We start from the raw sequence: 110,204 nt of genomic DNA on the forward strand, positions 1-110,204 counted from the left end.
CCGGTCTCGCGACCGCGCCGCTGATCGGCGGGCGCGTCTGCCAATATGAGAACAGTTCGAACGGCGACTATCTGATCGACCGCTTCCCCGGCCAGCCGCATGTCTGGCTTGTCGGCGGCGGCTCGGGTCACGGCTTCAAGAACGGCCCCGCGGTGGGCAAGCGCGTCGCCGCGCATATCCTCGACGAAAACCTGCCCATCGAACCGCGCTTCAGCTTCGCGACCAAGGGCACCGTCGCGGCGCGGACGGTTTTCTAAACTTCGTCATTGCGAGGAGCGCAGCGACGCGGCAATCCAGAGCCTGCGTAAAACCGCCCTGGATTGCTTCGCTATGCTCGCAATGACGGGGTAAGAGCGGGGCCGAAATGAAACTCACCGACTGCCACAATATCGACGATTTCCGCGCCCTCGCGAAGCGGCGCCTGCCCTGGCCGGTGTTCGACTATATCGACGGCGCCGCCGACGACGAGGTCACCCGCCGCCGCAATCGCGCCGCCTTCGACGATTGCGACCTCATCCCCCGCGTGCTCGCAGGGGTGGAGAGCATCGACATGCGCACCACCCTGTTCGGACGCGAGATGGCGATGCCGCTCTTTCTCTCGCCGACCGCGCTCCAGCGCCTTTTCCACTGGCAGGGCGAGCGCGCGGTGCTGCGCGCCGCGGCGAACGCCGGCACCGTCGCGGGGATCAGCAGCCTCGCGACGATCGGCCTCGCAGAGGCCGGCGCGCTCACCGACGGCCCGAAGCTCTTCCAGCTTTATGTCCACCACGACGAAGGCCTCAACACCGCGATGCTCGACGCGGCGCGCGCCGCAAAGTTCGACGCGGTCGCGCTCACCGTCGACACGATCGTCGGCGGCAATCGCGAACGGTGCCTGCGCTCGGGCTTCACCTCGCCGCCACGCTTCACGCCGGGCAACATGCTCAGCTATGCGATCAAGCCCGGCTGGGGCCTCAACTATGTGCTGCGCGAGAAATTCAGCCTGCCCAACCTCGCGACGCATGTCTCCGAAGGGTCGAGCGTGCCCAAATCGGTCGCCGAATATTTCACCTCGATGCTCGACCAGAGTCTCGACTGGAAGCGCGCCGAGGCGATCCGCAAACAATGGGACGGTCCCTTCTGTTTGAAGGGCATCGTCGCGGTCGAGGATGCGCGCCGCGCGGTCGACATCGGCGCGAGTGCGATCATGGTGTCGAACCATGGCGGGCGCCAGCTCGACGGCAGCCGCGCACCCTTCGACGCGCTCGCCGAGATCGTCGACGCGGTCGGCGACAGGATCGAGGTGATCTGCGACGGCGGCATCACGCGCGGGACGCATGTGCTGAAGGCGCTGTCGGTCGGCGCGAAGGCCTGCTCGGGCGGGCGGCTTTATCTCTACGCGCTGGCGGCGGCGGGTGAGGACGGGGTGAGCCGCGCGATCGCCCTGCTTCGCGCCGAGATGGAACGCGGGATGAAGCTGATGGGGGCGAAAAGCCTCGCCGACCTGTCACGCGACAACCTGCGCTGGCGGTAACCCGGCTCGTCATTGCGAGGAGCGAAGCGACGCGGCAATCCAGAGCAGGCATAAACCGCCCTGGATTGCTTCGCTTCGCTCGCAATGACGAGGTTTAGGCCGCCACCTCTTCCGTCTTCTTCCCGACCCCGCCCCAGTCGATATTCCGCGTCATGTACATCACGCCCGCGAGCGCGAAGAACATCAGCACCGACCCGATCAGCAGCGAATAGGCCTCGAGGTTGAGCAGCACATAGAGCAGCGCATAAAGCCCGAGCAGCATCGCCGCGAGGAACCGCGCGCGTTTCCAGCTCTTGAGCACCGCCGCGCTATACGCCGCCAGCAGATAGGCGAACAGGAAACCGATCACCTCGGCGAAGGCCAGCAGCAGCACGAAGAACAACACGAGCGCCACACCGGTCAGCAGATATTCGGCCGCCGCGACGCGCGCACCGGCGATGACATCGAACATCAGGAAGGCGACGAAGGTGAAGCCGATGAACAGGAAACCATATTTGATGCTGCGATCGACCTGGCTGTAGAGGTCGACGGGTTCGATCAGGCTGATCGCGATCGCCTTGGCGGTGCCGCCCGACGCCTCGCTCGCGCCGTCGGCCGCCGCCGCAACGGCTTCGACCGCGGCGGTTTCGACATATTGGTCGCGCCCGCCGCCATAACTCACCTGCGGCGCCGACAGGTCGCCGGTCAGCACCTGCGCCTGTCCGAGCGCGAGGTTCGGGATCGCGTAGGTCGCGGTGAAGCCGCTGCCGGTCACGCTGCGCGTCGTCGGCAGGAAATCGCCGCCGAAGCTGGGGTTCGGCCAGCTCGACTTGACCGTCCAGCGCGTATCAACTCCGCGCGGGACCAGCCGGAAATCGCCGAGGCCGCGCACCCCGATCTTGTAATCGACCTTCATCGGCGCGCCGCCGGTCCAGTCGACGAAGGCGAAGGTTCCCGAATTGCCGGTCGAGAGCAGCCCCTTGCCGGGCTGCAGCGGCACCGCGGTGCCGTTCACCGCCAGGCTGTTGCCGTCGACGAGGCCGCGCGCGTCGCTGACGCCGAGCCGCAGTTCGGCGCGGTCGAGCAACAGCGCCTCGCGCGCGACGCCATAGCGCGCGATGTCGGCGGGCAGCACGAAATCGGCGCTCCCCGAAATCTGGCTTTCATAGACGACGGTCTCGTAAATCGCCTTCTTGCGCTTCTCGGGCTTGATGACGACGTCGGCCTTGTTCGCCTGCGGCGAGAGATAGAGGTTTCGAAGAACGGTCACCGACCGCGTCACATCGCGGCCATTTTCGGTCACCGTCTGTGTCTCGGTCGCCCGATAGGGGATGACGATCACCGGCCCGGCGATCGTCTGTTGCCCGCCCCAGCCCTGCCCGATCGACGCCTGCGCGGTCTGCGCCTGTTCCTGCCGGTCCCACAGCAGCCCATAGACCATCAGCAGCGGCACCATCAGCGCAACCGCGATGAGCACCGCGATCACCAGCTTCACGCCCGGCGAGCGTTCGCCCTTTTCGCGGGGCGGATTGGGGGATGACGGGACGGGCGGAACGGACGCGGCTTGGGGCATGGGGGACTCCTCTCGCTCAACTCGTCGCTGGAAATAAACGGTTCATCGACAGCGTCAAGCGACTTGCGATGTGTCGCGGGAATGCTATCGCTGCATCGGGGTATCGCGACGCACGGGGGACAGAAGGTTGCGACGACCATGACTGCGCAAGAGGGGGACGCGTCGAACGAGCGCCCCTACGACATCTTCGTCAGCTACAGCCGCGCCGATGCGGACAAGGCGATGCAACTGCGCGACCTGCTGCTCGCGCGCGGCCATCATGTGTTTTTCGACGCCGAGGGGATCGACGCCGGCGCCGAATTTCCCGACGTCATCGACCGCGCGGTCAAGGGCGCCGGGGTCGTGCTCGGCTGCTGGACCCCCGCCGCGATCCAGCGCCGCTGGGTGCGCATCGAAAGCCGCATCGGGCTCGACCGTGGTTCGCTCGTCGCGATCGCGCTCGACAAGATCGATCCCGAGGCGCTGCCCGCCGAATTCTATAACGTCAACGTCCTCGACATGTCGGGCTTCGACGGCAGCGAGGCGCATCCGGCGTGGCAGCGCGTGCTGACCGCGATCGACCGGCGGCTGAAGAAGACCGGCGCCGCGCCGCCAACCGACGACATCCGTCCCGCCGGCCCGCAGAAGCGCCGCTTCTCGCCGCTCGCACTCGGCGGCGCGGCCGCGCTCGCGATCGCCACGGTCGGTGGCGGCGGCTGGTATTTTGCCGGGAGCGGAACCTCCTTCGATCAGGCCGCCACCGCCGCGAGCTTCGACAAGACGGTCAAGACCACCGAGCCCGTGATGGCGAACGCGCTGGTCAGCGCGCTGAACGACGTCGAGACCACCAACAACGGCAAGGTGTTCTGGGCGCTCGCCCAGCTCATCGCGGTCGAAAAATCGCCGAGCGCCGCGGAACTTGCGCGCTTCGAGGCGGCGGTGACCAAATTCCTCGGCGGCCCCTGCCATTGCGTGATGGTCGAGGGCGCGCCCTTCACCATCGTCTCGACCTGGACGCTGACCGCTTATGGCGTGATGGACCGGGCGCCCCCGGCGCCCGTGGTCGACGCGCTGCTCGCCGCGCAAAATCGCGAAGGCTGGTGGTCGAGCACGATGGACGCCGCCGACCGCCCCGACAATGCCGCCACTTATATCACCGCGCTGTCGGTCATCGCGCTGCGCGACATCGACCCGGTTCTCAAGGCCGATCCGGCGTTGCAGGCGAAGGCCAGGGCGGCGCGCGCCCGCGCGGTCGAATGGCTCAAGAAGCGCCGTCCGCGCGCCGGGGTCAACTGGTCCGACTATCCCGACAACAGCCTGCGCACCGAGGCGCCGTCGGTGTCGGCGATGGCGACGCTCGCGCTGCTGCCCGAGGTCGGCGCGGGCGAGGCGAGGGAGATCGCGGAAACCTATGTCGCGGGGATCGACAAGCTGTCGCCGGTCGACCAGAATATCTCGAATGATGTCAACGTCATCCGCGCCGGCGGCGACACCTATGTCGACACCTATCGCCACGTCCCCTTCGGCTGGGAGGTCTATGCGCTGGGGAAAAGCTATCCGCTGTTGAGCGGCGAGGCCGCGACCAGGGCGGCCGGCCTGCTCGATCAGGCGAAGGCGGTCAGCCTCTCCGACCCCAAGCTCGCACGCCAGGACTGGATGCTCGCCGAACAATTCCTCGGCCTCCGCGGCGCGCGCGACGCGCTGGCGGCGAAAAAGCCTTAGCCTGGACCCACCGACCGGTCCGGGGTGGCTTCCCCAGACCGCCCCCTCTTCCGTTCGTGTCGAGCGAAGTTTATATGGCGGCTTGCCCATTTCCGCCCATTGTCACTCCTAGACAGAAAAAGGCCGGCGAACGCCGGCCCTTTCCGTCGAGAGAGAAAAGGGAGGCGGCCTCCCCCCAGAGGCCGCCTCCGGGCCCGGCGTCAGAAAGAGGCGCCGAGCGAGAAGAGGACCGCACCGTCGGCACCCACGGCTTCCTTGTAGCCAAGGGTCTTGGGAGCATCGGTGTTAACGTAGGAAATGCCGAGCGTCAGCATCTTCCAGGTGAAGTCGACCCCGACCGAATAGTCGAACACTTCGCCGTCGAGCCCGCCGAGGAAGCTGTCGCTCTTGGCATAGCCGAGATGGCCCTTCAGCTTGATCGGGGTATCGGGGATCGCGACGCCGACATCGCTGTACAGATAGATGCCGCTGGCGTCGCCGAGCGAATCCTGGCCGCCGGGCGCCCAGGCGACGCCGCCCTTGATCGACGCCGGGCCGACGGTGCCGGTCAGCGACGCATAGGGTTCGATCACGGTGGTGTTGCCGACGCCGGGATAGAGATAGAGCGTCGCGCCGATGTCGCCGACGAGGCCCGAGGTCAGTTCGGTCGAATAGCCGCCATAGACGTCGATTTCGGTGCCGTTGTTAAAGCCGATGCTCGAACCCCAGGTGCCGACATAGAGGCCGCTTTCATGCGTGATCGTGAAAGTGCCCTGGATCGCCGCTTCTTCGTTCGACTGGCTGAAACCGCGGAAACGATAGTCGCTGACCACCGTTGCACCACCGGTGATGGTGATGCCGTCGGTGTCTTCTTCTGCGTCCTGGGCGTAGGCGGCCTGCGGAACGGCAACGGCGGCGAGAAGCATGCCGAGGCATGCGCGGGAGAGTTTCTTCATGGACAGATCCCCAAATGGAAAAACGGATCGTCCCTGCCTGCTGCGTGACAGCCAGCCTCTGTATCGGGCCGGTCCGGTCATGCGTGCGTCTCTTTTGGGCAAGTTGCTGCGCCGCACAATCGAAAAAGTTACCGCTCCTGTCTTAAAAAGGGTCGATGTGACAATTATGCAACAATTACCTTGCGTCGGACCGGTTTCACCCGAAACAATATTACGTCGGCCAGAATGAGCTAGAAGGAGAAACCGAGCGAGGCGACGACCGTCGCGTCATAGCGCCGGTCGATCGCCTTCACCCCGGTCTTGCGCACATCGGTGTCGACATATTTCAGCCCGAGGGTGAAGCGGTCGAAGGTCGCGCTCGCGCCGAGCGACCAGTCGCGATAATCGCCCCCGGGCGCCAGCGCACCGTCGCTATGACCGACGCTGGCCTTCAACGTCACCGGCGTGTTCGGAATGCCCGACGACAGGCCGAGCCTCAGATAGAGATTGTCCGCATCGCCGAGCGCCGCCTGGTCCCAGGCATAAGCCACCGTTCCCGTCGCCTCGACCGGCCCCAGCATATAGGACAGGCGCGCACTCGCTTCGCCGAAATCGCTCGGTCCAAAAGCCTTGTCGCCGTCGGGATACCAATAATAGGTGGCCCCCAGGTCGAGCCGCGTGCCCGACGCGATCTGGGTCTCATAGCCGCCATAAAGCTGCGCCTCGACGTCGCCCCGCGCCGGCCCGGCGTCGATATTCGATCCCCAGGCACCGAGGTAGAAGCCGCTGTCGTGGGTGACCGTGATCGTCGGCTGCACCGCGACGTCCTTGTCCGACAGCGAGAGGCCGCGGAAGCGATAGTCCGACACCAGATCGACCCCGCCCGACACCGACAGCGCGCTCGACGGCGGGTCGGTGATCTCCTGCGCGGTGGCGGGAACGGCGAACAGGAGCGCCGGGACGGCAAGCAGGCGAAGCATGGAAAATCCTTGGGGTGTTTGGGGGGAGCGCGACCTTGGCGGCGTGCGATGGCCGACGCAACCTAATCCGTCGCCCCCGCGCAGGCGGGGGCCGCTGGAGAAGTAGCGCAAGGCCGATTGCGGCCCCGCCTGCGCGGGGGCAACGATGAATAGAAAGCTTCATCCCGCCACAATCCTGCTCTAAAGACCTCCCACCCCCTCCCGAGGACCGAAGAATGAGCGATCACAACCCCGGCCTGCGCCCCTGGCGCGACATCGCGCGGCGCACCAGCCGCCAGATCATGGTCGGCACCGTCCCCGTCGGCGGCGGCGCGCCGATCACGGTGCAGACGATGACCAACACGCTGACCAGCGATGCGGTCGCGACGATCGACCAGATCCGCCGCTGCGAAGAGGCGGGCGCCGACCTGATCCGCGTCTCCTGCCCCGACACCGATTCGACCGCCGCGCTCGGCAAGATCGTCCGCGCCGCGCGCGTGCCGATCATCGCCGACATTCATTTCCACTATAAGCGCGCCTTGGAAGCCGCCGACGCCGGCGCCGCGTGCCTGCGCATCAACCCCGGCAACATCGGCAGCAGTGAACGCGTCGGCGAGGTCGTCCGCGCCGCCAAGGCCAATGGCTGCGCGATCCGCATCGGGGTCAACGCGGGCAGCCTCGAAAAGGATCTGCTCGAAAAATATGGCGAGCCCTGCCCCGAGGCGCTGACCGAAAGCGCGCTCGACCATATCAAGCTGCTCCAGGACCATGATTTTCACGAATACAAGGTCGCGGTGAAGGCGAGCGACGTCTTCCTCGCCGTCGCCGCCTACACGCAGCTCGCCGATGCGGTCGACTGCCCGCTGCACCTCGGCATCACCGAGGCGGGCGGCCTCATCGGCGGCACCGTCAAGTCGGCGCTCGGCATCGGCAATCTGCTCTGGGCCGGCATCGGCGACACGATCCGCGTCAGCCTCTCGGCCGAACCCGAGGAGGAAGTGCGCGTCGGATACGAGATTCTGAAATCGCTGGGCCTGCGCACCCGCGGTGTCCGCGTGGTGTCGTGCCCCAGCTGCGCGCGCCAGGGCTTCGACGTCATCCGCACCGTCCAGGCGCTCGAAGAGGCGCTCGGCCACATCAAGACCCCGATGTCACTCTCGGTCCTCGGCTGCGTCGTCAACGGCCCCGGCGAGGCGCGCGAGACCGATATCGGCATCACCGGCGGCGGCAACGGCAAGCATATGGTCTATCTCTCGGGCGTCACCGACCATCATGTCCAGGACGCCGACATGATCGCGCATGTCGTGAAGCTCGTCGAGGCCAAGGCCGCCGAGATCGACGCGGGCAGCGCGGTGAGCATGGACACCCTCCACGGCAAGGCCGCGTGAAGGCGAAGACCGACATCGTCATCGAACCTCCGGTTGCGCGGAAAGCGGCCGCGACCGGCGCCGCGGCGCTCGGCGCAGGCCATATCGCCGCGCTCGCGATCGGTGCCTTCGCGCTCGGCGCCTTCGCGGTAGGCGCGCTCGCCATCGGCCACCTCCGCATCGGCAAGGCGCGCATCCGCAAACTGCACATCGACGAGCTGGAGGTCGGCAAGATCGTCCGGCTCGGCGACGATGTGGGGCGGCCAGGGCGCGAATGAGAAGAGCGGGCAGCGTGCGGCGACCGCTCCGGATCGCTCTCCTCGCCGTCCTCCTCATCCTCGTCACCGTCCTTTGGCGCATCACCAAGCTGCCCTGCTGGCAGATGGTCGGCGACGTCACCTGCCGCGTCGAGACCGGCGAAAAGATCGTCGCCCTGTCCTTCGACGACGGCCCGACGCCCGAGGGAGTCGATGCGGTCATCGATGAACTGGCGAAGCGCCGCGTCCATGCGACCTTCTTCCTCATCGGCAGCAAGATGGCGCGCTATCCCGAACAGGCGAAGCGCCTGCTCGCCGCAGGGCACGAACTCGGCAACCACAGCTGGTCGCACAAGCGCATGATCGGGCGGTCGCAGGCGTTTTACCGCGAAGAGATCGCGCGCACCGATGCGCTGCTGCGCGCCGCCGGAGTGGCGCATCCGACGCTGTTCCGCCCGCCCTTCGGCCGCCGCCTCGCCGGCCTGCCGCTCGCGGTCGAGCAGGAAGGATATCGCAGCATCACCTGGGACGTCGCCGACGACGCGGTGCACAACATCACGCCCGAAACCTATGCCCGCGACATCGTGTCGCGCGCACGGCCGGGGTCGATCATCCTGATCCATCCGATGTACCGCGGCAACAGGGTCGAGCGTGCGGCGGTGCCGCTGGTCCTCGACGGACTCGCCGCCAAAGGCTATCGCATCGTCACGGTCGGCGAATTGCTGAAGGGGGAACAGCCCGAATGACCACCGCATCCAAGGCCATGACGATCCTTCGCACGATCCTCTCGGCCGTCGCCCAATATCTCACGCTCAGCGTCAGCCTATTCTGGGTCGGCCCGATCGTTGTCGCACTCGTCGTCGTTCCCGAATTCGCGCAGCATGTCGCCGAAATCCACCTCGGCATGTTCGACAGCGTCGCCGCCGCGAAGCTCGCCGGCAACGATCCGCTGCGCTGGGCCTTCGGCTATGCGAAGATCGCCGGACTCGTCCTGACCTTCATCGCCTCGGCGCGCTTCTGGTGGTGCCGCGCGCACGGCGGGCGCTGGTACGATATTCGCCGGCTCGCATGGGTGCGGTTGGTGATCGGTTTTGTGCTGTTCATGGCGATCGGATCGATCGGCGAGCTTTTTGCGCTGATCGCCGACCGGAAAGCGCCGGTCGCGGTCTCGATCGTCTTCAGCCTGCTTTCGCTGCCCTTCCTGTTCGTGATGCTCGCGGGGCTGTTCGGCGACCGTATCACCCCGATGAAGGCGCTGATCGCCAAAAGCTGGCCGTGGCTCCTGTTGCTCGCCTTGCTCCTGCCGCTCGTCTTCGCGCCGCTATCGTGGCTGCATGGAATGAACCATCGATGGGCGCTCGGCGCGCCCGATGCCATGGTCTGGGCGCTGATGATCGTCGACTCGCTCGTCGTCGGGCTGATGGCGTCGTCGATCGGCGCGGCGCTGTTCGTCGCCTATGATCGGTTTCACCGGGGGAATGCCTCATGACAAATGCAAAGCTCGACGCGCTAGACCGGCTTGTCCAGCTGCTCCTGCTGGTCGCGGCGCTCACCACCCTCGCCAACGGCCTCTTCATGCTGGCGAGGCCGCTCGACTGGTATGTGTTCGTGCCCACCGTCGTCACCACCGGCCCGCCGAACCAGCATTTCATCCGCGACATCGGCCTGGCCTATATCGGCTCGGGCCTGATCCTGCTCTACGCGACCGCCAGCCCGATCCGCCGCTGGCGCGCCGCGATCGTCGGCGGGCTGTGGCTCGCGCTCCACGGCGCGCTCCACATCTATGAGGTCGCCACCGGCATCTGCGGCCCCGCGACCTTCTGGGCCGACGCCCCGGCCGTGATCGGCCAGCCCGCACTCGTCATCGCCGCGCTCGCGATCCTTGGCGCACGCGGGCGGATCAAGCGCGGCGTTTGACAGGCGCATGACGAACGTCCTTCGCCTCATCCTTCTCTTTCTATTGTCGGCGACGCTCGCTCCCGTCGCTGCAGCACAGGGCGACGAGAACCTCGACAAGCGCAGCTTCACCTGCCCGCTCGGCGGCAAGACGTTCACGCAGGAGGTCGGTTATTCGGCCTTTCCGCTGATCACCCTGCCCGATGGCAGCTGGCTCGGCGATGCGCTGATGGATGTGCAGATTCCGGTTTGTCCCGACAATGGCCTCGTCATCCTGCCCGACTATGCGGCGATGGAAGCAAGCGACGAGCGGCGCATGACCTATGGCGATTACGGCGTCGCCGAACGCGCGCGGCTTCCCGGGCTGATCGCCGACCCCGCCTATCTTGCGCTCAAATCCGACAATCGCCACGCTCAGGCCTATTGGCTCGCGACGCAGCTCGGCCGCCCTGCCTCGACGCGCTTCCATCTGCTCCAGCGTTCGACCTGGGCGACGATCGAACCGATGCTGCGCAAACGCCGCGTCGAGCAATTCACCGCAGACGGCCCGGCGCTGATCGATGCGATGGACGAATCCGACGCCAAATTACTGGGACTGAGCCTCTATATCGTCAACGGCCTGCGCGAATTGGGCCGTTTTGACGACGCGCTGACGCTGCTCGACGCAATCGAGGGCAGCTTTCCCGGAGAAGGCGACGACCGCTACGCCGAGGCAGCCATCGCGGCGAGCCAGATGCGAAGGACGCTGGCCCACAGGGACGATGACCGCTATCCCGTCGATCTGCTCGACGACCGGATGGCGAACGACAAATGTTCGGCCACCATCCAGTATCCACCCTATGATCAGCGCACCGCCAAGACGAGAGAAGCCTGCAAACGCCGCGCCGCCGCAGCGGCGAAAAACGAAATACTCAACGCTGCGTTGGCAGACCTTCGTGACGACCCCGCCCGGCGCGACACGTTATGCGGCGCGACCGCAAAAGAAGACCAGAGCGAGGCGCTCTCCATCGCCTGCTTCGAGGCTCAGTGGAACCGTGATCGAATGATTGGCCGGGATATGGCAATGCACGGCGCAATCCTTGCGCCGCAATGCGAAGCGACACCCGAAACCGACCGTGAAGGTGCACTGGCCCACGCCTGCGTCTCCTATGACGTGGCTATCGAATCGCAGCTCGCTAAACTGCTCACCGACGATGATGAAGGCTATCGTGTCCTTTGCAATGGCAATGGCGGCCAAGGCATTCCGGGACGCCACCGCCGCGTCTCGGGTGCTTGCCTTAGCGCACAGTCGTACCGGCACGACCGCAGCATCGAAGCGATGCTTACCGATCCCGCGGTCATCGACGCACGCTGCACCGCAGTCTCCGAGGATTCCAGATCATCCGATCTGGCTGACGCCTGCAACCTCCGATCGCGGCAGAAGTTCACCGAGCGGCTCGAAATGTTGATGGCGGACGACACCGCCTATCGGCGCGAGTGCGCACGCTTCGGCGACAAGCCGCGTGACCTGTTCGCTATGGACAACCCGAGCGAGGGCGAAGTCGCCTGCGACTTGGCGCGCTATCACCGCATGGCGGACAAGGGTGACCTCGCCGGCTGGACCGCCGAGGCCGCAATCGGCGACGAGGTGATAGATCTCGACGACGCCTCGGCTGGGGATATAGACTATTTTTCCGACGATTCCGAACTAAGCATCGCCGCACGCGACGCCGCCGCGGCGATCATCGCCAGAGCGAAAGCCGAAAACACCTATCCGCGCCGGCCGAAGGGACAGCGCGACTGACCCCGGGCTTGCGTCGCCGAAACATCGCGCCTGTGCACCGGCGGCATCAATGTCGTGTTCGCCGACGGATCGGTCCGGTCGGCCAACGCGCCAGCGAAGAGCGGCAACGGTGGCTGAAGGGTTTGACAGGCGCGGGCCTGCCCGACACAGGGGGGCGATGACCCTCGCCATCCGCCCCGCCACCGCCGCCGACCTGCCGCTGATCGCCCAGTTCATCCGCGACCTCGCCGATTATGAGAAGCTCGCCCATGAAGTCCGCTTCGACGAAGCCACGCTCGGCGACCGCCTGTTCGGCGCGCGGCCCTATGCCGAGGTGGTGATCGGCGAGATCGACGGGGCGCCGCAGGGCTTCGCGCTCTTCTTCCACAATTTTTCGACCTTCGAGGGCAAGCCGGGGATCTATCTCGAGGATCTGTTCGTCCGCCCCGCCGCGCGCGGATCGGGGCTCGGCAAGGCGCTGCTCGCGCATCTCGCCAAGCTCTGCGTAGAGCGCGACTGCGCGCGCCTCGAATGGTCGGTGCTCGACTGGAACGCCCCGGCGATCGGTTTCTACCGGAGCCTCGATGCGAAGCTGATGGACGAATGGACCGTGATGCGGGTCGACGGCGACGCGCTGACCAGACTGGCAGGCAGCTAACTCCCCTCCCTGCGAGGGAGAGATTGGGGGTGGGTCGCGAGCAAAGCGAGCGTCCGCGCTGTCCGCCCTACCCACCCCTTGCAGGGAGGGGAAATCTCACCCCGGCTTCTTGAACCGCAGCACGAACTGGTCAGTCCTGCCCTTGATCGCATCGTCGAACACCGGCAGCGTGCGTTTATCGGCCTTGTTGATCAGCATCGGGCTTTCACCCTCGAGCACGAAACCCGCCGCGAGCACCTCGGCCTTCACCGCCTCGGCGTCGATGCGATGCAGCGTGTCGACGTCGCGCAGCCCCGATCCGGCCGCGGCGCTATGGTCGAGCACGACATAATAGCCGCCTGGCTTGAGCGCCGCGAACGCCGCCTTGTTGATCCGCGCGGCGCCATCGGCGGGGACCTTCGGCCCTTTCAGGTCGTGATAGTTGCGCGACGTCCAGACGACGTCGGCGACACCCGCCGGGGCAATGTCGTCGAGCTTGCCGGTGAACACCTCGATATTGCCGCGCCCCGGTTCGGCGGCGATCGCCTGCGCCTTCGCCGGGTCGCGCAGTTCGGTCGCATAGACCTTGCCCTTCGGCCCGACCGCGTTCGAAAAGATGCGGGTGAAATAGCCCTCGCCGGGCAGGATTTCGACGACGGTGTCGCCGCGCTTGATCCGCGCGAACTTGACCATCATCCCGGGCTTGCGATTCACATCCTGCGCCTTGTCGGCGGCGGGGCGGCCGGGCTCGACCGCCGCGACCTGCGCGTGCGCGGGTTCGACCGGCAGCGCGACCGCTACCCCGGCGACGGCAAGCCCGAAGGCGGCGAAAAAATAGCTGGTGCTGCGAAGCAGTGCCGGACGCGACATGATATTCCTCCCTTTGTGGCGACAGATGACAGCAGCTAGACGCCAGCAACCCGATGATCGGATGCACGCGCGGCATAGAGAATTTGCACAAGTCAAACGTGTATTATTCTGCCAACACACTTGCGGTGCCGACGAACGGACGAACGGCGCGGCGGACCGCACCAACGACGCGGATCGATCCGGAAAATCGGGGTGCGGTCAGCCCGCGGGCTTGAGGCGCCGCCGCTCCATCGGCCAGCCCGGCTTGTGCGCGTCGGACAGGCGCTTCGCCTCGGCGGCATCGACGCCCAGCTCGGTCAGCGCGCGTTCGAGCGCCTCTGCGGGGGCGACCTGGATGTCGGGCAGCACGCCGCTGCCTTCCCAATCCTTGCCGGTCGTGGGGTCATAGGTGCGCCCGACCGGGATGAAGGCGCCATAGCCGCCGCCCAGATCCTCGCCGAAGCCGAAGTGATTCGCACCCGCGGTCGGATCGCCGACCAGCACCCCGCGCCCGGTATGCTTCATCGCGAGCGCAAAATGCTCGGCCGCCGACGCGCTCGCGCCCGAGGTCAGCACATAGACTTTCGCATCGCGCAGCCGCGTGTCGCTATTCGGCGTCGCCCAATGTTCGCGCGTCACCATCGCCGCATCGCCCGTGACCGGCCGCATCGACGGCACTCCGTCGATCGGCGATCCGCCGCGCGCATCGACCGAGGCGCGCGTCGCCATCGTCACCAGCCGCGTCTCCTGGCCGAACAGCCAGGGAAAGATCACGTCCATCTGCGCGAGCCCGCCGCCATTATGCGTCCGGATGTCGAAAATGATCGCCTTCGCATCGGCATGGTCGGCCATGAACTTGGCGGCTTCGGCGGTCACTGCGGCATCGTCGGGAAAGACGTTGAAGCGGACGAAGGCGATGCCGGGGGCGATCCAGCCCGGCTGCTCGACCGGGACCTTTTTCGGGCGCGGCATCGGCGCGGGCGCGCCGGGCACTGCTCCCGCCGGCGGGGCGGCGAGCGGCGTGCGCAACCGCAGATGCCCGTCGGGCGACACCGCATTGATATCGGCGTCGATCGCGCGGCCGAGCGCCTCGCCGGTCAGCGGCGCATAGCGGCCCGCCTTGATCGCGGCGCGGATCGCGGCAGCATAACGCTCGCCGGTCTCGGGATAGACATAGTCGCGCGCTAGCAGCGCGGCATAGGCTTCGGCGACGGCATTGCCGCTCACCGGCGCGGCCTCGTCGGCGGCGAGCGCCGGGGATGACGCGGCAAGCGGTAACGCCGCCATCCCCGCAAGCAAAAGGGCAGGAAAAAGGCGCGGCGAACGAATCATCTTGGTCTCCAATCCAACCCCGGTCGGACGAAGGTGTATCACATCATCAATACAGATCAACTACATTTGTAGTCGAACGCGATTCACGGCTTCTTGCGCGCGAACCAGATCAGGAACACGCCGACCACCGCGAGCACCGTGCCGTTGCGCGTCCAGGTCGTGTCGCCGAGCATGAAACTGCTCGCCGGCCAGCGCACGATGTCGAGCCCCTGCAGGATCCACAGCCCGCCCATCATGATCGCCGCGATCCCGATGACCGCGATAATGCCCTTCGCTGCACCCATGCCCGCTCTCCCCTATCGGCGCTGCAGTCCGATCAGCGGCCGCAGCCAGGTGATGCTGCGCCCGATCCGGTAGAAAAGCCAGCATCCCGTGACGGTCGCCGCGAGCAGCACCACGAACGACGGCAACGCACCGACCCCCGCCTGCAACAGCCACCAGCCGACCACAACGATGATCGTCTGGTGAATGATGTAGAATGGGAACACCGCCTCGGCGAGCATCGCGCGGCTCGGATGGTCGCAGTTCCAGAAGCGATCGGCAATCCCGACCAGTGCGACGATCACCAGCCAGCCGTTGATATTGCGCGCGACATGATAGGGCAGGAACACCCAATCGGGCGCGACCGTGTCGCCCGGCCATGTTCCTTCGACCCACGCGACGGGAACGAAGGCGAGCAGCCCGACGGCGAGCGCCACCTTCCACCAGCGCGCGACCGCCTCGAACAATATCGGCCGCACGCGCAGCAGCCAGCCGCTGCCGAAGGCAGCCAGATAATGAAGGTGCGACGGCCCGTCGTCGAACAGCGCGTGCGTCTCGTCATGGTCGGGAAAGGCGAGGTAGAGCGCTATCCACCACAAGGCGGGCAGAACCAGCAACCGCCACCCGCCGAGAAGGTGCGCCGCGCCGTCGGCGATCCGCGCCCGCGCTGCGGCGGGGATCAGCGCCAGCAACAGTGCCGCGAGCATCGTATAGACCCACAGGTACACGACGAACCACAGATGCTGCCAGGTCGGCAGCGCGATGCCATCGATGAACCGGAAGCCGAAATAATCGTGCAGCCAGAAATACAGGAAGCCGTGCGGATAGCCGTGCTGGCCCTTGAGGTCGATCCACGGCTGCGGCGGGACGATCACCGCCATGCCGAACAATAGCGGGATCAACAGCCGCGCGCTGCGCGACCGCGCGAAACCGCCCGGACCGCCGAGCTTCGCGAACAGCGCCGCGCTCGCATAACCCGACACCAGGAACAGCAGCGCAAGCCGCCAGCTGTTCGTCGCGAGCATCGGGATCGCCACCCAATCGAGCGGCTGGGCGATCTTCACATGCCAGCCCCAAGGCACGAAATACATGCCGATATGATAGAGGATCAGCAGCGCGAACGCCCCGATGCGGAGCCAGTCCATCCCGTAATGGCGCGTGGTGGTCATGGGCCTCTCCAGCCAATAAATAGGGACAGTCCCTATTTAATCCCGACGTCCCGTTCCATGGTCCATAGCCCACTCCGATTAAATGGGGACTGTCCCTATTTATTGGCCCCGCCGTTGAGCACCCGCCATGCGAGTTCGGCAAACTCGCACAAGAGCGGCCGCGTATCGCGCGGGTCGATGATATCCTCCACCCCATATTTCTCCGCGGTGCGGAACGGCGATCGCACGCGGTTCAATCGTTCGCGGATCGCCTCCAGATGCGCCGCAGGGTCCGCCGCCGCCTCAAGCTCGCTCTTGTACGCGACCTCGACTCCGCCCTCGATCGGCAGGCTGCCCCAGTCGCCCGACGGCCAGGCGAAGCGGTACTGGAAGCGTTCGGCGTTCGACATCGCGCTGCCCGCGATCCCGTAAGCGCGGCGCACCACCACCGACGCCAGCGGCACCGTCGCGCGGTAAATGGCGTTCATCGCCTGCACCCCGTAACGGATCGTCCCCGTCCTTTCGGCCTCGCCGCCAATCATGAAGCCCGGATTGTCGACCAGATGCACGATCGGCAGCCGGAACTGGTCGGCCATCTTGACGAAGCGCTCGGCCTTCTCGCTCGTCTTCGCGTCCCACGATCCGCCGAGGAACGACGGATTGCTCGCCAGCACCGCCACCGGATAGCCGTCCAATCGCGCAAAGGCGGTGATCGCGGCTCGCCCCCAGCGCGCGCCCATCTCGAAAAAGCTGCCCTGATCGAACACCGCACCCGCGATGCGCCGCATCGAATAGACCTGCTTCGCCTCGCGCGGGACGATCGAGAGCAGGCTTTCCTCGCGCCGGTCGATCGGATCGCGGCATTCGGTCCGCGCCGCGCGGTCGTGGATCGACGAGGGCAAATACGACAAAAAGCGCCGCGCCGCCGCGAACGCCTCAGCCTCGCTCGCGACCTCGTCGTCGACCACGCCGTTGCGCGTATGCACGTCGACCCCGCCCAGTTCCTCGCGGTCGAGCGTATCGCCGATCGCCGCCGCGACCGCCGGCCCCGCCGCGAACAGCTGCGACAGCCCACGCACCATGATGCTGTAATGGCTCGCCACCACCCGCGCCGCGCCCAGCCCAGCGGTCGGTCCCAGCGCCAGCGCCACCACCGGCACGGTATCCAGATTGGCGATGATCTCATGCCACCCCGGAACATGCGGGATATAGGTATAGCCCATATCCTCGAGCGTCTTCACCGACCCACCGCCGCCGGTGCCGTCGATCATGCGGATCAGCGGCAGGCGATATTCATGCGCCATCGCCTCGCACTGGACGAATTTGCGGTGCAGCGCCGCATCGGCCGCGCCGCCGCGCACGGTGAAATCGTCGGCCGAGGCGACGACCGGCCGCCCGTCGATATTGGCGCGGCCGAAGATGAAGTTCGACGCCGCCAGATCCTCAAGTTCACCGTCGGCGCCATAAGTGCCGCGCCCCGCGATCTTGCCGATCTCGCGAAAGCTGCCGGTATCGACGATCGCATCGAGCCGCGCCCGCGCGTCCATCTTGCCGCGCCCGTGCTGGCGCGCGACCTTTTCATCCCCGCCCATCTTCTCGGCCATGGCGCGGCGCGCGGCGAGTTCGTCGACTTCTTTTTTCCAGCTCATGGGAGGAAGGCTATCTTACGTTGACGGAAACGTCATGCGAAACCTATCGTCGGTCCATGACGCGCAAAATCGCCCTCGCTTTCGCCGCCCTGCTGCTCCCGCTGACGCCCGTTTCGGCGAGCGAGGACGCGCCGCTCCGCAGCATCCCCGGCGTCGCCACCCCCTATGAAACCACCGCCTTCGACCCCAAGGCCGACGCGATGGCGGCGGTCGATGTCGCGCTCGCCGCCGCGCGCCAGTCAGGCAAACGCGTGCTGCTGGTGATGGGGGCGAACGATTGCCACGACAGCGCCTGGCTCGCCAATGCGGTGACCAGCGCCGACCTCGCCGCCGCCCTCGCCACCCGCTACCATATCGTCTTCGTCGATATCGGCATGCCGCAGGTCGGGCGCGGCCGGAACCCGGAAATCCCGACGCGCTTCGGCTTCAGGAAAATCAAGGGCACGCCCACGGTCGCGATCCTCGACGCGCGCGGCCATGTCCTCAACCGCAAGGCGGCGCCCAAATGGCGCAACGCCGCGAGCCGCAATGTCACCGAAATCCAGACCGAATTGATGCAATAGGGAGAGAGACATGGCCGAGATCAACCTTGCGGGGCGCACCGCGCTCGTCACCGGCGCGTCGCGCGGCATCGGCCGCGGCATCGCGCTGGCGCTGGCGAGGGCAGGCGCCGACATCGCGGTCAACTACACCCGCGACGCCGACGCCGCCGCCGCAACCGTCGCGGAGATCGAGGCGCTCGGGCGCAAGGCCAAGGCCTATCAGGCGTCGGTCACCGACGAGGATGCCTGCGCCGCGATGATCGCCGCGATCGAAAGCGACTTCGGAGCGATGTCGATCCTGATCAACAACGCCGGCATCGCCAGCCGCGGCCGGACCGTCGCCGACACCGATCCGGCCGAACTCGAACGCGTCATCGCGACCCACGCGCTCGGCCCGCACCGCGTCAGCCGCCTCGCGCTGCCGCAGTTGCGAACCCACAAGCGCAGCGACATCATCGTCATTTCCAGCGTCGCGACGCTCAGCCACAGCGCCAACGGCGCGCCGTACAACATGGGCAAGGCCGCGGGCGAGGCGCTCGCGCTGACGCTGGCCAAGGAAGAGATGGCGAACGGGGTCCGGGTCAACATCGTCTCGCCCTCGCTGACCGTCAGCGACATGGGCGACAAGCTGGCGCGCGCGATCACCGGGCAGGACGACATCCATCACCTCGACGCCAAATTCCCCTTCGGCCGCGTCTCGCTGCCCGAAGATGTCGCCGCGGCGGTGCTATGGTTCGTGTCGGACGCCAACCCCTATTGCTCGGGGCAGAAGCTCAATATCGACGGGGCCGGGATGGCGACGTTCCGGTGACAAAGGACCTCTCGACAGGCCTTCCATAACGCGCCCTTAAACCTTCTCTGCTTATCTGGTCGTGTTTGGATGCCTGCGAGGTACGGTGATGGGTTTTCTTCAGAGGCTCTTCTTTCGACTTGGGTTTATACTGTGCCTCGCCGTTTCGATTCGCCTGATCGGTGGGTTCTTCTCTCCCGCCCATCCCGTGAACGAGGTCGCGATGGTCGAACAAACCGACCGGTTTGGAAACACCCACTTGATCCCTCGTCAGGCCATGGAAACGTCGTCCCTCGCCGCGCCTCTCTCGGACCCCGAAATGCGAACGGCCCTGATGATCGTCCAGAACAGCAGAGGCGGCACTTTGGGGCAAGGCGGCGGGGCTCGTATGCGGTTTATGTCGGCGGACGGCCCCGTCGAGCTGACCCCGGATGACATCGTCGCCATCAACGCAGAATATTACCGTTTTCGGGCCGCCGTCGCCGCCAGGCCACCGCTTGATGGCGAGGAAGGCAACGAATAGCCACGGTTAACGATGCGGGACAGCCGATGCTCGCACAGGGTGCCGGGAATCGAGAAAGGCACGCGCCGCGCCTTTCTCAACAATCTCGGCTACAGCCCCCGCCATGCGCCCCGATTCGCCCTCCCCTACCATCCCCTTCCTGATCGCGTGCGCGGGCATCGCGACCTTCTCGGCGATGGACGTGCTCATGAAGGGGCTGTCGATCGACATCGGCGCGTATAACGCCGTGCTCTGGCGCACCGGCACCGGCGCGCTGGTCAGCGGCGTGATCTATGCCGTCAGTCGCCCGACGATGCCCGACCGCGCCACGATGAAAATCCACGCGGTCCGCTCGCTGTTCGTCGCGGGTATGGCATTGAGCTTCTTCTGGGGCCTCGCGCGGCTGCCGATGGCCGAGGCGATCGCGATCGCCTTCGTCGCGCCCTTGCTCACGCTCTACATGGCGGCGCTGTTCCTCGGCGAGAAGATCGGCCCGCGTTCGATCGCCGCGTCGCTGCTCGGCATCGCGGGGGTGCTCGTCATCGTCGCGGGAAAATTGGGCCGCGGCGACTATGCGCCCGAGGCGTTATGGGCGGTCGGCGCCGTGTTTTTCTCGGCGATGCTCTACGCCTATAACCTCATCCTCGCGCGGCGGCAGGCGAAGATGGCCGAGCCGCTCGAAATCGCCTTTTTCCAGAATTTCTTCGTCGCGCTGATCATCGCGCTCGGCGCGCCCTGGTTCCTCGCGGTGCCGAGCGGCGACCATGCGCCGCACATCCTCGGCGCCGCGATCCTCGCGACCCTGTCGCTGCTGCTGCTGAGCTGGGCCTATGCCCGCGCCGAGGCGCAGATCCTCGCGACCACCGAATATACCGGCTTCCTGTGGGCGATGCTGTTCGGCTGGTTCTTCTTCGACGAACGCATGACCTGGCCGACGATCGCCGGCGCGCTGCTGATCGTCGCAGCGTGTTTGATCGTGGCGCGCAAGGTCCCGCACGACGATCCCGTCGAGCCGGCGGCGGCTTAGTCCCCCTCCCGCTTGCGGGAGGGGTTAGGGGAGGGCCTGTTTTGTCGGCGCGCTCGGCAACAGGCCCTCCCCCGACCCCTCCCATAAATGGGAGGGGAGAAGTTACACAGCCGCACGCGAAAGCCGGTCGTTGATCGCCGCGCCCAGCCCCTCGGTCGGAATCGCCGCCACCGCGATCTTCGCCTTCGCGCTCGCCGCCCCCGCGTGCAGCGCATCGAACAGGCGCGCCGCCGCCTCGGTCAAATCGCCCCCCGCGCTCAGCTGGTAATCGCCCAAAACCGCGCCGAACCCGATCCCATATTCGTCCGGCGCAAAACCCGTCGCGCCCAGCCGCACCGGCTTGCCCGGCGCATAATGGCTCGCGAGCATCCCCGGCGCGACGATCTCCGATCCCTCGACGCCGGTCACCGCCAGCCCCGACGCCTCGGCCAGCATCGCCGCCGTCACCGGCCCCGGCCGCAGGATTTCGACCGCGCCGTCGCGCACCCGCGCGATCGTCGATTCGACGCCCGCCGTCGTCGGCCCGTCGTCGATCACCATCGCGATCCGCCCGTCGAGCGTCGCGAGCACATGGCTTGCCTTGGTCGGACTCACTCCGCCGCTCGCATTGGCGCTCGGCGCCGCCAGCGGCGCGCCGCTTGCCGCCAGCAGCGCCTGCATCGCGCGGTGCCCCGGCACCCGCAACGCAATCGTATCGAGCCCCGCCGTCGCGATGCTCGCGACCGGGCAGCCCGCCGTGCGCGGCACCACCAGCGTCAGCGGCCCCGGCCAGAAACGCGCCGCGAGCGCCCGCTCGACTTTGCCGAACACCCCCAGCTTTTCCGCCGCCGCGAGGTCCTGTACATGCACGATCAGCGGGTTGAAGTCGGGTCGCCCCTTCGCCGCGTAAATCCGCGCCACCGCCGCCGCGTTGCGCGCGTCGGCGGCGAGCCCGTAAACCGTCTCGGTGGGCACCGCGACCGGCTGCCCCTCCCCGATCAGCCCCCCGGCGCGCGCGATTGCATCCGCGGAGAAAGCGCGGGTATCGGTGGTGGTAAGCGGTGTTGTTTGACCCTCGGCCATGCCGCGCTATAGCGCCGCCACCTGTGGAATCATCCCTAAAAGGGAAGCCTGACATGACCTATACGCCGCCGACCACCGAGCAACTTTTCGTCCTCGACCATATCGCGCGCATCGACGCGATGGCGCAGCATGAACGTTTCGCCGACGCGACCCCCGACATGGTCGAGGCGATCGTCACCGGGATCGGCGAATTCGCGGCAGAGGTCTATGCGCCGCTCAACCGCGTCGGCGACGTCCAGAATCCCAAATGGGACAATGGCAAGGTCACTATGCCCCCGGGGTTCAAGGAGGCCTATCGGGCGTTCGTCGACGCCGGCTGGGGCAGCATCGACGGCCCGACCGAATATGGCGGGCAGGGCCTGCCTTTCACCCTCGCCACGGTGGTGATCGAGGCGCTCGGCAGCGCCGACATGGGCTTCACCCTCTGCAACATCCTGACCCCCGGCGCGATCCACGCGCTGATGGCCTATGGCACCGAGGACCAGCGCCGGACCTGGCTCCCGAACCTCGTGTCGGGCGCCTGGAACGGCACGATGAACCTGACCGAACCGAGCGCCGGCAGCGATGTCGGCGCGCTGCGTTCGACCGCCGAAGCGATCACCGAAGGCCCCGACGCAGGCCTCTACAAGATCCGCGGGCAAAAAATCTTCATTACCTTCGGCGAGCATGATCTCACCGACAATATCGTCCACCTCGTCCTCGCGCGCACTCCCGGCGCGCCCGAGGGAACGCGCGGTATCTCGCTCTTCCTCGTCCCCAAATATCGCCTCGACGCCGCCGGCAATTCGACGATTTCGAACGGCGTCCATTGCGCGTCGATCGAGCACAAGCTCGGCATCCACGGGTCGCCGACCGCAGTGATGGTTTACGGCGAGGACGAGGATTGCCTCGGCGAGATCGTCGGCGCCGAAATGGGCGGCATGCGGGCGATGTTCGTGATGATGAACAACGCGCGCCTGATGGTCGGTTGCCAGGGGGTCCAGATCGCCGAGCGCGCAACCCAGCAGGCGCAGACTTTCGCCGCAGAGCGCGTCCAGTCGGCGCTCGCCGGCGGCACCGACCGCAATCCGGTCACCATCGACCAGCACCCCGACGTCCGCCGGATGCTGTGGCGGATGCGCGCCCAGACCGAAGCCGCGCGCGCGCTGACCTATTATGCCGCCGCCCAGATCGACTTCGGCAAATTGGGCGACGAGGGCGCCGCGATGCGCGCCGAAATCCTGATCCCGCTGGTCAAGGCGCATGCTACCGACATCGGCTGCGAGGTCGCCAGCCTCGGCATCCAGGTCCATGGCGGCATGGGCTTCATCGAGGAAACCGGCGCCGCGCAGCATTATCGCGACGCGCGCATCGCCCCGATCTACGAAGGCACCAACGGCATTCAGGCTGCGGATCTGGTCGGGCGCAAGCTCGGCATGGCGGGCGGCGACCTCGTCCGCGGCCTGATCGACGACATCGCCCATGGCGCGGCCGATTTCCCCGAATTGCAGCAGCTCGTCGACGCGTGCCGCGCAATCACCGACTGGATGGTCAGCGCCCCCACCGGCGACCGGCTCGCGGGCAGCTATCCCTATCTCACCATGCTGTCGACCGCGACCTGCGGCTGGCTGATGGCGCTGCAGCACAAGGCGGCGAAAACCGCGCTCGAAGAGGGCCAGGGCGACGCCGCCTTCCTCGCAGCGAAAATCGCCTCGACGCGTTTCTACCTGCAACAGATCGTCCCCGCCGCCGTCGGCCTCGCCCCGTCGGCTCTCGCCGGCGACGCGGCGCTTCCTGCGCTGGGATAACACGCCCAAACCAGCCACCCTTCCCATGATTAACGCGATGATAACCATCGCGGCCTAGGCACGTCGGGTAGTCGCTGGGAGACGTGCGCGCGTGCCGATTGGTGTCAACAGGATGATCGTCAGCTGGCGCACCCTCGGGCTCGCGCTGCTGCTCAGCATCGCGGTCGGCGTGTCGGGCATCGGCGAACTTCCCGACCGATTGATCGCGATGGTGACCAGCCGGGTCGGCGACCGCCCGGTTTCGGGCGATATCGTCATCGTCGCGCTCGACGATCGCACGCTGGGACAGACCCCCGGCGGCAGTTTTTCGATGACCCAATATGGCGAGGTGATCAGCGCGATCGACAAGGCCGGCGCGAAGCGCATGTTCCTCGATTTCTATTTCGACCGCCGCGAATCGGACCCCGACTTCTCGCGGCTGACCGCCGCGGTGCGCAAGATGGGCGACCGCGCCGTGCTCGCGGTCGCGACCAAGTCGATGCCCGGCACCGACCGCAGCCGCTCGATCTTTCCCAATCCGGCGTTCGGCGACAAGGCGCAGCTCGCCAGCATCGCCTGGGATTTCGAATATTGGCAGGTGTGGAACGTGCCGATCACCTATGTCGCCGACGGCCGCAAGCTGCCCAGCTTCGCGTCGCTGCTCGGCGGCAAAACGTCGGCCGAACCGAAAAGCTTCCGCCTCGATTTCTCCTACAACACGAACAGCATCCCGCAATATGGCGCCGCCGACCTGCTCGCGGGCCGCGTCGGCGCGGCGCAGCTCCGCGGCAAGGACGTCATTTTCGCACCGACCGCCTCGACCTTCCAGGACGCCCATTATCTGCCCGGCCACGACCTTGTCCCCGGTGCCTATATCCATCTGATCGCGGGCGAGACGCTGAAGCGCGGCAATCCGGTCGATATCGGCTGGGCGCCGCCGCTGGCGTTCGTCGCCTTGCTCCTGCTCGCCGCGCTGCTGCCGCGCTTTCAACGCTGGTACGCCCCCGTCGCGCTCGCCGCGGTGGGGATCGCGATCGTCGGCAAGGTCCTGCTCACGACGCTGCTCATCACCACCTCGATCGGCGCCTCGCTGTTCCTGATCGCGGCGGTCAGCGCCAATGTCAGCCGCAAGCGCCGCCGCTTCTCCGCCCAGCGCGAAAACCCGGTGTCGGGCCTGCCCAATTTCGAAGCGCTGCGCACGCAGCCCGCCTTCGGCAGCGCGACGGTTATCGCCGCCAAGCTCGTCAATTTCGAGGATCTCGCCGCCTTCCTCCCCGGTGAGGGCAGTCAGCAGCTCGTCGATCAGGTCGCACGCCGCCTGACGCTCGCGTGCCACGGCACCCAGCTCCATCACGACCTCGACGGCACCTTCGCCTGGCTCGTCCCCTATTATCAGCACAGCCAGATCGAGGGGCATCTCGCCGGCCTCGCCGCGCTGTTCAACGCGCCGCTGACGATCGGCGAGCTGCGCGTCGACGTCGCGATCGCCTTCGGGGTCAACGACGAGTTCGAGGGATCGAACGCGCAGCGCCTCGCCGCCGCGCTCGTCGCCGCCGAACGCGCGATCCGCACCCGCGCGCTGTGGACCAAATATTCGCCGCGCCAGAAGGAAGACGCCGGCTGGCAGCTCAGCTTCCACTCGCAGCTCGAGGACGCTCTCACCGGCGGCGACATCTGGGTCGCCTTCCAGCCGCAATATGAGATTCGCACCCGCGAGCTTGTCGGGGTCGAGGCGCTCGCGCGCTGGACCCACCCGACGCGCGGGCCGATCCCGCCCGACGAATTCATCGTTCAGGCCGAAAAGAGCCAGGACATTTATCGCCTCACCCTGTTCGTGATGGACCAGGCGATCCGCTCGGCGGCGCAACTGCGCGACCGCGGGCTTCGGATCAACATGTCGGTCAATCTCTCGGCCACCCTCCTCGACCACGCCGACCTTGTCGGCACGATCCGCGTCATGCTGACCGCGCATCATTTGCCGCCCGAAATGCTGACGATCGAGATTACCGAAACCGCGCAGATCGAAAACAGCCGTCAGGCGCGCCAGACCCTTGCGCAACTGCGCCGCGCGGGCATCCGTCTGTCGATCGACGACTATGGCACCGGCCAGTCGAACCTCGAATATCTGACCGAAATCGAAGCCGACGAAATCAAGATCGACAAGCGCTTCGTGATGACGATGCGCGATTCGCAGCGCAACTTCGAAGTGGTTAAGTCCACGATCGACCTCGCGCACCGCCTCGGCGCCGTCGCGGTCGCCGAAGGCATCGAGGATGCCCCCACCATGGCGCTGCTCGAAGAGCTCGGCTGCGACGTTGGCCAAGGCTATCACCTTGGCAAGCCGCAACTATTTACCGAACTCACGACCTCGCTCGCGACCACCCCGCACAGCCGCTCCGCCTAATCGTTACCAAAATGGTACCAAAACTAGTTAAGACTCGATTTACCACGTCTCTTAGGGTATACGCCCTGTTAACTGCTCTGCTTGGGCAGTGCACGCGATGCATCTAGGAGACAGCACATGGGTTGGTTCTGGCGGTTCATGGGCGGCGGCGGCACCGGTAGCGGTGGTGGCCAAGCCTAATCCGAACGAAATAGAGAAAGGGCCCCGGCATCGCCGGGGCCTTTTTTCGTTTGGGGTGGTGGAAATCGACCGGGCGGGCGGAACGAGGCCTGGCAACGCTCGACCGATTGCGGCCCCGCCTCTTCTTCAAGCGACGGGCTGCGGACATCGGCCACCATCGTCACCCCGGGCTTGACCGGGGGCCTGCCTTGCCTTTTCCCGCGAGGATGACGCCGCGATCCTGCGCGACGAGAGGATCAAGCGAGGGCTGCGGCCCTCGAATATGATCTGACGCAAGCTCGCCGAGGATTTCGGGTTCGAGTCTTTGCCGCTGGGGAGAAGAAAGGCGGATCCCGGATCAAGTCGGGGATGACGAGGTTACAAACGTCCGCGTCTTTCCCAATACAATCCTCTCTTCCCTCACCCCTTGATGAACAGCCGGTCGGCAAGCCGCCGTACGACGAGCGCCATCGGGACAAGCAAAGGGAAGGCGATCAACAGCACGATCAGCACGATATAGGCGAAGTAGAAGGCGGTGGAGAGCGGCGGACGCCAGGCGTTCACCGCCGCGTCCTGCACCAGCAGCAGCAATATCCCCGCCAGCACTACCGGCGCGGCCGGCAGGTCGGGCATGGCCTTGACCCCCGCAACGACCACGATCACCGCCGCGATCAGCAGGCCCGCCCGCACCGCACCGAGCATCGTCGCCGGCAAGGCCTCCCATGTCGCCACCAGCCGCTCGCGCAGCAACTGCGCCGCCGCCACGACCAGCAGCCCGGGCGCGATCGCCTGCCCCCATCCGGGCGCATGGACCATCGCAAAGGCGCCGAACAGCCCCGCCGCCATGATCGGATAGCGCCCGTTGTACAGGCCCCACAGCGCCGGATCGCGCTCTTCCTCGGACGGCAGCACCGCCCCGCTGAGCGGCAACAGCGCGACATTCGCCAGCGCGAGCGTGATGCCGATCGCCCAATGCGGCGGCAGCAAGGCGGCGAGCGCGAACACCACCAGCATCAGCGCGAGCGCGCCGGCCTGCCGCGCCGCCAGCGGACCGCCATAGCGCGACGGGCGCGTGGGGCGAATGCGCTGCAATCCCCAGCGATACGCGGCAAACCCGATCAGCCCGGCCAGGAAAAAACCCCAGAAGGCGGCATTGCCGGCGGCGGCATCGAGGTCGATCCAGCTCGCCGTTATCGCCGCGATAGCGCCGAGCACGACGAGTCCGAACAACGATCCCAGCGAAATGCCGGGATTGCGCATCCGCTCCCACGCCGCCACGATGTCGGCATCGAACCGGTATTCGCCCTCGGGATGCCGCCGTCGCAGCTCGTCGAGGAAAGCGGTGATCCGCCGCTTCGGGAAAAAGTCGCGCCACCAGCGGCCGCTCGGCGCCTGTTCGATATCGTCGATCACCTGCTTCGCATGGCCGGCGATGACGCCTTCGCCGATCTGCTGGAACCAATGCTCGGCCGCGGCGCGCTGCCCGACTTCGCGGATCGCCCAGTCGGTCCCGACCCGCTGCGAACGCCGCACCCAGCCATAATGCCAGCTCGCCAGCCGCAAGAAATAAGACGCGTCGGCGCCATGGTCGAGCGCGAGATGGGCGAGGCGATACTCGGCATCCTCGGCAGCGTCGACCGTCTCCAGCGCGGGTTCGGCCCACAGCGCGCGCATCTCGCGGTCGAGGGTCCGTTCGCGCCCCTCGCCGCCCGCCACCAGTGCCGCCTCGATCGCCGCGAAGCGCGCCGCGACCGGATCCACCGCGGGCGCGGCCCAAGGGTTGGCCCGCTCGGGCGTCCGGATCGATGGCACCGCCGCTTCCACCGGATCGCCGGACAGGATCGTCCAGCCGTCACCCGCCGCCAAGCTGTCCCCTGGCCCTGCCGGGTCGTCCGGCGCATTCTCGGGCCAGTCGATACCCTCATCGTCGATCGCGCCGTCGTCGATCCAGCGCGCTTGTCGCAGCGCGTCTTCCAGCCGCCCGCGCAGCGCGATGAACTTCGCCGGCTCGGCCTCGACGTCGATCTCTTTCAGCTTCCCGGCATAGGCGCGCTTGATCGCCCGCTCGTCGCTCGTCGGATCGATCCCCAGGCTGCTCCACGGCGGCCGGCGGCGGCTCACAGGAACTGCTCTCCGTCCATGCCGTCGACCGCCTTGTCGAGTTCGGTCCGTGCCGCCTCGATCTCGCGCGGTTCCTGCCGCGCCAGCACCGCTTCGAACTGCGCGATCCATTCGCCGACCAGTTGCCGCTCATAGCCCAGCCGGTTTTCGAACAGCTGGTTGGCACGCGCCAGCGTCGCGGCGTTCGCGGCTTCCTCGCGCGGATGGATCTTCAGCGCCTCCAGCGCCTTGCGGCGCTTGGCGAAATCCGCCTCGCTTTCGCGATCCTCCTCGTCGCGGATCACCAGCTGGCGCCGCGTTCCGGTGCCCGGCACTTCGACGTCGATCTCGAGCAGCCCCGACACGTCATAGGTGAAGCGCACCGCGATGCCGATCTGTCCGCCATGCCCCTGCGGCAACGGCACGTCGAGCTGCCCCAGCTTGACGTTCTGCGCGACGAAGCGCGATTCGCCCTGATAGATACCAAAGGTCACGCTCTGCTGGTGCGCCTCCATCGGCGAATAGACCTCGCTGCGGCTCGCCGGGATCACCGTGTTGCGTTCGATGATCGGCGAGAACAGGCCGGTGGTCACCTTGCCGCCCGCATCGCGGTGCCCCGTATCGACCCCGAGGGTGAAGGGGCAGACATCGGTCAGGCGGATTTCCTTCAGCGCCGCGTCGCGGCTCTTCAGCCCCGCCTGCACCGCGGCGCCCAGCGCGATCGCATGGTCGGGGTTGATCTGCGCGTTGGGAAAGCGCCCGAACATCCGCGTCACCGCGCGGCGGACCAGCGGCATCCGCGTGGCGCCGCCGACCATCACGATCTCCGACAAGCCTTCCGCCCGCACATTGCCGTCGCGCAGCGCGCGCAGCACCGGATCGCGCAGCCGGTCGATCAGCGGCTGCGCGCGTTCCTCGAACGCCTCGCCGGTAATCTCGCATTCGAACGCCTCACCCTTCCACACGATCTGGAACGGCGCGCGGTCGGCGTCGCTCAGCGCGCGGCGGGTGCGTTCGGCGGCGGCACGCATCACCTCGTCGAGCATCGCGCTGTCGCCCGGCTTCGCCTTCAGCCCCTCGCCCAGCGCATCGCGCGCCAGCGCGACGATCGCCGCGTTGAAATCCTCGCCGCCCAGCCGGTTGTCGCCCGCCGAGGCGCGCACCTCGATCACCCCGTCGAAAATCTCGACCAGCGACACGTCGAAGGTGCCGCCGCCAAGGTCGAAGACGAGGAAGGGCCGTTCCTCCTCGAGCTCGTGGATGCCATAGGCCAGCGCCGCCGCGGTCGGCTCGTTGATCAGCCGCTCGACCTTCAGCCCGGCGAGTTCGCCCGCGCGCCGCGTCGCCTTGCGCTGGCGGTCGTTGAAATAAGCAGGAACGGTGATGATCGCGCCGGTGACCGGGTCGCCCAGAAACGCCTCGGCATCGGCCTTGAGCGCGCCGAGCACCATCGCCGACAGCTCTTCGGGGCGATAGCGGCGCTTGCCCAATCGCGCTTCCTCGGTCGTGCCCATCCGCCGCTTGAAGATCGTCGCCGTCGCCTCGGGATGCGTCGCCTGCCGCTCACGCGCCGCGAGGCCGACGAGCAGCGCGCCGTCGTCGCCGACGCTGACCGCCGAGGGGGTGAGCAGGTCGCCGAGCGCGTTGGGAATCAGTTCGGGTCCGCCGTCGCGCCACACCGCGACCGCGCTGTTCGTCGTCCCCAGATCGATCCCCACCAGCATAAGTGCCTGTCCCCCAACGCGCTTCCAGGGCACACCGCCTAAAGGCTGCGCGCGGCGATGAAAAGCCGCTCCCCCATATCTTGTGTCACCCGAAATATTTTTTGCCGGTGCGGCACTTTTGTCACGCCCGCGCCGGACCCGCGGAAAGCCGCGGCGCGACTCCGCGAAGCGTGCTTTGCCATCGACGAAACGAATCAAAATGGCGACGAGTCGAGTCCCTAATCTGTCATTTACTCTCTTGCGTCTCAGCGCCGACGTGGCACTATGGATGGTGGGTAGACCACGGGGGCACCCCAAGAAATAGTGTTTGGCTGGAAATGGCGGTTTTCCGTCGCTCATGAGACATGGGCACGGGAAAGAGCGTTTTGCGCCCAAAAATATGTGCCCCCGAGGACGGTTTAGATGCTAGGCTGGGGTTTCGTCCCGAGTCGAACAAGACAGGAACAGGCGCGCGATGCGCGCCGGTGTAATCGAGGGCGTGATACATGGATTTTCGGGAAACGGACCGGGTGGAGACGAGCGACGTGGCGACGATGGAATTGACGAAAAACGACACGCAGGCGGCCCCCGAATCAAAGGGCGATTCGCCCGCAACGGCAAAGCTCAACGACAGCGGCGAGGCGAAAGTCCACGCGCGCCGGTTCGAGGTCGTCACCGACCGCAGCCGCGACGCGCTGCTCACCGACTTCGGCAAGGAAACGCTCGAAGACCGCTATCTGCTTCCCGGCGAATCCTATCAGGATCTCTTCGCGCGCGTCGCGTCGGCCTATGCCGACGATCAGGACCACGCCCAGCGCCTCTACGACTATATCTCGAAGCTGTGGTTCATGCCCGCGACCCCCGTTCTCTCGAACGGCGGCACCGGCCGCGGCCTGCCGATCAGCTGCTATCTGAACTCGGTCCCCGACAGCCTCGAAGGCATTGTCGAGACGTGGAACGAAAATGTCTGGCTCGCCAGCCGCGGCGGCGGCATCGGCACCTATTGGGGCAGCGTGCGCGGCATCGGCGAGCCGGTCGGCCTCAACGGCAAGACCAGCGGCATCATTCCCTTCGTCCGCGTGATGGACTCACTCACCCTCGCCATCTCGCAGGGTAGCCTCCGCCGCGGCTCGGCCGCCTGCTACCTCGACATCTCGCACCCCGAGATTGAGGAGTTCCTCGAAATCCGCAAACCCTCGGGCGACTTCAACCGCAAGGCGCTCAACCTCCACCACGGCGTGCTGATCACCGACGAGTTCATGGAGGCCGTCCGCGACGGCACCGAATTCAACCTGCGCAGCCCCAAGGACCAGAGCGTCCGCGGCGCCGTCGACGCGCGCAGCCTGTTCCAGAAGCTCGTCGAAACGCGCCTCGCGACCGGCGAACCCTACATCATCTTCATCGACCAGGTGAACCGCATGATGCCCAAGCATCACCGCGATCTCGGGCTCAAGGTCACCACCTCGAACCTCTGCAGCGAAATCACGCTGCCGACCGGCCGCGACCATCTCGGCAACGATCGCACCGCAGTCTGCTGCCTCTCGTCGCTCAACCTCGAAACCTGGGACGAGTGGAACGGCGACAAGATATTCATCGAGGATGTCATGCGCATGCTCGACAACGTCCTGCAGGATTATATCGACCGCGCCCCGCCCGAAATGGCGCGCGCCAAATATAGCGCCAGCCGCGAACGCTCGGTCGGCCTCGGCGTCATGGGCTTCCACAGCTTCCTTCAGGCACGCGGCCTGCCGTTCGAGGGCGCGATGGCGAAATCGTCGAACCTGCGCGTCTTCAAGCATATCCGCGCGCAGGTCGATCAGGCGTCGATGCTGCTCGCCAACGAGCGCGGCCCCTGCCCCGACGCCGCCGATCAGGGCGTGATGGAGCGATTCAGCTGCAAGATGGCGATCGCGCCGACCGCGTCGATCAGCATCATCTGCGGCGGCACCAGCGCGTGCATCGAGCCGATCCCCGCGAACATCTACACCCACAAGACGCTCTCGGGCAGCTTCTCGATCCGCAACCCGCACCTCGAAAGCCTGCTCGTCGACAAGGCGAAGAACAGCGACAATGTGTGGAATTCGATCCTGGAGAAGGGCGGCAGCGTCCAGCACCTCGACTTCCTGACCCAGGACGAGAAGGACTGCTATAAGACCAGCTTCGAGATCGACCAGCGCTGGCTGCTCGAACTCGCCGCCGACCGCACCCCCTATATCGACCAGGCCGCGTCGCTGAACCTGTTCATCCCGGCCGACGTCGAGAAATGGGACCTGCTGATGCTCCACTATCGCGCGTGGGAACTCGGCATCAAATCGCTCTATTACCTGCGCAGCAAGTCGGTACAGCGCGCCGGCTTCGCGGGCGGGGTCGAGGCCGACAACACCGCCGAAGCGCCGGTGTATCAGCTGGAGAGCACCGATTACGACGAGTGTCTGGCCTGTCAATAAGGCATAAAACCCCTCTCCCCTTGTGGGAGAGGGAGGGGCCCGTCGCCGCGTGAGCGGCGATGGGAGGGTGAGGGGGCGAGGCCGCAAAGCTGACCTCCCTTGGTGGACGACCGAAAGAGCACGCAAGCTCCGCCGCGAAGCCACCGACGCAGAGAAGCGCATGTGGCGCGCCTTGCGGGAGGCTTTCCCTCTCGCAAAGTTCCGCCGCCAGCAAGCTCTCGGGCCCTATTTCGCCGATTTCGCATCGCACGCCGCACGGCTGGTGATCGAAATCGACGGGGGACAACATGGCGAAGCCGTCGCCTATGACGAAGCGCGCACGCGCTTTATCGAAGGCGACGGCTATCGGGTGATCCGGTTTTGGAATGACGATGTGATGACGAATATCGAGGGAGTGCTGGCACAAATCGACGCCGCCCTGCCCCCTCACCCTCCCAAGGCTGACGCCTTGGGCCCCTCCCTCTCCCACAAGGGGAGAGGGAATGAAGTTCGAACGCAAGGATAGACTGATGCCCCTTCTAGAAGCCCGCAAAACCTACAAGCCCTTCGAATATCCCTGGGCGTTCGATTTCTGGAAGCGCCAGCAGCAGATCCATTGGGTTCCCGAGGAAGTGCCGCTGGGCGAGGATTGCCGCGACTGGGCGCAGAAGATCAGCGACCATGAGCGCAACCTGCTCACCCAGATTTTCCGCTTCTTCACCCAGGCCGACATCGAGGTGCAGGATTGCTACCACGACAAATATGGCCGCGTGTTCAAGCCGACCGAGATCAAGATGATGCTGACCGCGTTCAGCAACATGGAAACGGTCCATATCGCGGCGTACAGCCACCTGCTCGACACCATCGGCATGCCCGAAAGCGAGTACGGCATGTTCCTCGAATATGACGAGATGCGCGCCAAGCACGACTATATGCAGCAGTTCGGGGTCGAGAATGACGAGGATATCGCGCGCACCCTCGCGATGTTCGGCGGCTTTACCGAGGGGCTTCAGCTCTTCGCCAGCTTCGCGATGCTGATGAACTTCCCGCGCTTCAACAAGATGAAGGGCATGGGCCAGATCGTCAGCTGGTCGATCCGCGACGAAAGCCTGCACTGCGAAGGCATCATCAAGCTGTTCCACACCTTCACCAAGGAACGCGGCTGCCTGACCAAGGCGGTGCGCGAAGACATCATCGACACCTGCCAGAAGACCGTGCGGCTCGAGGATGCGTTCATCGACCTCGCCTTCGAACAGGGCCAGGTCCCCGGCATGACGCCCAAGGAGATCAAGCGCTACATCCGCTACATCGCCGACTGGCGTCTGGGGCAGCTGGGGTTCCAGCCAATCTACATGATCGACGAACACCCCCTCCCCTGGCTCGCCCCGCTGCTCAACGGCGTCGAGCACGCCAACTTCTTCGAAACCCGTGCCACCGAGTACAGCAAGGGCGCGACCCGCGGCGAATGGAACAGCGTGTGGTCGAGCTTCGACAACCGCAAAAAGGCCAAGACCAGCGACGACACCCCCGCGGTGAACGACGCCGGCGACGAGGGCGAAGACATGTTCGCCAAGGCCGGGATCGCCGCGGAGTGATAACGAAACCCCTCCCCTTCAGGGGAGGGGCAGCGAAGCTTGCCAGCTTGCTGGCTTAGCGCAGCGGGGTGGGCCAGGAACCTCAGGGCACAGGCCCCCGCCCAATAAACAGAACAAGGCAAAGACAATGACCGACAAGAAACCCAAGCTCCTCATCCTCAGCCAGCCGCAGCGCGCGACGCTCGAAGGCCTGTCGAACCGCCGCCCCCAACTCCCCACCGACCCGATCCGCGACGAACTCGTCACGCTGGGACTGGTGGTCGCACAAGGCGCCAAATGGGCGCTGACCCCGCAGGGCAAGAAGGTGCTGGCGGCGAGCTCGAACCGGCGGAATTCGGGCGGGTTTTCGGTTTAGGACTAAACCGAACGGTCAATTAGGAGTCGAGATCTCTTTCATCCTCTGCCCAAACGTCCGCCATTAAATCGATGTGGCGCATCAGATTCTTGATTGCGCGAGAATTAAGCTGGCCGATGAAGCGCAGCTCGGCTTTGCATTCTTTGGTCAAAGGGATAATCATCAATTCGCCGTCACCGGATTGAACCTCCCTACGCACGTCGCCTTCCCGGTCAATTTCGGCTGACAATTCCGATGGCGCGACTTCTTCGACCGGCGAAGGCCTGGGAGTTACTTCATATTCTCTCCGGAAATTTTCAGCGAATGCCAAGCTTTGCCGTAAGGCCTTGATGCACTCGTCAGCAGAGTTCTTTTGAAAGCCCAAATCTCGAATCAGGAAAGCCCTGATTGCTTCGTCTGCTTGCGGAACACGCCCATCAAACCTCGAAAGAATTTCTCCAAAGACGTCCGGACTTTCTGAAGAAGTCCGAATTGCAGAAGCTTTCTCCGACGCAGACTCAGGCTCAAAAATTGCTAGCGCTAAATCAGATATTCGCGTTTTATCTCCGGTTCCTTCAATTAGACCATATTGTCGCAGAGCACCTAACGCCTTGGCACTAGTTCCGGTCTTTCCTGAAAAGCCCATCAAACGATAAACCGTAGCGGAATCTACTGAACTCCGGTGGACAGCGTGGTAGACTGCTTCGGCGTGACGAAGCGATTCATCCAGTGATTGGCTGGGAAAGCGAGGACTGCGGCTACGGTCTCTAGGGTTTAAGCTGCTCATTAAACTTACCTCCAAAGCCTAAGTGAGAAATTCATATCATATCACGGCAGATTTATCAAACGCGCAACTCCGGCATAAATCATTGATAATCCATGATAAATTTTCAGTCATCGCCGCCATCGCTCCAGCGCATGATCGGCATCGAACTTAGAGCACGATCACATCGTCTAAATTTCGTCCAACTGCTTCGATTTTTGGTTGACGGGGCAGCAAGGAATGATATTGCGGAAATGCAAAAGGCGAGAGCCGCAACGCGACTCTCGCCTCCTGATCGGAAACAGGTGTTGGAACCACCTCTTCCTGTCGGGTTGAGGAGTAACCTCCACGCCCGGTTTCAAGCGTGTCGTTACTCCTCAGTTTGTATTTTGGCAACTGCATGGAGTGAATCTAATGAACTACGCAGCAAAATCCCGCATCGGGACCCGCGCATCCACTGGTACGATCTGCCCCGAAAGCGGCATCTGGAAGGTCGAGGGCACGCCCTCCACGACCGCCCCGATCGCCAAGGGCAACCGTATGCCCCCGTACGCCGGCAAAGCGGTCGTCTGGGTGCTGATCCAGTACGCCTAATCGAAGGGCGGGCAGAAATGCCCGCCTTTCTTTTTTCAGGAGCGCACCGATGCCCTATTTCTCTTCCTCGGCGATTCGCGCAGCGGAATATAATCCGGCCAGCCGCACGCTGGCGATCACCTTCACCAGTGGCCGCACCTATGATTATTACGGTGTGCCGCAGTACGTTTACAACGGACTGCTGGCGGCCGCGTCGAAGGGCGAATATTTTAACGACAATATCCGCGACCAGTTCGGCTACCGCTAAAACGAGTACCGAAAAGCGAGGGAGGGCCTTGGTCGCCGCCAAGGCCCTTTCTTATGCCTGTCGCCCCGCAACTCAATTCACCGTCACCCCACCCGGCACCCCGCGCATCCCCGCCACCGCGAACATCACCCCGCCGCGCACCGCCTCGGGCGTGTCCTCCAGCAGCGCCAGCTTCACCAGCTCGCGCGTCACCTCGCTGTCGTCGTCCACCACCAGCCGCAGCGATTCCACCCCGACCCCGTCCTTCGCCAGCACCACGTCGCGCACCAGCGCCAGCGGCCAGCGCGCGCTGCCGCCGCGGTACAGCGTCACGCCGTCGTGGCGCACATAGGCGTTCCGCCACCGCCACAGCCGCCGGAAATAGACGAAGCCCAATAGCGCGACCGCCATCAGCGCGGTCATCACGACATCGCCGAACACTATGTGCCGCACGACCTCGCCGGCCGTGTCGCCGCGCGCCTGCATGGCGACCAGCGCGGCGAGCGCCAGCGCGCACAGCAATTGCCCCGCCGCCAGCGGTTTCGGCCTCAGCCGCGCGATCACGATCGTCATCCGGTCCCCAGTTCTCATCGCGGGCCTAGATAGGCACGCCCGCGCGGCAGCGCCAGACGGTGGCCGCACGGACCCGACAAAGGACCGCGTAACGAAATAGGATCGGTCCCTGCCATTCGCGGCTTTCCTAATTTATTCCGCCATGCTTCACCCGGTGCGATGACGCACGCGCCCGCCCGCCCTCTCGCCGCCCCATGGTCCAACGTCGGGCCGCTTAAGGGCACAAAGGGCACAATTTCGCTGCGCGCACCGGGGAACTTTGTGACCTTAAGCGCCATCGCGGCCCTTCTGTTCCTCCTCGCCGCCCCCGCCGCCGCGCAGACCGTCACCCCTGTCCCCGCGGCGATTCGCGCCGAATTCGACCTGCCGCCGCGTGCCTATGCCAAATATCTCGACGCCGGCGGCATCCCCGTCCTCGGCTCGGCCGCGGTCGGCGACGCCGCGCTGCAAAAGGCGCGCGCCAATGTCCTCACCCTGCTCGCGACGCGCCCCGGGGTCGCGGCGCGGCTGCGCTCGCAGCGCGTCCGCGTCGTCATCCTCGCGCGCGGTGAGACCGTCGGCGCCATCCCCGAATATCGCGCCGCCTTTCCCGACCGTTCGCTCGACAAACGCTTCTGGGGCGGCTTCGGCGCGACGCCGACGCTGCCGATCGTCGCGGGGACCGAGGCGAATTTGATCGACGGCCAGAATGACGAAAATGTCTTCGTCCATGAATTCGCGCATACGGTCGCCGAAATGGCGCTCGCCGCCGACCCCGCTTTCGCGAAGGGCCTGACCGCCGCCTGGACCCACGCCCGCAAGGCGCGGCTGTGGGCGAACACTTACGCGGGCAGCAGCCGCGACGAATATTGGGCCGAAGGGGTGCAGGCCTATTTCGACGTCAATCGCGAAGGCCCCCCGGGCGGCGACAGCGTCCACAACGACCGCAACACCCGCGCCGAACTGCGCGCTTACGACCCCCTGCTCTTCGCGCTGATCGACCGTGTCTATCGCGGCGCGACCCTGCGCGATGCGGCGGACTGAGGCCGCGCTTGCATCGCCGCGCCCGGACTGTATTATAAAAACAACACAGCAGGAAAACCGCCATGTCCCTCAGCTTGCTTCTCGCCGTCGCGCTCGCCGCCCCCGCTCCCCAGCCAATGCCGACCGGCGAGACGCTCACCGCGCAGATCGCCGACGAGGATGCGCAGCTGTTCCAGGCGGTGTTCGAAGGCTGCCGGCCGCAGGCGCTGACCGACCTGCTCTCCCCCGGTTACCGGATGATCCACGACAAGGACGGGCTCGCGATCCCCGACCGCGCCGCCTTCGTCGCGGGGCTCGAAAAGCAATGCGCCGCGCGAGAACCCGGCGGCGCCAACGCGGGGTACAAGAACCGCCGCCTGCTCGTCCCCGGCTCGCGCACCGTCCGCGCCATGGGCGACTGGGGCGCGCTCGAGGAGGCGAGCCATATCTTCTTCGAATGGAATGCAAAGGCCGACCGCTGGGACATGGTCGGCGGCGCGCGCTACATGCATGTCTGGCAATGGATGCCCGCCGAGGGCCGCTTCCGCCTGACCGAAAGCCTCAGCTACGACCATGGCGCCGCGGCACCCACTCCGCCCGCACCGGCGGCGGCGTCTAGCGCGCCATGAACGGGATCATCACCGCGTCGGCGAGCACCCACAGCGACCAGAGGATCAGCCCGATATAGAGGATCGGCGACAGGAAGGCCGCGATGCCGACGACCAGGGTGCCCGCGAGCAGCAGCACCATCGCGATGCCGCTGTTGTTGTAACCGAGGTAGAAACGGTGCGCCGCGACCCCGCCGAGGAAGAACCACAGCAGATACGCCACCAGGATCGATTTCTGGTCGCGCCGTTCGAAACGCACGTCCGAAAAGGCGTAAAGGTCGCCATTATATTCCGCCATCGCCATCCCCCTGCCGGTCCAAACGCCCCGTCCTCCTCCTCGCACAAATTGCCGATCGATCGGTAAACGGCGCGCGCTTGACAGCGGGACGGCGACGGGCGCACCCCGGATACGGGCGGCCGCACCGCTCGCCGGAGGGAGACCAACCGATGACCGTCCGCCACCGCACCGCCACCGCTTTGCTGCCCGCGCTGCTCCTCCTCGCACCGCCCGCCGCCGCCACCTCCGTCGTCGCGACCCCGCCGCACCGGATCGACCGCGCCTGCGCGATCGCCGCCGACGTGCTTGCCGGGCTCGTCGCAAACGCCAGCCCGCGCCCCAACGCGTTGCTCGGCGTCAGCGTCACCACCGATGCGCTCGGCACGGCGACGTGGGAGGACAATGCCGCGCTCGCCGCCGAACTCGGCAGCCACGCGGGCCAGCCCGACCGCGTGCCGCTCCGCCTGCTCTCGCTGCGCCGCCTCGACGACGGCGGCGACAAGACACGCGCGCTCTATGTCGCGACGGTCGAACGCGACCGCTGGGAACTCACCCGCTACACCGGCACCGACGGCCTGCTGATGCCCGTCTACGAACCCGATCCGCATTATGAACCAAGCCGCGACGCCTGGCTCGTCACCTTTCGCGGCAACCAGGTCGCCACGCTGCGCGAGGCGGGCGAACTCTGGGCGATCGGCCGCGGCGATGGCGCGATCGACTGCCGCGGCGCGATCGACCCCGAAGCCCCGATTCCGGTCTCGGCCCCTCACAGCGACTGACCGCCTCACCGGCGCGACAAGCCGCCGCCGCGCGCCGCGAAATCCTGCTATACGAGCGGCGAAAGGAGACAGCCCATGCAGGCCGTAACCGAAGACGACCGCCGCAAGGAAATCCGGGTGCTGCTGCACCAGATCGAGGCGCATCCCGAACGCGACTGGAGCGCCGCGCGCCGCCGCCTCGCAACGCTGAGCAAGCTCGTCACCGTCCCGTCGAAGCGACACTGATCCGCACGACGGGCAAAAGAAAGGCGGGGTGGCGGCCGAAACCGCGCACCCCGCCGATCCTGTTGCAAAGGCGCGCCAGCATCGCCGGCGCGTCGCTGGCTTATTCTTCGAGCCCGGCGAGCTTCGGACCGATCGTCTTGGCGACGTCTACGCGCACCGAGGCATTATGTTCGGCGACGGTCATCACGACCTTGCCGTCCTTGTCGAGCAGCACCGCTTCCTCGTTCGAGCCCTCGGGCGCGAGCTTGACGATCAGCGGACGCGGATAGAGGCGGTTGCTCGCCCCGTTGCTGCCGTCGACCACACCGCCGACGATGCCGCCGAGCAGGATGTTGCCGAACGCCGAACCGCCGAGCTTCGACTGGATCAGCACATAGGTCGGCTTGTAACCCGGCAACGTGATGTCCGCGCGCTGGTCATTCTTGCGCTTGAACTCGAGTTTGCACGGCGTCGTGCAGCTGTCGCCGCTGGTGAATTTGACGAGCGCCCCGCCCGGGTTCGTCTCGGTCGAATAATCGGTCTTGGTGCCGTTCACTACCGTGGCGCAACCCCCGAGTCCGAAGGACAGGGCTGCTGCGACCGCCACAGAAATTTTCGCTTTCACTGGTATTCCCCCTTGTTGAAACCAACGTCGTGATGGATGCAAAAAATGCAACGGTAAAGCGTTTTCCTCGTGCGACGAACCGAGGGGCGGAGGCGCCCGCGAAAAGCGCGGAAAAGCGTGTAGTGAACGCGCGATTAACCGGTACGACGGGCCATCGCGCCGGCAATTACAGCCCCACCGGACCCTTCGTCGTGCCTTCGCGGCGCCCCGTCCGATTCGCCCCCGGCGCGCGCAACGCGCCGCCGGCCTCCCCGTTTCAACGGCACGGAAAATCCATTTCGGGAGTTATATCATGCGTAAGGTCCTCATCATCTTGTCCACCGGCACGGCGCTGTTCGCCGCCCCCGTGCTCGCGCAGGTCGCGGGCGTCGGCGGGCAAGTCGGGGTCGGCGGCCAGGTCGGCGTCGATACCGGCGCGACGCTCGGCACCGTCAGCGACCGTCTGTCGGGAACCGTCGATCGCGTCGACGGCACCGTGAACCGCACCGTCGACAGCACCAACCTTCGCGTCGCGACGCGCGAACAGGTGCGCGCGGGCGCCGACATCCGCGATGGCCGCGGCAACAGCATCGGCACGGTGCAGAGCGTCGAGGGCGACACCGCGGTCGTCGTGCGCGGCGGCAAGCTCTACAATATCCCGCTGTCCGACATTTACCACGACGCGAGCGGCACCGCGAACGGCCTTGTGACCAAGCTGTCGTCCGGCGAGATCAAGGCCCGCGCGGTCGCGGGTGCCGAGGTCAAGGGCAACTAACCGGCGACGGCGACTCCGCGCAAGCGGGGACGTTGCCATATATCGGGAACCGGGTGCGCACCCGGCTCCCTTTTGGTTTTGCGCGATGTTACCGAGGCTTGGGTCGTCGCCTGAGTCAGATTTCGCAGGCGAGCACCGCTATCCACGGATAGCTTTTGCTCCCGTCCTTGCGCGGAAGCAGTCGTCCATTGCCATCGAGCGATAGCTTCTTGCGGTCCACATTGTGGATGATGTTACCGCCGATGGTAATGGCATGGGTCGTCGTCACCTCGATGACGATATCACCGTGCGACGGATAGAAGCTGTCGGCCTGATAGATCATCTTGGCTTGGTCGTAATCATAGGTTTTGGCATATTCCCGCCCGCCACAGATGATGTCGCCGACCTTCGGCGTATAGGCCGCGGGTTTCATCGCTCGATATCCATAACCGGCGTTGGTCCCCGCGCTCGCCTTCATCGCGGCGTCGATATAGTGACAATGGGCCTGGCTATATTTGAACTTCGTGCCCGCCCCCGCCTTGCGGATGCAGAAAGAAACAAAGGCCGACGACCAGGCCGGCCGGATGCCGCCTTGGACCGTCCGGCCCGTCAGATTGTTGATGTTGATGCTCTTCCAATACTCTTCGACGAAGAGATAATAGTCCTTCGCGATTCCCGGATCATCTGTACCCTGGGTTTCGCGTCCCGCACCGTTGTCCCAACGGGCATATTCTGCGAGACAAATCTGAGCAAGTTTATCGGTAAATATAGTCATGGTAACGCTCCCCCAAAAATCCATGGCGTCGCGACTCAGTATTTTTTCACCGATCGGAAGAATGAGCGAAAAAGGTTAGAAAGCCAAATCAATATTGTTCAATCGACCGGCGGCACATCCGCGGCCGTTCCCGGAAAGGCACGGCCCGCGCTGACCGCGATCTCGCCGCCTTCGCGCACCGGGATCACGCTGCGTCCGAACCACACATAGCGCGCCGTCGGCGCGTCGAGGTCGTGGTCATAGCGCGCCGCCACCGCCGCGCGGTCATACCCCATCCACCCCAGGGTCGCCGGAAAGATCTGGCTCGCCGACCGCCCGCCCCCGGGCGCCGCGGGATAGCGCGCCGCCAGCCGGTCGGGCACGAAGGCCACCAGCGGCACGCGAAACTCGTCGGCGACCGGCGCCTGGCTGCAATGCGGCAACGCCCCGGGGGCCAGGTTCTGGCCATGGTCCGACGTATAGACGATCGCCACCGCCTCGCGGTCGACCCCGGCGAGCAGCGTATCGAAGAAACCCCGTTTCGACCAGGCCAGCGCCGTGTCATATTGGCGCGCGACCGGCGCGTCGGCGGGGATCGTGCCCTCGGGATAATGATCGCGATACTGGAAATGGACGCCGCGCAACACCACCAAGGCAAAGCTTTTTCCCGGCGATTTCATCTGCGCGTTCAGCGTCCGAGCGATCCGCCGGTCGGTGTCGATGCCCCCCGCCATCGACCGGAAATCGTCGATCAGTGCGCGTTCGGGCGGCAGCAGCAAATTCTGGGGCGCTCCCGCGGTCTGCCCGTCGATCAGGATCGTGCGATAGCCGGCGCGCTTCGCAAAGCCCCAGATCGACGGCGTCGCCCGCAGGTCGCTGTCCCTTCCGACATGGCGCACGTCGACCCCCGACCGCAGCGCGACCTGTGCCGGCGCGCTGCAATGCCCCAGCGCCGCCGCCACCCCGAAGTCCCGATGCGCCACACCGTGTAGCGACGGAGCCATCAACCGCGCGAAGGGTGCCGCCGCGACGCTTTCGTCGATCAACCAGACGATGTGCCGCGGCGCATCGCCGGTATCGGGCACCAGCGTCACCGCTTCGCGCACCGGCGGCGGCGCCGCGCTCGCGAGCTCCCATGCCAGCCCGTACAGATTGCGCTCGGCGCCTTCGGGCCAGCGGTCGAGCGGGCGGATCAGCAATCCGGGCAACAGGAACAAGGCGGCGCCGGCCCAGGCGAAGATCCGGCCGGCGGGCAGCCGTCCGGATCGCAGCAGCATGGGCCGCGCGCCCGCGAACAAGGCGACCGCTACTGCCGCTTGCCCGACCGCCAGCATGAACGCCCCGCCGAATGCGCCCGCGGCATTGCCCGCCTGCCGCGCCTCGGCCGCCATCCACGCCAGCGTGCCCGCGCCCATCAGCTCGCTGACCAGCCCGCTATAGCCATGGTTGACGAGGATCGAGACCCCCGCGAACCCGAGCAGCAGAATCGCCCAGCGCCGCGGTAGCCAGACCAGCGCCGCGAGCAAACCGGTCGCCTGCGCCGCGAGGACGGCAAAGGCGCCGACGGCATTGCGCGGGTCGCCCGCCGCGAGCCGATAGACGACATCGTGGGTGAGCTGGTACCGGTTGGCAACGGCATAGCCGGCCGCAAACAACAGCAGCCCGGCGGCGGCCCGCCATGCCCCGCTTGTTGCGACCCGCGGTGGTTCCTGTTTCGCCCAATTCCCCATGCGCGCCCGGACTAGTGCAAACTCGTTGAAAAATGGCAAAAAAGACGCGCCGCGCGCACAAGCTGGCCTGCCCGCCCCCGTTGCGATAGGATAGGCCGGCGCGACGACGATGGGGAGGCCGACACGATGGACGGTGCAACCGACAGCGAAGACGCGGGCGAGCGGCTGTACGCCGCCGCGGTCGCCCATGCCCAAAGCCGCGGTTTCCGCCTCGGCGACGGCGCCGATCATTATTTTCGCCAACGCTCCGGTGACGCCGCGCGGCAACTGGCGGGCGCGGCGAACGACGAAGGCTTCGACCTCGCCATCGCCAACGCGCGCGCGCTGATCGATGCGATGATCGCCGCGCGCCCTGCGGCCTATGCCGACGATCCCGACCGGCTCGCATCGAACATCATCGGCGAAGTCACCCTCGGCGAGGCCCTCGCACGCCTCTGCCCAATCTGGCCTTTCTGCTGATGGCCTTCGACGAGCGCATCGGCGCCGCCTTCGGCGCGGCGAGCGACACGGTGAAGCAATTGCTGGCTCTCGCGACGGCGTCGATCGGCGGCGCGATCGCCTTGTTCGACGACGGCGCCAAAGCGGGCATCGACTTCGGCCCCGCCGACCTCTGGGTCCGAATCGGGCTGATGCTGCTGGCGTTCAGTGTACTGGGCGGGCTGATGGCGCTCGGCGCGATCGCCGGACAACTGGGCAGCGACAAGGTCGATACCCCCAACAGCTATGCCCCCGGACTCCGCCTGTTCTACGGACTCCAACTGCTCGCCTACGGTCTCGGCGTCGTCGCGCTCGTGGTCCACGCGGTCGGCTAGCAACGAAAACGGCCCACTCCGCGCGTCGGCGGGATGGGCCGGTTTCGATGCCGTGGCGGCGCGCGGTCCGCGCCGCCAACCCGCTCTTGCTTATTCGGCCTCCTCGAACAGGTCGACCGCATTGGCGGCGGTCGCCGACAGGCGGATCGTGTCGCCGTCGACCGACGCGACGAGCCCGGCGGGCAGATAATGATGCTTGCCGCCCTCGCCGTCTTCGGCCTGCGGGCTGTCGGACTTGGTCAGCTTGATGCGCTCGCCGTCGAGATGGTCGACGGTGCCGACATGGACACCGTCGGCGCCAACGACAGTCATATGTTCCTTGATCGCGCTATGGTCATGCTCTGCCATGGGGAGTCTCCTTGCCGCTCGCGGGGCTGTTCCGGGCGAGTCCTGCGCATCATACGCCCGATCTCGGCATTCGATCCACCGGCTTCGACGATCCGCCCCAAAGCCGCGTTCGCCTTTCATTCGGGCGCGAAGCGGCTAAGCTCGGCGCATGCGTTTCCCGGCCCTCTTCATCGCCCTCGCGCTCTTCGCCGCGCCCCCCGCCGCCGCCTGCTCCCCCGCCCCCGGCTACCGCGTGCCGACCAATATGGAGCTCGTCGGACAGGCCGACCTGATCCTGCTCGCGACTGTGAGTCCCGGCGATTTCGAACCCGACGGCCCGCCGACCCAGCAAATCCTGCTGCAACCCGTCGCGGTGCTCAAGGGGACGATCCCCGACGGGCCGCTGGCGCTGTCGGCGATGATCGCGACCGATGCCGAAGCGATGCTCAGCAACCCCTATGAGCTGAACGAGGCGCATCCGCAGAGCTACACCGGATCATGCACCCGCTACGCCTTCCCCAGCGGATCGCGCGTCCTCTTTTTTCTGACCAAAGAAGACGGCCATTGGCGCGAAGCCGGCGGCCCGTTCAGCCGCTGGGCCGAGGATGCGCTCACCGACGATGCACCCTGGCTGCGGCTCGTACGCTTCTATCTCGAGGTTCAGGCGCTGCCCGAGGCCGAGCGCGACGCGGCGCTGATCGAACGCCGCGCTTTTTGGGGTGCGCTGGGCGACGATCCGGTCGCGCAACTGATGGCGCTCGATATCGATCGCCAGCTCGCGGGTCCGAACCCGCCGCTGCGCGGAGAACTGCCGCCGGCGCCCGAAGACTGAACCGTCAGCACCACGGCCGCCGCGCCCCTTCCCACCGCCTCGCCAGCCCCTCGCCGACAAGCACATCGCCGACACTCGCGCCGCCGCGCGTCACGATGCGTAGCTTGCGCCCGTAACGATCGCCGTCGCGCCCGGCACTTTCGAGGCTGAAGGACCCGCCGTTCAGCCACGCCAGCAGCCGCCGGGTCGCCGCCTTGCCCAGTGCCGCCTCTTCCGCGCAGCGCGCCGGATGCGTTTCGGGCGTATCGATGTCGGCGATACGATATTTCTCGCCCGCGAACCAGAAGGTGTCGCCGTCGACGACACAGTCGCGCCCGCCCCCGCTATGACAGAAACCGAACCGCGCGGCATGGCGGTCGCCCGGCATCACCGGCGCTGCCCGAACTGCAAGGCCGCCGGCCTTGGCGCCATCGGCGAGAGCGGGTGAGAACTGCAGCGCCGCCAGCGTTCCCAGAAAGCCCAGCGCCATGATCGGCGTGACCCACCGGATCGCGCCGACCCCGCGTGTCGGGCGGATGGGTTTGCGATACCGCCGCTGGCGGCGATGGGTCGAAAGAAAGTCGGGTCCGGCCATGCCGCGACCCTGCCATCACCCGCTTACCAAAATCCCGACAGGCCCGCTCCGCTATGGCGGCGACCGCCGTCAGATTGCGCCGCAGCGGTGCCGGATGGGACGAAAACAGGCGTCAGGGCGCGCCGCGCGGCTCATCGTCCTCGATGCCGCCTTCGCCGAGCTCGCCATCCTCGTCGTCGTCGCTGCGTTCGCCGCGATAGGCGCCCATGTCGATACGGCCCGAGCGTTCCATCTGGCGCATATGATCGACCAGATCCTGCATGTTGTCGCTGTCGCCCGGCCCCTTCGCCTTGACGCTGTCGCCCAGCGGCCGCGCGCGGCGCGCCGCCTCGGCGACGGTCTGCGCCTGCGCTTCCTCATCCTCCTGCTCGCGGTTGACCGCTTCGGGGGCTTGGTCTTCGCGGGGTTCGTCGATCATGGCCGGCTCCTTGATGGGGATGACCGATCAACGCACCGCGCGCGCCCTCCGTTCCTCAGGCGGCGTCGGCCAGCACCTTGCGCTCGATCACCCGGATAAAGACCTCGGGGTCCTGCGCGCCGGGCACCAGCATCCGTCCGCCGAGGATGAAGGCGGGCACGCCGGTGATATTCTGGTCGGCCCAATAGGCCTCTTCGGTGCGCACCATCTCGCCGAACTCGTCGCCCCCGAGGATCGCCGCGGCGCGTGCGCGATCGAGCCCGACCGACGCCGCAACATCGGCAAGCACCGCATGATCGCTCACATCGCGGTTGTCGGTGAAATGCGCCTTGAACAGCGCGAGCTTGAGCGCGGTCTGCACCCCCGTCGCCTCGGCCTGCTCGGGGTCCTCGCGCGACCCCGCCCAGGTCAGCAACCGGTGCGCGTCGAAACTGTTGCGCATCCGGAAACCCGGCCCGCGGTTGAAGGCGAAACCGAGGTCGCCCGCGACCCCCGCCATCTTGCCGCTGTTGGCGCGGCTCTGTTCGGCGCTGACGCCATATTTGCGCATCACATGGGCGGCGGCATCCTCGCCCTCGGGCGGCATGTCGGGGTTGAGCTCGAAGGGATGCCATTGCACCCGAAACTCCAGCCGACCGGAAAAATGCGCCATCACCTGTTCGAACTTCAGCCAGCCGATGATGCACCAGGGGCACATCACGTCCGACACGATATCGACGCTGAGACGCGGAAGCGGGGCTTGGGTCATGACGGGGCCTTTCACTGGCCCAGCCTAGCCCCCCGAATTTCCGGACGCCACCCCCGATCGGAACCGCCTAAAGGACGATGCGGCGATCGGTTCCCGACCGGCGATCGACGCCCGAACGACGTTCGGGTCCGCGATAATCGGGGTCGTGCGCCTGGCGCCGATCCTCGGCACGGCGCCCCGGGCCGCCACGCTTGTTCTGTTGGGTTTCCATCTGGTCCCTCCTTTACCGCCCACGGCAAGAAGAGGACCATCGCAGAAGGGCGATGAAAAATGGTTAATCCGGTTCAGCCGAGGGGATCGGCCGGCGCCGGCGCCGGGCGCGACAGCACCCACCAGCTGCCGACCATCAACAGCACCGACAGCGCCTCGATGATCATCCCCTGCACGATTCCGAAATTGGTCGGATCGCCCAGAGCGACCCCGATCAGCCTGCCGGTGAGCGCGGTGCCATAAAGCGCCGCCGGCACCAGCAACGCCCGCACCCACCCCGGCATCAGCACACCAAGCGCCGCCGATCCTGCCGACACGAGGAAGAAGGACGACAGGTCGGCGCGCAATGTGTTGATCGCGACGCCGCTGATCGTGAAGCCGAAGGTGTCCGAATAGCTCGCCGGATCGATCACCCCGCGCGCGCCGATCATGAAGAAAAACACCGCCCACAACAGGACGGCGCCGCGCAAGACCCAGTTGACCATTTTCTTCTCCCCTGTCTGCCCACAAGCTGCGGCATCGGGAGCGAATGTGCAATCTATTCCGCGGCGAACGTCGCTTCGATCCAGCCGCCGCCCAGCACGCGCGACGCGTCTCCGGCATCGTAAAGCACCGCCGCCTGTCCCGGTGCGACGCCATATTCGGGTTCGGCGAAGATCAGCCGCTCGCCTTCGACCCGCGCCACCACCGGCCGCGCCATGCTGCGTACCTTCGCCAGCACGTCGCGCCCGTCGACATCGCCGAGCCAGTTCGCCTCGCCCAGCCGCGCCCCCGACACCGCCAGCGCGCGCCGCGGCCCGACGACGACACGCTTCGCCTCGGCCTCCAGCCGCACGACATACAGCGGCTCGGCCTGCCCACCGATCTCGATCCCGCGCCGCTGCCCGACCGTATAATGAATGAGGCCCTTGTGCGCGCCCAGCACGGTGCCGTCGACATGGACGATCTCGCCCTGGTCGTCGGCCTCGGGCCGCAGCTTGCGGACCAGCGTCGCATAGTCGCCGTCGGGGACGAAGCAGATGTCCTGGCTGTCGGGCTTGCCCGCGACGCCGAGGCCCAGCTCGCGCGCGATCTCGCGCACGACGCTCTTCTCGAGTCCGCCGAGCGGAAAGCGCAGGAAGTCGAGCTGGTCCTGCGTCGTCGCGAACAGGAAATAGCTCTGGTCGCGCGCCGGATCGACCGCGCGGTGCAGCTCGGCACCGGCGGGGCCCATCACCCGCCGCACATAATGGCCTGTCGCGAGGCAGTCGGCGCCCAACTCCTTCGCCAGCGCGAACAGGTCGGTGAACTTCACCCCCATGTTGCACCGCACGCACGGGATCGGCGTCCGCCCCGCCAGATATTCATCGGCGAACTGGTCGATCACCGTGTCGCGAAAGCGGCTTTCATGGTCATAGACATGATGCGCGAAACCCAGCCGGTCGGCGACCGCGCGCGCGTCGCGAATATCCTGCCCGGCGCAGCAGGCGCCGACGCGCTTCGCCTTGGCGCCATGGTCGTAAAGCTGCAGCGTCACCCCGATCACCTCGGCGCCCGATCGCGCTGCGAGCGCCGCGACGACGCTCGAATCGACTCCGCCCGACATCGCGACGACGATTCGCCGATCCTTCAGCGGCTCGGCGAGCTGGAAGTCGGCCCGGGCGAGCCCGGCGGGGGAAGAAATCAGCGTGGCCATGATCGCCGCCGTCTAGGGACGATGCGCCGAAAATACCAGCTTTTCCGCGCCACCTGTCAAGATATTGACGCGGGTTAAGCTTCGCTAACGAGGGATGAAACGGGCATTTACGGGACCTTAGGCGGTCGGGGGTAGACCGGCCTCATGAACCTCGCCCCGTCCGACCTTCCGCGCCTTGCCGGTGCGGCCAGCCTGTCGAAGCCCGGCTTCGATATCATCCTGGCCGTCTCCGCCGCGCGTCAGGCGATGCTGCCGACCACCGGTCTGCTGCATGAGCGGACGGCACGCGACGGTCGCGCCGACCTCTCGTCGGCGCGGCGCGCGATGCTGTGTGGAACGATGGCGGGATCATGGGCGTTCGGGCCGCGGCCGGCACGCTTTTTCGACCTGTCGGAAGAAGTGACCGTTCTGCCGGAAACTGTGAACAGCCTGTTTACCAGAGGATTTCAGCCGATGTTGAACTCCTCCACAGTAGACATGCTCGCGTCGGATGCCCCCCTGTCCGACGGCGAAAAAATGGAATGACAATGATCGAAAATCAGAAAATCCGTCCGGCTCAAGTCATTGGCCCCCTCGGGGAGCCCCTGACGATCGATTCGCTGCCGCCGCCGAACACGACTCGCTGGGTCGTGCGTCGCAAGGCCGAGGTCGTCGCGGCCGTTAACGGCGGCCTGCTGACCGTCGACGAGGTGTGCGAACGCTATTCGCTGACGCTCGAGGAATTCGCGAGCTGGCAGCGCTCGATCGATCGCAGCGGCATGCCCGGCCTGCGCGTCACGCGCATCCAGCACTATCGCGACCTCTATGAGCGCCAGCAGCGCTTCTGATCGCGCGAGCAAAAAAAAGGGAAAAGGGCGCCCGCGGGGCGCCCTTTTTTTGTCCTTCGATGACGGGCGAATGATCTCAGGCGAGGTTGAGCTCGACCTCGATATTGCCCGCGATCGCCTTCGAATAGGGGCAGACCTTGTGCGCGGCTTCGATCAGTTCGCGCGCCACGTCGCGGTCGATCCCGGGAACGGCGACGTCCAGCCGCGCACGCAGTTCAAAACCGCCACCACGGTGGAGCAGGTCGATCGTCGCATCGATCGAGGGGGTTTCGGGCAGCGCGATCTTGCGCCGGCCGGCGACGAGCCCGACCGCGCCGAGGAAGCACGCCGACCAGGCGGCGGCGAACAGCCGCTCGGCGGCCGGATGCGGTTCGGGCAGCTCGATTTCGAACGCGCCATCGGTGCTGCGCGCATAGCCTTCGGCGCCGCCTACAGTGTGGGTGGAGCCGCTGAACAGGATTTTATCGGTCATGGTCGTTTCCTTTCGAAGAGGGGGATATGTATTTAAATCGTGCCCGATTAGATCGGATACGATTTAAATACATATCCCGATATCCGATGTCAACCCTCTTCCGATTTAATCGTATACGATCTATATGCGGCATCCGAATCCGCCGTGGAGACCGCCATGACCGCCCCCGAAAAATTCCCCGCCAAAGCGCCGGGACTCGCCGACTTCCTGTGCTTCGCCGTCTATTCGGCGAACCTCGCCTTTGGCCGCGCCTATAAGCCGATCCTCGACGAACTGGGGCTGACCTACACCCAATATATCGCGCTGGTCGCACTCGGCGACGGCGACGAGCAGACCGTCGGCGCGCTCGGCGAGAAATTATTTCTCGAATCGAACACGCTGACGCCGCTGCTCAAAAAGCTCGAGTCGGCGGGCTATATCCGCCGCCGTCGCGACCCCGCCGACGAACGCCAGGTCCGGCTGAGCCTGACGCCCGCCGGCCGCACGCTGGTCGACCAGGACCCCGGCTCCGCCGCGCTGTTCGACGCCACGGGCCTCGGCGACGATTTCCGCGCCGTGCAGCAATCGGTGATCAGGCTCCGCGACAATCTGGTCCGCGCGACCCGCGCGGAGGCAAAGGAGTGAACGAGCGGGCAGATCGACGCATGTGATCCGGGACGTCGCGCGACCGGTGTGGATAAAGCCCCCACAACGCGCGGTATCGGGGAAACGACAGACGCCGCCGACGCCGCACGGTGGCCCCGTCTCCTGAATCGCCGTGAGACGAGCGGGTTCAGAAGACGGGGTTGCCGACACTACGCGGGGCTCGTCGCCGGGTTGCGCGCGCGGCGCTCCGTCCACCCGAAGGTGAGATCGCACCATCGTGCCTTTTGGCCGGCGCCGGGACGATCCGTATCGCCAATCCCACGCCTGGTCCGTCCCGTGCTGGCGGGGTCCTTCCTCAAGTTGCGACGGAAATCCAAGCAATTCCCGCTATTTGACATTTTCTTTGCAACCCAATCATTCATCCGGCGTTAACCCCCCAAGTCAACCACGGGAGTCACCGACTATGCGTAAGATCCTCATTACCCTCGCCGCCACCTCGGCCCTCGCGCTCGGCGCCTGCCAGAGCCCGGCCGCCGACAAGGTCGAAGACCAGGCCGAAGCCAAGGCCGACGCGATCGACGCCCAGGCCGACGCGATGCCCGAAGGCGCCGCGAAGGAAGCGACCGAAGCCAAGGCCGACGCGGTCGAAGCGGCGGGCGAAGAAAAGGCGAACGCCATGGACGACAACGGCGAAATCGCCCCGTCGGAAGTGCCCGGCGCGACGCCCGAAAAGAAATAACAGGGCTGCCTCCCCTAAAGGGCAGGGTGAAGGGCGCCGGATCGATTCCGGCGCCCTTTGTCGTGCGCGCGATTTTTTCGGACAATGTCCGGACCTGTGACGCGCGTCACCGCGCCGTGCCTCCGCGCCGGCTAATCGGGTGATGTGGACGGGGGCACCGCCCGACCGGCCACCGCTACACCCTCCCGCCGCCGTCTTGCGACCCGCGGCGGCGGGAGGGACTAGCCTCCATCACGTCACCGCCGCCCGCGCCCGATATTCCGCCCGGTCCCACGCGCCCGTCGCGATGACATCGACCAGCGCCTCGCCCGCGCGCCACACTTCCTCATGGCTCAGCGTCAGCGGCGTAAGCCCAAAGCGCGCCACGTCGGGCGCGCGGAAATCGCCGACGATATCGCGCGCGATCAGCGCCTGAACGATGGCATGGGCCTCGGGATGGCGGAAACTGATATGGCTGCCGCGCGCTGCGGGGTCGCGCGGCGTGACGCATTCGAGCCCCGCCCGCGTCCCCGCCGCGAGCAGAATATCGAACAGCGCCGCCGACTTCGCCTCGATCGCCGTCAGATCGGCGCCCTGCCACAGCCGCAGCCCGGCCTCGAGCGCGCCCATCGCCAGCATCGGCGGCGTTCCGGTCAGCCAGCGCTCGATCCCGTCGGCGGGCACATAGTCGTCGGCGAAACCAAAGGGCGCGGCATGCCCCATCCATCCCGACAGCGGATTGGCCAGTTCCGCCTGCCAGCGCGCCGTGACGAACAGGAACGCCGGCGCCCCCGGCCCGCCGTTCAGATATTTATAGCCGCAACCGACCGCCAGATCGGCACCCGCGCCGTTCAGGTCGACCGCCACCGCCCCGGCGCTGTGGCTGAGATCCCACAACATCAGCGCCCCCGCCGCCTGCGCCCGCGCGGTCCACGCCGCCATGTCGAAGCGCGCGCCGCTCTTGTAATGGACGTGGGTGAGCAGCAGCAGCGCGGTGTCGTCGCCCAGCGCCTCGGCCAGCCCGTCGCGCGGCACGACGCGCAATTCGGCGCCCGCGACGCAGCCGACCGCGCCCGCCGCGATATGCAGGTCGGTCGGGAAATTGCCCGCCTCGCTCACCACCACCCGCCGTTTCGGATCGCGGCGCCCCGCTTCGCGCAGGCCCGCGACGATCAGCTTGAACAGGTTCACGCTCGTCGAATCGCACGCGATCACCTCGTCGGTCGCGGCGCCGATCAGCGGCGCGATCAGCCCGCCGATCCGCGCCGGCGCGTCGATCCACCCCTCGTTCCAGCTGCGGATCAGCCGCTCGCCCCATTGCCGCGCCACCATGTCGGCGCTCGCCACGGCGCTGTCCGTCGGCAGCATGCCCAGCGAATTGCCGTCGAGATAGATCAGCCCTTCGGGCGCCGCGAAGCGCGCGCGCAGCGGCGCCAGCGCATCGGCCGCATCCATCGCCCGCGCCTCGCCGAGCGTCGTCATGGCGCCGCCATTCCCAGCGCCTGCAGGATCGCCGCGCGCTGCTTGCCCCAGCTGACGCTGTCGGGCGCGATCAGTTCGACATGCCCCTCGCCCGGGGTCACCGCCATCGTCACCGTCCGCCCGCGCTTCGCCATCGCCGCGATATAGGCCGCCCCGGTCGCGGGCGGGGTGATCGGGTCGCGGTCGTTGTTGAACTGCATCTCCACCGCGTCGCCCACCGGCATTTCGGGCGGCGAGGTCCGCACATACTCCCCGCGCGCCATCGCCGCCGGCGCCTCGGCCCCGCACCCATGGCCGCGGCTCGCCGCGCCCGCGCGCAGGTCGGGCAGTCCGCCCTGGCTGATCGCGACGTTGATTCGGATCGGGTCGGCCCCGCGCAGCGCATCGTCCGCCGCCAGCCCCGGCCGCCGCGCCAGCCACAGCGCCAGATGCCCGCCCGCGCTATGCCCGATCGCGATCCGCGGCGCGTCGGTCTTCAGCCTATATTTCGCCCCCGCGCGCGCGAACAGGTCGGCCGCCGCGCCGACATCCTGATAGGTCCCCGGATAGCCGCCGCCGCGATCAACGCCGCGATATTCGATGTTCCACACCCCGACGCCGTGCGACCGCAGGTCGTCGGCGATCCAGTTCATGATGTCGCGCTCCGCCACCGCAGTCTGCCAGCACCCGCCATGGAGCATGATCACCGCCGGAAACGGCCCGTCCCCCTTCGGCACCCAGACATCGACGACCTGCAACGCGTCCTTGCCATAGGACAAGGTCGCATCGGGCTTCGGCTGCGGCCGGTTCAGCAAATCGCCCCACCCCATGATCGGTTTCTGCATCGCCGCGCCCTCTTCCGTCGCCGCGGGCGCCGAGCAGCCGACCAGCGCCGCCGCCAGCATCGCCATCGCGGTCATCCGCATCGTCGCCCCCTAACCCGCGAGCTGCGCGAACACATCCTGCACCCCCTGCGCCGCACCGTCGGCGCGCAGCGCCGCCAGCGCCGCCGCGACATCGAGCCGATAGTCGGCGACCCCGGCGCTCTCGCCCTTCCACGTCGCGCCCAGCGATTTGACCAGATGCCGCGCCGCGCCATTCTCCGACAGCACATGCAGGTCGAGCGCCTCCAGCCCCTCGGCGCGGCAGTCGATCAGCAGCGCCGCGGTCAGCATCCGCCCCAGCCCCCGCCCCTGGAACGCGTCGGCCACCGCGACCGAATATTCGCCCACCGGCCCGTCGTGGCGGTCGCGCACCGCATGCACCGCGCCGATCGCCGGCTCGCCCGCGCATTCGGTACAGATCGCGCCCCAGCCGATATGGTCGTGCCCGTCGACATCGACCAGCCGCTCGATCACCGGCTCGGGAAGCACAGCGGCGGGTGAGAAAAACCGCAGATAGCGCGACTCCGCCGACAGCGTCGCGATCCCGGCGCGCAGCAACGGCGCGTCGTCGGGGGTGATCGTGCGCAGGCACACCGCGGTGCCGTCGTTCAGCCGGCTGTGCACGACGATGTCGGTCAGTGCCTGCCGCTGTTCCTGTGCCATCGCCGCCTCCGCTGCCGCGCCTGTCCGCCAACCTAGGCCGCGCCGCCCCCGCTGGCAATCGCCGCCCCGTTCCCCCGCCCACACGCCGAAACGGAAAAAACGCTTTCCTATTTTGTTCCTATATGGTTCGTTATGCGAATCACACGAACCGAAAGCGAGTCTCACCGATGACACAGGAAATCCTCCCGCCGCTCCCCGCCGATCCCGCCGCCATGCTCGACGACGACCTGCCCGAAGAGCTCACCTTCACCCCCGTCGCGCGTCACGGCAAACCCTGGACCGGCATCAACGCCCAGAAACAGCGCATCTTCATCGCCCGGCTCGCCGCGACCGGCGCGGTCAGCATGGCGGCGCAGGCGATCGGCCACAGCAGCTCGGCGCTCTACCAGCTGCGCAAGCGCCCCGGCGCCGACAGCTTCGCCGCGGCGTGGGACCGCGCGGTCGAGATGGGCGCGCGCCGCGTCGCCGACCTGCTCATGGAATATGCCATCTATGGCGTCCCCGAAACGCTGTCGAAGGAGGGCCGCGTCATCCTCGAACGCCGCCGCCCCAACATCCGCGCGATGCAGCATATCGCCGCGAGCCGCTTTCCCGAGGGGTTCGGCGCCAACCTCAACCCCATCGACGGCCCCGACACCGCGGTCCCGCACAGCATCCGCCGCCTGCGCGACAAGTGGAGAGCGGAATGGGAGGCCGATCGTCAGGCGCGCATGCAGGAAAACAACGGCCGCCAGAACCGGCAGGAGACCGACCTCGACGATCGCCTGCGCACCATCCGCACCGCCTATCAGCGCCGGATTTCGCACGACCCGGTCAAGCGCGCCGCGTGGGATATGCTCACCGGCCCCGGCACCGACTGGGACGCGGTGCGAAAGGCCGACGCCTTCCTCTACCCGCAAAAGCATGAGTGGCATATGCACCACCCCGACATGATCCTGCCCCTGGCCGCCGGCGCGGGCAACATCGACTGGGAGGCGGAAGAAGGCGGCGACCTGTCGCACGTCGAATGGCGCCCGCCCGCCGAAGACCCCGACGGCAGCAAGGGCCAGACCGACGAGATCTGGTTCGACCATTATGGCGATCTTGTCGTCGAGGGCGCCTATGGCGAAAGCAATCTCCTCGACGGCACGATCACCCGCGGCGACCTGCGCGCCGTCGCCCACACGATGCGCGACCGCGCCGAGGCCTGGCAGGCCACGCGCCCGCCCGTCCTCGACCGCCCCTATGGCATCCCGAAAGCGGACCATATGTGGGGCGGCCCCACCCTCAGGGACCGCGACGCGACCCGACGCCGCGTCGAACGCGACATCCGGCAACTCGAACGCGAATATGCCGCCGCCTACAGCGAAACAAGCTGGGCCGCGTGGCAGGCGGGCGAGGTCGGCGACGGCACCCCGGCCGAAGGCGACGACGCATGAGCCTCGATCAGGGCCTGCGCGAAGGGCGCCCCCACCCGGACCGCCCGGCCCGCTTCGGCCGCAATGTCGCGATCGAATGGATTCAGCCGCCCGAACCCGCGGGCGGCTGGACCGACCTCGCGCACATCGAGCCCCAGCCGGTCCAGACCTGCTACTCGGTCGGCCGCCTCGTCCACGACGACGATTGCGTCAAGATTCTCGCCGGATCGGCGATGATCGTCGGCGCCGAGCAGCGCGTGATGCTCAGCGGCGTGATCGAGATTCCGGCGCGGTGCGTGGTGCGGATTGTGCGGTTGGTGGAGGTATCCCCTGAAATTTCGTAGCTGAACGAAGCTTCGGCGAACGCAGCTCCGAACAAGACCTCTGACAACTGTTGTCGTTGAGTTTGGTTCTGGAAACGAAATCGACATCGACATCGCAGATCATCTATTGAACGCGAATTGGTTGAAAAAAAATTGGACAGCCGTGGACAAGCATGAAACGATTATAAATCGCGATTCGACGCTTGATGGTGGGGGCCATGAGCAGATCTAAAATCCGAAAATTGCCAGAGGCCGAAATGCTATCAAACGAGCGTACTGCTCTGTTTGGTAAGGACGGAGTGCCCAAATCTTCCTTCGCGCTGTGCTTTTCTGGTGGAGGAATCCGCAGCGGGACTTTCTGCCTTGGGGTGTTGCAGGGCTTGGCACGCAAGGGCCGAATCAAGGATTTTCACTACCTCTCCACCGTTTCGGGCGGCGGATATGCGGGTAGTTGGTTATCGCGCTGGCGCGGCGAGCCCGGGTTCGACTGGGAAGAACTCAAAAGCAGCGGCGGCAACGGTGGGGGCGGGCAGGTCGAACCGATCCACCCGATCCGCCGCTTGCGCAGCTTCAGCAATTACATGTCGCCATCGTGGGGCGTGTCGCTTGATACGCTGACGGTGTTCACGATTTTCGTACGCAATTTGATATTCAACCTATTAGTCTGGATTCCTCTGCTGTTGGCCGTTGCGACGGTTCCGTATGTGCTGATCGGATTATGGGGCGCCTTCGCACAGGTCCCGGGGCTGGAATCTTGGCGGCCGGCGTTAAGCCTCACGTGGATTGCGCTAGGCGTTCCGGCGCTGCTGGGCACAGGTTGGGTGATGTTATCGCTGGCAGTACTGGGCGGATTCAACGTCACAGAAGGAACGCGCGAGAAAATTTCCCGCTATGCGGCCGTCGCACTGATCGCGGCAGTCAGCTGGATATTTGTGTTTGGGGTGCTGATCTATTTACCGCGACTTGTGCTTGCTATCGTTTCCGGAAATGACTTCGCGCACTGGTTCAGGGATATCGGCTTGCACGCAAAACAGGCCGATTCTGCGAATCTGGGCGCGGCAGGTATTGGTGGCGGACTGCTCGCCGCGCTGGTGGGAATGATCGGCTTCTGGAGCCGCAATGGTGCGCGGATCAGGCGCGAAGCGCAAAGCGCGTTTGACAGGCTTGGCGCCCAACTATTCAACTTGACGGGCGCGGCGGCGGTGCTGGCTATTCTCGTGGCGGCCGCCATTGCGGTCAATACCCTGTTCGGTCGGATTGCCACCTGGAGGGAATTGCCGGCTCCCCGGTCGATCGACTGGGTCGAAGCGTTTGATCATGCGCTCTGGCTCGATAACGGATCATCGCCGTCGCAACTACTAATTTCGCTCGCGGTCCTTGCCGCCTTCCTCGGCATCGCGGTCGTCATTTCATTCTTCGTCGGCGCCAACCGGTTTTCGCTCCACGCAATGTATGGTAACCGCCTGACCCGTGCCTACCTCGGCACCGCGCGCAGCGTACGCAATCCTGATCCTTTCACCGATCTCGATCCCGCCGACGACGTCGCACTCGCGCAGTTGTTCCCTAGCCAAAAAATGCCGGATAGCGATCGACCTGTCCTGTTTCACGTCGTCAATATGACGCTCAACCTGACGCGCAGCTCGCCTGACCGGCGCGACTGGCAGGAACGCAAGGCGGCGTCCTTCACAGCGACCGCACTGCACTGCGGCTCGGCCTGCACCGGCTATGCCGACACCGAAGACTATGGCGGCAAAGCAGGCACGGAGCCAGACAAGCAGGGCGGGCTCACGCTGGGCCGCGCGATGACCATCTCAGGCGCGGCGGCGACCCCCAATATGGGCTATCACAGCGCTCCGTTTGTCACGATGGTGATGACCTTCTTCAACGTGCGGCTGGGCTGGTGGCTGCCACATCCCGATGCGCCCGAAGATCAGGCGCGCGAGGAAGAGCCGAAGGGTCGGCTGCTGCATGTCGTCAAGGAAGCACTGGGTTTGGCCGATGACAAATCGTGGCTATACCTGTCCGATGGTGGCCACTTTGACAATCTCGGGCTTTACGAGATGGTGCGGCGACGGTGCCATCGGATCGTGGTGATCGACGGGACCTGCGACGGCGAATTCAGATATTCGGACCTGCACAACGCAATTCGCAAGGCGCAGGTCGATTTCGGGGTACGGATCGACCTGCCGCCGACGCTGCCGGGTCAACCGGGGCCGGGCCAGAACCAGCGAGTGGTCGTGGGGCGGATCGGCTATTCGGCGCTCAACGAGGGACTCGTCGATGGCGAGATCTACTGCGTGAAGCCGATCCTGAACGGCGACGAACCGCCCGCGCTGACCCATTACGCGCAGACCAGCCGGCGTGGCGGGCAGACCTTTCCGCACCACAGCACGCTCGACCAGTTCTTCAACGAGACGCAGTTCGAAAGCTATCGCCTGCTCGGCGACGTGTCCGCTGAGGACCTGTGCGACGCGATGGACAGCTATGGCCGGGGCGCGATGCCGACGCCGGTCGAGATCGAAGACCTTGAAGCCACCGTGGCAAAGGTCCAGGCCGCCTATCCGCTCTCGCGCGGCGAACAGTTGGTGTCGCGCACGGCGGGAACTCACCCCGACGAATACTCGATGGCGATCGAGGCCACGCCCCCACCCCCCGCCGCGCGCGGCTGGAACGGCTTGGTCGCCGCTGTCGAAGCGATGAGCACCGCCAAGCTGATCACGAGCACCGTCGTGACCGCCGGTCTTGTCAGCGCGGGTTTGACGGTCGGCGACGAAGCGGCACGCAAGTTGCGCGATGCGCTCCAGATCGCGCCCGCCAAGGTCAGCATCGATCCGGTCGAGTTGAAGCTGTCGAAGGAAGCGCAGGATCTCGCCGCCGACGGCATTAAGATTGGCCTCGCCCCCGAGGCGCTCGTCAAGCTAAATGATATCACCGATCGGCTGACCGTGGAAGTGACACGGCTTTCGAAGATGACGCCTGGAGCCGGGGGCGAGACCGGTCCCAACTTGGAACTCGAGGCGCAAATCGTGCGGCTCAAGGCGCTGATCGACGAGTTTCCTAGGCCCGTCGGCGGCGGCAATGGTACGATCTTTGTGCCCGACCACAGGGAAGCCCTCAATGCTCTCACCACAGCGGTGACCGAAGCGAAGAACATGAGCAACGACGACTACAAGAAATTGCTCGGCCAAATTGCGATGCTCAAGGCCTCGATCGCCACGGAAATCCGGGCCGCGAGTCCAAAGCAGAATCCGAGTTCGCGATGATCCGGTATCGCAGATATACCGCCCTGATGACCTCGGCCACAGCGCTTGCGCTCGCAGGTTGTACCAGCGTCCCGCCGCTGCGCGCCGCCTGGTATCAAGCTAGCGAAGCAAAAGGCAGAAGCGTCGAGACCGGGCCCTTTGTCATCGCGGTACAGAATTACGGTCCCGACACATTGGAAATTCATGGCATTGCGCTCAACCGACCGGGTAAGAAGGACGGGATCCACAGCATCGCGGATTTCAAGGGAGTTCCGGATGGTACCCCAGTCAAGCTGGTTCACAAAGGAGTTCTCACGGTCGAGCTGGCGAAGGACGACGTGCCCCCCTGCACTCTGCCGGTGGCCGTGTATATATGGTCCGGACCAAGAAAGAAATTTCACGAGATCGCTTTGGGCGGCCTGCCGACTTTCCTTACCAACAACTTGATGAAATGCCGCGCCGATGCTTGGCGCGCCGGGATCGCGACCCGCACGAAAGAGACAGCCGAGTCCGCTATGCAAACACCCGTTCCACCGAACTAAGCGCCTGCTGCGACCTGACTACTCCTCCCCCATCCGCAGCGCCGCGATAAACGCCTCCTGTGGGATGTTCACATTCCCATATTCCCGCATCCGCTTTTTACCCTCTTTCTGCTTTTCCAGCAGCTTTTTCTTGCGGGTCGCGTCGCCGCCATAGCATTTGGCGGTCACGTCCTTGCGCAGCGCGGCGATGGTTTCGCGGGCGATCACCTTGCCGCCGATCGCGGCCTGGATCGGGATCTTGAACATGTGGCGCGGGATCAGGTCCTTCAGCCGCTCGCACATGCCGCGGCCGCGCGTTTCGGCGGTGCCGCGGTGGACGATCATGCTCAGCGCGTCGACCGGCTCGTTGTTGACGAGGATGCTCATCTTGACGAGGTCGCCGGGGCGGTGGCCGATCTGGTGATAGTCGAAGCTGGCGTAACCGCGGCTGATGCTCTTCAGCCGGTCATAGAAATCGAACACCACCTCGTTGAGCGGCAGTTCATAGGTGATTTGCGCGCGGCCGCCGACATAGGTCAAATTCTTCTGCACCCCGCGGCGGTCCTGGCACAGCTTCAGGATCGGGCCGAGATAGTCGTCGGGCACGTAAATCACCGCCTCGATCCACGGTTCCTCGATCTCGTCGATGCGGTTCGGGTCGGGCATGTCGGCGGGGTTGTGGAGCTCGATCTCCTTCGCCGCCTCATTCTTGGTATGGCCGAGCTTCAATTTGTACACCACCGACGGCGCGGTGGTGATCAGGTCGAGGTCGTACTCGCGGGTCAGCCGCTCCTGGATGATCTCGAGGTGCAACAGGCCGAGGAAACCGCAGCGAAAGCCGAAGCCCAAGGCCGCGCTGCTCTCCATCTCGAAACTGAAGCTCGCGTCGTTGAGCCGCAGCTTCTGGATGCTCTCGCGGAGCTTCTCGAAGTCGTTGGCGTCGGTCGGGAACATGCCGCAGAACACGACGGGCTGGACTTCCTTGAACCCCGGCAGCGCCTGCGCCGCGGGTTTCTTGGCGTCGGTCACGGTGTCGCCGACGCGCGCCTGCGCGACGTCCTTGATCTGCGCGGTGATGAAGCCGATCTCGCCGGGGCCGAGTTCGGTCAGCTGCTCGATCTTGGGCGTGAAACAGCCGACGCGGTCGATCAGATGGGTGGTGCCCGCCTGCATGAACTTGATCTGCTGGCCTTTTTTCAGCACGCCATCGATCACGCGGATCAGGATGACGACGCCGAGATAGGGGTCGTACCAGCTGTCGACGAGCATCGCGACGAGCGGCGCATTGGCATCGCCCTTCGGCGGCGGGATGCGCGTGACGATCGCCTCCAGCGCTTCCTCGATGCCGATGCCGGCCTTCGCGCTGGCCAGCACCGCGTCGTCGGCGGGCAGGCCGATGATATCCTCGATCTCGGCCTTCACCTTGTCGACGTCGGCCGCGGGCAGGTCGATCTTGTTGATAACGGGGACGATTTCATGGTCATGCTCGATCGACTGATACACGTTCGCCAGCGTCTGCGCCTCGACCCCCTGCGCCGCGTCGACCACCAGCAGCGCGCCCTCGCACGCCGCCAGGCTGCGCGACACTTCATAGGCGAAGTCGACATGGCCGGGCGTGTCCATCAGGTTGAGCTCATAGGTCTCGCCGTCGTGCGCCTTGTACGACAGGCGCACCGTCTGCGCCTTGATCGTGATCCCGCGCTCTTTCTCGATGTCCATGTTATCAAGGACTTGCGCCGACATCTCGCGCGCGGTCAGCCCGCCGGTGAACTGGATCAACCGGTCGGCGAGCGTCGACTTGCCATGGTCGATGTGCGCGATGATCGAGAAATTACGGATATGCGAAAGAGAAGTTGTCATGCCGCGCCGTTAGCAGCGGAAAGCCGCGCTGTCAGCAGCCGAAGCTACAACCCCAACCAGCGCGTGCAATCGTCGCGCACCCGTGCGTCGCGATCGTACAATCCGCGTTCGAGCACCGCCGCGCGGGCGTCGCCTTCTTCAACCGCCGCCAGCGCCGCGATGGCGTTGGCGCGGACGCGCGGCACCGGGTGCACCTTCGCGAACTGCTCGGCGATATCCTTGCCATTGTCGGTCAGGTGCACGGCGCAGCGCAGCAGCATCTCGGCCTGGGTCAGCGTCGGGCGGCGCGCAATCGTCCCGCTTTCCAGGTCGACGATATATTGGTCGCGCCAAGGGATATGCGCGCCTTCCTCCATGATGTTGAGGCTGACCGAGAGGATTGTCGGTGGGAGCTGGCTGTGGATATCGCGATGGGCGCGGTAGAGCATCATCCTGCCTTCGCTTAAGCTGCTGCGTTCGACGAAGCGGAGGTTCAGCGGCTCGCCGATGCGGCCGTCGACCGCTTCGGGGTCATAGTCATAATAGTCGCTGATGTAGCCGGGTCCCCAATAGCCGGTGGTGAGGAAGCTGAAATTATGGTCGTGCGGCAGGCCATAGGCGAAGGCCGCCGCGCCGCTGGCGATGTAGGCGGCATCACTCGCGGCGGGCCAGAGATTGGCGCGGAGGAAATGGCCGCGCGGGCTACGGTGGAGCAGGAATACTTGCGCCGAATAGCGGCTGAGTTCGAGCTGGCCGGCGAAGCTCGCCTTGAGTTCGGCGATGACGCGGTCGGCGAGGAAGTCGCGGTTGCGCGCGAGCCCAGCGAGGAGGTGGGCGGCATGGGCGAGACTCGCTTCGTCGCTGAGGTCGACGCCCGTTTCGTCGAGCCGGGCGGTGACGTCTTCAAGGTCGAGTACTCCGCCGGCGGGTGGGTCGATCAGGCGGGGCATGGGTCGGAAACCTTTGGCATGAAGAGCGCCAGTGTCGCCACGGCGGCGCGGCGCACTTCGGGGTGCGGGTCGCTGGTCGCCATATCAGCGAGCCGCAAACGCGCGGTCGCCGGGTCGAGCGCGACGAAATCGCGCATCGCGCTCCAGCGGGCGGCGAAATCTTCGGCGAGCGTGGCTTCGACGAACAGTGGAGCGGCGTCGCGGCGGTCCATTTCACGGAGCAGGGCGAGCGTCATGGCGCGGAAGCTGCTGTCGCGGCGGGAGGCGGAGAGGTGGGTTAGGCGGCGGCTGACCAGTTCGTAGGTGCGCATCGGCAGCGGCGATGGCGGCTGCACCGCGAGTTCGAGGAGGAGGACGTCGGCCGTCGCGCCCGCGATGGTGAAGCTGGTGCGCGCGGTGTCGAGGTCGAGCATGTCGCCGGCGACGAGCGCGCGCGGCGGGTCGCTGCGACAGGGCGACGCGCCGGCGGCGGTGAAGGCGCCGCCCTCCTCGGCGGCCGAGAGCGCGACATGGTGGAGCGTCAGCCGCGCGCCGCCCGCAGCCAGCACGCGGATCGCGGCGCGGCCGGGCACGAAGAGCACGGTCGTCGGCGCCGCAGCCGCCTCGAATGGCAGCAATTGCAGCGACAGACGGATCGCACCGCATTCGGCAAGGATCAGACCGCCCGGTCCGCCGCCCCCGCCGACGATGCGCAGCGGCGGCCGGGCAAACGGATCGACGGCGAGCAGGGCAAGCGCCTCGGCCAACCGTGCCCCAAGCCAGCGCGGGTCGGCGAGCCATGGGCGGAGGCGCGCGATGGCCTGGTCGGGTTCGGCATCGCGCGCGGCGGCGAACGCCGTGAGCAGGCCGGCGGGCGCCGTATCGGCCGCCCGCCATCCCGCGGCGAGATCGCTCGCGGTGGCACGGATCGCAGCGGTGCGCAGGGCATCGGCGCGCGGATAATGATCGTGACGGGACGGGACGGGCATCGCGCGGTCACCGAATGCGGGCGCGGCATTGAAGCGCGCGCCCGCGGCCCGGTCAGTCGTAGATGATCAGCACGACGGTGACCGACACCTCGAAGACCGATGGCCCCGAAGACGCGGTCGGCGCCGCGAGCGAGCCGAACAGCCCGACCGCGGTGTCGAGCAACGGTATGGCGTCGATGTCGATGGATGGCAGGTTCATAGCTTCGCTCCCCAGTCAATGGCGGCGCGGATCGGCCGCCGACGGATGGTGCGAAGCAGGCGGGGCCGACGCCAGTTAACTTATCTTAATGTGGGAGCAAGGCCGTTCGTCGAAGCGCGGTTGCCGCCGCCCGCGCGGCGCCTAGGATGGCGGCGACAGCCACCGGGAGACGCTCCATGCGCCACGCCATCACCGTCCTTTCCACCCTGCTGCTCGCCGCAGCGCCGGTTGCGGCCGAAACCTTGCTGATCGGCAACAAGGGCGAGGATACGCTGAGCCTCGTCGCGCTCGACACCGGCGCCGAAGTGGCGCGCCTGCCGACCGGCAAGATGCCGCACGAGATCGCCATCTCTCCCGACGGCAAGCAGGCCGCGGTGGTCGCCTATGGCGCGACGACGATCGACGTGTTCGATGTCGCGGGGCGCAAGAAGTTGCGGACGATCGACCTCAGCCCGAACCAGCGACCACACGGGCTGGTGTGGCTGTCCGACGGACGGCTGGTCGCGACGGCGGAGGCGAGCCAGTCGGTCGCGGTGGTCGCGCCCGGCGGCGCGGTGACCTCGATTGCCACAGGGCAACAGGGCACGCACATGATCGTCGTCGCGCCCGACAATCGCACCGCTTACACTGCCAATATCGCGTCGGGCACGGTGAGCATACTCGATTTGAAGGACGCGAAAAAGTTGCGCGACCTGGCTGTCGGCGGCAAACCCGAGGGGCTGGCGCTGGCGAAGGGCGGGCGCGAATTGTGGGTCGGCGACCTCGAAGCGCCGCGCGTGTCGGTGTGGGATGTCGCGACGGGCGAGAAGATCGTCGAATTACCCGTGGATCCGGTCGCGATCCGCGTGCTCGCCAGCCCCGACGGCAGGCTGATCGCGACGAGCAATATCGGCGCGGGAACGATCAGCCTGTTCGACGCCGAAACGCGCGCGCCGGTCAGGACGATCAAGGTGTCTGGCGAGCAGGAAAAGGGACAGGTGACCCTGTTGTTCAGCGCCGATTCGAAGCGGCTTTACGCGGCCGAGACAGGGCACGACATGATCGCGGAAATCGACGTCGCGAGCGGCGAAGTGCTGCGCCGGATCGCGGCGGGCAAAAATGGCGACGGGCTGGCGATCGCGCCATAGCGAAGGGCTGTTTCGGATTTGGCGAGGACCTTGCCGATCCTCCCTGTCGCGCAGCGATGGGAAGGTGGCAGCGCGAAGCGCTGACGGAGGGGTCGACGCCGTCAGGCCGCGGTGCGAGGCCGCGGCCCCTCCACCACCTTCGGTGGTCCCACTCCCCACGGCTTCGCCGCAGGGCGGATCTCACGTCGCCTGCGGGTCGCTCGTAACCGTCCCGGTTGCCTGGCTTTCAATCCAAAGCGACAGCCCCGATGGCGGCTCGGTGGGCGGCGTATCGGCAATATGCCGCACCGCATCGGCCCGGGCGCGGGCGAGGATTGCGACGGGTGCGTCCGCCGGATGGAAGATATGATCCGCCTCGCCCAGCAGCCGCGCCGCGCGCAGCGTGAGGTCGTCGGGGTCGGAGCCGGTCAGGTGGATGGTTTCGAGGCGGCTTGGCGTGGACGCGACGTCGCTGGCGAGCCAGGTTTCGACCCCGTCCACCGCATCGGCCGCGAGCGGATCGAGCACACCGCCCTGCGCCAGCGCCGCGTCGATCGCCCGGCGGCGGTCGGCGGCGGCCGGCCAGCGCGCCTTCATCGCATCGCGCGCGGCGTACAGCGCCGACGCCAGCGCGCCCAGGCGCGCGGGCAACAGGGCCTCGATTCGCTGGCGTACCGCCTTCGCGAGCCCCGCCGACGCACCGCCCGTCCCGATCGCGATCGTCACCGGCGCGCGATCGACGATCGCGGGGGTGGTGAAATCGCACAGATCGGGGCGGTCGACGACATTGACGAGCAGGCCGCGCGCGCGGAGCGTTTCGGCGGCGACGCATGCTTCGGCATCGTCGGCGAGCGCGACGAAGGCGATCGTCGCGTCCGCTTCCCATGCCGGCACGATCCGCCCGCCCGCGCGGACGATCAGCCGGGCCTTGGCATCGGCAGCCTCCCCTTCCCCGACCAGCACGACCGTGCGGCCGCGCAGGTTGAGGAAGATGGGAAGCTGCTCCACGGCCTCAGTCGATCCAGTCGGGCACGCGTTCGGCGGCCATGATCGTACCCGCCGCGATACGGTCGGCGACGACGGCGTAGCGGTCGCCGTCGACGAGTACCTCGGGCACGAGGCTGCGGCTGTTGTAGGTCGACGCCATCGTCGCGCCATAGGCACCCGCGGTGCGGAACACCGCGAGGTCGCCCGGCTCGACCTTGTCGGTCTCGCGGTCGCGCGCGAAGGTGTCGCCGGTCTCGCACACCGGCCCGACGATCGACGCGGTCATCCTTTCGCCCGAGGGCTTCACCGCGACGAAGTCATGGTAGGCGTCATAGAGCGCGGGGCGCGCGAGGTCGTTCATCGCGGCATCGACGATCACGAACGGGTTGGTCGCGCCGGGCTTGACCCACAGCACCTCGGTCAGCAGCACCCCGGTGTTGCCCGCGATTACCCGGCCAGGTTCGAACATCAGGGTGACGTCCCAGTCGCGGGTCACGCGCGCGACCATCGCGCCATATTCGGCGGGGCTCGGCGGGTTGTCGTCGGCCTTGTAGGGCACGCCAAGACCGCCGCCGAGATCGACATGGGTGATGCTGTGGCCGGCGGCGCGCAATTCGGCGACGAGCTCGCCGACGCGTTCGAAGGCGGCTTCGAGCGGGTCGAGGCTGGTGAGCTGGCTACCGATATGGACGGCGATCCCGCGCATGTTGAGCCCCGGCAGCGCCGACAGCCGCGCGAAGATTTCGGGGGCGACGTCGATGCCGACGCCGAACTTGTTCTCGGCCTTGCCGGTCGAAATCTTGGCATGGGTGCCCGCATCGACATCCGGATTGACGCGCAGCACCGCCGGCGCGGTCATTTCCTTGGCGAGCGCGATTTCGGCGAGCGCGACGCCCTCGGGCTCATGTTCGATGTTGAACTGGCCGATGCCGCGATCGAGTCCCTGCGCCAGCTCGGCGCGCGTCTTGCCGACGCCCGAAAAGACGATGTCCTCAGCCGCCATGCCCGCCGCGAGCGCGCGTTCGAGTTCGCCGCCCGACACGACGTCGGCGCCATAGCCCTGCCGCGCGAGCACGCGCAGCACACCGAGGTTGGGATTGCACTTGATCGCGAAGGCGAGGTGCTTCCTGGGCACATCCTTCAGCCCGTCACGAAACGCCTGCGCATGGCGTTCGAGCGTGGCGCGCGAATAGACATAGACGGGGGTGCCGATTTCCTCGGCAATGCGCGGCAGCGGAATATCTTCGGCGTGCATCACGCCGTCACGAAGGTCAAAATGGTTCATTGGAGAAAGTCCTGAAACTCAGCCCGGAGGGGGCAAATCAAAATCGTCGGGTTCGCGCTGTTCCGACCGTTTGAGAAGTTCGTCGCTGCGCGCGGGCCGGGCCTGCGCGTCAGGCGTCGTGAGTTCCTCCGTGGTTGGTTGTTTCTTGGCACCGACGGGCAGCGGCGGCGGGGCCTGGCCAGCGACGGGCTTCAGGTCCGCCTGCTTGCCGCAGGCGCCGAGCGCCGCGACGCAAACGGCACCGGCCGCGAGCAGTGCGAGGGCTTTCGCCGTTGCCATATCCTAATCCTCCAGCGCGGCGCGTGCCGCTGCGATGGCCTGCCTTACCCGTTCGGGTGCCGTGCCGCCATAGCTGGTGCGGCTGGCGACCGATGCCTCGACGGTCAGCGCCGCCAGCGCCGCGGGCGTCACCGCGGCATGGATGGCGGCGGCGTCTTCGGCGGGCAGCGCCGACAGCTCAACGCCGAGTTCCTCGGATCGTTTCACGCAGGCGCCGACGATATGATGCGCCTCGCGGAACGGCACCCCCGCCTCGCGCACCAGCCAGTCGGCGAGGTCGGTCGCGGTCGAGAAGCCCGACGCCGCGAGCGCGCGCATGCGGTCGGTGCGGAAGGTCAGGGTCTCGACCATGCCGGTCATCGCCGCGAGCGACAGCGCGAGCGCGTCGAACGCGCCGAAGACGGTTTCCTTGTCGTCCTGCAGATCCTTCGAATAGGTGAGCGGCAGGCCCTTCACGATCACGGCGAGGCGCTGGAACGCCCCGAGCAGCAAGCCGGCCCGCCCGCGCACCAGTTCGGCGGCATCGGGGTTGCGCTTTTGCGGCATGATCGAGCTGCCGGTCGACCAGGCGTCGGGCAGGCTGATGAAGCCGAAGGGCTGGCTCGCCCAGATGACGATTTCCTCGGCGAGCCGCGACAGATGAATCGCGGCGATCGAGGCCGAGGCGCAAAACTCCAGTGCGAAGTCGCGGTCGGACACCGCGTCGATGCTGTTCGCCATCGGGCGGTCGAAACCGAGCGCAGCGGCGGTCGCAGCGCGATCGAGCGGGAAGCTGGTGCCCGCAAGCGCGGCGGCGCCAAGCGGCGATTCGTTGAGCCGCTTCGCCGCATCGGCGAAGCGCGACCGGTCGCGACCGAACATCTCGACATAGGCGAGCAGATGATGGCCAAGCGTCACCGGCTGCGCGACCTGCAGGTGGGTGAAGCCCGGCATGATGCTGGCGGCATGTTCGTCGGCGCGTGCGAGGAGCGCGGTCTGGATCGCCTTCAACCCGTCGTCGATGCGCGCGCAGGCGGTGCGCGTCCAAAGACGGAAGTCGGTCGCGACCTGATCGTTGCGCGAACGCGCGGTATGGAGCCGCCCGGCGGCCTCGCCGACGATCTCCTTCAGCCGCGATTCGACAGTCATGTGAATATCTTCGAGCGCGAGGTCGACCGGCACGCCGTTCGCCGCGAACTCCTCCGCGATCTGCGCGAGGCCGGCGTCGATCTTCGCCGCATCGTCGGCCGCGATGATCCCGGCCGCGCCGATCATCGCCGCATGCGCGCGGCTGGCCGCGATATCTTCTTCCCACAGGCGCTTATCGACGGGGATCGACGCGTTTATCTCTTGCATGATCGCCGCTGGACCGGCACCGAAGCGGCCGCCCCACATGCTGTTGCTGTTCGGAGATTCCGCCATCCGCCGCGTCCCAAGCCTTGTCCCTGCAATCCTCGCCCTGTTGCTGGCCGGATCGATCGCGGGCTGCGATAGGGAAAAGGCTGCGGGGGAGCAAGCGGGAGCGGGCCAAGCAAATGTTTCGGGCGCGCAAGCGAAGGGTGCGGGCGTCGAACGCTTCGTCCACCAGGTGATGCGCGAGAACAAGGGCAAGGCCGCCCCCGCCGCGACCTTCGTCGGCCCCGACGATGCGCCGACGACGCTCGCGGCGTTCCGCGGCAAGCCGTTGCTCGTCAATCTGTGGGCGACCTGGTGCGCGCCGTGTGTCGCCGAAATGCCGACGCTCGACAAGCTCGCCGCCGCGCAGGCCGACACGCTGAGGGTGATCGCGGTCGCGCAGGATCTGCAGGGTGCCAAGGTGGTCGATCCGTGGTTCCAGACCGCGGGGCTGACGACGCTCCAACCCTATCTCGACCCCGAAAACGGCCTGCTCCTCGCCTATAACAGCGCGCTGCCGACGACGATCCTTTACGATGCCGAGGGGCGCGAGGTCTGGCGCATCATCGGCGCCATCGACTGGCAGGGTACCGAGGCGAAGGCGCTGCTTGCCGAGGCCGGGGTCTAGGCGACCGCCGAGTCCGCCAGATCGACCAGCGCCCTGCCCAGAGCGGTCAGGTCGGCCGATTTTCGGACCCCCGCGAAGCAGCTCGCCGACAGGCAATATTCGGCGTCGCGCTGCGGGATGACCGCCGCGAGCGTGCAGATGCCGATATGGGTATAGCCGTCGTCGACCGCGAAGCCGGCGCGCCCGGCGATCCGCACCTGTTCGGCATAGTCGGCGCAGGCGATCGCCTTTTCCCAGCGCACCGCAGCGAAGCGTCGCGCGACCTCTTCCTCGCCCGGCGCCTGCGCCGCCGCAATCGCGCGGCCGACCGCACCGCCGCCGAGCGGCTGGCGCTGACCCTGCGCGAGGTGGATGCGCAGCACCGCCCTGCTCTCGGCATGCGCGACGAGTTGCAGCCGATCGCGTGAGGCGACCTGCCACAGGCCGGTGGTCACTTCATGCGCCTGCGCGAAGCGCGCCATCAGCGGGCGCAGCCGGTCGATCATCCGCCGCGCGTCGCCGTCGCGGAGCAGTCCCGCACGCGCCCAGCCGTCGGACAGGCGATAACGCTTGCCCGGCTGGTCGCGCACCACAGCACCTTCGGCGACCAATGTTCCGAGCAGGTTGAAACAGGAGGAGGCGCCGAGTCCGAGCGAGCGACCGATGTCCGACAGCGTGAGCGGATCGCTGTCGGCGAGCAGCCGCAGCACCGCGAACGCCTGAGACACCGACCGAACTTCACCTGCCACACGCGCCTCTTTTCACAAATATGAAATCACTATTCTTTATATTGAATATTCTGGAAAGCTCAACTAGCCGATCCTCAGCCAATCAAGGGAGAGTCGCATGGGTATGCTGGACGGCAAGGTGGTCGCGGTGACGGGCGCGGGACGCGGCGTCGGGCGCGAAATCGCGCTGCTCTGCGCGAAGGAAGGCGCATCGGTCGTCGTCAACGACCTCGGCGGCAGCGCCGAGGGCGAAGGCGCCGACCTGAGCCCCGCGCAGGAAACCGTCAACGACATCAAGGCCGCGGGCGGCAAGGCGCTGGCGAACGGCGCCAGCGTCTCGGACCCCAAGGGCGCCGCGAGCATCATCGAGGATGCGGTGCAGGCGTTCGGGCGCATCGACGCGGTGGTCAACAATGCCGGCATCCTGCGCGACCGCATCTGGCACAAGATGAGCCATGAGGACTGGAATGCCGTCATCGACGTCCATCTCAACGGCTGTTTCAACGTGTCGAAGGCGGCGACGCCCTATTTTCGCGACCAGCAGTCGGGCAGTTTCATCCACTTCACCTCGACCAGCGGGCTGATCGGCAATTTCGGCCAGGCCAATTATTCGGCGGCGAAGCTGGGCATCGTCGGGCTGTCACAATCGATCGCGCTCGACATGGCGCGCGCCGGGGTGCGCTCGAACTGCATCGCGCCCTTCGCGTGGAGCCGGCTGATCGCGACGATCCCCGCGACCAACGAGGCCGAGGCACTGCGCATCGAGCGGATGAAGACGATGACCGCCGACAAGATCGCGCCGCTCGTCGCCTTCCTCGCCAGCGACGCGTCGCAGGAGGTGTCGAACCAGGTCTTCGGCGTGCGCAAGAACGAGATCTTCCTCTTTTCGAAGCCGCGCCCGATCCGCTCGATGCAGAAGAATGAGGGCTGGACGCCGCAGGCGATCGCCGACGAAATGCTGCCGGCGTTCCGCGGCAGCTTCGCCGATCCGGCCGAACGCTCGGGGGATGTGTTCGGCTACGACCCGATCTGATGGCGATCGACCCCGACAAGCTGCTGTCGATGCCGCCGATCGTCACGCGGCAGACGCTGACCAAGCGCGACACGATCCTCTACGCGCTCGGCGTCGGGGCGAGTGAACTCGACTTCCTGTTCGAGGAACGGCTGAAGGCGCTGCCGACGATGGCGGTGACGCTCGGCTATCCGGGCTTCATCTGGCGCGATCCGGCGCTCGGGGCGAACTGGCAAAAGGTGCTGCACGGCGAACAGTCGACGATCCTGCACGCGCCGCTGCCGGTCGAGGGCGAAATCACCGGATCGACGCGGATCGAGGCGCTGTTCGACAAGGGCGCCAACAAGGGCGCGCTGGCGCTGGTGGCGCGCGAGATCCACGACGGTGCGGGCACGCATCTCGCGACGTCGCGCGCGGTGACCTTCCTGCGCGGCGACGGCGGCTTCGGCGGATCGAGCGAGGGCGCGCCGGTGCCGCACCCGGTGCCCGACCGTGCGCCCGACAGCGTCGTGACGCTGACAACCGCGGCGAACCAAGCGCAAATCTATCGGCTGTCGGGCGACCTCAATCCGCTGCACATCGATAGCGACGTCGCGACGGGTGCGGGGTTCGACGGACCGATCCTGCATGGCCTTGCCACCTATGGCGTAATTGGCCGCGCGCTGCTCGCGGCGCGCTGCGGCAACGAACCCGCGCGCCTCAAGCGCCTCGACGGCCGCTTTTCGTCGCCGGTCTACCCCGGCGAAACGATCGAGACCTCGATCTGGGACGAGGAAGGTGGCAAGCTCGCCTTCCGCGCCCGCGTCGTCGAGCGCGACAAGATCATCTTCACCAACGGCTATGCGGAGACGGCATGAGCGAGTTCGGAATCCTGTCGTTCGGCGCCTATGTGCCGATCACCCGGCTGCAGCGCAGCGCGATCCACGCGACGAACGGCTGGTTCGCCGGCGGCCTGCGCGGGCTCGCCAAGGGTGAAAAGGCCGTCGCCAACTGGGACGAGGACAGCGTCACCATGGCGCTCGAAGCCGCACGCGATGCGCTGGACGGCATCGATCGGACCAAGGTCGAGCGCGTTGTCATCGCCTCGACCACCCTGCCCTTCGCCGACCGCCAGAATGCGGGGATCGTCAAGGAAGCGCTGAACCTGCCCGATGCGGTCGGCGCGCTGGACGTCGCGGGATCGCAGCGCGCGGCGACATCCGCGCTGCTCGCCGCGCTCGGCGGCAGCGAAACGACGCTGGTGACCGCCGCCGAAATCACCACCCCCAAACCCGCATCGGAGCGCGAGATGACCAGCGGCGACGCGGCGGCGGCGGTGCTCGTCGGCACCGGGGAACCGCTCGCCAAGCTGGTCGCCAGCCACAGCGTCACGGTCGATTTCGTCGATCATTTCCGCGAGGCGGGCGAAGCGCACGACTATGACTGGGAAGCGCGCTGGGTCCGCGACGAGGGATTCGCCAGGATCATGACCCCGGCGATCGCCGCTTTGCTGACCAAGGCGGGCGTGAAGGGCGACGCGATCGACCATTTCCTGGTGCCCGTCGCGGTCAAGGGCGTGCCCGAAATGCTCGCGAAAAAGGCCGGGGTTGCAGATAGCGCGGTCGCCGACGCCCTCACCGCGACGCTCGGCCATGCCGGCGCCGCGCATGCGCTGGTGATGCTAAGCGCGGCGCTCGAAACCGCCAAGGCCGGCGAGCGCATCCTGCTCGCGAGTTTCGGGCAGGGCTGCGACCTGCTGCTGTTCGAGGTCACCGACAAGATCGGTTCGATCAAACCGCGGCTCGGTGTCTCGGGCTGGCTCGCGCGGCGCAACGAGTCGACGAACTACGCCAAATATCTGTTCCATCGCGGACTGCTTCAGCTCGACCGCGGTGCGCGCGCCGAGCATGACAGCAAGACCGCGCTGACCGCCTTGTGGCGCAACCGCAAGGCGGTGCTTGGGCTTGTCGGCGGGCGCTGTACCAAGACCGGGACGGTGCAATTCCCGAAGAGCGAGGTCAGCGTCAACGCCAACGACCATGCGGTCGGCACGCAGGAGGATTATCCGCTGGCCGAAGTGCCCGCCAAGGTGATGACCTGGACCGCCGACGCGCTCACCTACTCGCCCGACCCGCCGAGCTATTATGGCAATATCGACTTTGTCGGCGGCGGGCGCATGATGACCGAGTTCACCGATTTTGCGGGCGGCGCACTCGACGTCGGCGCCGATTTGCGGATGATGTTCCGCATCAAGGCGTTTGACGAGAACCGCGGGTTCCGCCGCTATTTCTGGAAGGCCGCGCCGGCGTTTTGATCCTTCTCCCCTTGAGGGAGAAGGATAGGGAGCCTTATCGCGAAGCGATGAGGCGGACTTGGATGAGGGGTTGTGAGCGAAGCTCGCGCGGTCCTTTGGACCGCAACCCCTCACCCAGCTACGACTAGCGAGCAAGCTCGCAAGTCTTCGCAACCCTCTCCCTCAAGGGGAGAGGGGGTTAGTTGGAGGTTTATTTATGGCCAAGGGTATCCGCGACAAGGTCGCCATTTTGGGCATGGGCTGCGCCAAGTTCGGCGAACGCTGGGACAAGGACGAAGACCAGCTCATGCTCGAAGCCTATGAAGAGGCGATGGCCGACGCCGGGATCGAGGCGAGCCAGATCGACGCCGCCTGGCTCGGCGCCGCGTTCGACGCGCAGAATATCGGGCCGAGCGGCATCCCGCTCGCGGTCGCGCTGCGCCTGCCCGACATCGGCGTCACCAAGGTCGAAAATTATTGCGCCAGCGGCACCGAAAGCTTTCGCGGCGCGGTCTATGCCGTCGCCTCGGGCGCGTGCGATATCGCGCTTGCGATGGGCGCCGAAAAGCTCAAGGACACCGGCTATGGCGGGCTGCCCGTCCGCACCCGCGGCACGACGCACGACATGGTCGGCATCACCGGCTCGGCGCCGGGCAATTTCGCCCAGCTCGCCAGCGCCTATCGCGGTGTCCATGGCGTCGGCAAGGACGACCTTAAGCGCGCGATGGCGCATGTCTCGGTCAAGAGCCATGCCAATGGCGCAAAGAACCCCAAGGCGCATCTGCAGAAAGCGGTGACGATGGAGCAGGTGCTGAACGCGCCGATGATCGCCGAACCGCTCGGCCTGTTCGACTGCTGCGGGGTCAGCGACGGCGCCGCCTGCGCGATCGTCACCACCCCCGAAATCGCCCGCGCACTCGGCAAGACCGACATCGTGACGGTGAAGGCGCTGCAGCTCGCGACCTCGAACGGGTGGGAGATGCAGGCGCAGGGCTGGAACGGCAGCTATTTCCACACCACGCGCGTCGCCGCGACCAAGGCCTATGACGAGGCGGGGATCACCGATCCGCGGTCGCAGCTCAGCCTGATCGAGGTTCATGACTGTTTCTCGGTCACCGAACTGGTGACGATGGAGGATCTGCACATCTCGAAGGAAGGCCAGGGCTGGCGCGACGTGCTCGACGGCTTCTACGATAGCGACGGCGCGATCCCGTGCCAGATCGACGGCGGGCTCAAATGTTTCGGCCACCCGATCGGCGCCTCGGGGCTGCGGATGATTTACGAAAATTACCTGCAGATTTTGGGGCGCGCGGGCGAACGGCAGCGGCAGGATAGTCCGGTGTTTGCGCTCAGCCATAATCTGGGCGGCATGCCGAACCAGAATGTGTCGTCGATCGCGATCATCGGGCGAGCCGATGCCTGAGCTAATGCCGCTCCCCGGCGAAAGCCGGGACCCATGCGACACCGGGCGGCCGTGGCTCCATGACGCTCTGGGCCCCGGCTTTCGCCGGGGAGCGGTGATGCATGTATAACCTCCTTCCCAATCTCTCGGTCATAGAGGCGTCGTCTTTCGTCGCCTCGCCGACGGCGGGCCTTTATCTCGCACAGATGGGGGCGGAAGTGATCCGCGTCGACCAGATCGGCGGCGGCCCCGATTTCCGGCGCTGGCCGGTGACGGCGAACAACGATTCCCTCTATTGGGAAAATCTCAACCGCGCGAAGAAATCGGTCGCGCTTGATCTCGGCCGGCCCGAGGGCCGCGAATTGCTGCAGGCGCTGGTGCGCGCGACCGGCCAGTTCGTCACCAACTTCCCTGTCGGTGGCTTCCTGTCGCACGAGCTACTCGCCGAGGGGCGCCCCGACCTGATCACCGTGCGCGTGATGGGCTGGGCCGACGGCTCGCCGGCGCTCGACTATACGGTCAACAATGCGGTCGGCTATCCGATGCTCACGGGCAATGGCCCCGAACCGGTCAATCATGTCCTGCCCGCCTGGGATCTGCTCACCGGCGCCTATGCCGCCTTCGCGCTGATGGCGGCGATCCAGCGCCGCGCCGCGACCGGCGAAGGCGGCGAGGTGCGGCTGCCGCTGTCCGACATCGCGATCGGCACCGTCGCCAATCTGGGCGGCATCGCCGAGGTGATGTATGGCGGCGCGAACCGCCCGCGGCTCGGCAATGCCGTCTATGGCCTGTTCGGGCGCGACTTCGTGACGCGCGACGGGGAACGCACGATGATCGTGGTCGTCACGCCGCGCCAATGGGCCAACCTGATTGCCGCCTTGAACCTCGGCGAAGCGGTCGCCGCGATCGAAGCGGAACGCGGCGTGTCCTTCGCGAAGGATGACGGGCTCCGCTTCGATCACCGCGACGCGCTCTATCCCTTGTTCGAGGGCGCGATCGCCGCGCGCGACCATGCCGACCTCGCCGCCGCCTTCGATGCGGGCGGGATCGTCCATTCGCCCTATCGCACGATGCTCGACGCCGCGAACGATCCGGCGCTCGTCGCGGACAACCCAATCTTCGGTGCGGCGGCCAACCCCAGCGGCTTTGCCTATCCCGCCGCGGGCGCCTTTGCGACTATTCCGCAGGCCGAACGCGTACCGCCCGCTGCGGCCCCGCGCAACGGCCAGCATAGCGAAGAAATCCTCGCAGAGCGCCTGTCGCTGCCGTCGGGCGAGATCGCGCGGCTGATCGACGCCGGTATCGTAGGTGTGATTTAGCATGCATCCCCACTCTTTCGTCACCCCGGGCTTGACCCGGGGTCCCGCTTTTTGGTGAGGATGATTGTCCATCGGGCAGCGGGCCCCCGGATCAAGTCCGGGGTGACGATGAAATTACCGCCCGACAGACTTTGACCGCCGTCCAATTCGGAGACTGACATGACCCTTCGCCGCGCCGCCATCGTCGCCCCCATCCGTACCCCCGTCGGCAAATTCGGCGGCGCGCTGTCGAGCCTGACCGCGGGCGACCTCGGCGCCGTGATCCTGAAAGCGCTGATGGAGAAGACGAAGATCGACCCGGCACGAGTCGACGATGTCGTCTTTTCGCAAGGCTATGGCAATGGCGAGGCGCCGTGCATCGGCCATTGGTCGTGGCTGGCCGCGGGCTTGCCCATCGAGGTGCCCGGATATCAGCTCGACCGCCGCTGCGGGTCGGGGCTGCAAGCGATCGTCAACGCCGCGATGATGGTCCAGACCGGCATGTCCGACGTCGTCGTCGCGGGCGGTGTCGAAAGCATGTCGAACGTCGAGCATTACAGCACCAATATCCGCAAGGGCGTGCGCGCGGGCAATCTGACGCTCCACGACCGGCTGACGCGCGGCCGGGTGATGTCGCAGCCGGTCGAGCGCTTCGGCGTCATCAGCGGCATGATCGAGACCGCCGAGAACCTCGCCAAGGATTATGGCATCAGCCGCGAGGCATGCGACGCCTATGCGGTGCGCAGCCACCAGAACGCGGCGGCGGCATGGAAAAAGGGCCTGTTCGACGACGAACTCGTGCCCGTCTCGGTGCCGCAGAATAAGGGCGATCCGGTCGTCTTCGACCATGACGAAGGCTATCGCGCCGATGCGACGCTCGAAAGTCTGGGCAAGCTCCGCCCGCTCGAAGGCGGCGTCGTCACCGCGGGCAATGCGAGCCAGCAGAATGACGCCGCGGCCGCGTGTCTGGTAGTCGCCGAGGACAAGCTCGACGAACTCGGCCTCGAACCCATCGCCTTCTATCACAGCTCGGCGGCAGCGGGCTGCGACCCCAGCCGCATGGGCATCGGCCCGGTTCCCGCGGTCGAACGGCTGTTCGCGCGCAATGGTCTCGGCTGGGGGGACATCGACCTGGTCGAGCTTAACGAAGCCTTTGCGCCGCAGGTGCTGGCGTGCCTCAAGGGTTGGGGCTGGAGCGACGACGACAGCCGGATGGCGATGCTCAACGTCAACGGATCGGGCATCTCGCTCGGCCATCCTATAGGCGCGACCGGCGGGCGCATTCTCGCCAACCTGACCCGCGAACTGCATCGGCGCGGCGGACGCTACGGTCTGGAGACGATGTGCATCGGCGGCGGCCAAGGCATCGCCGCGATTTTCGAGGCAGCATGATGCAGGATTATTCGGACATCCGCGAAGAGGTCGCCAAGCTCTGCGCGCAGTTTCCCGGCCCCTATTGGCAGGCGAAAGACAAGGTCCGCGAATATCCGTCGGAATTCGTCGCGGCCTTGGGCGAGGCGGGCTATCTCGCCGCCTTGATCCCCGAGGAATATGGCGGCGCGGGCTTGCCGCTGTCGGCCGCCGCCGCGATCCTTGAGGAGATCCAGCGCCAGGGATGCAACGGCGGTGCGGTGCACGCGCAAATGTATGTGATGGGCACCGTGCTGCGCCACGGGTCGGAGGAGCAGAAGGCGCGTTACCTTCCGCGCGTCGCGACGGGCGAATTGCGGCTGCAGGCGTTCGGGGTCACCGAACCGACGAGCGGCACCGACACGCTGAGCCTCAAGACCGTCGCGAAGAAGGACGGCGACGACTATATCGTCAACGGCCAGAAGCTGTGGACCAGCCGCGCCGAGCATAGCGACCTGATGATCCTGCTCGCGCGCACCACCCCGCGCGAAGAGGCGGCAAGCCGCACCGAGGGCCTGTCGGTCTTTCTCGTCGATATGAAGGAAGCGCTCGCCGCGGGCACGCTGTCGATCCGTCCGATCGACACGATGATGAACCATGCGACGACCGAAATCTTCTTCGACAATATGCGCATCCCCGCCGCGAACCTGATCGGCGAAGAGGGCAAGGGGTTCCGCTACATCCTGTCGGGCATGAACGCCGAAAGGCTGCTGATCGCCGCCGAATGCATCGGCGATGCCAAGTGGTTCATCGACAAGGCGAGTTCATACGCGAAGGAGCGCGTCCTCTTCGGCCGCCCGATCGGCCAGAACCAGGGCGTGCAATTCCCGATCGCGCGCGCCTATGCCCAGATGCGCGCCGCCGAACTGCTCGTCCATGACGGCATCGCCAAATATGAAGCGGGCGACAATGCGGGGGCGGAAGCGAATATGGCGAAAATGCTGGCCGCCGAGGCAAGCTGGGCGGCGGGCGAGGCGTGCATCCAGACGCATGGCGGTTTCGGCTTCGCGGCCGAATATGACATCGAACGCAAGTTCCGCGAAACGCGGCTGTATCAGGTCGCGCCGATCAGCACGAACATGATCCTGTCGTACGTGGCGGAACATGTGCTGGGCATGCCGCGGAGTTATTGAGGGCGGCCGCCTTGGGGCAGGGAGCTGCCCTGAAGATCCTCCCTGTGGCGAAGCCATGGGGAGGGGGACCGCCGCGAAGCGGTGGTGGAGGGGTCGCGGCGCAGCACTTACCATTGACGTCGCCAACCCCTCCGTCAGCCCTGCGGGCTGCCACCTCCCCATCGCTGCGCGTGGGGAGGATCGGAACGTCCGCTAACGCCCGAAAGCATAATACCCGCGCACAAGAGAAAGGGCGGGCGCCCCATGTGACACCCGCCCTTCCCTTGCGACCCAAGAGCGAACCCTCGGGGAAGTCTTGCGAAAGTTTATCCGCCGACCGTCACGCGGCCGCTGCGATAGCCCTTCTTGCGCATTTCCTTGACATAATCCTTGTCGGCATCGACGACTTCAGTTTCCCATTCGTCCCACGCGTCCCAGCGGTCCTCGCGGTCGGTCGAATGGCGCAGGTCGCTGACCAGCTCCTTTTCGGCCTCGAGGATGTCGGCTTTGTAATTATACCAATATTGATTGACGACGCCCGCGATCGGCGCGGTGCGGATGTGCGGCGTCTCGAACCCCGGCGGCTTTGCGCTATAGGGCACGGCGGCGAGGGTGGTGGCCGGGAGAGCCACAAGAATGGCGAGGGTGGTCCACTTTTTCATCGTCCATCTCCTGATTGACACGCCCCGTTGCCGGGGGTCGGAACAGGAACGAGCCAGACCGCGATTTTCTTCGCAGCTTGACGGGGATTCGGAACGGCTCGCGGTGGAATCGCCTCAACCGGGATGCGCTTCGTCGCCGACCGACGAGCGCAGCAGCCCGCGAAACACCTCCTGCGCGTCGCGTTTGCCCTGCGTCACGTCATAGACATCCTGCGCGATCGGCATCGCGAGCCCGTGTTTTTCGGCGAGCGCGATCACCGTCGGCGCACTCTTCACCCCTTCGGCGACCATGTTCATGCCCGCGATGATGTCGTCGATCTTGCGCCCCTTACCGAGTTCGACCCCGACATGGCGGTTGCGGCTCAAGGGACTGGTGCAGGTCGCGATCAGGTCGCCCATGCCGGTGAGTCCCGCGAAGGTCTCCGCCCGCCCGCCCATCGCGACGCCCAACCGGGTGATTTCGGCGAGCCCGCGCGTCATCAACGCCGAGCGGGTGTTGTCGCCTGCCCCCAGCCCGTCGCCCATGCCGACCGCGATCGCGATGATATTCTTGAGCACCCCGCCGAGTTCGCAGCCGAGCAGATCGGTGTTGGTGTAGACGCGGAACAGCCCCGAGTGGAACACCGGCTGCAGCGCGCGGACGACGATCTCGTCCTCCATCGACAGCACGCTCGCCGCCGCCTGCCCGCTCATGATCTCGCGCGCGAGGTTCGGGCCGGTGAGCACGCCGACGGGATGGCCGGGGAGGATTTCCTCGATCAGCTGGCTCATGCGCTTGCCCGACGACAGTTCGAGGCCCTTGGTCAGGCTGATCACCGGAACCCAGGGGCGGAGATGCGCTCTGGCTTCTTCGAGCACGCCGCGGAAGCTGTGCGAGGGGACGCCCATGATGAGGACGTCGGCACCCGCGACGACCTCGGCCATGTCGTTCGTCGCGCGGAGCGCCGACGGCAGGGTGATGCCGGGGAGATATTTGCGGTTCTCGCGCGCGCTGTTGATGCTCTCGACCGTCTCGGCATCGCGCGCCCATAAAGTGATCGGCGCATTGCGCGACACCACCGACGCCACCGTCGTGCCCCAGCTCCCCCCGCCGAGCAGCCCCACCTTCAACCGCATGAACCTCTCCCTGTTTTTCGGGAGAGTGGCGGCTCAATCAGTGCTTGGCAAGTTTACGATCCTCCCTGTGGCGCAGCCATGGGGAGGTGGCAGCGCGAAGCGCTGACGGAGGGGCTATGGCGCGACGTCGCGGCCCCTCCACCACCGCCTGCGGCGGCGGTCCCCCTCCCCATCGCTACGCGACAGGGAGGATTTAGTGCCGGCCCAGAAAGCCCTTCATCACCGCGGCAGTCGCCTTGGGGTCCTCGATCATCGGGACGTGGCCGACATGCTCGAAGATATGACTCTCGCTCCCCGCGATCCCGGCTTCGAGCACCGGCACGCAGCTGACATCGAGCAGCCGGTCATGGCGGCCCCAGATGATCTGCGTCGGCACCTTGACCTCACCGAGCCGGTCGTTGAGCGGATGGTCGCGGCCCTCGGTCGCGATGACCCAGAAGATGGCGTCGAGCTGGTCGCGATATTTGAGCGCGTCCGCATAAAAGACGGGCTTGAGCCGCGGCGGTAGATAGGGCGGTTTGTGAACCACCATCGCGACCAGCCGGTCGGCATCTTCCAGATTGGCGATGATGAGCGGGTTGTAATCCTCGTTCGCCGCCTGTTTCTGCAGGTCGCTTTCGTTCGCGCCGTTGACCCCGGCGTTATCAAGCAGGGTCAGTGTCGCGAGCGCGTCCGGATAATCGATCGCATAGCGTAGCGCGATCCAGCCGCCCATGCTGTTGCCTGCGACATGCGGACGGTCGAGGCCGAGCGCATCGGCGAATTGCTTGAGCCGCGCGGTCTGCGCCGCGATGTCATAGGCGAGCTGCGGGTTACGCTCGTTCTGACCAAAGCCCGGCAGATCGGGCGCGACGATATGGTAGTCGCGCGTCAGGTAAGGCGCGATCATCGACCAGTTGTCCTTGTCGCCCGCAAAGCCGTGGACGAGCAGCAGCAAGGGTTTGGCGGGGTCGCCGCCCTCGAGGTAGGGCCAGTCGCGGCCGTCGACCGCGACGCTCTTCTGTACCGTGCCGCCGCGCTTGCGCAGCGCCCAGCGAGCGAAGGCGACAAGGCGACCGGGGAAGAGGAAATAGAGCAACGCCAGCGCGATCAGCGGCGCGAAGATCAGGATGAGGAGGATACGCATGACTTTAAGACTGTCCTCTCAATCCGTTCGTGTCGAGCGTAGTCGAGACACTTATAGGGAGCGCGTGCCTTCGCGTGTCTCGACTACGCTCGACACAAACGCGATTTGCGGTGAGCTCAACGCGGCGGAACATGCGCGTCGAACCAGCCCACCAGATCGTCCAGCACCGCACCCTGTTCCGGCTCGTTGTAGATTTCGTGGAACAGGCCGGGATAGATTTTGAGAATCTTGTCCGCCGATCCGACATGGTCGAACAGATATTGCGACCCCGCGACCGACGCCAGGCTGTCCTTCTCGCCATGCTGGAGCAGGATCGGCAGCGTGATTTTCGGCGCGCCGGCCTGCGCCGCAGCCATCGCGTCCATGAACTCCTTGCCGAGCCGCGCGCCGATCTTGCCGGTATAGACCAGCGGGTCGGCGAGATAGGCCGCGACCACCGCGGGATCGCGGCTGACGCCATTGGCATCCAAAGCCAGCACCCCGAGCCGTGGAAAAAAGCGCGACAGGAACCGGCTGATCCAGACGGTGAAGCGCGACGGCGGCGCGCCGGGGACGATCGCGGGTCCCGACAAAGCGGCGGCGACGAACGCCGACTGCCGCTCGATCAGGAACAGCGTCGAGATCAGCCCGCCCATGCTGTGCCCGAGCAGCAGCCGCGGCGTATCGCCGTGGTTGACCTCGACGAGGGTCAGCAGTTCGGCCATGCCATCGGTGAACGCGGTAAAGCGCGGCACGAAGCCCGGCGTCCCGTCGGACCGACCATGGCCCCAATGGTCGACCGCGTAGACGGCATATCCCGCATCGGTGAGTCGCTTCGCGACATGCTCATAGCGCCCGGCATGTTCGGCGTAGCCATGCGCGAGCAGCACGACCGCCTTGGGCAATCCGGCGGGCAGCCAGTGGGTAACGTAGAGCGCGGCCCCCGCGCCCGCCGACCCTTGAGGCAGAACGAGCGCGCCCGAGGCCATCGTCAGCGCACCGCCTTTTTCAGCGCCGTGCTGCGGTGGCCGGGACCATCGTCGCCCGCCTTGTCGAGCTTCGCCAAAATCCCTTCGAGCGCGCGGCTGATCGCGGTCTGGGTGCGCACCATTTCGACCTTGGGCCAGGCGGTGCGCTGGCCGGTGTCGATCAGTTCGTCGATATCGTCCTGCGCCAGGTCGCTCAAAATCTTGGTCGGCGACCAGAATTTGGGCGGGCGGATGATGTTGATGTCACCGGTATATTCCTGATTGATCACCGAGCGCGCCATGTTCGCGATGCTGTTGAGCGGCGGGATCATCTCGAGCGGTTTCTGGAAGATCACCATATTGGCGTTGAGCCACGCCTTGAAGGTCGCCATCGACGCATGCTGGATGGCCTCGATCGGCGCCATCTGCTTGCGGGTGTCGCTGGCGAAGGGCAGCGCGATCGGGTTCGCCTGGCTGACGATATGATGATTGACGCCATACAGGCGTTCGAGCCTTTTGGTCGGGATGTCGTGCGTCACCGACCCGTCGACCCAGCGCCGGTCGGGCTGGTACGGCACGCGCGCGCCCTTGTCGTCGCGCGCCATCAGCATCACCGGCGGGAAGACGCCGGGCACCGCGCAGGACGCGAGTACGGCTTCGCGGATCAGGACGTTCGGTGCGGTGATCGCATTGAGCAGCCGCCCGTTCTGATGCTTCTCGGCGGGCGCGACCGAGACGTTGAGGTGGCGGCCGCTGACCTCATAGGCCTCCTGAAAGGTCAGGTCGGGGATCAGGTCGGCGAGCCGGGCGCGGACCTCGTCGGGCGCCAGGCGCCGCGTGTCGGGGCCGCGCGCCGGGTTGGCGAGGCGGTCGCTTTCGAGGAAGGCGCCGATATCGGCATCCTTGCGGGTGCAGACGACCGCCGCGACGATCGACCCGCCGCTGGCGCCGGACATTATCGCGGGCAGCACGCCCTCTTCCCAAAGCGCTTTCACGACGCCGATATGGAAAAAAAGAAAGCTTCCCGAGCCCGAGAGCAACAGTGCCGAGCGGCCGTAGCAATGCTGGGCGCGGCGGAAAAAGTCGCGTTTTTCTTCGCGTCCGATGCTGCGCGACGCCGCGATCCTGTCGAGCGCCGCTACAACCTCTGCGACATACTCCTCGATCAGCCGCTTCGTACCAAACCGCGCCTTCGAATAGAGGCGCTCGTGCCCCATGCCGTCGATATTGCCGTGGATGCCCTCGTTGAGAACGAAGAGCAGCCCCTTGACGTCACCCGCCGCCGACAGGCTGCGCAGCCGTTCGAGCCGCGCGCGGATCGCCTTATAATCGAAATGCTTGCTTTCGTCGGCATCGCGCCAGACCTGCATCCCCGATTTCTTGTCATGCTCGCGCGCCGCCTTGGTCCAGGCGATATAATCGGACGCGGTCACGAGATCGCGGTCGGCGCTGAGCGTCGGGGTGAAAAGCATTCAGTGATCCTGCGAGACATGGTTTATTTTTTCGGAGTCTTGCGGGTTGCGTTGCCTTTGGCAACCGGTTTCCGTGCGGGCTTGGCGGTGGGTTTCGTCCCGCTTTTGGCTGCGGGCTTCACTGCGGCCTTGGGTTTGGCCGCCACTTTCGGCTTTGCCGTAGCGGCTTTGGGTGTTGGTGCGGGCTTTTCGGGCTTGGGTTCCGCCGCCATCAGGTCGGCGAAACTTTCGTCGATGCACGCACGGAAAAAGGCGATGTCGGGCATGATCGCGCGCTCGCCGATGATCGAAAAGGCAATGCGGCCGTTATAGCTCGGCGTCGCGATGAACAGCCCCATATTGTTCGCGAGCGGCGCCATGCCATGCTGCTGCACCAGTTGCGCACCCGCGAGATAGAGCGGCACCTGCGCGCCAGGCACGTTCGAGATGAAGAGGTTGGTGCCGCGCACCGCGAAGCGTTCGCTGGTCAGGATGCGCGCGACTGCGGCCATCGTCGCGCCCGGAATATGCTGCGACAGGTCGGTCATGATCCGCGCGCTGACCCCCGCCTTCGCCTCCTTGGCCTCGACCGTATAGTCGCGCACTGCGGCGAGCCGCTCCAGCGGATCGGCGATATCGGTGCGGATCGGCACGCTCATCGCCGATACCTGGTTGCCCGGGGTCGACGCCTTACCGGCGCCCTTGTCCTTGCCGCGCAGATTGATCGGCGCGACGGCGACGAGGCTCTCCTTCGGCAGTTCCTTGTGCTTCGCGAGATATTTGCGCAGCGCCCCGCCGACGGTGGTGAGCACGACGTCATTGACCGTCGCGCCCGGCACCTTCTTGCGGATCGCCGCGACATCGGCGAGCGCGACGGTGGTCGCGTCGAACATCTTGTGCGGGCCGACGGGCGCATTGAAGCGCGTTTCGGGGACCCCGGCGGTCATCCCGCCCTCGGCCATCGACTTGCGCGCCGAGGCAACGATCGCGGGCGAAACCTTGAGCAGCGCGTTCACGAACTTCACCGGCGACTGCATCGATGCCGACCAGGCGCGGGTCAGCGTCTCGGCGCTCGACGGTGCGCGGCCAAGATCCTCCGACGGCGGCGGCGCGGGAATCGCTGGCGTACCCTGTGCGTCGATGTCGCTCATCGCGATGAAGGCGTGCGCGCCCGAGGCGCCGTCGACCGCAGCATGGTGGACGCGGTGGAGCATCGCGAAGCTGCCCTTCGGAATCCCCGGAATCCGGTCGAGCCCCTCGATGATATAAATGTCCCACAGCGGGCGGTTCATATCCATCGGCTTCGAGAAATAGCGCGCGACCGCGATGCAGAACTGCCGCCAGTCGCCGGGCTCGGGCAGGCGCGCATGACTCATATGCGCCTCGATGTCGAAATGCTCGTCCTCGACCCAATAGGGATGGTCCATGTCGAAGGGCAGCCGGTGCAGCCGCCGCTTGAACAGGGGCGAGGTGTGGACGCGGCTTTCGACGTGGCGGATGATGTCCTTGAAGCGCACGAAGCCGCCCGGCGCGGTCGAGGGATCGTAGATATAGACGCCCATGATGTGGGTCAGATTGTTCGCGGTCTGGGTGTAGAGGAACTGGGCGTCCTGCGCGCTGAGCTGTTTAAGCATCCTGTCCTCCTGTGGTCGGCAATCGGTCGGCGAGCGCCAGAGTTGCGAGGCGCATCGATTCCATGACGTTGGCGAGCCCGCGCAGTTCCATCAGCAGCGCGCGACGCGCGGCGAGAATGTCGGGGGTCGCGGGTTCGGCGAGCCCCATATGGCGCATCAGCGACAAGCCGTTGGCAAAGAGCAATTTGCCGATCGCCGCCTCGCTGCTGATTCGGCGGAGCAGCCAGGCCTGCTTGCCCTCGACCAGCGCGGCCGCCTCGATGGCCTTGTCATCGACCGCCTCGCCCGGCCGCGCGCGCGACAAGATGTCGGCAACCACCGAATAGGCCTCGGCAAAGGAAAGCAGCACCGCATGGCCGACGAGCGGCTGGCAGCGGCGGATGAGCTGCGCCACGCCGCGGTCGCCGCTCGCGAGCCGCTTCGCCCAAGTCGGGTCGATGCGTGCCAGTTCGGCCGCGATCGCGGCATGATGTTCGTCGCGCGGCGGATAGAAGAATTCGAATTTGAACAGGTCGCGCAGGCGATCGACATGCGCCCAGAAAGCGGCGGTCGCATCGCCGCTGTCGGCATCGCGGAGCTGGAACAGCGCGATCTCGATCATCGCACGGTCGAGGAAATGATGGACGATGATATTGCGGTAATAGCTCGCCATCGGATGTTTGGCGGGGTCGATCGAATAGACATTTTCGCTGCCCGCTTCGTATCGCGTCAGCAGCCCGCTCTCGACCAGCGTGTCGACGGTGCTCGACAGCGCCCGGTCGTCGGCGCTTTCGAGTTCCTTGCTCAGCCGCACCCCGCGCACCTGTGCCCATGTCTTCACCGCGCCGATCGTCGCGAGCAGTTCGGCGGCGGTGACGCCGCGCGGTGCGGTGCCGAGCAGGATCAGGCACATCACCGACGACACCGTCAGCGGGGTGACGCGATTGGCCTCGACCGCGACCGAGAAAGCGATTTTTTCGAGCGCGCGCTTGTCCTCGGGACCCGGGGCATCCTCGATCACGATCGGCTTACCGATGTCGAGCCGGATGCGTCCCGACGGTTTCTTGAGGTTGCGCATATAGCCGACGAACCAGCCGAGGCTTTCGGCCTTCTTCACCCGCCCCGTCTGCTCGGCGGCATATTCCTCGACGTCGAGGATCAGGTCGAAGCTGGTGACGAAGGGCACGAAATGCACCCCCTTGGTCCCCGTCGCATGCGCGGCGTCGAGGACATATTTCATCAGGCCGTACTTCGGCGGCATCAGCTTGCCGAGGCGCGACCGCGTCCCCTCGAACGCCCAGCTGAGCGGGAAGCGCTTGGCAAGCAACCAGGCAATGTAATGGCGCAGCACCAGCTTGTAGACCGGCTGGTCCTGGAAGCTGCGGCGCACGAAGATCATGCCCGAGCGGCGGTAGAACTCGCCCATCACCGCGATGTCGAGGTTCGCACCGCCGAACAGGTGCAGCATCGGCAGGTCATTCTCATAGGCGAGCCGGCTGGGGGTCGCGCCGTCGATATAGGTCTTGTGGGTGAACAGGATCGCGGTGGGATGCTCGCGCAGGATCGAGCGCAGCTTGGCGAGTTCGGCGGCGTCGACCTCCATCTCGGGCGCGTAGCCGCCGAACATCATGCGGTCGACGCGCGCGCGCAGGTCGAGGAACAGCGCCGAAGGCCGCGCGATGACCTCCTTCATCAGCGGCCGCGCCTCGCGGTAGAGGTCGCCGACGGGGCGCCCAAGCGTCACGGCCAGCTCGGCAAGCGCGCCGCGAAACTTGGGATTGGTGCGTAAGGAGTCGGCGACGAAGCGCGGCACCTTGTAGCGCGTGCCGCGTACCCCGCGTTCGGCGACGTCGAGCGCGAGCGCGGCCTGCCGCGCGACAAAGCCCGCGAATTCGGGGCTGTCGGTCCCCTCGCCATCGCCGCCGCCGGTCTGCGCGCAATAGCGGGTCCGCAGCGTGTCGAGCGACGCCGCCTCGCCGACCAGGATCTGCGCGCGGCGCCGGTCGCGGAGCAGGATCAGGCGCGAGCGCAGCGGCCCGGGATGGCGCGGATCGCCGAAGATCAGGTGGCGGAATTTGAGCGCACGGTCGCGATCGAAGCCCGGGATGCGCCAGGCGACGCGCAGCGGCACGACCTGGCGCGAAGGCGCGCCGCCGAGGCGGGCGCGGAGCATGTCGAGCGGCAGTGCATGATCGTCATCCTCGATGTCGAGGCTGGTCCAGGCGGGCTCGCTGTCCCCCGCGGTCGCGTGGATCCAGTCGAGCAGCAACCGGCGCTCGACGCCATTGCGCGCGTCGATGATATAGAGCCGGTCGGCCGCCTCTTCCGCCACGATCGGAATGCGGGGCGTGCCGTCGGCCACCGCTTAGCCGGTCTTTCCCTTGCGGGCCGCCGGCTTTTTCGCGGGCGGCTTTTTCTTGGCTGCGGGTTTCGCCGCGGGCTTCTTCGGCGCCTTTTCCTCGTTCGGCGCTGGCTTCGGTTCGGTCGCCACCGATTCCGCCACCGTCTCTTCGGGCTGGCCGAGCGTGCGCAGGAACATGTTCCGCACATCGCGAACATGACCATTTATCGTCCGCGGCGTCCATTCCGACGTGTCGACCGGCGGCAGCACGGTGACCCGTACCGTCGCGGGGCGCATCACGAACTCATTCTTCGGCGCGACGTCGGTCGCATTGTGGATCACGATCGGGACGATCGGCACCCCCGCCTGCATCGCCAAATGGAAAGCGCCCTTCTTGAACGGCTCGAGCTTCGGCGTCAGGCTGCGCGTGCCCTCGGGCGAGATGCAGATCGACTTGCCCTCGACCCGGATCGCGTCGACCAGCGGCTCCATCGCCTTGATCGCGCTCTTGCCGTCGGCGCGATCGACGAAGACGGTGCCGCCCCATTCCATCAGCTTGCCGAGGATGGGGATGTCCTTGATCTCCTTCTTGCCCACCCCGCCCATGTCGCGGCGGATGAGCTTGGCGAGGATCATCACGTCCGCCTTGCTCTGGTGGTTGAAAATGAAGACGCAAGGGCGCGACGACCAGAGATTTTTCTCGTCCTCGACCTCGAGCTCGACGCCGGTGATCGCGGTCGCGAAGTCGCCGAACAGCCCGATCGAGAAATTCGCCGCCTCGCGCTGCGAGCGGGTCAGCGCCCAGATCGGCAGGCCCGCGGCAAAGGCGCCGACGAGCGAGCCGGTGGCATAAATGGTGCGGGTATAGTCGACCCACGACGGGGTACCGCGGCTGCCGAAGCGCTGCACCGGCCAGCCGTTTTCCTCGGCGATGGCTTTCAGCTTGAGGTTCGGGTTGAGCGGGCGCGGTTTGCCGACGCGTTCGAGCAGTTCGATATCGTCGTCGCTGTCCGAATAGAAAAAGCTCTGATCGAGATCGAGGCCGAACTCGGTGGCCAGTTCCTCAGCGGCGAGCACCTTGCCCTCGCCGAAGCACAAAGGCCGGATGATGTCGCCGGTGAACACCCCATCCTCGATCTCATAGGCCGAGCATTTGATATGTTCGATGCCAAGGTCGCGCGCGGTCGGTTCGATCTGGTAGATCGTCGCTGACGAAATGATCGCGACGCGGTGGCCCTTGGCCTGATGCGCCTCGATGATCGCGCGCGCTTCGGGATAGATTTTGCGCGCGATATGCTTCTTGTAGAGTTCCTCGCCGAACTCGATGAAGCTTTCTTCTTCGACACCCTTCATGAACTTTGCAGCGCCCGACATCAGCCCCGAAAAGCCGATCGTGCCGAGGCTGTGCTGCGCGATAATCTGTGCGGTTTCGGCGATTTCCTCGACCGACATTTCGCGGCGCTGGAATTTCTCGCGCAGCATCGCGGTCGCCGAGTAGCCCGAGATGATCGTGCCGTCGAAATCGAACAGCGCAGCGATATGCGGCCCGGGCTCGGACGCGAGAACTTCTTCCAGATGCGGCTGCGGTCTCGGCACGCCTGTCTCCCCACGAACGGCTATATTGCCGCTTATCCCTGCACGATGACAGGTAAAATGGGGTTAATCAATGGCGCGAAAGCGCCGACGCCTCCCGTGCCAGCCCCTCGATCCGCGCCGGGTCGAGCGGCCCCGACGGAACCACCCAGCTGCCGCCGACGCACAGCACGGCGTCGAGGGCGAGCCAGTCGAGCGCCGTCGCGGGGGTGATGCCGCCGGTCGGGCAGAAACGCGCCTGGCCGAAGGGGCCCGCGAGCGCTTTCAAGGCCGGGATGCCCCCGCTGGTCGCAGCGGGAAAGAATTTGAAGCGGTCGAGGCCGAGGTCCATCCCGCGCATGATATCGCCGGCGTTCGCGGTGCCGGGCAGGAAAGGAATGCCGCTCGCCACCGCCGCCTTGCCGAGATTGTCGGTGAGCCCTGGCGACACAATGAATTCGGCGCCGGCATGGATCGCACTGGCGAGCATCGCGGGGTCGAGCACGGTGCCCGCGCCGACGATCGCGCCCTTCACCGCCTTCATCGCGGTCAGCGCATCGAGCGCGGCGGGGGTGCGCAGCGTAACCTCGAGCACCGGCAGGCCGCCCGCGACGAGCGCCTCCGCCATCGGCACCGCGTCTTCGACCCGGTCGATGACGATCACCGGGATGACGGGCGCGAGGCGCATGATCTGGTCGATGCTTTGGTCGGTCATGTCTTTTTCCTTCGTCGCCCCCGCGAAGGCGGGGGCCGTTGGCAAGGTGGCGCGAGGCCGATGGCGGCCCCCGCCTTCGCGGGGGCGACGGATTAGGTCACGGTCTCCATCGCCGCCAAGACCGCCGACCCGCCCTTTTCGGCTTCGTCGGCATGGATGCGGAACAGCGCAAACAATTCGCGGCCGACGCCCAGCGCGGGCGGCGGGGCGACGGCGGGCGTGCGGGCGGCCCATAGGGTTTCGTCGACGAGCGCCACGACTTCGCCGGTCACCGCGCAGACACGGACGATGTCGCCGTCCTGCAAATAGGCGAGCGGGCCGCTGACACCGTCGGTCCCGGGCAGCGCTTCGGGCGAAAGATGGATCACTGCAGGCACCTTGCCGCTGGCACCGGACATGCGGCCGTCGGTGAGCAGCGCGACGCGGAAACCGCGATCCTGCAACACGCCCAATGCCGGGGTCAGCTTGTGCAGTTCGGGCATGCCGTTGGCGCGCGGTCCTTGAAAGCGCACGACGACGATCACATCGCGTTCGAGTTCGCCCGCCTTGAACGCCGCGAGCACCGCGTCCTGGGTGTCGAAGATCCGGCACGGCGCCTCGATCGTCCAGCGGTCCTCGGCGACCGCGCTGGTCTTGATGATCGCACGGCCGAGATTGCCTGCGAGCAGGCGCATCCCGCCGTCGGGCGAGAAAGGCGTCGCGACGGGGCGGAGGATGGCGTCGTCGCGGCTTTTCGCGGGCACCGCCTGCCAGTGAAGTTCGTCCTCGACCAGCATGGGCTCGGCCGAATAGTCGGCCATCGTCCCACCGACGGTCAACACGTCGTCATGCAGCAGACCCGCATCGAGCAGTTCGCGCACCACAAAGCCGATGCCGCCCGCCGCATGGAAATTGTTCACGTCGCCCGCGCCGTTCGGATAGACGCGCGCCAGCAGCGGCACCGCGTGGCTGAGTTCGTCAAAATCCCGCCAGTCGATGATAATCCCCGCCGCGCGCGCGATCGCGGGCAGATGGATCGCATGGTTGGTCGATCCGCCTGTGGCGAGCAGGCCGATCACCGCGTTGACGATCGCTTTCTCATCGACGCAGCGCGACAGCGGGCGATAATCCTCACCGCCCCAGCCGATCTGCGCGATGCGATGCGTCGCCGCGCGAGTCAGTTCCTGCCGCAGCTTGGTACCGGGATTGGTGAAGGCGCTGCCGGGAATATGCAGTCCCATCAGCTCCATCATCATCTGATTGCTGTTCGCGGTGCCGTAGAAAGTGCAGGTACCCGCGCCATGATAGCTCGCCGCCTCGGCTTCGAGCAGTTCGTCGCGAGTGGCTTTCCCTTCAGCATAAAGCTGGCGGACGCGCTGCTTTTCCTTGTTCGCGAGGCCCGAGGGCATCGGCCCGGCGGGGATCAAAATCTGCGGCAGATGCCCGAAACGCAGCGCGCCGATGAGCAGCCCCGGAACGATCTTGTCGCAGATGCCGAGTAGCAGCGCGCTCTCGAACATCGCATGGCTGAGCGCGATCACGGTGCCCTGCGCGATATTGTCGCGGCTGAACAAGGACAGGTCCATGCCCGCCTGCCCCTGCGTCACGCCGTCGCACATCGCGGGAACGCCGCCCGCGACCTGCGCCGTCGCGCCCACTTCGCGTGCGAACAATTTGATCTGCTCGGGATAGCGGCCATAGGGCTGATGCGCCGAGAGCATGTCGTTGTAGCTGGTGACGATGCCGATGTTCATTTCGGCGCCGGACCGGATCGCGGGCTTGTCCTCGCCCGAGGCCGCAAAGCCGTGCGCGAGGTTGCCGCACGACAGATTGCCGCGGTTCGTTCCCGCCTCGCGCTGGCGGTCCATCAGGTCGAGATAGGCCGCGCGGCGCGTGGCGCTGCGTTCGATGATGCGGTCGGTGACCGCGGCGATGGCGGGGTGGAGGCTGGTCATGGGTATTTCCTGATCCCCTCTCCCCTTGAGGGAGAGGGTTGCGAAGACTTGGCGGCGTAGCCGCTTAGTCGAAGCTGGGTGAGGGGTTGCGGTCGCCCTGCGGCCGCGCGAGCCAGGGGCTCGCAACCCCTCATCCAACTGCGCCTAGCGCCTGCGGCGCAAGGCTCCGTATCCTTCTCCCTCAAGGGGAGACGGGAAGAAGCCCGATCAATCATGCCAGCTCGCCCCATCGCGTTCGATCAACGCGATCGCCGCGCTCGGTCCCCAGCTGCCCGCGGTGTAATTTTGCGGCGCCAGGTCGACCGCCGCCCAGGCGTCGCGGATCGAATCGATCCACTGCCATTGCGCCTCGACCTCGTCGCGGCGCACGAACAGGGTCTGGTCGCCCTCGATGAAGTCGAGCAGCAGCCGCTCATAGGCAATGCGCCGCCGCTCGCCGGCAAAGCTGTGCGAGAGCGAGACGTCCATCGTCACCTCTTTCAGCTTCACGCCGTCGCGATCCAGCCCCGGCTGCTTGGCCATCACCTTGACCCGGATATTCTCTTCGGGCTGGAGATTGATGATCATGCTGTTGGCGTCGAGCTTCGGCGCGCCGACGCGTGCGAAGATATTATGCGGTACGGGTTTGAACTGGATCAGCACCTCCGACTTGCGCTCGGGCATTCGCTTGCCGGTGCGGAGGTAAAAGGGCACCCCCTTCCAGCGCCAATTGTCGATGAACGCCTTGATCGCGACGAAAGTCTCGGTGTTCGACGACTGGCCCAGCTCGTCGGCATATCCGGTCACCGCCGCGCCTCCGACGGCGCCGCTGACGTACTGGCCCTTGACGCTGTGCGTCTTCGCATCCTCGGGCTTCATCTTGCGCAAACTGCGGAGCAATTTGACCTTTTCATCGCGCACGGCGGTCGAGGTGACGCTGGCCGGCGGCTCCATCGCGATGATCGCGAGCAGTTGCAGCATATGGTTCTGAACCATATCCTTGAGCGCGCCCACCCCATCATAATAGGAGACGCGCCCCTCGAGTCCGACCGTCTCGGCGACGGTGATCTGGACATGGTCGATCGCCTGCGCGTTCCACAGCGGTTCGAACAACATGTTGGCAAAGCGCAGCGCGAGGAGGTTCTGGACGGTTTCCTTGCCGAGATAATGGTCGATGCGGAACACATGGTCTTCGGCAAAGGCGTCGCCGACCTCGGCATTCACCGCATGCGACGAGGCGAGGTCGTGGCCGATCGGTTTTTCCATCGCGATGCGGCATTCGGTGCAGGCGATGCCCGCGCTTTTCAGTCCCTGCGCGATCGGCCCGAACATCGATGGCGGGGTCGAGAGATAGGCCCCGATGGGGCGGCCGAGCCGGTCGCCGAGCAGCGCCGCGAGCGCGTCATAGCCGGTGCCCGCCCCCGCATCGACCGGGCAATAATCGATCCGGTCGAGAAAGGCCGCAATCGCCGCATTGTCGAGCCGGTCTTCGGGCAAGTGCTCGCCGAGCGCTGTGCGGACCATTTGATGGCACGCCGCGCGGTCCATTTGCGAGCGGCCCGATGCGACGATCGTCAGCCCATCGGCGAGCAGCCCGTCGAGGTGGAGATTATAGAGCGAGGGAAAGAGCATGCGCTGAGCAAGGTCGCCCGTTGCCCCGAACAGGATCAATGTCTCGACTTTGACGCTCACAATCGTCCCCTTGAATATCCGTCGGCAGAAATGGCGGAGGGACCGCGTGAATGCAACGCGCATACGTAGGCCGGATACGAAGGTGCTGGCGACGTCGCCCCTTGGCAAATCAGGCGGCGCTGGCATAGGGAAACGTCATGCCCGACAGCGCCCAGCCCTATGATGTCATCGTGATCGGCGGCGGGGTCAATGGCGCGGGGGTGGCGCGCGATGCCGCCGGACGCGGGGCGCGGGTGCTGCTGATCGAGCAGGGCGACCTCGCGCAGGGCACCTCCTCGGCCTCGACCAAGCTGATCCATGGCGGGCTGCGCTATCTCGAACATTATGAATTCGGCTTGGTGCGCGAGGCGCTGAAGGAACGCGAAGTGCTGTGGAGTATCGCGCCGCATATCATCTGGCCGCTGCGTTTCGTGTTGCCGCACCGGCCGGGGCTGCGTCCGCGCTGGCTGCTGCGGCTCGGGCTGTTCCTTTACGACCATATCGGCGGGCGCAAGAAACTGCCCGCGACGCGCTCGATCGACCTGCGGCGCCACGAAGCCGGCGAGCCGCTGCAAAGCCAATATAGGCACGGGTTCGAATATTCGGACGGCTGGGTCGACGATGCCCGGCTGGTGGTGCTCAACGCCCGCGACGCCGCGAAACGCGGCGCGAAGGTCCGCACGCATATGCGCGCCGAGATGCTGCGCTGCGAAGACGGGCTGTGGATCGTCGAGGCGAGTGGCGACAACGACCGCAGCTATCGCTTCACCGGCAAGAGCGTCGTCAATGCGGCAGGGCCGGCGGTGCTCGACCTCTTGAAGCGCGCCGATGCCGAACCCGACCACAGGATGCGGCTGGTGCGTGGTTCGCATATCGTCGTGCGGCGCTTGTTCGCGCACGCCTATGCCTATTTTTTCCAGCTGCCCGACGGACGCATCTTTTTCGCCATTCCCTATGAGCGCGACTTCACGCTGATCGGCACCACCGACCTCGACCACGACGGACCGCTCGGCGAGGTGAAGGCGAGCGACGAAGAGATCGCTTATCTCTGCGAAGGCGCGAGCCAATATTTCCGCGAGCCGATCACTCCCGCCGATGTCGTGTGGACCTATTCGGGGGTGCGTCCGCTGATCGAGGACGGGTCGGGGCGCCCCGAGGCGGCGACGCGCGGCTACCGCATCGACGTCGACATGGACGAAGGCGCGCCGCTGCTCACCATCTATGGCGGCAAGATCACCAGTTATCGCCATGTCGCCGAACATGCGGTCGACGAACTGTCCGATCATCTGGAGGCAGTGTCGGTCCGGCGCTGGACGGCGACCGAACCGCTGCCCGGCGGTGATTTTCCGACCAAAGGCGCCGCCACGCTCAAGGCCGATATCAAGCTCGCCCACCCCTTCCTGCCCGCCGCGACGGTCGATCGCATCGTCAAGGCCTATGGCACCGAGGCGCGGGCGTGGCTGGGCAAGGCCGAGGGCTGGGACGAACTCGGCGGCGAAATCGCCCACGGCCTGTCCGCCGCCGAGGTCGGCTGGCTGGTGACGCACGAATGGGCGCGGACGACCGACGATATATTGTGGCGGCGGAGCAAGCTGGGGCTGCATTTCAACGCCGATGAGGTGGCGAAGCTTGCGGCCCATCTCGCGGAATATCCGCGCTAAGCCCCTGCCATGATCGCCAGCGCATCGGCACCCGCCGGGAAATGCAGGCGTCCGCCCTCGTCGTGCACCGCCTGCCACACCGCTTCGGCGACATCGGCTTCGGTGGTGAACAGCGCCGGTTCGGCCATGCCCGCGAGAATCGGCTGGGCGTAGGTCCAATAGGGCTCGGGCAGCACGTCCTCGAGCCTGATGGCGGTATTCTGGGCAAAGGCGGTGGTCGGGCCATAGCCAGGTTCGACCAGCTTCACCGCGATGCCGAGCGGCGCGAGTTCATGCACGAGGCTGCCGGTGAAGCCCTGGATCGCCGACTTGCTGCCGGTATAGGCGGCCGCCAGCGGAAAGGGCGCGAGCGTCGCCGAGGACGTGACGTTGACGATCGTGCCCGACCCGCGCGCGCGCGCATCCCGGGGATCACCGCCCGCGTCATCGCGATCGTGCCGAGGGTGTTGGTCGCATAGACGTCGCGGATCTTCGCCATCGGCGAGGCTTCGAGCGCGCCGAACAGGCCGATGCCGGCGTTGTTGACGAGCACGTCGACCGGACCCGCGGCATCGAGCGCGGCGGCGATGCTCGCGTCGTCGGTGACGTCGAGGGGGAGAAGGCTGAGATTTTCGGACGGTGACAACGGTGCTGCGGAGGGGGTGCGCATGGTGGCGATGACTTTCCAGCCGCGGGCGTGGAAATGGCGGGTGGTTTCAAGGCCGTAGCCCGACGAGCAGCCGGTGATCAGGATGGTCTTCATGGAGGTCGTTCCTTTCGGTTGGCGGTGAAAGACCTATGGACGCGAAGATCAGGACTATCTATAATCTCAAGTCCATATTTCATTATAGATCGTCCCCATATGCTCGACCCGCTCTCCGACCTCATCGCCTTGCTGCGGCCCAGCACCGTCTTTTCGAAGGGGATCAGCGGCGCGGGGCGCTGGGCGGTGCGCTATTCGGATTTCGGGCATCCGGGTTTCTGCACCATCCTCGAGGGGTCGTGCCGGCTCGCGGTCGGCGGGCAGGCGCCGGTGACCTTGGAAGCGGGCGATTTTGTGCTGCTGCCGGCGACGCCGGGCTTCACCCTGTCGGGCTTCGCGGCCACTGAACCGGTAGCGCTCGATCCGCATGCGATGGCGGGGATCAGCGGCGAGGTGCGGCACGGGAGGCAGGATGGCGAACCCGATGTGCGGATGATGGGCGGCCATTTCGCCTTCGCCTCGCCCGAGGCGGGGCTGCTGGTGTCGCAATTGCCCGCGATGATCCACCTCCGCGGGGCCGAGCGGCTGTCGGCGCTGGTCGCGATGGTCCGCGAGGAGACGGGCGCCGAGCGGCCGGGCCGCGACCTGTTGCTGGCGCGGTTGGTCGAGATCTTGCTGGTCGAGGCGTTGCGCGCGGTCGGTAGCGGCGAAGCGCCGCCGGGGCTGCTGCGCGGGCTGGCCGACGCCCGGCTGGCGGTCGCGATCCGGCGGATGCACGCCGAACCCGCACGGTCATGGACGACCGCAGACCTTGCGAAAGAGGCGGCGCTGTCGCGCTCGGCCTTCTTCGACCGCTTCGCGCGCATCGTCGGGGTGCCGCCGATGGAATATCTGCTCGGCTGGCGGATGAGCCTGGCGAAGGATCTGCTCCGCCACGGCGCCGGGCGGATCGAGGAGATTGCCGAGCGGGTCGGTTACGGATCGGCGAGTGCGTTCAGCACGGCGTTTGCACGGCACGTCGGGGTGCCGCCGAAGCGGTTCGCGATGGCGGCGAGCTAGGCGGGTTTGGAATCCGGCTTTTTGCGCATGCGCGATGCTTCGTCGCGCAGCCGGTTCTCGCGCTGCGCCAGTTCCTCGAAGCGGCAGAGCGGGATCGGTGCGGGCGAGTTCTTCTTTTCGGCCATTTCATCCTCGTCACCCCGGACTCGACCAAGGGTCCCGCTCATTTGAAGGAAAGCGGGACCCCGGATCAAGTCCGGGGTGACGAGGATGGTAATCCTCCCTGTCGCGCAGCGATGGGGAGGTGGCAGCGCGAAGCGCTGACGGAGGGGCGATGACGCGACGTCGCTGGCCCCTCCACCATCCGCTTCGCAGACGGTCCCCCTCCCCATGGCTGCGCCACAGGGAGGATCTGGTGTGTTTACGCCGCTTCGGCGTCCACATCGGCCGGCAGGCGGATCATATAGTCGAACGCCGACAGCGCCGCCTTCGAACCCTCGCCCATCGCGATGACGATCTGCTTGTACGGCACCGTCGTGCAGTCGCCCGCGGCGAAGATGCCCGCCTGGCTGGTTTCGCCGCGATGGTCGACCTCGATCTCGCCGTGGCGCGACAGGGCGACGGCTTCCTTCAGCCATTCGGTGTTGGGGACAAGGCCGATCTGGACGAAGATGCCTTCGAGTTCGACCTGATGCAGATCGTCCTTGCCCCGATCCTTGTAGCTGAGCCCCGTCACCTTCTCGCCGTCGCCGAGCACTTCGGTGGTCAGCGCCGAGGTGATGATCCGGACGTTGGGCAGGCTCGCCAGTTTGCGCTGGAGCACCGCGTCGGCGCGCAGCTGGCTGTCATATTCGATCAGCGTGACATGCGCGACGAGCCCTGCGAGGTCGATTGCCGCCTCGACACCGCTGTTGCCGCCGCCAATCACCGCGACGCGCTTGCCCTTGTAGAGCGGGCCGTCGCAATGCGGGCAATAGGCCACACCCTTGTTGCGATATTGCTCTTCGCCGGGGACGCCGATCTGGCGCCAGCGCGCGCCGGTCGACAGGATCACGGTGCGCGCCTTCAGCGACGCGCCGCTCGCGAGCTTGACCTCGTGCAGCCCACCGGGCGTATTTGCGGGGATCAGTTTCTCGGCGCGCTGCAGGTTCATGACGTCGACGTCATAGTCCTTCACATGGCTCTCGAGCTGCGCGACGAGCTTCGGCCCTTCGGTGTGCTGGACCGAGATGAAATTCTCGATCGCCATCGTGTCGAGCACCTGCCCGCCGAAGCGTTCGGCGGCTATGCCGGTGCGGATACCCTTGCGCGCGGCGTAGATCGCCGCCGCGGCGCCGGCGGGGCCGCCGCCGACGACGAGCACGTCGAACGCGTCCTTGGCCGCAATTTTTTCTGCCGCCTTCGCCTCGGCGCCGCTGTCGAGCTTGGCGATGATCTGTTCGAGCTCCATGCGGCCCTGTCCGAATATCTCTCCATTGAGGAAGATCGTCGGCACCGCCATGATCTTGCGCTCCTCGACCTCGGCCTGGAACAGCCCGCCGTCGATCGCGGTGTGGGTGATGCGCGGGTTGACGACCGACATCAGGTTGAGCGCCTGCACGATGTCGGAGCAATTCTGACACGACAGCGAGAAATAGGTTTCGAAATGATAGTCGCCATCGAGCGCGGCGACTTGCTCGATCACCTCGAGCGCGACCTTCGGCGGATGGCCGCCGACCTGGAGCAAAGCGAGGACGAGCGAGGTGAATTCATGCCCCATCGGGATGCCGGCAAAGCGCACGGCGACCGCGGCATCGCTGGTGCGGCGGATGAGGAAGCTGGGCCGGCGCGCGTCGTCGTCGGCCCGGGTCACGCCGATCTTGTCCGAGAGCGCGGCAATGTCGTCGAGCAGGGTCGCCAGCTCGGCCGACTTGGCATCGTCGCCGAGCGACGAGATCAGTTCGATCGGTTCACGAAGATTCGTGAGGAGGCCTTGAAGCTGCTGCTTCAGATTGGCGTCAAGCATGGGGAGCGTTCCTGCGAGAGGGGAGAGAAACCGTGGGGCGGCGATCATGCCGCCGCCCCTCCGGCATTATGCGGTCGGCTTAGATCTTGCCGACGAGGTCGAGCGAGGGCGCGAGGGTTTCGGCGCCTTCTTCCCACTTCGCGGGGCAGACTTCGCCCGGGTGGCTGACCCAGTACTGCAGCGCCTTGATCTTGCGGAGCAGTTCGGCGGCATTGCGGCCTACACCCTCGGGGGTGATTTCGAGCAACTGGATTTCGCCATTGGGGTCGAGCACGAAGGTGCCGCGGTCGGCGAGGCCGACGCCCGGACGCAAGACTTCGAAATTGTTCGAAATCACGTGGTTCTGGTCGCCGACCATGTAATAATTGATCTTGCCGATCGCCGGCGAGGTGTCGTGCCAAGCCTTGTGGCTGAAATGGGTGTCGGTCGACACGGCATAAACCTCGACGTCCATCTTCTGCAGCGTCGGGTAGATGTCGGCGAGGTCTTCGAGTTCGGTCGGGCAGACGAAGGTGAAGTCGGCCGGGTAGAAGAAGAAGACCGCCCACTTGCCCTTGACGCTCTCGTCGCTGACGTCGACGAACTTGCCGTCCTTGTAAGCGGTCGCGTTGAAGGGTTTGATGGTCGTGTTCAGAACGGACATTGGGAGAGCTTCCTTTTGTTGTTGGAGCCCTCCCCTAGCCATGTTTGTTGCAGTGCGGAAAGTGAAAAAGTCCGGCGCTTTAATCGGAAATATCGATCAATGGCGCAACATCAGGATTCCTGCCCCGGCGTCGGCAGCAACAGGAAGTGCGTGCCCGCCATCGCCGCCAGCACACACAGCCCGAACAGGATCGAATGCGGTGCGCTGTCGGGTACATAATATTCGCCCGCGACGCCCCTGCTCCAGTAAATATGCCAGAAAAACAACAGCAACAGGCCGACCAGCACCGCGCCCGTCGCGACGATGACATTGCCGGCGCGAAACGCCCCGGGCTGGTCGCTCCATTCGCCCTCGCGGTCGGCGAAGGCCCATGCTCCCGCACTCTGATAGGCGAACAGGCCGCAGAAAAGCCCGAGGACGAACCAGATCGCATAGGGCAGCAGCCCGCTGTTGGCGCGCAGCGGCGCGATGTCGAACAGGGTGCAGACGATCACCCCGACGATATCGATGACGACGAGCCAGGCGATCAGGACGACGGCCGTCTTCGCCGCCACCGCCACGCCGCGGACCATTCAACGTGCCTCCATCGCCGCGATGCATTTGTCGATGTTCAGCGCGCCATAGTCGAAGATGTGCCGGCTACCGTCGGTGAGGGTCACCGTCGCTTTCTTGCTGAACAATTTGCGCTGGACCTCGATCTCGGTGATCGCGTCCTTTTCGATCGCCAGTTGACCCGCGACGACATGGTTCGTCAGCACGCCGATCAGGCTCGCCTCCAGCTTCGCATCGTAAAGCAGGCGCTGGTTCGTCACCGTCAGCTTGCCATTATATTTGCCGCCGCCGGGCGGGTGATAGAAAAGCGTCCAGCTGTCGATCGCCTGTTCGCCGGGGCGCAGGTCGTGGGCCATGATCTTTCCTTTCGTGTCGTCGAAGCGCGCTCGCCTAGGCCGAGGGCGGCGGGCAGCGATCGGCCTCCTGCCCGGCCCAGACCGCGAAATCCTCGAACGGCCGTTTCTGGAACTCGGCGTCGACCGCGTCGGCGGCCGCCTTGATCGCAGCGTCGACCTGTTCGGGCTTGTGACCGATATTCCCCCCGACATTGCGGGCGATGCCGCGATAGGCCTCGGCCGCCGCTGCGCGCTGGGTCGCGGTGGCCGCCATCTCCGCGTCGCCGCCCTGCTCGGACAACACTTTGTAGAGCCGCGCCACCGCGTCGAAACTGGCCTGGCAGCGGACCGCGATGTCATAACCCGCGGTGTCGATCTCGGCCGACGCGGCCTTGGCCTTTTCCGCCTTCTGCTCGGCCGATTCGCCGCAGCCGGCCAGCCCGACCGCGAGCAGCGCGATCATCATCCCTGTTTTCATGCCCCTGTCTCCCCTGTTGTTCCTCACGCGATTTCCTTGCCGACCAGCATCTTGCCCATCTGCCGCGACGAGCCGTCGAAAAAGCCCGCCTCGCCATGCCATTCGCGCGGGTTGCGAAAGGTGCCGAGCAGGATGTCGAAGATCGGGATGTCGCCATAATTATAGGCGTGCAGCCCGCGTTCGTGATGCACCGAATGGCTTTCGGGGCGCGTGACCAGATAGCCTAGCCAGTGCGGGGTGCGGACATTGGCGTGCTGGAAAATGGTGCAGAAGGTCGCGACGACCGACACCACCAGCGCCGCCTCCGCCGTCAGGCCGATGCCGAGCACCAGCGCGCAGCTGCCGACGAGCGCCCAGCCGATCATGTCGAACGGGTGGAAATAGAAAGTACCCCAGATGTCGACGCGTTCGGCGCTGTGGTGCATCTGATGCAGCCAGCGCCACAGCGGCTGGACCTTGTGCATCGTCCGGTGCCAGGCATAGATCAGGAATTCATAGGCGAAGAAGCCGATCGCGACCTGCGCCCAGAAGGGCCAGCGCGACCCGTCGACCAGCTGATATTGCCCGAGCGTCGTATCCCAGAGCAAAGGCGAATAGGTGGTGACGCCGAAATAGAGCGCGGTGAAGACGAGGCCCTTCGCGCGCCACAGCGGCACGTCGGGAAAACTCCGCGCCCGAAACAACAGGTCGAGCGCGGCGAAGACCCCGAACATCGACAGCGCGATTACATGATAGATGCCGAACATCGCGGCGCCCCCTGGCTGCTGGCTTTGGTCCGGCCTTGCTATGGCATCGTCCGGGACGGCGATAGTATACTTGCGGTCGCTTTTATTTTCCCGCAGAAATGCTGGAAATTCCGGCAAGGACGAAGGGGCGTCGGCGATGGAGGGATTGGATAGTGGAGCGTCCGCCGCGGCGGATGCGTCCCCGGCGCCGCTGGCGAAGGGCAAGCGGACGCGCGAGCGGCTGCTCGACGCCGCCAACGACGCGATATTGACTAAGGGCTTTGCCGCGACCTCGATCGACGAACTGGTCGAGGCCGCGGGCATCACCAAGGGCGGTTTCTTCTATCATTTCCGCGACAAAGGCGACCTTGCCCGGCAATTGCTGCAGCGTTTCCTGGAGGAGGACGACGCCGCGATGGACGTGCTGACCGACCGCGCGCACGACCTGGCCGAAGACCCGATGCAGCGCTTCCTGATCTTCCTCGACCTCTATGCCGACATGATGGACGAGATGGAGGAGGTGCATCCGGGCTGCCTTGTCGCCGCGATCATCTATCAGGAGCAGGCGTTCGACCGCGAGGTGCGCGCGTTGCTGTTCGAAGCGGCGATGCGCTGGCGTGCGCGGTTCCGCATCTGGTTCATCGCGATCGGCGAACGCCATCGCCCCGTCGCACCGATCGACCTCGACACGATCGCCGACAGTTTCAGCGCGGTGATCGAAGGATCGATCGTGCTGACCCGTGCACTCGGCGACCACCGGCTGATGGGGCGCCAGCTGCGTCTGTTCCGGTCGATGGTGCAGGCGGCCTATGGGGTGACCTGAAGCGGCGCCTTGCGGCGCGACCGGCCGCATGGCAAGATTTGCGCATGACGGGCGGGGCGGACAATCGATTGATAAGGCTGGATTTGCCGGGCGGGGTGCGCGTCACCGCGTCGGACGACCCGGCATCGCCGGTGCTGGCGCGCTTCTTTTCGGGTTACGACCGCGCCTTCGTGCTGCCCGACGAGCGCGAGGAACTCGATGGGTTCGCGGCGTGCCTCGCGCTCAATGGCAGCCATCGCCACGCCTATGGCCGCACCCACAGCGAGCTGGTGGCGATCTTCGAGGATGAAGGTGGAACGTTGCTCGGCGGCGCGAACTTCCTTGCGACCGCGATCGACCGCGGGGCCGCGTTGCCCCCGGCAGCGGTCGCGCTCAACTATGTCTATGTCGAGGAGGCGGCGCGCGGGCGCGGGATGCTGCGCGTCATCCTCGGCGCGGTGCGCACGCTCGCGCTCATCGCGCTCGGGCTCGATCCTGCCGGACCCGCGCCGGCGGTCTTCATCGAACAGAATGACCCGTTGCGGCTGACCGCCGAGGAATATGCCGCCGACACCGCGCATTCGGGCACCGACCAGGTCGACCGGCTCGCGATCTGGGCGCGGGTCGGCACGCGGATCGTCGACTTTCCCTATATCCAGCCGGCGCTGTCGGCGGGGCAGCAGGCCGACGACGGGCTGATTTACGCGGCGGTCGACTATCCGGGCGATGCGGTCGATGCGGGGCTGCTCCACGACCATCTCGAGAGCTTTTTCGGCATTTCGGTGCGCAAGGGGGCGGACGAGGCGCCGGGCGGGGTGGCGGCGGCGCAGCTCGCGGCGCTGGCATCGCGGGCCGCCCCGGTGGCGCTGCTGCCGATGGAACCCGCGATCGCCTGGCTGCGCGCCGGGCGGCAGACCGCGGGCCATGACGGCTTCCGCGCGCTCGCGGCGGCCGCGGCGGACGAGAGGGGGGGGTAGCCGATGGCGGTGCGGGGCGACTGGGACGATGCGCAGGGCTTTGAAAGCGCGAAGTCAGGCACGCTCTATTGGACGCTGTCGCTCTATATCGATCCCGACCGCGTCGCCGAGGCGGTCGGGCAAAAAGGCAGGCCCGTCGCGCACGGCCAGTTCGGCGTGGTCCAGCGCGACCACCTGCCGTCGGTGATGTTGCGCAACGCGATCGACCCGCTGTTCAACGACATCGCCGACCGGGAGGTGCAGGGCGAGGTGCAGGAGCATCTGATCGCCGCGATCGATGCGCCCGCGGGCGACTATCCCGCCACCCCGGCGGGCGAGCGCGCGCGGCGCAAGGCGGCCGACAGGGCGATCCGCCGTCACGAACGGCTGATCTTCAAACTGCCGCCCGCGATCGAATGGTCGACCGAAGGGCTGACCTATCGCGCCGCGCCGCCGGGGCTGAAGGACGATCGGGCGGTGCGCTTTCGCCGCTTCTGGCTGGCGCACAACAATGGCGGGCTGAGCTATCATCTGAGCTTCAGCCACCATTATGCCTCGCTCGCCGCGCCCGGCGACGAAGGCGGCTATGATCCCGCGACCTATTATTTCCTGTCGCTGCTGCAAAAGCTTGCGGCGCCGAAGGAATTCGAACTCGACGCGCGCCACGGCGGCGAGGCGTCGGTGTTCGACGACAAGCTGGGGATCGCGCCGCTCGACGATATCACGGTCCGCGGCGCGCGCGGCAAGGCCGAGCGGTTCTGGCCCTTTGTCCGCGAACAATTGCTGCGCGACGGCGCACGGCTGTTCCAACGCCTGGCCAAGGTCACCGGCACGACGCCGATGGCCGACCTCGACGCGGTTCTGATCGACAAGGTGCCGTTCATCGAGGTGCCGGGGCTGAAGGTCCCCAAGTCGCGTTTCATGTTCCTGATACACGACGAGCGCTTCTTCAAACGGCTGATGCCGCTCGATCCCGCGTCGGGGGAGAGCGCGGCGCGCAAGGCGATGGTGCAGGAACCCTGTTACCAGCCCTATCAGGACGAGCTCGCCGAGCGCGTCGACAAGGCGTCGAAGGGCAAGGGCGTCGTCCAGCTCGACACGACATTCTGGGACTGGGTGAAGGCGCGGCCCGACTATGCGGACTGGATCGGCGGCGCCCGCCCGAACTTGCGGGCCGTCGGCGGCGGCGCCTTTGCGAGCGTCGGCGCGCTGGCCGAGGCGATCCGTGCCGACGGCGCCGAATGGGCGGAATATGATGCGACCGGCCAGGTCGCATCGGTCACCCCGCTGGCCAGGATTCCGGCCTTCGAACCCCAGCGGACCGACTGCCTCGACTATCTGTTCCTCGCCGGGTTCAACCAGAATATCATCGATTTCATGAACCAGGACACGTCGGAGATCCTCGACAGCATCGACCCCATCTATCCCGACAGCAGCGAACAGTCCGACGAACGCTTCTTCGTCCGCTATGCCAACCACCGCGCGATGATCAGCTATGTGCCGCGCAGCCGCAGTCTCGAAACCGGCAACGACTATATCGGCACCTGCCCCTATGCGTTCCTGATCCACGCCATGTCGCTGCACAACGAGTTCCTCGCGCGCGAGCATGAAGCGAAGAGCATGGCGCGGATCGAGCGTATCGAATGGCATGTCGCCAACGGCGAATGGCAGGCCGACAAGCGCCGGCAACAAGCGCCCGCGCCGCCGAGCGAGGCGGTCGAACGGTTGAACCTGCGGGAACAGCTGACCGGCCACGACGATTTCGACAAGGCCGAAACGGCGATCAACCAGGCCAAGCTCGCCGAGTACAGGGAGTATGAGCGCTTCCGTTATGCCAACCCCTTTCGCTACGACACCGAGCGCGACGTCTTCACCAAGCTGGAGGAACTGCGCGGCACCAAGCGCAAGAAGGACGCGCTGACGCTCGCGGTGGCGAGCCTCGAGGATCATGCCAGCGATCTGCAGCGACGCCACCAGGCCGACACAGACCGCGCAGCAGCCCGGCGCGAGACCCAGTTCAACATCCTGCTCGGCGGCACCGGGGTCTTCGGCGCCGGGCAGATGATCTACTGGATCGGCGACACCGCCGTCGGCGGCACCAGCGCCACCGCCGATTCGAAACCCGTCACGCTCGACTATCTGGGGCTGCCCGGCGTCGAGCTGACGGGACCGCAGATCATGCACGCGACCGAGACGGTCATGGCCTATGCGCTGATCCTCTTTATCTTCGCGCTTCTCTATGTCGCCTCCGACATCCTTTGGACGCGACTGCGCGGCACGCGGCTCGGCGACTGGATCGCGGCGCGGCTGGCGCGGCTCCGCCCGCCGCGCCCATGATGGCGGCGCTGCCGGTCCGGATCGAGACGATCGGCGACGAGGCGCAGCCGCTCTGCGTCCTCGACGATTTCGCGCCCGACCCCGACGCGCTGCGCGGATTCGCTGCCACCGCCGCGTTCGAACCCGCGCTCCACCATTATCCGGGCATCCGCGCCGCGCTGCCGGCCGGATATTTCGACGCGGCGCTGCCCGCGATCGCCGAGGCGGCGGCGCACGCCTTTGCCCGCACCGGACCGGTGACGATCATCGACGCGAGTTTCTCGATCGTCACCACGCCGCCGGAGACCCTCAGCATCGCGCAGCGCCTGCCGCATGTCGATGCCTTCACCCCCGACCGCATCGCCTTCATCCACTATCTGTCGCCGGAAGGCGGCGATGGGACCGCCTTTTTCCGCCACCGTTCGACCGGATTCGAGACGGTGACCGAGGAACGGCGCGCGCTTTATTTCCGCCAGCTCGACACCGAACTGCGCCATCGCGGCCCGCCGCCGGCCGCCTATGTCGCGGGCGACACCGCGCTGTTCGCCCAGGCCCATATCGCGGAGGCGCGTTACAACCGCGCACTGCTCTATCGCAGCACCAACCTTCACAGCGGCGCGATCTCGCCCGAGGCCGCGCTGTCGCCCGATCCGCTCCAGGGGCGGCTGACGATCACGGCGTTCCTGTCGATCAGCTGAGCGGCCGGCCGCCATGGGGTTCAACGGCCGGCGCTCACCCTTGTCAAAGGCCCGGCGCCCCACTATTCCGCGCGGATGCAGCCCCCGCCCCCTCGACCAGCGGTCGCCGCGACCAAAGATTGCGTCCACTGAGCCCTGTTCCAGCCACGCCCTATGCCAAGCAGCTCAGCATCGGGCGGGGACGCCGTGCGCTTGCCATAAGCCTGACCGTATCGATCACGGCGCTCCTGCTGCTCATGCTGCTCTCCTTTGGCCGCGACCAGCCGCCGAAGAAGAAGGAAGAATATGTCAGCATGGTCAGCCTCCCGGCCAGCGAGATCGCCGAGGAAGCGCCCGAACCAAGTAGCCCGAAGAGCAAGCGGGCCGACGACAAGCCCGTGCCGCCGCAGCCGACGCCTGCCGAACCGGCCAAACCCTTACCCCCGACAGCCGTCGAACCGAGGACCGCGCCGACCATGGCGCCGCCATCCGAACCGCCACCCTTGCCGACGGTTCCCCGGATCGGCGTTCGTCCCCCCGGCGGGGCTGTCTATGGGCCGCCCAACAAGGGAGGCTCGTCCTCGTCCAGCGACACGGCGCGGGTGGGAACGGCGCCCAATGGCGAGCCGCTCTATGCCGCCGCCTGGTATCGCGAGCCGAGCAATGACGAGTTGCGCGGTTATTTGTCCACCGCCAGCGGCCCGGGGTGGGGGCTGATCGCCTGCCGCACGGCGCCGGACTATCGCGTCGAGGATTGCGTCGGGCTCGACGAATATCCGACCGGATCGCAGATCAATCGCGCAGTGCTCGCCGCGGCGTGGCAGTTCAGGGTACGGGCTCCGCGACGCGGGGGCCAACCCATGGTGGGCAGTTGGGTCAGGATCCGAATCGATTACAGCAACGGACGGCGTTAGGAGCGATGGCGGAGCGTGACGCCTTTGGGCATCTGGCGTCCCCGTAGCGATGACATTCCGGTGAACGGCCAGGCCGGAGATACGCCTGTGGCAATGCGCATCGCATCGGGATAGGTGTGCGGCGCAAATTCAGATCCTTCAGGTAGAACCATGGCCCGCAGACATTCGAAACATGATCCCTATGGAGACCTGCACCGCGAGGAGACACCGCCGGCGACGATACCGTCCTGCTGGCTCTGCGGCCGGCCCACCGGCAAAACCATCGCCTGGCACCATCCCGTCCCCAAAAGCCGGGGCGGCCGCGATGTTGTTCCCATGCATTCGATTTGCCAGCAGACGCTGATCGCCAATTTCACGAATTCCGAGCTGCAGCGCTACGGGATGGATGTGGAGGGCCTGCTGGCCCACCCCAATGTGCGCAAATTTGTCGATTGGGTGGCGAAAAAAGATCCCGATTTCACCGCAACCACGGCCAAGAAACAACGTTGATCGGACGGCGCCTTCTGCAAATCGGGCGGATAGCCATAACGCACCAGCAGCTTTCGAAGCTCAATCCGCATTTTTGCGCGGGAACTTTCTTTCTGCGTCCAATCGACAGTCACCGTGCTGCGGATTGTCTTGACCAACAGTTGAGCGAGGGTGCGGAGCATTTCGCGCTCCATCCAGTCTCCGGCTGATCCATTCTCTGCCAAGGCATCGCAAAAGGCTAACTCTTCAGCGGCCATGGCAGGAAGGAAGTCGGAATTGGATGTAACCCCGCACCGCGTTGACGGACAGGAGCCAAGCCCAATCAATATTGCCACTTCGCCTGCACCGCGATCGTGCGCGGCGGCTGGATGAACTTCGAAATGACCCCGGCGGCGAGCGGCGTGTTGAAGGCGTGGCTCGCGGTCAGTTCGTCGGTCAGATTCTTGCCCACGATCGCGAGTTCCCATTTCTTGTTCGATGCGCGAATGCCGAGCCGAAGATCGAATTTGGCGTAGCTGTCCTGCGCCGCCGCCGGATTATAGCTTTCTTCGAGGAACGCGCTGCTGCGATAGGTCATGCCGCCGTTGGCGACGAAATCGACCGAATCGCTGACCGGCACCGCAATATCGGCGAACAGCGTCCCGCTCCATTTGGGAGAGCGCGGCAGCGGTCGTCCGGCGGCATTGTTGTTCGCCGGCACGCAGGTCGGGTTGGTGAACGGGCACGGCGCGCCGGGGAATTCGATGAATTTGGCATCGAGATAGGCAAGCGAGCCGTTGAGCGACACGCCGTCGGCGATCTGCCAGCTGAAATCGCTCTCGACCCCCTGGCTGCGCGCTTCGCCGGCATTGGTGGTGATGAAGCTGTTGCTCACCGCGTCGAAGGAGGAGACCTGCAAATTGGTGAAATCGGTCCGGAACGCGGCGATGTTGAAGCGCAGGCGGCGATCGAAGAGCGCGAGCTTGGCCCCGACTTCGAAGGTCTCGGCCGCCTCGGGCTCGATCTCGAACTGCGCCTGCGTCGTCGTCGCCTGCGCGCCGATGAAGCCGCCGGCCTTCGAGCCCTGGCCATAGGAGGCGTAGAGCATCGCGTCGGGGGTCGCGTCCCATTGCAGCGCGACCGAAGGGTCCCATTCGCGCTCGACGCGATGCCCCGACAGCGGGGTCGCAAGCCAGGTCGGCTGGACAACCCCCGTGTTGACGCGCGTCTGGTCGGCGGTCTTGCGGTCATAGGTGTAACGCAGGCTGCCGATCACGCGCAGGCCATCGGCGACGTGCCAGGTCGCGCTGCCGAAGCCCGAAAGCGCGACATTTTCCTGTCGGAAACTGCGGTCGGAGCGCCCGTTGAACGGCCCGAAGCGGATCAGCGTCGTCTGGAACAGGTCATAGTCGTTCACATGGAAATAGCCGCCGAGGATATATTCGATGCGGCCCGTCGTCGGCGAGGCGAGGCGGATTTCCTGCGACATCTGGCTGAACTTTTCGGCAAAGCTCGACGCGAAGGACGGGTTCGGCCCGAAATCGGCATCGACCTTCTTCTCGAAATCATAGGAGGAGAAGCCGGTGACCGAGGTCAGCACATGGTCGCCGATGTCGATATTGGCGGTCGCGCTGGCGTTGAGATTGTCGGTGTTGTCGAAATCCTTGTCCATAAAGCCGGGGAAGCCGCCGGTCTGGCGTTCGCGGTCGGGATCGTTCGCGGTCAGGAAACGTTCGACGGCGGTACCCGTCAGGTCGACCTTGCCCCCCTCGACGCGGATCAACAGGTCGGCGCCATTGCCCGGATCGATCAGGACCGAGGCGCGGCCGAAGAGGCTTTCGCGCTTGGTTTCGTTGCCGCCAAGCAAGGTGTTTTCGATATAACCGTCGCTGTCTTCATATTGCGCCGCGACGCGCACGCTGACCGCGTCGGACACCGGCCCCGACACCATGCCGAACAGCCGCGTGCCGCCGAGTTCGAATTCATAGCTACCCTCGAGCGTCGCACGGAAATCGCGCGTCGGCCGCGCGCTGACGACGCTGATCGCGCCGGCGCTGGTATTCTTGCCGACGAGCGCGCCCTGCGGCCCGCGCAATATCTCGATCCGTTCGACGTCGAGGAAGGGCGCCTGGAACTGGCGCGCATGGCCGCCATAGATACCGTCGACGAACAGGCCGACGGTCTGTTCGAACGCCAGATTGCCCGGGGTCGAGCCGATCCCGCGGATATAGAAAGCGTTATTCCCCGGGGTCGTCTGGACATAGAAATTGGGGACGTAGCGGTCGAGTTCGTT

At 66.2% G+C, this 110,204-nt stretch carries 115 protein-coding genes (2 of these 115 only partly in view); 56 read left to right on the plus strand and 59 right to left on the minus strand.

Annotated features, from left to right (window positions below; genetic code table 11):
- Both AC3WS4_RS17005 and AC3WS4_RS17010 read left to right on the plus strand, forming a co-directional pair.
- A protein-coding gene (locus AC3WS4_RS17005; RefSeq protein WP_492736813.1) for an FAD-dependent oxidoreductase crosses the window boundary here: on the plus strand, positions 1-257 show its final stretch. 1,000 nt of this gene lie to the left of the window's left edge; the window shows 257 of its 1,257 coding nt (coding positions 1,001-1,257); its start codon lies off the left edge, out of view; it ends in the stop codon at positions 255-257.
- Positions 258-364: 107 nt separating this feature from the next.
- Complete coding sequence (locus AC3WS4_RS17010) at positions 365-1,513, plus strand: alpha-hydroxy acid oxidase (protein WP_492736815.1); 1,149 nt, start codon at positions 365-367, stop codon at positions 1,511-1,513.
- A gap of 94 nt (positions 1,514-1,607) precedes the next feature.
- Here AC3WS4_RS17010 and creD read toward each other — a convergent pair whose 3' ends face one another.
- Positions 1,608-3,065 (minus strand): cell envelope integrity protein CreD, encoded by a 1,458-nt coding sequence (gene creD / locus AC3WS4_RS17015; protein WP_492736817.1) that lies wholly within the window; start codon positions 3,063-3,065, stop codon positions 1,608-1,610.
- A gap of 138 nt (positions 3,066-3,203) precedes the next feature.
- Here creD and AC3WS4_RS17020 point away from each other — a divergent pair, with 138 nt between their 5' ends.
- Positions 3,204-4,766, plus strand: coding sequence for a toll/interleukin-1 receptor domain-containing protein (locus AC3WS4_RS17020; protein ID WP_492736819.1), 1,563 nt, complete (start codon positions 3,204-3,206; stop codon positions 4,764-4,766).
- A 200-nt stretch (positions 4,767-4,966) separates the two neighbouring features.
- On the opposite strand, the gene AC3WS4_RS17025 is transcribed toward AC3WS4_RS17020, so the two are convergent.
- Positions 4,967-5,701 (minus strand): TorF family putative porin, encoded by a 735-nt coding sequence (locus AC3WS4_RS17025; protein ID WP_056346198.1) that lies wholly within the window; start codon positions 5,699-5,701, stop codon positions 4,967-4,969.
- 230 nt (positions 5,702-5,931) lie between these two features.
- Positions 5,932-6,660, minus strand: coding sequence for a TorF family putative porin (locus AC3WS4_RS17030; RefSeq protein ID WP_492736821.1), 729 nt, complete (start codon positions 6,658-6,660; stop codon positions 5,932-5,934).
- A 215-nt stretch (positions 6,661-6,875) separates the two neighbouring features.
- Here AC3WS4_RS17030 and ispG point away from each other — a divergent pair, with 215 nt between their 5' ends.
- Genes ispG through AC3WS4_RS17070 form a run of 8 tightly spaced genes read left to right on the plus strand, consistent with a single transcriptional unit; the run spans position 6,876 to position 12,579 of the window.
- The gene (gene ispG, locus AC3WS4_RS17035) at positions 6,876-8,027 is read left to right on the plus strand and encodes a flavodoxin-dependent (E)-4-hydroxy-3-methylbut-2-enyl-diphosphate synthase (protein ID WP_492736823.1); all 1,152 of its coding nucleotides are present in this window, start codon (positions 6,876-6,878) and stop codon (positions 8,025-8,027) included.
- Entirely contained in the window at positions 8,024-8,284 is a 261-nt protein-coding gene (locus tag AC3WS4_RS17040; RefSeq protein ID WP_492736825.1) for a hypothetical protein, read from the plus strand. The genes ispG and AC3WS4_RS17040 overlap by 4 nt, the downstream gene beginning before the upstream one ends.
- 14 nt (positions 8,285-8,298) lie before the next feature.
- Positions 8,299-9,009, plus strand: coding sequence for a polysaccharide deacetylase family protein (locus tag AC3WS4_RS17045; protein ID WP_492736827.1), 711 nt, complete (start codon positions 8,299-8,301; stop codon positions 9,007-9,009).
- On the plus strand, positions 9,006-9,752 hold the full coding sequence (locus AC3WS4_RS17050) for a hypothetical protein (RefSeq protein WP_492736828.1): 747 nt from the start codon (positions 9,006-9,008) through the stop codon (positions 9,750-9,752). The genes AC3WS4_RS17045 and AC3WS4_RS17050 overlap by 4 nt, the downstream gene beginning before the upstream one ends.
- Positions 9,749-10,180 (plus strand): hypothetical protein, encoded by a 432-nt coding sequence (locus tag AC3WS4_RS17055; protein WP_492736830.1) that lies wholly within the window; start codon positions 9,749-9,751, stop codon positions 10,178-10,180. Before AC3WS4_RS17050 ends, AC3WS4_RS17055 begins: the two co-directional genes overlap by 4 nt.
- Positions 10,181-10,187: 7 nt before the next feature.
- Positions 10,188-11,942 carry a hypothetical protein gene (locus AC3WS4_RS17060; RefSeq protein ID WP_492736831.1) on the plus strand — a complete coding sequence of 585 codons (1,755 nt, stop codon included), beginning with the start codon at positions 10,188-10,190 and terminating at the stop codon, positions 11,940-11,942.
- A gap of 30 nt (positions 11,943-11,972) precedes the next feature.
- On the plus strand, positions 11,973-12,059 hold the full coding sequence (locus AC3WS4_RS17065) for an H-X9-DG-CTERM domain-containing protein (protein WP_492738050.1): 87 nt from the start codon (positions 11,973-11,975) through the stop codon (positions 12,057-12,059).
- Between the two features lie 40 nt (positions 12,060-12,099).
- The gene (locus AC3WS4_RS17070; RefSeq protein WP_492736833.1) at positions 12,100-12,579 is read left to right on the plus strand and encodes a GNAT family N-acetyltransferase; all 480 of its coding nucleotides are present in this window, start codon (positions 12,100-12,102) and stop codon (positions 12,577-12,579) included.
- Positions 12,580-12,675: 96 nt separating this feature from the next.
- Here the strand turns inward: AC3WS4_RS17070 and AC3WS4_RS17075 are convergent, their stop codons facing one another.
- The 5 genes from AC3WS4_RS17075 to AC3WS4_RS17095 all read right to left on the minus strand — a co-directional run bounded on the left by AC3WS4_RS17075 (position 12,676) and on the right by AC3WS4_RS17095 (position 17,797).
- The gene (locus AC3WS4_RS17075) at positions 12,676-13,428 is read right to left on the minus strand and encodes a class I SAM-dependent methyltransferase (protein ID WP_492736835.1); all 753 of its coding nucleotides are present in this window, start codon (positions 13,426-13,428) and stop codon (positions 12,676-12,678) included.
- Positions 13,429-13,626: 198 nt separating this feature from the next.
- Positions 13,627-14,694 (minus strand): S41 family peptidase, encoded by a 1,068-nt coding sequence (locus AC3WS4_RS17080; RefSeq protein ID WP_492742900.1) that lies wholly within the window; start codon positions 14,692-14,694, stop codon positions 13,627-13,629.
- A gap of 128 nt (positions 14,695-14,822) precedes the next feature.
- Positions 14,823-15,023, minus strand: coding sequence for a hypothetical protein (locus AC3WS4_RS17085; RefSeq protein WP_056346175.1), 201 nt, complete (start codon positions 15,021-15,023; stop codon positions 14,823-14,825).
- Positions 15,024-15,035: 12 nt separating this feature from the next.
- The gene (locus tag AC3WS4_RS17090; RefSeq protein ID WP_492736839.1) at positions 15,036-16,169 is read right to left on the minus strand and encodes an acyltransferase family protein; all 1,134 of its coding nucleotides are present in this window, start codon (positions 16,167-16,169) and stop codon (positions 15,036-15,038) included.
- Between the two features lie 95 nt (positions 16,170-16,264).
- Positions 16,265-17,797 (minus strand): acyl-CoA carboxylase subunit beta, encoded by a 1,533-nt coding sequence (locus AC3WS4_RS17095; RefSeq protein WP_492736840.1) that lies wholly within the window; start codon positions 17,795-17,797, stop codon positions 16,265-16,267.
- Between the two features lie 56 nt (positions 17,798-17,853).
- On the opposite strand from AC3WS4_RS17095, the gene AC3WS4_RS17100 reads away from it, so the two are divergent.
- From AC3WS4_RS17100 to AC3WS4_RS17115, 4 genes are all read left to right on the plus strand, one after another.
- Positions 17,854-18,360 (plus strand): thioredoxin family protein, encoded by a 507-nt coding sequence (locus tag AC3WS4_RS17100; RefSeq protein WP_492736842.1) that lies wholly within the window; start codon positions 17,854-17,856, stop codon positions 18,358-18,360.
- Positions 18,361-18,370: 10 nt separating this feature from the next.
- Positions 18,371-19,150, plus strand: a complete 780-nt coding sequence (locus tag AC3WS4_RS17105) for an SDR family NAD(P)-dependent oxidoreductase (protein ID WP_492736844.1) — start codon at positions 18,371-18,373, stop codon at positions 19,148-19,150.
- Between the two features lie 88 nt (positions 19,151-19,238).
- Positions 19,239-19,652 (plus strand): hypothetical protein, encoded by a 414-nt coding sequence (locus AC3WS4_RS17110; protein WP_492736846.1) that lies wholly within the window; start codon positions 19,239-19,241, stop codon positions 19,650-19,652.
- Between the two features lie 103 nt (positions 19,653-19,755).
- Entirely contained in the window at positions 19,756-20,658 is a 903-nt protein-coding gene (locus tag AC3WS4_RS17115; protein WP_492736848.1) for a DMT family transporter, read from the plus strand.
- Between the two features lie 102 nt (positions 20,659-20,760).
- Here AC3WS4_RS17115 and AC3WS4_RS17120 read toward each other — a convergent pair whose 3' ends face one another.
- On the minus strand, positions 20,761-21,720 hold the full coding sequence (locus tag AC3WS4_RS17120) for an L-threonylcarbamoyladenylate synthase (RefSeq protein ID WP_492736850.1): 960 nt from the start codon (positions 21,718-21,720) through the stop codon (positions 20,761-20,763).
- 53 nt (positions 21,721-21,773) lie between these two features.
- Here AC3WS4_RS17120 and AC3WS4_RS17125 point away from each other — a divergent pair, with 53 nt between their 5' ends.
- Positions 21,774-23,507 carry an acyl-CoA dehydrogenase gene (locus tag AC3WS4_RS17125; RefSeq protein ID WP_492736852.1) on the plus strand — a complete coding sequence of 578 codons (1,734 nt, stop codon included), beginning with the start codon at positions 21,774-21,776 and terminating at the stop codon, positions 23,505-23,507.
- A gap of 91 nt (positions 23,508-23,598) precedes the next feature.
- Positions 23,599-25,890 (plus strand): EAL domain-containing protein, encoded by a 2,292-nt coding sequence (locus AC3WS4_RS17130; protein WP_492736854.1) that lies wholly within the window; start codon positions 23,599-23,601, stop codon positions 25,888-25,890.
- Between the two features lie 579 nt (positions 25,891-26,469).
- Here AC3WS4_RS17130 and AC3WS4_RS17135 read toward each other — a convergent pair.
- Both AC3WS4_RS17135 and AC3WS4_RS17140 read right to left on the minus strand, forming a co-directional pair.
- Entirely contained in the window at positions 26,470-28,170 is a 1,701-nt protein-coding gene (locus tag AC3WS4_RS17135; protein WP_492736856.1) for a hypothetical protein, read from the minus strand.
- Entirely contained in the window at positions 28,167-29,873 is a 1,707-nt protein-coding gene (locus AC3WS4_RS17140; RefSeq protein WP_492736858.1) for an Hsp70 family protein, read from the minus strand. Before AC3WS4_RS17140 ends, AC3WS4_RS17135 begins: the two co-directional genes overlap by 4 nt.
- Positions 29,874-30,358: 485 nt before the next feature.
- On the opposite strand from AC3WS4_RS17140, the gene AC3WS4_RS17145 reads away from it, so the two are divergent.
- The 4 genes from AC3WS4_RS17145 to AC3WS4_RS17160 all read left to right on the plus strand — a co-directional run bounded on the left by AC3WS4_RS17145 (position 30,359) and on the right by AC3WS4_RS17160 (position 34,228).
- On the plus strand, positions 30,359-32,299 hold the full coding sequence (locus AC3WS4_RS17145) for a ribonucleoside-diphosphate reductase subunit alpha (RefSeq protein WP_492736860.1): 1,941 nt from the start codon (positions 30,359-30,361) through the stop codon (positions 32,297-32,299).
- A gap of 67 nt (positions 32,300-32,366) precedes the next feature.
- On the plus strand, positions 32,367-32,804 hold the full coding sequence (locus AC3WS4_RS17150; protein ID WP_492738052.1) for an endonuclease domain-containing protein: 438 nt from the start codon (positions 32,367-32,369) through the stop codon (positions 32,802-32,804).
- Between the two features lie 4 nt (positions 32,805-32,808).
- A complete protein-coding gene (locus AC3WS4_RS17155) occupies positions 32,809-33,873 on the plus strand; it encodes a ribonucleotide-diphosphate reductase subunit beta (protein ID WP_492736862.1) in 1,065 nt (354 codons plus the stop codon).
- Positions 33,874-34,000: 127 nt separating this feature from the next.
- Positions 34,001-34,228 (plus strand): hypothetical protein, encoded by a 228-nt coding sequence (locus AC3WS4_RS17160; RefSeq protein ID WP_056346149.1) that lies wholly within the window; start codon positions 34,001-34,003, stop codon positions 34,226-34,228.
- Between the two features lie 19 nt (positions 34,229-34,247).
- Here AC3WS4_RS17160 and AC3WS4_RS17165 read toward each other — a convergent pair whose 3' ends face one another.
- Entirely contained in the window at positions 34,248-34,994 is a 747-nt protein-coding gene (locus AC3WS4_RS17165) for a hypothetical protein (protein ID WP_492736864.1), read from the minus strand.
- 390 nt (positions 34,995-35,384) lie between these two features.
- Between AC3WS4_RS17165 and AC3WS4_RS17170 the strand changes: the two genes are divergently transcribed.
- Together AC3WS4_RS17170 and AC3WS4_RS17175 are read left to right on the plus strand one after the other, a co-directional pair.
- Positions 35,385-35,564 (plus strand): hypothetical protein, encoded by a 180-nt coding sequence (locus AC3WS4_RS17170; RefSeq protein WP_492736866.1) that lies wholly within the window; start codon positions 35,385-35,387, stop codon positions 35,562-35,564.
- 49 nt (positions 35,565-35,613) lie between these two features.
- Positions 35,614-35,811 (plus strand): KTSC domain-containing protein, encoded by a 198-nt coding sequence (locus AC3WS4_RS17175; protein WP_492736868.1) that lies wholly within the window; start codon positions 35,614-35,616, stop codon positions 35,809-35,811.
- A gap of 72 nt (positions 35,812-35,883) precedes the next feature.
- On the opposite strand, the gene AC3WS4_RS17180 is transcribed toward AC3WS4_RS17175, so the two are convergent.
- A complete protein-coding gene (locus AC3WS4_RS17180) occupies positions 35,884-36,363 on the minus strand; it encodes a hypothetical protein (protein ID WP_492736870.1) in 480 nt (159 codons plus the stop codon).
- Positions 36,364-36,624: 261 nt separating this feature from the next.
- On the opposite strand from AC3WS4_RS17180, the gene AC3WS4_RS17185 reads away from it, so the two are divergent.
- Positions 36,625-37,386 carry a hypothetical protein gene (locus tag AC3WS4_RS17185; protein WP_492736872.1) on the plus strand — a complete coding sequence of 254 codons (762 nt, stop codon included), beginning with the start codon at positions 36,625-36,627 and terminating at the stop codon, positions 37,384-37,386.
- A 62-nt stretch (positions 37,387-37,448) separates the two neighbouring features.
- Positions 37,449-37,994 carry a DUF4440 domain-containing protein gene (locus AC3WS4_RS17190; RefSeq protein ID WP_492736874.1) on the plus strand — a complete coding sequence of 182 codons (546 nt, stop codon included), beginning with the start codon at positions 37,449-37,451 and terminating at the stop codon, positions 37,992-37,994.
- Here the strand turns inward: AC3WS4_RS17190 and AC3WS4_RS17195 are convergent.
- Positions 37,981-38,271 (minus strand): TM2 domain-containing protein, encoded by a 291-nt coding sequence (locus tag AC3WS4_RS17195; protein ID WP_056347223.1) that lies wholly within the window; start codon positions 38,269-38,271, stop codon positions 37,981-37,983. The two genes, AC3WS4_RS17190 and AC3WS4_RS17195, sit on opposite strands and share 14 nt — an antisense overlap.
- 149 nt (positions 38,272-38,420) lie before the next feature.
- On the opposite strand from AC3WS4_RS17195, the gene AC3WS4_RS17200 reads away from it, so the two are divergent.
- Both AC3WS4_RS17200 and AC3WS4_RS17205 read left to right on the plus strand, forming a co-directional pair.
- Entirely contained in the window at positions 38,421-39,029 is a 609-nt protein-coding gene (locus AC3WS4_RS17200; protein WP_492736876.1) for a hypothetical protein, read from the plus strand.
- A 75-nt stretch (positions 39,030-39,104) separates the two neighbouring features.
- The gene (locus AC3WS4_RS17205) at positions 39,105-39,254 is read left to right on the plus strand and encodes a hypothetical protein (RefSeq protein ID WP_187142430.1); all 150 of its coding nucleotides are present in this window, start codon (positions 39,105-39,107) and stop codon (positions 39,252-39,254) included.
- Positions 39,255-39,354: 100 nt separating this feature from the next.
- Here AC3WS4_RS17205 and AC3WS4_RS17210 read toward each other — a convergent pair whose 3' ends face one another.
- Positions 39,355-39,858, minus strand: a complete 504-nt coding sequence (locus AC3WS4_RS17210) for a translation initiation factor 2 (RefSeq protein WP_156377628.1) — start codon at positions 39,856-39,858, stop codon at positions 39,355-39,357.
- 292 nt (positions 39,859-40,150) lie between these two features.
- Between AC3WS4_RS17210 and AC3WS4_RS17215 the strand changes: the two genes are divergently transcribed.
- Positions 40,151-40,612, plus strand: coding sequence for a hypothetical protein (locus AC3WS4_RS17215; protein WP_492736879.1), 462 nt, complete (start codon positions 40,151-40,153; stop codon positions 40,610-40,612).
- A 115-nt stretch (positions 40,613-40,727) separates the two neighbouring features.
- Here the strand turns inward: AC3WS4_RS17215 and AC3WS4_RS17220 are convergent, their stop codons facing one another.
- Together AC3WS4_RS17220 and AC3WS4_RS17225 are read right to left on the minus strand one after the other, a co-directional pair.
- Complete coding sequence (locus AC3WS4_RS17220) at positions 40,728-41,390, minus strand: DUF2272 domain-containing protein (RefSeq protein ID WP_492742903.1); 663 nt, start codon at positions 41,388-41,390, stop codon at positions 40,728-40,730.
- Positions 41,391-41,464: 74 nt separating this feature from the next.
- Positions 41,465-43,075 carry a sulfatase-like hydrolase/transferase gene (locus AC3WS4_RS17225; RefSeq protein ID WP_492736883.1) on the minus strand — a complete coding sequence of 537 codons (1,611 nt, stop codon included), beginning with the start codon at positions 43,073-43,075 and terminating at the stop codon, positions 41,465-41,467.
- A gap of 126 nt (positions 43,076-43,201) precedes the next feature.
- Between AC3WS4_RS17225 and AC3WS4_RS17230 the strand changes: the two genes are divergently transcribed.
- Both AC3WS4_RS17230 and AC3WS4_RS17235 read left to right on the plus strand, forming a co-directional pair.
- The gene (locus tag AC3WS4_RS17230) at positions 43,202-43,534 is read left to right on the plus strand and encodes a hypothetical protein (RefSeq protein WP_492736885.1); all 333 of its coding nucleotides are present in this window, start codon (positions 43,202-43,204) and stop codon (positions 43,532-43,534) included.
- Positions 43,534-43,887: a hypothetical protein gene (locus AC3WS4_RS17235; protein ID WP_187142425.1), complete on the plus strand. Its 354-nt coding sequence runs from the start codon at positions 43,534-43,536 to the stop codon at positions 43,885-43,887. The genes AC3WS4_RS17230 and AC3WS4_RS17235 overlap by 1 nt, the downstream gene beginning before the upstream one ends.
- Positions 43,888-43,977: 90 nt before the next feature.
- Here AC3WS4_RS17235 and AC3WS4_RS17240 read toward each other — a convergent pair whose 3' ends face one another.
- On the minus strand, positions 43,978-44,235 hold the full coding sequence (locus tag AC3WS4_RS17240) for a DUF2171 domain-containing protein (RefSeq protein ID WP_492736887.1): 258 nt from the start codon (positions 44,233-44,235) through the stop codon (positions 43,978-43,980).
- Positions 44,236-44,383: 148 nt separating this feature from the next.
- Here AC3WS4_RS17240 and AC3WS4_RS17245 point away from each other — a divergent pair, with 148 nt between their 5' ends.
- The gene (locus AC3WS4_RS17245; protein ID WP_492736889.1) at positions 44,384-45,046 is read left to right on the plus strand and encodes a hypothetical protein; all 663 of its coding nucleotides are present in this window, start codon (positions 44,384-44,386) and stop codon (positions 45,044-45,046) included.
- A gap of 4 nt (positions 45,047-45,050) precedes the next feature.
- On the opposite strand, the gene AC3WS4_RS17250 is transcribed toward AC3WS4_RS17245, so the two are convergent.
- From AC3WS4_RS17250 to mnmA, 6 genes are all read right to left on the minus strand, one after another.
- Positions 45,051-45,620, minus strand: a complete 570-nt coding sequence (locus AC3WS4_RS17250) for a thermonuclease family protein (RefSeq protein ID WP_492736891.1) — start codon at positions 45,618-45,620, stop codon at positions 45,051-45,053.
- Positions 45,621-45,732: 112 nt separating this feature from the next.
- Entirely contained in the window at positions 45,733-46,038 is a 306-nt protein-coding gene (locus tag AC3WS4_RS17255) for a hypothetical protein (protein WP_492736893.1), read from the minus strand.
- 55 nt (positions 46,039-46,093) lie between these two features.
- Positions 46,094-46,786: a DsbA family oxidoreductase gene (locus AC3WS4_RS17260; protein ID WP_492736895.1), complete on the minus strand. Its 693-nt coding sequence runs from the start codon at positions 46,784-46,786 to the stop codon at positions 46,094-46,096.
- Positions 46,787-46,853: 67 nt separating this feature from the next.
- Positions 46,854-46,997, minus strand: coding sequence for a hypothetical protein (locus AC3WS4_RS17265; RefSeq protein WP_200937997.1), 144 nt, complete (start codon positions 46,995-46,997; stop codon positions 46,854-46,856).
- Between the two features lie 73 nt (positions 46,998-47,070).
- A complete protein-coding gene (locus AC3WS4_RS17270; RefSeq protein ID WP_492736897.1) occupies positions 47,071-47,481 on the minus strand; it encodes a hypothetical protein in 411 nt (136 codons plus the stop codon).
- A 53-nt stretch (positions 47,482-47,534) separates the two neighbouring features.
- Positions 47,535-48,671: a tRNA 2-thiouridine(34) synthase MnmA gene (mnmA, locus tag AC3WS4_RS17275; protein ID WP_492736899.1), complete on the minus strand. Its 1,137-nt coding sequence runs from the start codon at positions 48,669-48,671 to the stop codon at positions 47,535-47,537.
- 144 nt (positions 48,672-48,815) lie between these two features.
- Here mnmA and AC3WS4_RS17280 point away from each other — a divergent pair, with 144 nt between their 5' ends.
- Both AC3WS4_RS17280 and sciP read left to right on the plus strand, forming a co-directional pair.
- The gene (locus tag AC3WS4_RS17280; RefSeq protein ID WP_187142391.1) at positions 48,816-49,196 is read left to right on the plus strand and encodes a hypothetical protein; all 381 of its coding nucleotides are present in this window, start codon (positions 48,816-48,818) and stop codon (positions 49,194-49,196) included.
- A gap of 2 nt (positions 49,197-49,198) precedes the next feature.
- A complete protein-coding gene (sciP, locus tag AC3WS4_RS17285) occupies positions 49,199-49,498 on the plus strand; it encodes a CtrA inhibitor SciP (protein ID WP_056346126.1) in 300 nt (99 codons plus the stop codon).
- Positions 49,499-49,574: 76 nt separating this feature from the next.
- Here sciP and AC3WS4_RS17290 read toward each other — a convergent pair whose 3' ends face one another.
- A complete protein-coding gene (locus AC3WS4_RS17290; RefSeq protein ID WP_492736902.1) occupies positions 49,575-49,970 on the minus strand; it encodes an Ohr family peroxiredoxin in 396 nt (131 codons plus the stop codon).
- A 156-nt stretch (positions 49,971-50,126) separates the two neighbouring features.
- Here AC3WS4_RS17290 and AC3WS4_RS17295 point away from each other — a divergent pair, with 156 nt between their 5' ends.
- Together AC3WS4_RS17295 and AC3WS4_RS17300 are read left to right on the plus strand one after the other, a co-directional pair.
- The gene (locus AC3WS4_RS17295) at positions 50,127-50,594 is read left to right on the plus strand and encodes a MarR family winged helix-turn-helix transcriptional regulator (RefSeq protein WP_056346124.1); all 468 of its coding nucleotides are present in this window, start codon (positions 50,127-50,129) and stop codon (positions 50,592-50,594) included.
- 424 nt (positions 50,595-51,018) lie between these two features.
- Positions 51,019-51,294 (plus strand): hypothetical protein, encoded by a 276-nt coding sequence (locus AC3WS4_RS17300; RefSeq protein WP_056346123.1) that lies wholly within the window; start codon positions 51,019-51,021, stop codon positions 51,292-51,294.
- A gap of 231 nt (positions 51,295-51,525) precedes the next feature.
- On the opposite strand, the gene kynU is transcribed toward AC3WS4_RS17300, so the two are convergent.
- The 3 genes from kynU to AC3WS4_RS17315 are packed head-to-tail and all read right to left on the minus strand — an operon-like array spanning position 51,526 to position 54,281.
- A complete protein-coding gene (gene kynU, locus AC3WS4_RS17305; RefSeq protein ID WP_492736904.1) occupies positions 51,526-52,755 on the minus strand; it encodes a kynureninase in 1,230 nt (409 codons plus the stop codon).
- Positions 52,752-53,660 (minus strand): alpha/beta hydrolase family protein, encoded by a 909-nt coding sequence (locus AC3WS4_RS17310; RefSeq protein ID WP_492736906.1) that lies wholly within the window; start codon positions 53,658-53,660, stop codon positions 52,752-52,754. The genes kynU and AC3WS4_RS17310 overlap by 4 nt, the downstream gene beginning before the upstream one ends.
- Before the next feature lie 9 nt (positions 53,661-53,669).
- Positions 53,670-54,281, minus strand: coding sequence for a GNAT family N-acetyltransferase (locus AC3WS4_RS17315; RefSeq protein ID WP_492736908.1), 612 nt, complete (start codon positions 54,279-54,281; stop codon positions 53,670-53,672).
- Between the two features lie 167 nt (positions 54,282-54,448).
- Here AC3WS4_RS17315 and AC3WS4_RS17320 point away from each other — a divergent pair, with 167 nt between their 5' ends.
- The 4 genes from AC3WS4_RS17320 to AC3WS4_RS17335 all read left to right on the plus strand — a co-directional run bounded on the left by AC3WS4_RS17320 (position 54,449) and on the right by AC3WS4_RS17335 (position 59,785).
- Complete coding sequence (locus AC3WS4_RS17320; RefSeq protein ID WP_492736910.1) at positions 54,449-55,699, plus strand: hypothetical protein; 1,251 nt, start codon at positions 54,449-54,451, stop codon at positions 55,697-55,699.
- A complete protein-coding gene (locus AC3WS4_RS17325; protein ID WP_492736912.1) occupies positions 55,696-56,022 on the plus strand; it encodes a hypothetical protein in 327 nt (108 codons plus the stop codon). The genes AC3WS4_RS17320 and AC3WS4_RS17325 overlap by 4 nt, the downstream gene beginning before the upstream one ends.
- 197 nt (positions 56,023-56,219) lie before the next feature.
- Positions 56,220-59,264, plus strand: a complete 3,045-nt coding sequence (locus AC3WS4_RS17330) for a patatin-like phospholipase family protein (protein ID WP_492736913.1) — start codon at positions 56,220-56,222, stop codon at positions 59,262-59,264.
- 26 nt (positions 59,265-59,290) lie between these two features.
- Positions 59,291-59,785 carry a hypothetical protein gene (locus AC3WS4_RS17335; RefSeq protein ID WP_187669010.1) on the plus strand — a complete coding sequence of 165 codons (495 nt, stop codon included), beginning with the start codon at positions 59,291-59,293 and terminating at the stop codon, positions 59,783-59,785.
- A gap of 18 nt (positions 59,786-59,803) precedes the next feature.
- On the opposite strand, the gene lepA is transcribed toward AC3WS4_RS17335, so the two are convergent.
- The 4 genes from lepA to AC3WS4_RS17355 are packed head-to-tail and all read right to left on the minus strand — an operon-like array spanning position 59,804 to position 63,720.
- Positions 59,804-61,624 carry a translation elongation factor 4 gene (gene lepA / locus AC3WS4_RS17340; protein ID WP_187140644.1) on the minus strand — a complete coding sequence of 607 codons (1,821 nt, stop codon included), beginning with the start codon at positions 61,622-61,624 and terminating at the stop codon, positions 59,804-59,806.
- 44 nt (positions 61,625-61,668) lie between these two features.
- The gene (locus AC3WS4_RS17345; RefSeq protein ID WP_492736915.1) at positions 61,669-62,553 is read right to left on the minus strand and encodes a transposase; all 885 of its coding nucleotides are present in this window, start codon (positions 62,551-62,553) and stop codon (positions 61,669-61,671) included.
- Complete coding sequence (locus tag AC3WS4_RS17350; protein WP_492736917.1) at positions 62,541-63,521, minus strand: hypothetical protein; 981 nt, start codon at positions 63,519-63,521, stop codon at positions 62,541-62,543. The genes AC3WS4_RS17345 and AC3WS4_RS17350 overlap by 13 nt, the downstream gene beginning before the upstream one ends.
- Before the next feature lie 52 nt (positions 63,522-63,573).
- Complete coding sequence (locus AC3WS4_RS17355) at positions 63,574-63,720, minus strand: hypothetical protein (RefSeq protein WP_156377623.1); 147 nt, start codon at positions 63,718-63,720, stop codon at positions 63,574-63,576.
- Between the two features lie 176 nt (positions 63,721-63,896).
- Between AC3WS4_RS17355 and AC3WS4_RS17360 the strand changes: the two genes are divergently transcribed.
- Positions 63,897-64,847 (plus strand): beta-propeller fold lactonase family protein, encoded by a 951-nt coding sequence (locus AC3WS4_RS17360; protein WP_492736919.1) that lies wholly within the window; start codon positions 63,897-63,899, stop codon positions 64,845-64,847.
- A gap of 180 nt (positions 64,848-65,027) precedes the next feature.
- Here AC3WS4_RS17360 and AC3WS4_RS17365 read toward each other — a convergent pair whose 3' ends face one another.
- Genes AC3WS4_RS17365 through argH form a run of 4 tightly spaced genes read right to left on the minus strand, consistent with a single transcriptional unit; the run spans position 65,028 to position 68,751 of the window.
- Positions 65,028-65,834, minus strand: coding sequence for a precorrin-2 dehydrogenase/sirohydrochlorin ferrochelatase family protein (locus tag AC3WS4_RS17365; RefSeq protein WP_492736921.1), 807 nt, complete (start codon positions 65,832-65,834; stop codon positions 65,028-65,030).
- Positions 65,835-65,838: 4 nt separating this feature from the next.
- Positions 65,839-67,098, minus strand: coding sequence for a diaminopimelate decarboxylase (gene lysA, locus AC3WS4_RS17370; RefSeq protein WP_492736923.1), 1,260 nt, complete (start codon positions 67,096-67,098; stop codon positions 65,839-65,841).
- Between the two features lie 18 nt (positions 67,099-67,116).
- Positions 67,117-67,377 (minus strand): hypothetical protein, encoded by a 261-nt coding sequence (locus tag AC3WS4_RS17375; protein WP_187140638.1) that lies wholly within the window; start codon positions 67,375-67,377, stop codon positions 67,117-67,119.
- Between the two features lie 3 nt (positions 67,378-67,380).
- Complete coding sequence (gene argH / locus AC3WS4_RS17380; protein ID WP_492738055.1) at positions 67,381-68,751, minus strand: argininosuccinate lyase; 1,371 nt, start codon at positions 68,749-68,751, stop codon at positions 67,381-67,383.
- Between argH and AC3WS4_RS17385 the strand changes: the two genes are divergently transcribed.
- The gene (locus AC3WS4_RS17385; protein ID WP_492736925.1) at positions 68,750-69,379 is read left to right on the plus strand and encodes a TlpA family protein disulfide reductase; all 630 of its coding nucleotides are present in this window, start codon (positions 68,750-68,752) and stop codon (positions 69,377-69,379) included. The two genes, argH and AC3WS4_RS17385, sit on opposite strands and share 2 nt — an antisense overlap.
- Here the strand turns inward: AC3WS4_RS17385 and AC3WS4_RS17390 are convergent.
- Positions 69,376-70,086 (minus strand): IclR family transcriptional regulator, encoded by a 711-nt coding sequence (locus tag AC3WS4_RS17390; protein ID WP_492742906.1) that lies wholly within the window; start codon positions 70,084-70,086, stop codon positions 69,376-69,378. The two genes, AC3WS4_RS17385 and AC3WS4_RS17390, sit on opposite strands and share 4 nt — an antisense overlap.
- A gap of 118 nt (positions 70,087-70,204) precedes the next feature.
- On the opposite strand from AC3WS4_RS17390, the gene AC3WS4_RS17395 reads away from it, so the two are divergent.
- From AC3WS4_RS17395 to AC3WS4_RS17425, 7 genes are all read left to right on the plus strand, one after another.
- Positions 70,205-71,119 (plus strand): SDR family NAD(P)-dependent oxidoreductase, encoded by a 915-nt coding sequence (locus AC3WS4_RS17395; RefSeq protein ID WP_410468107.1) that lies wholly within the window; start codon positions 70,205-70,207, stop codon positions 71,117-71,119.
- Positions 71,119-71,955, plus strand: a complete 837-nt coding sequence (locus tag AC3WS4_RS17400; RefSeq protein WP_492736928.1) for a MaoC family dehydratase — start codon at positions 71,119-71,121, stop codon at positions 71,953-71,955. Before AC3WS4_RS17395 ends, AC3WS4_RS17400 begins: the two co-directional genes overlap by 1 nt.
- Complete coding sequence (locus AC3WS4_RS17405; protein WP_492736930.1) at positions 71,952-73,391, plus strand: 3-oxoacyl-[acyl-carrier-protein] synthase III C-terminal domain-containing protein; 1,440 nt, start codon at positions 71,952-71,954, stop codon at positions 73,389-73,391. The genes AC3WS4_RS17400 and AC3WS4_RS17405 overlap by 4 nt, the downstream gene beginning before the upstream one ends.
- A gap of 196 nt (positions 73,392-73,587) precedes the next feature.
- A complete protein-coding gene (locus tag AC3WS4_RS17410) occupies positions 73,588-74,793 on the plus strand; it encodes an acetyl-CoA acetyltransferase (RefSeq protein ID WP_187140633.1) in 1,206 nt (401 codons plus the stop codon).
- A 101-nt stretch (positions 74,794-74,894) separates the two neighbouring features.
- Entirely contained in the window at positions 74,895-76,091 is a 1,197-nt protein-coding gene (locus AC3WS4_RS17415) for a CoA transferase (protein WP_492736932.1), read from the plus strand.
- A 159-nt stretch (positions 76,092-76,250) separates the two neighbouring features.
- Complete coding sequence (locus AC3WS4_RS17420) at positions 76,251-77,462, plus strand: acetyl-CoA C-acetyltransferase (RefSeq protein ID WP_492736934.1); 1,212 nt, start codon at positions 76,251-76,253, stop codon at positions 77,460-77,462.
- Positions 77,462-78,613 carry an acyl-CoA dehydrogenase family protein gene (locus AC3WS4_RS17425; RefSeq protein WP_492738057.1) on the plus strand — a complete coding sequence of 384 codons (1,152 nt, stop codon included), beginning with the start codon at positions 77,462-77,464 and terminating at the stop codon, positions 78,611-78,613. Before AC3WS4_RS17420 ends, AC3WS4_RS17425 begins: the two co-directional genes overlap by 1 nt.
- Before the next feature lie 305 nt (positions 78,614-78,918).
- Here AC3WS4_RS17425 and AC3WS4_RS17430 read toward each other — a convergent pair whose 3' ends face one another.
- The 11 genes from AC3WS4_RS17430 to zwf all read right to left on the minus strand — a co-directional run bounded on the left by AC3WS4_RS17430 (position 78,919) and on the right by zwf (position 93,680).
- Positions 78,919-79,254 (minus strand): hypothetical protein, encoded by a 336-nt coding sequence (locus AC3WS4_RS17430; protein ID WP_492736936.1) that lies wholly within the window; start codon positions 79,252-79,254, stop codon positions 78,919-78,921.
- 114 nt (positions 79,255-79,368) lie between these two features.
- Positions 79,369-80,370 carry an NAD(P)H-dependent glycerol-3-phosphate dehydrogenase gene (locus AC3WS4_RS17435; protein ID WP_492736938.1) on the minus strand — a complete coding sequence of 334 codons (1,002 nt, stop codon included), beginning with the start codon at positions 80,368-80,370 and terminating at the stop codon, positions 79,369-79,371.
- Between the two features lie 193 nt (positions 80,371-80,563).
- Positions 80,564-81,496 (minus strand): alpha/beta fold hydrolase, encoded by a 933-nt coding sequence (locus AC3WS4_RS17440; protein ID WP_492736940.1) that lies wholly within the window; start codon positions 81,494-81,496, stop codon positions 80,564-80,566.
- A 116-nt stretch (positions 81,497-81,612) separates the two neighbouring features.
- Positions 81,613-82,464: an alpha/beta hydrolase gene (locus AC3WS4_RS17445; protein ID WP_492736942.1), complete on the minus strand. Its 852-nt coding sequence runs from the start codon at positions 82,462-82,464 to the stop codon at positions 81,613-81,615.
- A gap of 2 nt (positions 82,465-82,466) precedes the next feature.
- Entirely contained in the window at positions 82,467-83,915 is a 1,449-nt protein-coding gene (locus tag AC3WS4_RS17450) for a DUF3336 domain-containing protein (RefSeq protein WP_056346077.1), read from the minus strand.
- A 23-nt stretch (positions 83,916-83,938) separates the two neighbouring features.
- Positions 83,939-85,528: a wax ester/triacylglycerol synthase family O-acyltransferase gene (locus tag AC3WS4_RS17455; protein WP_492736944.1), complete on the minus strand. Its 1,590-nt coding sequence runs from the start codon at positions 85,526-85,528 to the stop codon at positions 83,939-83,941.
- Positions 85,521-87,869, minus strand: coding sequence for a glycerol-3-phosphate 1-O-acyltransferase (locus AC3WS4_RS17460; protein ID WP_492736945.1), 2,349 nt, complete (start codon positions 87,867-87,869; stop codon positions 85,521-85,523). The genes AC3WS4_RS17455 and AC3WS4_RS17460 overlap by 8 nt, the downstream gene beginning before the upstream one ends.
- Positions 87,870-87,872: 3 nt before the next feature.
- The gene (locus AC3WS4_RS17465) at positions 87,873-89,444 is read right to left on the minus strand and encodes an HAD-IB family hydrolase (RefSeq protein WP_492736947.1); all 1,572 of its coding nucleotides are present in this window, start codon (positions 89,442-89,444) and stop codon (positions 87,873-87,875) included.
- A gap of 67 nt (positions 89,445-89,511) precedes the next feature.
- A complete protein-coding gene (locus tag AC3WS4_RS17470) occupies positions 89,512-90,135 on the minus strand; it encodes a bifunctional 4-hydroxy-2-oxoglutarate aldolase/2-dehydro-3-deoxy-phosphogluconate aldolase (RefSeq protein ID WP_492736949.1) in 624 nt (207 codons plus the stop codon).
- 92 nt (positions 90,136-90,227) lie between these two features.
- Positions 90,228-92,069: a phosphogluconate dehydratase gene (gene edd, locus AC3WS4_RS17475; RefSeq protein ID WP_492736951.1), complete on the minus strand. Its 1,842-nt coding sequence runs from the start codon at positions 92,067-92,069 to the stop codon at positions 90,228-90,230.
- Between the two features lie 207 nt (positions 92,070-92,276).
- A complete protein-coding gene (gene zwf, locus AC3WS4_RS17480; protein ID WP_492738059.1) occupies positions 92,277-93,680 on the minus strand; it encodes a glucose-6-phosphate dehydrogenase in 1,404 nt (467 codons plus the stop codon).
- 197 nt (positions 93,681-93,877) lie between these two features.
- Between zwf and glpD the strand changes: the two genes are divergently transcribed.
- A complete protein-coding gene (gene glpD / locus AC3WS4_RS17485) occupies positions 93,878-95,380 on the plus strand; it encodes a glycerol-3-phosphate dehydrogenase (protein WP_492736953.1) in 1,503 nt (500 codons plus the stop codon).
- Here glpD and AC3WS4_RS17490 read toward each other — a convergent pair.
- Positions 95,377-95,715 carry an SDR family NAD(P)-dependent oxidoreductase gene (locus AC3WS4_RS17490; RefSeq protein ID WP_492738061.1) on the minus strand — a complete coding sequence of 113 codons (339 nt, stop codon included), beginning with the start codon at positions 95,713-95,715 and terminating at the stop codon, positions 95,377-95,379. The genes glpD and AC3WS4_RS17490 overlap by 4 nt on opposite strands.
- Positions 95,625-96,122 carry an SDR family NAD(P)-dependent oxidoreductase gene (locus AC3WS4_RS17495; protein ID WP_492736955.1) on the minus strand — a complete coding sequence of 166 codons (498 nt, stop codon included), beginning with the start codon at positions 96,120-96,122 and terminating at the stop codon, positions 95,625-95,627. Before AC3WS4_RS17495 ends, AC3WS4_RS17490 begins: the two co-directional genes overlap by 91 nt.
- 99 nt (positions 96,123-96,221) lie before the next feature.
- On the opposite strand from AC3WS4_RS17495, the gene AC3WS4_RS17500 reads away from it, so the two are divergent.
- Entirely contained in the window at positions 96,222-97,121 is a 900-nt protein-coding gene (locus tag AC3WS4_RS17500) for an AraC family transcriptional regulator (protein WP_492736957.1), read from the plus strand.
- On the opposite strand, the gene AC3WS4_RS17505 is transcribed toward AC3WS4_RS17500, so the two are convergent.
- The 7 genes from AC3WS4_RS17505 to AC3WS4_RS17535 form a co-directional block, all read right to left on the minus strand.
- Positions 97,118-97,246, minus strand: coding sequence for a hypothetical protein (locus AC3WS4_RS17505; RefSeq protein ID WP_492736959.1), 129 nt, complete (start codon positions 97,244-97,246; stop codon positions 97,118-97,120). The genes AC3WS4_RS17500 and AC3WS4_RS17505 overlap by 4 nt on opposite strands.
- Before the next feature lie 236 nt (positions 97,247-97,482).
- Positions 97,483-99,066, minus strand: coding sequence for an alkyl hydroperoxide reductase subunit F (ahpF, locus tag AC3WS4_RS17510; protein WP_492736961.1), 1,584 nt, complete (start codon positions 99,064-99,066; stop codon positions 97,483-97,485).
- A 79-nt stretch (positions 99,067-99,145) separates the two neighbouring features.
- Positions 99,146-99,709 carry an alkyl hydroperoxide reductase subunit C gene (gene ahpC / locus AC3WS4_RS17515; RefSeq protein ID WP_056346058.1) on the minus strand — a complete coding sequence of 188 codons (564 nt, stop codon included), beginning with the start codon at positions 99,707-99,709 and terminating at the stop codon, positions 99,146-99,148.
- A gap of 110 nt (positions 99,710-99,819) precedes the next feature.
- Entirely contained in the window at positions 99,820-100,281 is a 462-nt protein-coding gene (locus tag AC3WS4_RS17520; protein ID WP_492736963.1) for a hypothetical protein, read from the minus strand.
- A complete protein-coding gene (locus AC3WS4_RS17525) occupies positions 100,282-100,617 on the minus strand; it encodes a hypothetical protein (protein WP_492736965.1) in 336 nt (111 codons plus the stop codon).
- A gap of 34 nt (positions 100,618-100,651) precedes the next feature.
- The gene (locus AC3WS4_RS17530) at positions 100,652-101,074 is read right to left on the minus strand and encodes a hypothetical protein (protein ID WP_187140614.1); all 423 of its coding nucleotides are present in this window, start codon (positions 101,072-101,074) and stop codon (positions 100,652-100,654) included.
- 23 nt (positions 101,075-101,097) lie between these two features.
- Entirely contained in the window at positions 101,098-101,820 is a 723-nt protein-coding gene (locus tag AC3WS4_RS17535; RefSeq protein ID WP_492736967.1) for a sterol desaturase family protein, read from the minus strand.
- Positions 101,821-101,956: 136 nt separating this feature from the next.
- Between AC3WS4_RS17535 and AC3WS4_RS17540 the strand changes: the two genes are divergently transcribed.
- From AC3WS4_RS17540 to AC3WS4_RS17565, 6 genes are all read left to right on the plus strand, one after another.
- Complete coding sequence (locus tag AC3WS4_RS17540) at positions 101,957-102,622, plus strand: TetR/AcrR family transcriptional regulator (RefSeq protein WP_492736969.1); 666 nt, start codon at positions 101,957-101,959, stop codon at positions 102,620-102,622.
- A gap of 44 nt (positions 102,623-102,666) precedes the next feature.
- Complete coding sequence (locus AC3WS4_RS17545) at positions 102,667-103,578, plus strand: hypothetical protein (RefSeq protein WP_492736971.1); 912 nt, start codon at positions 102,667-102,669, stop codon at positions 103,576-103,578.
- 3 nt (positions 103,579-103,581) lie between these two features.
- On the plus strand, positions 103,582-105,894 hold the full coding sequence (locus tag AC3WS4_RS17550; protein WP_492736973.1) for a hypothetical protein: 2,313 nt from the start codon (positions 103,582-103,584) through the stop codon (positions 105,892-105,894).
- Entirely contained in the window at positions 105,891-106,571 is a 681-nt protein-coding gene (locus AC3WS4_RS17555) for a DUF6445 family protein (RefSeq protein WP_492736974.1), read from the plus strand. Before AC3WS4_RS17550 ends, AC3WS4_RS17555 begins: the two co-directional genes overlap by 4 nt.
- Before the next feature lie 119 nt (positions 106,572-106,690).
- Positions 106,691-107,464, plus strand: coding sequence for a hypothetical protein (locus AC3WS4_RS17560; RefSeq protein WP_492736975.1), 774 nt, complete (start codon positions 106,691-106,693; stop codon positions 107,462-107,464).
- Between the two features lie 150 nt (positions 107,465-107,614).
- Positions 107,615-107,953, plus strand: a complete 339-nt coding sequence (locus tag AC3WS4_RS17565) for a hypothetical protein (protein WP_492736976.1) — start codon at positions 107,615-107,617, stop codon at positions 107,951-107,953.
- On the opposite strand, the gene AC3WS4_RS17570 is transcribed toward AC3WS4_RS17565, so the two are convergent.
- Positions 107,839-108,189, minus strand: a complete 351-nt coding sequence (locus tag AC3WS4_RS17570; protein ID WP_262407937.1) for a DUF3387 domain-containing protein — start codon at positions 108,187-108,189, stop codon at positions 107,839-107,841. The genes AC3WS4_RS17565 and AC3WS4_RS17570 overlap by 115 nt on opposite strands.
- A gap of 65 nt (positions 108,190-108,254) precedes the next feature.
- Positions 108,255-110,204: the 3' portion of a TonB-dependent receptor gene (locus AC3WS4_RS17575; RefSeq protein ID WP_492736977.1), read on the minus strand. Its footprint extends 237 nt past the window's final position; only the last 1,950 of its 2,187 coding nucleotides appear in the window; its start codon lies off the right edge, out of view — the gene reads right to left on this strand; its stop codon occupies positions 108,255-108,257.

The organism is Sphingopyxis sp. EU05-FHT14B03, assembly GCF_058790875.1.

Excerpts from the sequence above, each read along its gene's own strand:
- mnmA (WP_492736899.1), bottom strand. The coding sequence starts at position 48,671 with ATGGCCACGCTGATTTCTTCCCCCGCCGGGCTCGCCCGGGCCGACTTC.
- AC3WS4_RS17530 (WP_187140614.1), bottom strand. The coding sequence starts at position 101,074 with ATGAAAACAGGGATGATGATCGCGCTGCTCGCGGTCGGGCTGGCCGGC.
- AC3WS4_RS17240 (WP_492736887.1), bottom strand. The coding sequence starts at position 44,235 with ATGGCAGAGCATGACCATAGCGCGATCAAGGAACATATGACTGTCGTT.
- AC3WS4_RS17310 (WP_492736906.1), bottom strand. The coding sequence starts at position 53,660 with ATGCGGATGACCGCGATGGCGATGCTGGCGGCGGCGCTGGTCGGCTGC.
- AC3WS4_RS17525 (WP_492736965.1), bottom strand. The coding sequence starts at position 100,617 with ATGGCCCACGACCTGCGCCCCGGCGAACAGGCGATCGACAGCTGGACG.
- kynU (WP_492736904.1), bottom strand. The coding sequence starts at position 52,755 with ATGACGACGCTCGGCGAGGCGCGGGCGATGGATGCGGCCGATGCGCTG.
- AC3WS4_RS17200 (WP_492736876.1), top strand. The coding sequence starts at position 38,421 with ATGACCGTCCGCCACCGCACCGCCACCGCTTTGCTGCCCGCGCTGCTC.
- AC3WS4_RS17175 (WP_492736868.1), top strand. The coding sequence starts at position 35,614 with ATGCCCTATTTCTCTTCCTCGGCGATTCGCGCAGCGGAATATAATCCG.
- AC3WS4_RS17245 (WP_492736889.1), top strand. The coding sequence starts at position 44,384 with ATGCGTTTCCCGGCCCTCTTCATCGCCCTCGCGCTCTTCGCCGCGCCC.
- AC3WS4_RS17070 (WP_492736833.1), top strand. The coding sequence starts at position 12,100 with ATGACCCTCGCCATCCGCCCCGCCACCGCCGCCGACCTGCCGCTGATC.
- AC3WS4_RS17080 (WP_492742900.1), bottom strand. The coding sequence starts at position 14,694 with ATGGCGGCGTTACCGCTTGCCGCGTCATCCCCGGCGCTCGCCGCCGAC.
- AC3WS4_RS17445 (WP_492736942.1), bottom strand. The coding sequence starts at position 82,464 with ATGGCCTCGGGCGCGCTCGTTCTGCCTCAAGGGTCGGCGGGCGCGGGG.
- AC3WS4_RS17435 (WP_492736938.1), bottom strand. The coding sequence starts at position 80,370 with ATGCGGTTGAAGGTGGGGCTGCTCGGCGGGGGGAGCTGGGGCACGACG.
- glpD (WP_492736953.1), top strand. The coding sequence starts at position 93,878 with ATGCCCGACAGCGCCCAGCCCTATGATGTCATCGTGATCGGCGGCGGG.
- AC3WS4_RS17385 (WP_492736925.1), top strand. The coding sequence starts at position 68,750 with ATGCTGTTGCTGTTCGGAGATTCCGCCATCCGCCGCGTCCCAAGCCTT.
- AC3WS4_RS17455 (WP_492736944.1), bottom strand. The coding sequence starts at position 85,528 with ATGCTTAAACAGCTCAGCGCGCAGGACGCCCAGTTCCTCTACACCCAG.
- AC3WS4_RS17145 (WP_492736860.1), top strand. The coding sequence starts at position 30,359 with ATGGATTTTCGGGAAACGGACCGGGTGGAGACGAGCGACGTGGCGACG.
- AC3WS4_RS17100 (WP_492736842.1), top strand. The coding sequence starts at position 17,854 with ATGACGCGCAAAATCGCCCTCGCTTTCGCCGCCCTGCTGCTCCCGCTG.
- AC3WS4_RS17570 (WP_262407937.1), bottom strand. The coding sequence starts at position 108,189 with ATGGCCGCTGAAGAGTTAGCCTTTTGCGATGCCTTGGCAGAGAATGGA.
- AC3WS4_RS17540 (WP_492736969.1), top strand. The coding sequence starts at position 101,957 with ATGGAGGGATTGGATAGTGGAGCGTCCGCCGCGGCGGATGCGTCCCCG.
- AC3WS4_RS17025 (WP_056346198.1), bottom strand. The coding sequence starts at position 5,701 with ATGAAGAAACTCTCCCGCGCATGCCTCGGCATGCTTCTCGCCGCCGTT.
- AC3WS4_RS17260 (WP_492736895.1), bottom strand. The coding sequence starts at position 46,786 with ATGACCCAAGCCCCGCTTCCGCGTCTCAGCGTCGATATCGTGTCGGAC.
- AC3WS4_RS17180 (WP_492736870.1), bottom strand. The coding sequence starts at position 36,363 with ATGACGATCGTGATCGCGCGGCTGAGGCCGAAACCGCTGGCGGCGGGG.
- AC3WS4_RS17125 (WP_492736852.1), top strand. The coding sequence starts at position 21,774 with ATGACCTATACGCCGCCGACCACCGAGCAACTTTTCGTCCTCGACCAT.
- argH (WP_492738055.1), bottom strand. The coding sequence starts at position 68,751 with ATGTGGGGCGGCCGCTTCGGTGCCGGTCCAGCGGCGATCATGCAAGAG.
- AC3WS4_RS17325 (WP_492736912.1), top strand. The coding sequence starts at position 55,696 with ATGAGCCTCGATCAGGGCCTGCGCGAAGGGCGCCCCCACCCGGACCGC.
- AC3WS4_RS17205 (WP_187142430.1), top strand. The coding sequence starts at position 39,105 with ATGCAGGCCGTAACCGAAGACGACCGCCGCAAGGAAATCCGGGTGCTG.
- AC3WS4_RS17250 (WP_492736891.1), bottom strand. The coding sequence starts at position 45,620 with ATGGCCGGACCCGACTTTCTTTCGACCCATCGCCGCCAGCGGCGGTAT.
- AC3WS4_RS17225 (WP_492736883.1), bottom strand. The coding sequence starts at position 43,075 with ATGGGGAATTGGGCGAAACAGGAACCACCGCGGGTCGCAACAAGCGGG.
- AC3WS4_RS17520 (WP_492736963.1), bottom strand. The coding sequence starts at position 100,281 with ATGGTCCGCGGCGTGGCGGTGGCGGCGAAGACGGCCGTCGTCCTGATC.
- AC3WS4_RS17235 (WP_187142425.1), top strand. The coding sequence starts at position 43,534 with ATGGCCTTCGACGAGCGCATCGGCGCCGCCTTCGGCGCGGCGAGCGAC.
- sciP (WP_056346126.1), top strand. The coding sequence starts at position 49,199 with ATGATCGAAAATCAGAAAATCCGTCCGGCTCAAGTCATTGGCCCCCTC.
- AC3WS4_RS17440 (WP_492736940.1), bottom strand. The coding sequence starts at position 81,496 with ATGCGTATCCTCCTCATCCTGATCTTCGCGCCGCTGATCGCGCTGGCG.
- AC3WS4_RS17075 (WP_492736835.1), bottom strand. The coding sequence starts at position 13,428 with ATGTCGCGTCCGGCACTGCTTCGCAGCACCAGCTATTTTTTCGCCGCC.
- AC3WS4_RS17400 (WP_492736928.1), top strand. The coding sequence starts at position 71,119 with ATGGCGATCGACCCCGACAAGCTGCTGTCGATGCCGCCGATCGTCACG.
- AC3WS4_RS17195 (WP_056347223.1), bottom strand. The coding sequence starts at position 38,271 with ATGGCGGAATATAATGGCGACCTTTACGCCTTTTCGGACGTGCGTTTC.
- AC3WS4_RS17230 (WP_492736885.1), top strand. The coding sequence starts at position 43,202 with ATGGACGGTGCAACCGACAGCGAAGACGCGGGCGAGCGGCTGTACGCC.
- AC3WS4_RS17270 (WP_492736897.1), bottom strand. The coding sequence starts at position 47,481 with ATGGTCAACTGGGTCTTGCGCGGCGCCGTCCTGTTGTGGGCGGTGTTT.
- AC3WS4_RS17105 (WP_492736844.1), top strand. The coding sequence starts at position 18,371 with ATGGCCGAGATCAACCTTGCGGGGCGCACCGCGCTCGTCACCGGCGCG.
- AC3WS4_RS17090 (WP_492736839.1), bottom strand. The coding sequence starts at position 16,169 with ATGACCACCACGCGCCATTACGGGATGGACTGGCTCCGCATCGGGGCG.
- AC3WS4_RS17115 (WP_492736848.1), top strand. The coding sequence starts at position 19,756 with ATGCGCCCCGATTCGCCCTCCCCTACCATCCCCTTCCTGATCGCGTGC.
- AC3WS4_RS17255 (WP_492736893.1), bottom strand. The coding sequence starts at position 46,038 with ATGATCGACGAACCCCGCGAAGACCAAGCCCCCGAAGCGGTCAACCGC.
- AC3WS4_RS17280 (WP_187142391.1), top strand. The coding sequence starts at position 48,816 with ATGAACCTCGCCCCGTCCGACCTTCCGCGCCTTGCCGGTGCGGCCAGC.
- AC3WS4_RS17495 (WP_492736955.1), bottom strand. The coding sequence starts at position 96,122 with ATGAAGACCATCCTGATCACCGGCTGCTCGTCGGGCTACGGCCTTGAA.
- AC3WS4_RS17410 (WP_187140633.1), top strand. The coding sequence starts at position 73,588 with ATGGCCAAGGGTATCCGCGACAAGGTCGCCATTTTGGGCATGGGCTGC.
- AC3WS4_RS17290 (WP_492736902.1), bottom strand. The coding sequence starts at position 49,970 with ATGACCGATAAAATCCTGTTCAGCGGCTCCACCCACACTGTAGGCGGC.
- AC3WS4_RS17420 (WP_492736934.1), top strand. The coding sequence starts at position 76,251 with ATGACCCTTCGCCGCGCCGCCATCGTCGCCCCCATCCGTACCCCCGTC.
- AC3WS4_RS17415 (WP_492736932.1), top strand. The coding sequence starts at position 74,895 with ATGTATAACCTCCTTCCCAATCTCTCGGTCATAGAGGCGTCGTCTTTC.
- AC3WS4_RS17450 (WP_056346077.1), bottom strand. The coding sequence starts at position 83,915 with ATGCTTTTCACCCCGACGCTCAGCGCCGACCGCGATCTCGTGACCGCG.
- AC3WS4_RS17220 (WP_492742903.1), bottom strand. The coding sequence starts at position 41,390 with ATGGATTTTTGGGGGAGCGTTACCATGACTATATTTACCGATAAACTT.
- AC3WS4_RS17160 (WP_056346149.1), top strand. The coding sequence starts at position 34,001 with ATGACCGACAAGAAACCCAAGCTCCTCATCCTCAGCCAGCCGCAGCGC.
- AC3WS4_RS17190 (WP_492736874.1), top strand. The coding sequence starts at position 37,449 with ATGTCCCTCAGCTTGCTTCTCGCCGTCGCGCTCGCCGCCCCCGCTCCC.
- AC3WS4_RS17565 (WP_492736976.1), top strand. The coding sequence starts at position 107,615 with ATGGCCCGCAGACATTCGAAACATGATCCCTATGGAGACCTGCACCGC.
- AC3WS4_RS17010 (WP_492736815.1), top strand. The coding sequence starts at position 365 with ATGAAACTCACCGACTGCCACAATATCGACGATTTCCGCGCCCTCGCG.
- AC3WS4_RS17405 (WP_492736930.1), top strand. The coding sequence starts at position 71,952 with ATGAGCGAGTTCGGAATCCTGTCGTTCGGCGCCTATGTGCCGATCACC.
- creD (WP_492736817.1), bottom strand. The coding sequence starts at position 3,065 with ATGCCCCAAGCCGCGTCCGTTCCGCCCGTCCCGTCATCCCCCAATCCG.
- AC3WS4_RS17315 (WP_492736908.1), bottom strand. The coding sequence starts at position 54,281 with ATGGCACAGGAACAGCGGCAGGCACTGACCGACATCGTCGTGCACAGC.
- lysA (WP_492736923.1), bottom strand. The coding sequence starts at position 67,098 with ATGAACCATTTTGACCTTCGTGACGGCGTGATGCACGCCGAAGATATT.
- AC3WS4_RS17165 (WP_492736864.1), bottom strand. The coding sequence starts at position 34,994 with ATGAGCAGCTTAAACCCTAGAGACCGTAGCCGCAGTCCTCGCTTTCCC.
- AC3WS4_RS17295 (WP_056346124.1), top strand. The coding sequence starts at position 50,127 with ATGACCGCCCCCGAAAAATTCCCCGCCAAAGCGCCGGGACTCGCCGAC.
- AC3WS4_RS17300 (WP_056346123.1), top strand. The coding sequence starts at position 51,019 with ATGCGTAAGATCCTCATTACCCTCGCCGCCACCTCGGCCCTCGCGCTC.
- AC3WS4_RS17055 (WP_492736830.1), top strand. The coding sequence starts at position 9,749 with ATGACAAATGCAAAGCTCGACGCGCTAGACCGGCTTGTCCAGCTGCTC.
- AC3WS4_RS17430 (WP_492736936.1), bottom strand. The coding sequence starts at position 79,254 with ATGAAAAAGTGGACCACCCTCGCCATTCTTGTGGCTCTCCCGGCCACC.
- AC3WS4_RS17265 (WP_200937997.1), bottom strand. The coding sequence starts at position 46,997 with ATGGAAACCCAACAGAACAAGCGTGGCGGCCCGGGGCGCCGTGCCGAG.
- AC3WS4_RS17030 (WP_492736821.1), bottom strand. The coding sequence starts at position 6,660 with ATGCTTCGCCTGCTTGCCGTCCCGGCGCTCCTGTTCGCCGTTCCCGCC.
- AC3WS4_RS17020 (WP_492736819.1), top strand. The coding sequence starts at position 3,204 with ATGACTGCGCAAGAGGGGGACGCGTCGAACGAGCGCCCCTACGACATC.
- ispG (WP_492736823.1), top strand. The coding sequence starts at position 6,876 with ATGAGCGATCACAACCCCGGCCTGCGCCCCTGGCGCGACATCGCGCGG.
- zwf (WP_492738059.1), bottom strand. The coding sequence starts at position 93,680 with ATGCTCTTTCCCTCGCTCTATAATCTCCACCTCGACGGGCTGCTCGCC.
- AC3WS4_RS17350 (WP_492736917.1), bottom strand. The coding sequence starts at position 63,521 with ATGCCCGTCCCGTCCCGTCACGATCATTATCCGCGCGCCGATGCCCTG.
- ahpF (WP_492736961.1), bottom strand. The coding sequence starts at position 99,066 with ATGCTTGACGCCAATCTGAAGCAGCAGCTTCAAGGCCTCCTCACGAAT.
- AC3WS4_RS17330 (WP_492736913.1), top strand. The coding sequence starts at position 56,220 with ATGAGCAGATCTAAAATCCGAAAATTGCCAGAGGCCGAAATGCTATCA.
- AC3WS4_RS17375 (WP_187140638.1), bottom strand. The coding sequence starts at position 67,377 with ATGGCAACGGCGAAAGCCCTCGCACTGCTCGCGGCCGGTGCCGTTTGC.
- AC3WS4_RS17170 (WP_492736866.1), top strand. The coding sequence starts at position 35,385 with ATGAACTACGCAGCAAAATCCCGCATCGGGACCCGCGCATCCACTGGT.
- AC3WS4_RS17470 (WP_492736949.1), bottom strand. The coding sequence starts at position 90,135 with ATGACCGACCAAAGCATCGACCAGATCATGCGCCTCGCGCCCGTCATC.
- edd (WP_492736951.1), bottom strand. The coding sequence starts at position 92,069 with ATGACCAGCCTCCACCCCGCCATCGCCGCGGTCACCGACCGCATCATC.
- AC3WS4_RS17120 (WP_492736850.1), bottom strand. The coding sequence starts at position 21,720 with ATGGCCGAGGGTCAAACAACACCGCTTACCACCACCGATACCCGCGCT.
- lepA (WP_187140644.1), bottom strand. The coding sequence starts at position 61,624 with ATGACAACTTCTCTTTCGCATATCCGTAATTTCTCGATCATCGCGCAC.
- AC3WS4_RS17095 (WP_492736840.1), bottom strand. The coding sequence starts at position 17,797 with ATGAGCTGGAAAAAAGAAGTCGACGAACTCGCCGCGCGCCGCGCCATG.
- AC3WS4_RS17085 (WP_056346175.1), bottom strand. The coding sequence starts at position 15,023 with ATGGGTGCAGCGAAGGGCATTATCGCGGTCATCGGGATCGCGGCGATC.
- AC3WS4_RS17355 (WP_156377623.1), bottom strand. The coding sequence starts at position 63,720 with ATGAACCTGCCATCCATCGACATCGACGCCATACCGTTGCTCGACACC.
- AC3WS4_RS17110 (WP_492736846.1), top strand. The coding sequence starts at position 19,239 with ATGGGTTTTCTTCAGAGGCTCTTCTTTCGACTTGGGTTTATACTGTGC.
- AC3WS4_RS17555 (WP_492736974.1), top strand. The coding sequence starts at position 105,891 with ATGATGGCGGCGCTGCCGGTCCGGATCGAGACGATCGGCGACGAGGCG.
- AC3WS4_RS17140 (WP_492736858.1), bottom strand. The coding sequence starts at position 29,873 with ATGCTGGTGGGGATCGATCTGGGGACGACGAACAGCGCGGTCGCGGTG.
- AC3WS4_RS17550 (WP_492736973.1), top strand. The coding sequence starts at position 103,582 with ATGGCGGTGCGGGGCGACTGGGACGATGCGCAGGGCTTTGAAAGCGCG.
- AC3WS4_RS17425 (WP_492738057.1), top strand. The coding sequence starts at position 77,462 with ATGCAGGATTATTCGGACATCCGCGAAGAGGTCGCCAAGCTCTGCGCG.
- AC3WS4_RS17335 (WP_187669010.1), top strand. The coding sequence starts at position 59,291 with ATGACCTCGGCCACAGCGCTTGCGCTCGCAGGTTGTACCAGCGTCCCG.
- AC3WS4_RS17535 (WP_492736967.1), bottom strand. The coding sequence starts at position 101,820 with ATGTTCGGCATCTATCATGTAATCGCGCTGTCGATGTTCGGGGTCTTC.
- AC3WS4_RS17060 (WP_492736831.1), top strand. The coding sequence starts at position 10,188 with ATGACGAACGTCCTTCGCCTCATCCTTCTCTTTCTATTGTCGGCGACG.
- AC3WS4_RS17215 (WP_492736879.1), top strand. The coding sequence starts at position 40,151 with ATGCGTAAGGTCCTCATCATCTTGTCCACCGGCACGGCGCTGTTCGCC.
- AC3WS4_RS17500 (WP_492736957.1), top strand. The coding sequence starts at position 96,222 with ATGCTCGACCCGCTCTCCGACCTCATCGCCTTGCTGCGGCCCAGCACC.
- AC3WS4_RS17360 (WP_492736919.1), top strand. The coding sequence starts at position 63,897 with ATGCGCCACGCCATCACCGTCCTTTCCACCCTGCTGCTCGCCGCAGCG.
- ahpC (WP_056346058.1), bottom strand. The coding sequence starts at position 99,709 with ATGTCCGTTCTGAACACGACCATCAAACCCTTCAACGCGACCGCTTAC.
- AC3WS4_RS17320 (WP_492736910.1), top strand. The coding sequence starts at position 54,449 with ATGACACAGGAAATCCTCCCGCCGCTCCCCGCCGATCCCGCCGCCATG.
- AC3WS4_RS17505 (WP_492736959.1), bottom strand. The coding sequence starts at position 97,246 with ATGGCCGAAAAGAAGAACTCGCCCGCACCGATCCCGCTCTGCCGCTTC.
- AC3WS4_RS17395 (WP_410468107.1), top strand. The coding sequence starts at position 70,205 with ATGGGTATGCTGGACGGCAAGGTGGTCGCGGTGACGGGCGCGGGACGC.
- AC3WS4_RS17155 (WP_492736862.1), top strand. The coding sequence starts at position 32,809 with ATGCCCCTTCTAGAAGCCCGCAAAACCTACAAGCCCTTCGAATATCCC.
- AC3WS4_RS17050 (WP_492736828.1), top strand. The coding sequence starts at position 9,006 with ATGACCACCGCATCCAAGGCCATGACGATCCTTCGCACGATCCTCTCG.
- AC3WS4_RS17545 (WP_492736971.1), top strand. The coding sequence starts at position 102,667 with ATGACGGGCGGGGCGGACAATCGATTGATAAGGCTGGATTTGCCGGGC.
- AC3WS4_RS17345 (WP_492736915.1), bottom strand. The coding sequence starts at position 62,553 with ATGCCCCGCCTGATCGACCCACCCGCCGGCGGAGTACTCGACCTTGAA.